Consider the following 113995-nt stretch of genomic DNA (forward strand, 5'->3'; position numbering starts at 1 on the left):
GGCGAAAGCCAATAATTGTGAGCTGCGTTATACAGGCTTATTAAGTATCGCTGAAGATGGCAAAGTGGACGCAAAAGTGGGTATTGCGTTTGCTGAGCAAGGCTCAGCGATTGCCAACTTAACACCAGGCGATAATATCTTTGTAGTGAAAACCCTATGGTATGATGCAAACCCTCTGGTTATTCAAGGGCCAGGGGCTGGTAAAGAAGTGACCGCTGCAGGTATTCACTCAGACTTATTCTGGTTATGTCAGAATCTTAAATAGCTACGAGTTACTGTTACTTAAAATCAAAAAAGCGAAGTGTTTTTAGCACTTCGCTTTTTTGTTAGAGCTATTTTTATATTAATTAAAATAGCTCATCTTGTTCAGGCAAAGAGTCAGAAGAGAATGGGGTTTTTGACTTGTCTTGTTGTACATACTTAGTTGGTACTGTATCAGACTCAAAGTATTCAAAACGGCTAGTGTGATCGTTTTTCGAACTTAATAAACCTGTTTTTAAGTCAATGCGCACAGAGGTTAAGCCTGGAGCTGGGTCTATTGGCGCGAGCGGTTCATTTTGCAAGGCTGTTCTCATAAAGCGAACCCAAGCAGGTTGCGCGGTGATCGCGCCCGCTTCAGCACCAACTGATTGGCCTTTACCTAAGTTACTATTATAGGCAGCGCGGCCAAGGGATTTACTTGCGTCGTCAAAGCCTACCCATACAGTGGTTAAGACATTGCGGTTGAAGCCAGTAAACCAAGTATCAACCGAGTTATTGGTTGTGCCGGTTTTGCCAGATAAGTCTCTACGTTTTAGAGCTTGTGCTCGCCAACCTGTACCAACCCAACCGGTTTTGTGCTTCCAACTACCGCCACCCCAAATTGCACTGTGTAATGCGCTAGAAATCAAGAAAGCATTTTGCTCACTGATGATTTGCGGTGCACACTGCATTGCATTCTCGAGGCGTTGCTCTTCATCACAAGCGATTAGCGGTTGCGCCTTTCCTAAAGAGTTACCATAAGCATCGGTGATTTCACTGATAAAATAAGGTTCAATTAGGTGACCGCCATTGGCAAAGGCACTCATGCCGCGTGCCATTTCTAATGGTGTGATTGCAGCGCTACCTAATGCTAAAGATTCACTGCGGTTAATGTCTTCATCAGCAAAGCCAAATTTAAGTAAATGATCGGCAGAGCGCTGTAAACCAACGCCTCTGAGTAATCTAACTGAGACGACGTTTTTTGATTGCGCCAATGCGCGACGAATTCGAATCGGGCCACTATAAACTTCAGGACTATTTTTAGGTCGCCATGCAACACCTAAGCTTTTATCCCAGTGGTTGATAGGTGCATCATTTATAATTGAAGCAAGCGTGTAACCGTCTTCTAATGCCGCTGAATAAATAAAGGGTTTAATGTTTGAACCAACCTGACGTTTCGCTTGCACAGCGCGGTTATATTGGCTTTGTGCGAAACTATAACCACCTACTAAGGCTTTGATGCGGCCATCTTTTGGATCTAAAGATACAATGGCACTCGATGGTTGTGGATACTGACTTAATTGCCAGCCATTATTTTCTCGTAACCAAATTTGCATACCTGGCGAAAGTACATCGGCCGCTGTTTTAGGGGCGTTACCTTGTCGTTTTTCGTTGATGTATGCGCGTGCCCATTTCAGGCCATCCCACTCAATGACCACAGATTGACCTGACTTTAATAGCACTTCAGCGCTTTGTTCGTAAACATAAGTAACAATACCGGCGACGAGTGGGTCAATTTCATTAACGTCATTAAGTGTTTTAAGTAGTTCTGCACGGACAGGAATAGGGTCTATTTCGTGTTGCCATAGCACAGCTTCAGGCCCACGATAGCCGTGACGCATGTCATAATCATGCAGGTTGTTAATGAGTGCTTGCTGTGCGGCAAGTTGAATTTTAGATTCAACACTCGTATAAACTCTAAAGCCAGTGTTATAGGCTTTGTCAGCACCATAGCGCTCTACCATATATGCACGGACCATTTCAGAAATATAAGGTGCATAAAGCTCTATTTCTGCACCGTGGCGCTTTGCGGTGATAGGGGCTTGTGTTGCCTCATTATATTCACTGCGAGTGATGTACTTTTCTGTCAGCATTCGACCTAAAACCACATTCCTGCGAGATTTGGCGCGAGTCGGGTTACTAATAGGGTTTAGCGCTGAAGGGGCTTTTGGTAAGCCAGCGATCATGGCCATCTGCGCTAATGTGAGCTCGTGTAACTCTTTACCATAATAAACCTGTGCTGCGGCACCAATGCCAAACGAGCGGTGGCCTAATTCAATCTTATTTAAATACAGTTCTAAGATTTCATCTTTTGACAATAATTGTTCTATGTGTAGCGCAATGAAAATTTCTTTTACCTTACGAATGTAAGCTTTTTCGCGGGTTAAAAAGAAGTTTCTTGCCAGCTGCATGGTGATGGTACTGGCACCTTGTTTCTTTTGACCGGTACTTATCAATACAATAGCCGAGCGCACGATCCCGATGGGGTCTATACCAAAATGCTCATAAAAACGATTATCTTCTGTTGCTAAAAATGCATTGAGTAAAGGTTTCGGTACGTCGTCAATCTTAACGGGAATACGGCGCTTTTCACCAAATTGGTTGATTAATTTTCCATCTTTGGTAAAAACTTGCATAGGTGTTTGAAGTTGAACTTCTTTAAGTACCTCAACACTAGGGATATCTGATTTTACGTAGTAATATAGTGCTAGTAACGTGAGTACGCCTAAAAGCCCGCAGACGATAATAAACTGTAAAAATCTTTTTAATAAAGTCACGTAATATTCCCTAGTTAGACTCCCAATTGTGGGTAGAGGCTGCTAGTATAGCTTGAACAAAATTCGATTAGTATTTTTTGTTCATAAATAATAACCTGTTTAAATTAAAATAAAGGATAAATACGCAGGGTATGTTAAGTAAATTGTTCAAAGCACACGCCCCTCTCATGGTTGGCATAGATATAGGCTCTCACTGTGTTAAAGCTGTTTTGCTTTCGCAAACTCACAGCGGCTATCGCGTTGAGGCTGTTGCTATTGAACCTATCCCTAAAGGTGCAATTACTGAAAGAGCCGTACAAGATATTGAAGCGGTCGGTCGTGCAATCAGTAAACTAAAAAAACGCTTTCCAAAACATGCCCCTTTCGCAGCAGTTGCTGTATCAGGTCAAACGGTTATCACAAAAGTGATCTTTATGGACGTTTCATTAACTGATGCTGAACTAGAGTCGCAAATCGCAATTGAAGCCGACAGCTTAATTCCATACCCATTAGACGAAGTTAGTCTAGATTTTGAGAAAATATCGGTCAATGAAGCCGATCCGTCGAAAGTGAATGTACTGCTTTCTGCAGCTAGAACAGAGAGTGTACTCGCAAGAGTGAGTGCATTAGAAGAGGCAGGTTACAAAGCTAAAGTGGTTGACGTTGAGAGTTACGCCCTGAGTCGTTCACTTGATACTTTATATGGTCAGCTTCCTTCCGATGCATTTGATAAAATCGTTGCGATTGTTGATATAGGTGCGGTGATTTCATTGATGAGCGTGGTTCAATCAGGCAAGACTATTTATACACGAGATCAGGTCTTTGGTGGTGAGCAATATACCAATAGTATTGTTGCTTACTACAATAAGACGTTCGATGAAGCCGAATTGGCAAAAACAACCGGGGACTTACCGCCGAATTATACTTTTGAAGTTCTAGCGCCATTCCAAACGGCTTTATTGCAACAGATCCGCCGAGCAGTACAAATGTTTATGACCACCAGTGGTAAAGACCATGTCGATTATTTAGTGTTATCAGGTGGCACGGCTTTGGTTGAAGGTCTCGATAGACTATTGGTCGATGAATTGGGGATCCACACAATTATTGCCGATCCGTTTTCAGATATGGAAATTGCACCTAAAGTAGATAGAAACGTACTGTTAAGGCACAAACCTCAGTTTACCCTTGCCACAGGTCTGGCGCTTAGGAGTTTCACCACATGCCACATATAAACCTCCTACCTTGGCGCGAGCAACAGAGACAAGCTTCACAACAAAAATTCCTAATTCTGATTGGCAGTATTGTGGGTGTTTCTTTATTTGTGATGTATTTGATCGGTAGCTTTTACGATAGCCTTCGCACAGGGCAAGAAATAAAAAATAACTACCTACAATCTGAGATTCGAAAATTAGATACACGCATACGAGAAATTAACGACCTAAACAAGCAAAAGGGTAATTTACAACGTCGCATTCGCTTAATTGAAGAGTTACAAGGTAACCGTAATCTTGGCACACAAATTATAGATGAAGTGGCGCGTGTTGTTCCGTCAGGAGTTTATCTCACCAGTCTCCAGCGTGATGGCAACATGATAAAAGTGGTAGGTCGTAGTGAATCTAATAACCGCCTGTCACAAATGCTAAGGCAGGTTGAGTCTTCTTATCTATTAGAAAAGCCTACGATTCAGGGGATTATTGCAGGTGAACAAACTAATCGTTTGTTGAGCGATTTTACCATGCACTTTTACGTTAAGTCTTATCAAGAACTTGAAGATGCCAAAGAGAAAAAGTGAGGGAATGGTTAGATGAACTTTGATCTTAAAGCGTTACAAGACATCGATTGGAATGAGATTGAGCTAGATAATATTGGTGAATGGCCAAAGCCTGTCAAAGCCATGTGTGTCGTTCTGGTTACTGTGATCATGTTATTTATTGGCTATTCAGTTTTAGTATCTTCAGCAATTGATGAGTATGACTTTGCAGTAAATAAAGAGCAAGAGCTGAGAAATTCGTATCGCTTCAAGTATGCAAGAGCGAACAATTTAGATTTATACAAGCAGCAAATGCAAGATATGGAAGCGCAATTTTCTCAACTTTTGCAACGACTTCCTACATCCAATGAAACACCTGGTTTATTAGATGACTTGACTTATGTGGGTACTTCAAGTGGTTTAACATTTTTAAAAATTGGCTGGATGCCAGAGATAAAGAAAGAGTTTTATACAGAATTACCGATTAATCTTGAGGTGGTCGGTACTTACCATGAGTTTGGTGAGTTTGTTGGCAAGGTTGCACAATTACCACGAATTGTCAGTTTGCATGATTTTAGAATAGAACGAGCTAATGACCGTGACTTAGTATTTAGTGTTGTTGCAAGAACGTATCGCTATGAACAAGGAGCTAAATAAATGCACCTTAAAAGTATAGCTATCAGTTTAAGCCTAATTTTTTTGGCTGCTTGCAATGATGATACGGCGCAGCAGAAAGAGTTTATTGATCAAGTGCAAGCCAGTGCAACACCGAAAGTTGAGCCGATCCCTAATATGAAAGAATTTGAATACTTTCCATATAGCGCCGGTTCACTGCGTAGTCCATTTGATGCACCTCAACCTGAAGTGATTGAAAGCAGGTTAGTTCAGGTCAAAAACTGTTTACAGCCAGATCAAAACCGTACTCGAGATCCTCTAGAAAAGTATCCTATTGATAATCTTGTGATGAAAGGCACAATAGCCTTATCTGGCATTACTTGGGCGTTGATACGAGCTGCTGATCAGGGCCTTTTCCGAGTGAAGCAGGGGGAATATATGGGCCTGTATCATGGTGAAGTAGTTGGTATTTATGATGACCATGTAGAATTATTAGAGCTGATCCCCGATGGAACAGGTTGTTGGAAAGAACGATTAACTAAAGTTGAGATTATTGAATCTACTCAACTTTCAGCAAGCGAATAACAATAAAGGTACACTACTATGACTCGCATGGTTGCGAATTTGCTTAAAACTACCATTTTCTCAAGCCTTTTACTTGTGTTATCTGGCTCAGTTAATGCCTTACCCATGTTATATGATGTGCGCTATAACCCGATTTCTAATTCAGAAACAGAATTGCAGTTGGTGTTTGATGAGCAATTAAATTTGGAGCCCAAAGTCTCAGTGCTAAATGATCCTGCACGTTTAGAGTTGTTCTTCTCGGGCGCCGAGTTTGAAGAGAGCTTGCAGCAACTGAAGGTGAATAAAGCGGGGATTAAACAGATCCAAAGTACCATGGTTAAAGATGGGTTTATTGTTACTATCGAAATGGAACAACTGAAGCTTTATAAAACGGAAGTTAAAAATAACCTTGTATACCTGCAAATTTCTGAAAATCCAATTTATGGCGTTTCAGAGTCTTCAGAGGAAGGTGTAGGTCAGCTCACTCATCACATAAATCGTATTCAATCAATAGACTTCCGCCGCGGTGAAAAAGGCGAAGCTAAAGTATTAGTGTTTTTAGAAACCTCACAAGCTGCAATAGATGTGCAGGAGCGTGGTGGAAAGATCATTGCGGACTTCCATCATATCGATATTTTAGACGAGTTACTTTACGAATTAGATGTGGTTGATTTTGGTACTGTGGTCAGCAAAATCGAGACCTTTTCAGAAGGTAATAAAAGCCGCTTGGTGATTGAGCCAAACAGCGCGTTTGCGTTTAAGTATGAGCAATTAGACAATATCTTCACACTGACCATCGAAAAAGATAATAAGACTAAGAAGTTTGGTGAAGAAAAAGTATATCAAGGTGAGCCAATTACCTTAAATTTCCAAGATATTCCGATCCGCTCGGTTTTGCAGATCATTGCTGATACCAATAACTTTAATTTGGTAACCAGTGACTCCGTATCAGGGAACATCACTCTGCGTTTAGAGGGCACACCATGGGATCAAGCGCTAGATGTTGTACTGCGCGTTAAAGGATTAGATAAACGTACCGAAGGCTCAATTTTAATGGTCGCGCCTGCGGAGGAACTTGCAGCAAGGGAAGCGAAAGAGTTGCAAGCAATGCGTCAGGTGGAAGAGTTAGAGCCATTATATAGCGAGTATATGCAATTAAACTATGCCAAAGCGGAAGAGTTTGCAGACTTACTAAAAACAGAAATTAACAGCATTATCAGTAATCGTGGTAATGTCTCAGTGGATGTTAGAACCAATACTTTGATCATCAAAGATACTGCGAAAAGTATTGAAAATGTACGTCGTATGGTCGAAACATTGGATGTACCGGTTAAGCAAGTTCGCATTGAATCTCGTATGGTAACAGTGAGCGATAACGTTTCAGATGACCTAGGTATTCGTTGGGGCTTTAGTGATCAGCAAGGATCTGATGCAATCTCTGGTAAATTGTCGAGTGCTGACCAATTATCAGGCGGTGTTATTCCTGCCTTTACAGACCGTTTAAATGTCAATTTACCGGTCACTAACCCAGCTGGCAGCATTGGGGTTCATCTCGCTAAATTAGCGGATGGTACGCTAATTGACTTAGAGCTTTCTGCGTTAGAGCAAGAAAACAAAGGCGAAATTATCGCTACGCCAAGCATCACCACAGCTAACCAGAAAAAAGCACGTATTGAGCAAGGTACTGAGATCCCTTATGTTGAGGCAGCATCAAGTGGCGCAACTTCAGTAAGCTTCAAAAAAGCGGTGTTAAGTTTAGAGGTAACGCCGCAGATTACGCCTGATAATAAGATCATTCTGGATTTAATTATTACGCAAGATACCCGTGGTGATAATGTACAAACACCTAATGGCCCAGCTGTGGCGATTAATACTCAGCAAATAGAAACACAAGTATTGGTCGAAAATGGTCAAACCATCGTACTAGGTGGTATCTATCAGCAAGAGATCACCAGTGCCGTGACAAAAGTGCCTTTATTAGGTGATGTGCCTTACCTTGGTGCTTTATTTAGAAATACACGTCACATTAATGAAAAAAGAGAATTGCTGATATTCGTGACCCCAAAAATCATGTTAGACGGCCAGTAACAGAGCATTAATGATTAATATTGCGTGGTTTACGGTAAATTAAATGATTTGACTTGAAATTGCGCACGGATTACTGAGATAATCCCCTCCTTAATTTTTGGGGCCAGGTCGTGAGGCGGGGTTTATTTTCAAATTTTAGAGTTCGTTAGTACTAAATAGATATGGCTGAGAAACGTAATATATTTCTAGTAGGCCCAATGGGGGCTGGTAAAAGCACAATTGGTCGTCATTTGGCAGACCAATTACACCTTGAATTCTTCGACTCAGATCAAGAAATCGAACGTCGTACTGGCGCAGACATTGCGTGGGTGTTTGATCTTGAAGGTGAAGAAGGTTTCCGTCGTCGTGAAGAAGGCGTGATCTCTGATCTAACTGAGATGCAAGGTATTGTATTAGCTACTGGCGGTGGTTCAGTTATGAGCAAAGAAGTTCGTAACAAACTGTCAGCGCGTGGCATTGTTGTTTACCTAGAAACACCAATTGAAAAACAAGTTGCTCGCACTCAAAGAGATAAGCGTCGTCCACTTCTACAAACTGAAGAAGCACCGCGTGATGTACTAGAGCGCTTAGCTGAAGAGCGTGAGCCTTTATACCAGGAAGTTGCTGATTTTGTTGTTCGCACTGATGAGCAGAGCGCAAAAGTAGTAGCAAATCAAATTATTGAGAAGTTAGATTTCTAAATTATAAAAGGAGTAGCCGATGCTTGAACTTAATGTCGATTTAAACGAGCGTAGCTACCCCATTTATATTGGTGAAAACCTTCTCACCGACAGTGGGCGATTGTTATCACATATAGGTAAATGTCGCCCAGTGATCATCAGTAACGAAACTGTTGCTCCTCTATATTTAGACCCACTGTTAACTCAACTCAATGAGTTAGATCCTTTGCATTTTATTCTCCCTGATGGTGAGCAATTCAAAACTTTAGAGTGGTTTGAAAAAGTTTCAGCATTTTTACTTGAACACAATTGTGGTCGAGATACCTGTTTAATCGCGCTTGGCGGTGGGGTAATTGGGGACTTAACAGGCTTTGTGGCGGCGTGCTATCAACGCGGTGTACCATTCATTCAAATTCCAACGACTTTGCTATCACAAGTTGATTCTTCTGTAGGCGGTAAAACAGCAGTAAACCACCCGCTAGGTAAAAACATGATTGGGGCTTTTTATCAGCCTAAAGCTGTTTTTATCGACATCAACAGCTTGCAAACCCTACCAAGTAGGGAGTTTGCTGCAGGCATGGCTGAAGTTATCAAATATGGTTTAATTTACGACCTAGCACTTCTGAGCTTGTTAGAAGAGCAACATGAAGCGCTCAGTAATTTACAAAACCATGTATTGCAAAAAGTGATTTACCGTTGTTGTGAAATCAAAGCCGAAATCGTTTCTCAAGATGAGAAAGAGGCAGGCTTGAGAGCGCTTCTCAATTTAGGTCACACATTTGGCCATGCCATTGAAGCACAAATGGGATATGGTAACTGGTTACATGGTGAAGCGGTTGCTGCGGGTATGATGTTAGCAATGAAGCTTGCGCACATGCGAGGCTCTGTTAGTGAGTCTGACGTTTCTCGAGTTGAAGCGCTGATTGCAAGTTATAACTTACCAGTCCGTGCCCCAGAAACCATGACCAGTGAGCAGTTTATTGGTCATATGCGTAAAGATAAAAAGAACCAACAAGGCAAGATCAGATTCATTGTCCCTACACAACTAGGGCAATGTGCACTCGTTGATGATGTGTCTGATGAAGCCGTGAGTCAGCTAATAGGGCGCTAATGCAATCGCAAATATTGCCGAGTCGAGCTGCCTTGGTTGATAGAATTGCGATGCAATTCGAATATGGGCAAAATCTCATTGCTTTGGTTGGTCCTTCAGGGTTAGGAAAAAGCTATTTAGCAGAGACCTTAATCACTGAAAAGTATCCTGAATTTAATAAAGCCTATATTAAAGTAACGGCACAGATGAAAGATACTGAGTTGATGACTCAGTTACTGCAAAATAGCTTTAGAGCGCCGTTGGTCGATCAAACACAAACGCTTTCAGAAAACTTTTTTCAACTTTATCAAACACAACCTTGTGGCCCTTGTTTTTGGGTATTAGATGGTGCACGACATATTTCAGATGAAATCATTGAACAGTTGAGAATATTATCAGCAAAAAGCCCTGTTGAGCTGTTTATTTTGGTAACAGCACAAGCGCCTAGAATGTTGCCTAGTGCACTCGATATTCACTTAGAACGTTTGTCACTGTCTGAGTCTAAACAGCTGATGGCGATGTTCTTCAAAGACTTACCAATGGAAGAAGACCCTATTTTTCAGGCGTTTTTGCAAGAGTCACATGGCAACCCCGCGTTACTGCTGAATTGGCAGGCATCGCAACAGAGCCGGTTGAGAACACAGCAACCTAAAAAGCGCTATCGTTGGCATTTAATTGCTTTGACAGTATTGTTGGCTTTGTTGCTTGTCGCATTTATGTATCAAAAGCAAATTCAGTTCTATTTTAGTGACCAAGTGGATGATGCTGAGCCTCTCGCAACTGTGCTACCTGCAGAGCAGGTGTTAAATCTAGATAGTACCGAAACACAAACGGATAAGTCATTGCAGCAACAAGGCACTATAGCAGCTCAGCCTTCGATACAAACTAACGAAGCTCTGGATGAAGTGCCGAAAGAAATTTTAGTAGAGGCATCTAAAGGTTCAACTTCAGATACCGTCTCTGCAGTCTTAACCGCGCTTGAAACTCCAAGGCCAAGAAAAGGCGCTGAGGTTGTTAGGCCACAAAATAACTCACAGTCAGTTAAAGGCGTAGAAGCTGACACGGTTGCAGAGACTGTAACTTCAACAAGTATTGACGTTGAACAAGGTGTAGCCGACTCAGAATTGACAAGGTTGCCACTTAAATCAGAGCCTGTAAAAGAATCTGTGGAAGCAGAAAGTCGTGAATTGGATTTATCACCAACAGAATGGTTATTGACGCAAAACGACAGCGTATGGGCTATTCAGTTGCTTGCAGTGAAAGACAAAGCGATAGCAAATAGCTTTGTGTTAACACATGAGTTAAAAGACGTGTATGTCTATCAAACGGTGAGAAACAGTACGCCTTGGTGGGTTGTTATTCAAGCGCCGTTTGCAAATATTGATGAAGCAAGAAGTGCGCGTCAGCAACTGCCTAAAAATGTGCTGGCAGGGCAGCCTTTTTTTAAAAAATTCGAGCGTATCAAGCAGGAAATTCAGCTTGTTGCTCGGTAATTAGCGTGAATTAGTGTAGAATCGCCCAACTTTAAATGCATCACAACAAAAATGGTTTTTATGTCGCTATCTGTGGTTAAATATGACGTTACTTTATTTACAGTGTCGCATCGCTGTGAATGTTTTAAGCTGTCGTTTTTTACTAGTGACGCTGTGTATGCAAAGAATAAAAAGAATGTAAGGGTCTAAAGTGGCAAACGGCTCATCGGTCATTAATCGTCGTTCTCCATTGAAGTGGGCAGGCGGAAAAAAGCGGATAATAGAAGAAATTAAAGCGAATTTACCTTTAAAGGGTAAACAGCGTTTAATTGAACCTTTTGTCGGTGGTGGCTCTGTATTTTTAAATATTGATTTTGAAGAATATTTGCTACTTGATGTAAATAAAGACCTAATTAACCTATTTAATATTCTTAAAGACTCACCAAAAGAATTTATTCGTGAAGCCGAGTATTTGTTTATTGGTGATCATAACGAAGAAGCCCGTTATTATCAGCTGCGAGAAGAGTTTAACGATACCTTAGATCCATACAAGCGTTCATTATTGTTCATTTATCTTAATCGCCATGGTTACAACGGCTTATGTCGCTACAATCAAAAAGGTGGCTTTAATGTACCATTTGGTCGTTACAAACACCCTTATTACCCGCGAGAAGAGCTGCTGCAATTTGCCAATGTGGCCAAGCGCGCGACATTTGTATGTAATGATTTTGAACATGCTTTTAGTAAAGCGGATAAACACGACGTCGTCTATTGCGACCCACCTTATTCTCCGATAAATCGCACTTCAAGCTTTACGGCTTATGCGGGCAATAAATTTACGGATGAAGATCAAGCTCGTTTAGTAGAATGCGCAATGGCAGCTAAACAGCGAGGCGTATCAACACTTATTTCAAACCATTATGTTGATTTTACAAAACAGCTTTACCGAGGTGCTGATAAGATAACCACCCTACAAGTTCAGCGTAATATAAGTTGTAAAGGTAGTGTTCGTAGCAAGATTGAAGAAGTCATGGCGTTGTATAAAGCTTAAAACTTAGCGCAACGCTCAATTAAACAGAGTTACTTTTTGGGGCGCGAGATACTGGCGAACTCAAATTGTTACACACAGAACCTCATCTTCTCTCATCTAAAAAATATCATAGATTTAGCTAGTGATAATGCCTACCAGCCAAACAAGTAAAAGCACTAAAAAAAATACAAATACAATTGAAATCAGTGTGAATGAGATAAAGAGGTGTTTGTTTGAAAAGTCTTGATGACGCTTGTTTTGGCTCTGTACACCAAACATAGCTGCTAAAACACTTTGGATCATGCTTAGCAGCTGCATTTTAATTAAAAGTGCGAAGTGAAACTTTCAGTGTTACTTTCGGTTTCATCAGACCCTAAAAGTAACTCAAGTAAATCTAAATAATGAAACTGTGCACTGCTACTCTCGCCTGTTAACCAAGCGTACCAGCTTGTATGTGCTTCAAGTTTGCATTGTTCAAGCAAATTGCTATTAACTTGAATTGTATTTGTACTACATGAACATGTGCTACTGGCAACTTCTTCACTGTAATCAACAGAGTAAACTCCCGCTGATAATGTAACAACAGCTGTCACCGCAAGCATCCGTGTTTTAAGCCGACTAAACATGTGTAACTCCACCCAACAGTTATCTCAATATAATACACCGCTACTGTTCAGAAAACAAACATAGATAACGTAAAAATTTGTGCGTTAATCGCCATAAAGAGAAGTAATATGATTGGAGTTTTTAGTCTATTTTCCATGTAGGAAGGAGTAGAATAAAACTTGGGTACAAGGCATGAATTGCGGTAAAGTAACGCTGACAACCGATGTATCATTTAAAGAGAGTTTACCGTGCAAAAACAACCTCAATACCTTATTGCTCCTTCTATTTTATCTGCTGATTTCGCAAGACTCGGCGAAGACGTTGAGCGTGTCATAAAATCAGGCGCTGATGTCGTACATTTTGATGTGATGGACAATCATTATGTACCAAACCTTACATTTGGTCCTATGGTCTGTAAGGCATTACGTGATTATGGTATTGAGGCACCGATTGATGTGCATTTAATGGTAAAGCCGGTTGATGCGCTAATTCCAGAGTTTGCTAAAGCGGGCGCGAGTATCATCACTTTTCATCCAGAAACCAGCGAGCACATTGATAGAACCATTTCATTGATCAAAGAGCATGGCTGTCAGGCGGGTTTAGTATTTAACCCTGCCACTCCATTACATTATTTAGATTATGTGATGGATAAATTGGATGTCATTTTATTGATGTCAGTGAATCCAGGGTTTGGCGGGCAAAGCTTCATTCCTCAGACTTTAGACAAACTAAAACAAGTTCGTGAGCGTATTGACGCATCGGGTCGTAATATTCGTTTAGAAATCGACGGTGGTGTGAAAGTTGAAAATATCGCAGAAATTGCCGCTGCAGGCGCTGATATGTTTGTCGCTGGCTCAGCTATTTTTAATCAACCTGATTATGCGCAAGTCATTACGCAAATGCGTGAAGAGCTAGCGAAGGTTTCACGATGAAATACCAAGGTGTGCTATTTGATTTAGATGGCACTTTAGTCGACAGCGCCCAAGATATGTATATGGCGCTGAATTTAACCTTGACTGAAGTGGCGTTTCCAATCGTAAGTTATGCGCAAGTAACCACTTGGGTCGGTAATGGTATTGAAATGCTCGTGAAGCGAGCATTGAGTGGTGACATGGTAGTCAATCCTGAGTTACCTCCACATCTAGTCGTCGATGCGGTCGCGAGATTCAAAAATCATTACCAGCAACTTGCGGGTGATTATGTTGCGCTTTATCAACATGTTGAAACAGGCTTAGCAGCAACAGCGCATTTACCAAAAGCCATTGTGACTAATAAAGATCGCGTTTTTACCGAGCAACTTTTAGAAAAGTTAAACCTAACGTCACATTTTAAAGTATTAGTGTGTGGTGATGATGGTGAGAAAAAGCCGTCACCTTCGCCACTTTTAAAAGCCTGTGAGGCACTTAATATTTCGCCAGAAAAGGCAATCATGATTGGAGACTCAAAGAGCGATATTGTCGCGGCTAAAAACGCAGAAATTGATGTACTCGCGCTTACTTATGGTTACAATCAAGGATTCGACTTAAAAGAGCTTGAACCTGAGTACCTATGCGACGGGTTCTTAGATATAATCCCAATCATTAACCAGCAATAAATCAGTAAATTTAATAAAGGAACAACATGACTAAACCAGTAGTGTTAAGTGGCATTCAGCCAACCGGTGGTATGACGATAGGCAATTATGTAGGCGCCATAAACCAGTGGCTTAAGTTACAACAAGATCATGATTGTTTCTTTATGCTAGTTGATTTACACGCGATCACAGTTCGCCAAGATCCTAAAATGCTACGCGAGCGCGTGTTAGATGGCGTTGCATTGTACGCTGCTTGTGGTATTGACCCTGAGAAATCAGCATTATTTGTTCAGTCTCAAGTGCCTGAACATGCACAGTTGTCATGGGTACTTAACTGTTACGCGCAAATGGGCGAACTAAATCGCATGACGCAGTTTAAAGATAAGTCTTCAAAGCATTCAAACAATGTGAATGTAGGTCTATTCTCATACCCAGTGTTACAAGCTGCAGATATCTTATTATATCAAGCTGACCAAGTACCAGTCGGTGAAGATCAAAAGCAGCACCTTGAGTTAACTCGTGATATCGCAACACGCTTTAATAATTTATACGGTGATGTTTTTAAAGTACCAGAACCTTATATCCCTGAACTTGGCGCGCGCGTGATGAGCTTGCAAGATCCACTAAAGAAAATGTCTAAGTCGGATGAAAATCCAAATGCTTACATTATGCTGTTAGACGAGCCAAAGAAAATCGAGAAAAAGCTGAAAAAAGCCGTCACTGATTCAGATGAGCAAGCACGTATTTACTTTGACCGCGATGAAAAGCCGGGTGTATCAAACCTTCTAACTTTACTTTCAGTGGCGACTAAGCGCTCAGTAGAAGACTTAGTGCCAGAATATGCTGACAAAATGTATGGTCATTTGAAGAAAGATACTGCTGCGGCAGTGGTGAATATGATCGAACCAATTCAAGCGCGTTTCAAAGAAATTCGTGAAGATCAAACGCTTTTAGATAACATCATGCGTAATGGTGCTGAAAAAGCAGGTGCTCGCGCTGAGAAAACGCTAAAAGCGGTTTACGATGCGGTAGGTTTCATACCTCGTCCATAATTTGGTTTTATAATTTAGGCCAGGCTTTATCGCCTGGCTTTTTTATGGAAATTTCTATGTTATTAATGATCGATAATTACGACTCGTTTACCTATAACCTAGTGCAGTATTTCCAACGCTTAGATCAAGACGTTGTAGTAAAACGAAACGATGAGTTGAGTATTGCTGATATACGAGCGCTTAACCCTGAGCATATTGTGATCTCTCCCGGACCTTGTAGTCCCAATGAGGCGGGCATTTCTTTGTCTGTTGTTGAGCAATTAAAAGGGCAATTTCCAATACTGGGGATTTGCCTTGGTCACCAGACGATTGCACAAGCTCTGGGCGCACAAGTGATAAGAGCCAGAGAAGTGATGCATGGGAAAACGTCGCAAATTCGCCATATAAATAAAGGCGTGTTTCAAGGTTTACCAGATCCACTCACCGTATGTCGCTATCATTCTTTGATTGTTGCCAAAGAGCGTCTGCCTGAAGACCTTGAGATTACAGCATGGACAGAGAATGGCATGCAACAAGTGGATGAAATTATGGGCTTATGCCATACTGAAATGGCTTTAGAAGGTGTGCAATTTCATCCTGAAGCGATACTCACAGAACAAGGGTTAGCTTTATTAAATAATTTTATTCGCCGCTTTTCTAAGTAAAAGAAACGCTAAAATAGGAACATTAGAACGTTCAATGACTGACTTATCTCGGCAACTCAGGACTTCAATCGCACTCAATGAACGTGCGCATGATCTGTTTATTAGTCATAACTTTGCGCAGCAACAGTTAGGGTATATTCACACCCTAGATCTAAATTATGGTGAGAAAATACCACAACGTACTATGCTTGAGGTTGAGATTGCTGCCGCTGCAAAACGTAAAGAGAGCAGTACCAGTCACCATAAGTATATTGCGAAAGCCAGTAATCATCTGCACCAAATTATTGAGTCATCAATTCAAAAGCAAATAGATGATATTGATAATATCTATCATGAGATTGTTGGCATTCAGGATGCAGTACCGACTATTTTAGATCTTCTGGGTGTGAAGTCAGCGTCGGTTGGGCGTCTTGAGCCATTGGTTAATGAATTAACTTGGTTAGGCAGAGATCTGGTTTCCTTAGTTAACTTACCGCAATATCGTAAGCAAAGCTCAAAAGGTGTCACAGTCAAAGTTGACACGCCAGCATTGGCGCTGCGCTATTTAGGGCTTGAAAATCTACAAATGGTCATCCCGACTTTTGCAATGCGTCACTGGATGCCTCACGATACATCGCCATTTCCTTTATTAAAGCGCAAACTTCGTGATCATAGTATGACAACGGGAATTGCAGCAAAGCATTTAGCTGAATTGAACGGTGTCAAAGAGCAACATGCTTTTACGCTAGGTATGTTATTAGATGTAGGTAAAGTCGCTTTAACGCGCTTGTATCTAAGAACGTTTGAAAAGGTCTGGCAGGAAAAGGTGCGTATCGCTCGCGATAAAAACCATAAAGACCTTCACTCTGCACTTTTAGAGCTATCACCGGACCCACTCTTTTTAAGGGGGCTTTTGCTCAATCACTCAGCAAACCTCTCGGCTAAATTGATAGAAAAAATGGCGTTTAGGTATTTGCCATTTATGGCGCCGATGGAAGAGTTCGCTGCTAATTATTTACCTCAGTCGCATAGTCAGTCAGCCGATTATTTACCGCTTAGTCAGGTACTGCGAAAGGCACATGGTTATAGTTTGTATATGATCCTCAAAGACAATCAGTTTATCGAAAAGGATGAAGCAGCTCATTGGTTTGCTCACCTGGGGTTATCAAAAGAGGAACTCACTACGCTAGCAAAATGTAACTTTAATAGTTTACAGCTAACAATTTTGTAAAATTTAAGATTTTTTTTGCGACTATTCATTCAAGCCACTAATTAACTCGATTAGTGGCTTTTCCTTTTCTTAACAGTCAAATCTATCGAGTGCACCTAAATAGTTATTCACTCACTATGAAAAACTATCCCAAACCCTTGAATATCAAGGGCTCTATGAAAGTTTTAAATGAGACTTTAAGGTTTTTTTCTGAAATAATGGGTGAATGAAATTTGTGCCATACGGCTATTTTTAGCCGCGAACTAGCTACACTCAATACTAGTTTTAGTGCACCTAACTCAACTTTATGGGGATAGAAAATGACTATTAATCGTGAATTATTCGATCAGGTAATGGTACCTAATTATGCACCTTCAGCAGTTATTCCAGTTCGAGGCGAAGGTTCTCGCGTTTGGGATCAAGAAGGCCGCGAGTTTATCGACTTTGCAGGTGGTATCGCTGTTAACTGTTTAGGTCACTGTCACCCAGCATTAGTCAATGCGCTGAAAGAGCAAGGTGAAAAAATCTGGCACCTATCAAACGTAATGACAAACGAGCCTGCATTGCGTTTAGCGAAAAAATTAACAGACGCAACATTTGCAGAAAAAGTTTACTTTGCAAATTCAGGTGCAGAAGCGAACGAAGCAGCACTTAAATTAGCACGTCGTTTTGCGCTAGATAACTTCGGCGCTGAAAAATCACAAATCATCTCATTCAACAAAGGCTTCCATGGTCGTACTTTCTTCACAGTAACTGTGGGTGGTCAAGCTGCTTATTCTGATGGTTTCGGTCCTAAGCCGGGTGATATCGTACATTGTGACTATAACGATTTAGCGGCATTCGAAGCGCTAATTTCTGACAACACATGTGCTGTGATGATGGAACCACTACAGGGTGAAGGTGGTATCGTATCTCCAGAAGCTGATTTCGTGAAAGGTGTTCGCGAACTATGTACTAAGCACAATGCGCTGCTTATTTTTGATGAAGTACAAACAGGTGTTGGTCGTACTGGTGACCTATACGCTTACCAAGGTTTAGATGTTATTCCTGACATTCTAACAACTGCAAAAGCGCTAGGCGGTGGTTTCCCAATCGGTGCGATGATCACAACGACTGAAATCGCGAAGCACTTAAAGATTGGTACGCACGGTTCTACTTATGGTGGTAACCCATTAGCTTGTGCAGTTGCAGAAGCGGCATTCGATACGGTAAATGATGAAGCGGTATTAAACGGTGTTAAAGAGAAAGAAGCACTATTCCGCGAACTACTTACTGCAATTAATGACAAGTACAACGTATTCAGCGAAATTCGTGGTAAAGGTCTATTATTAGGTGGTGTTGTAAACGAAACATACAAAGGCCGCGCGAAAGAGTTTTTAGTAGCAGGTACTAAAGAAGGAGTGATGTCACTTGTGGCAGGCGCTGATGTTGTTCGCTTCACGCCATCATTGGTTATTCCTGAAGCGGATATCCGTGAAGGTATGGCTCGTTTCGAAAAAGCAGTTGCTGCAGTTGTAGCTGAAAACGCTTAATTCCTTGAGTGGCCAAGCTTGCTTGGCCTTGTCTACCGTCAAGTTAACTTTTTAGGAGTAAGCGGACTCATGATGATCCTTCGCCCAATCCAGCAAAGCGACTATCCAGCGCTTTTAAAAATTGCCCATGAATCAGGTCATGGCTTTACTTCATTACCTAATAATGAAGCGCTATTACAAAGCAAAATCGAACGCTCTGAAGCGTCTTTCAAAAAAGAAACGGATGTCCCTTTTGATGAAGGCTATTTGTTTGTTTTAGAAGACACAGAAACGGGCGAAGTAGTGGGTACCAGCGCGATTGAAGCGGCTGTTGGTTTAGATGATGCGTTTTATCATTACCATCTAAGTAAGGTGATCCACTCATCACGCACCTTAAATGTTTATAAAGCGGTTGATATTCTGACTCTGTGTAACGACTACACGGGTGCCACTGAGCTATGTACTTTGTTCTTGAAAGAAGGGCATCGTAGAGGCTTTAATGGCAAGCTATTGTCAAAGTCGCGTTTTATGTTTATTAAACAACATCAGCAGCGCTTTGCAGATACAGTTATCGCAGAAATGCGTGGTGTATCTGATGAAAATGGTCAAAGCCCATTCTGGCAATGGCTTGAAGAGCACTTCTTCTCAATGGATTTCCCAACGGCAGATTACCTAACAGGTATTGGTCAGAAGGTGTTCATTGCTGAGCTTATGCCAAAGTACCCAATTTATGTAAATCTGCTGAGTAAAGATGCACAAGAAGTGATTGGCCAAGTACATGACAACACGCGTCCTGCAATTGAGCTGCTTAAGAGCGAAGGTTTTACCTTTAACGGCTATGTAGATATTTTTGACGCAGGTCCAACAGTTGAAGCAAAAGTAGATAACATTCGTACTGTACGTTCATCAAGCTTTAAAACAGTGTCAATTGGTGATAACCCAGGTGGTTCGCCTGTGATGATTGCAAATGATAAACTGGAAGGGTATCGTGCAACCGTTGCTGAGCTTCAGATTGATGACAATTCTGATAACGTCATTATCTCAGCAGAGTTGGCAAACGCATTGAATTTAGTGGATGGTGACAAAGTCAGCATCGCAACTATATAAAAATAGAGATTTATTATGACAACACATGCCGCACAATTTATTAATGGTGAATGGTTAGCAGGTCAAGGTGAGGCATTCTCATCACTGAACCCAGCAAACAACGAAGTTATTTGGCAAGCAAACTCAGCAACGGCTGAGCAAGTTGATTCAGCTGTAAAGTCAGCGCGTGAAGCTTTTTATAGCTGGAGCGACATGGCATTTGAAGCGCGTTTAGAGGTTGTTAAACGTTTTGCTGAGCAGTTAAAAGAAAACAGTGAAGAGCTGGCAATTGCGATTGCGAAAGAAACCGGTAAGCCACTATGGGAAACGCGTACTGAAGCGGGTGCTATGGTTGGTAAAATTGCCATTTCAGAAAAAGCATACCATGAGCGTACAGGTGTGGTTGAAAACGCAATGCCAGTTGGCCGCGCGGTTATTCGCCACAAAGCACATGGTGTTGTAGCTGTATTTGGCCCATATAACTTCCCTGGTCACTTACCAAATGGTCACATCGTGCCTGCATTGTTAGCGGGTAACACGGTTATCTTTAAGCCATCAGAACTAACACCTTATGTTGCTGAGCTTACACTTAAACTTTGGGAAAAAGCAGGCCTTCCAGCAGGCGTGATCAACCTAGTACAAGGTGAAGTAGAAACAGGTAAAGCACTTGCTTCTCACCGTGGTATCGATGGCTTGTTCTTTACGGGCTCTTCTCGTACAGGTCATATCCTTCATGAGCAGTTTGCTGGTCAGCCAGGTAAAATTCTTGCGCTAGAAATGGGTGGTAATAACCCATTAATCGTAAAAGATGCGTCTGATACGAAAGCGGTTGTTCACGACATTATTCAATCTGCATTTATCTCAAGCGGTCAACGTTGTACTTGTGCGCGTAAGTTATTCTTACCTGCAGGCGAGCAAGGTGATGCGATCCTTGAGCACCTAGTACGTGCAACAAAAGCAATCAAAGTCGGTAACTTTGATGATGAAGATCAGCCATTCATGGGTTCAATGATCTCAAATCAAGCGGCAGCAGGTATGGTTGCAGCACAACAGCAACTAATTGATTTAGGTGCTGAAGTTATCATCGAGCTTACACATAAAGAAGGCACAGGCTTTGTAACTCCAGGTATCCTTGAGTGTTCAAATGTCACTGAATTCCCAGATGATGAGCACTTCGGTCCATTATTAAAAGTATTCCGTTACACAGACTTTGATGCAGCAATCGAAAAAGCAAACGATACAAGCTTTGGTCTTTCTGCTGGTCTATTAAGTGACAATGCTGAAGATTACGACCACTTCTTACGTCGTATTCGTGCTGGTATTGTAAACTTTAACCGTCCTATCACAGGTGCATCAAGTGCAGCACCGTTTGGTGGTATTGGCGCATCAGGTAACCACAGAGCAAGTGCATACTATGCAGCAGATTACTGTGCTTACCCAGTAGCGTCTGTTGAGTTAGAAAAGGTGACATTGCCAGGTGCATTAAGCCCAGGCTTATCAATCGACTAATTCACAGTTTCTATCTATTTAGGTAGAATAAAAGTATTAAAAAAAGCAGCTTAGGCTGCTTTTTTTTCATCCGTTAGCTGTAAAAGTAGCAATGCATGTGAGTTTCTGCTTAAATCAATAGGAGATGCTTTGAGAGTTTCAGGTGGACAAACTATGGTATTAGATAAACAGGGCTATGATGAGTTAGTAATGTACTTAACCCACAATTTAACCTTGTTTGAAAAGCCTGGTGAGATTGAACCAGGTGCACCAAGGGTGATGGAGTTAATTGAAGATGTCATCGCTGAGTATGTAATTAAAATCTGTGAGCAAAACACAGAATTATCAACTGAGCAACGCAGCTTAATTGTCCGAGAGGTAGATGGTATCGTCTATGACTTGCAAGAAGTGCTGTCTAGCGTGACCGAGCAACGAGTGACCAAAGAGCAACGAGAGTTTATTGAAGAGTTTGCAGGTTTGGTTAAAAACCTTTTCGACGCCGCGATCTAAAATAATTGCAGTCTCAAACAGTTTATAGCATTTTATAACACCGCCGCTTTCAGGCGGTGTTTGTATTTATAGAGGTTAAAAATGGAAGCAAATATTAAGTGGGTTGATGGCGATACCTTTATTGGCCGATCACAGTCTGGTCATAATGTGGTATTTGATACAGGCGCTAATGGTGCTGCCCCAAGCCCAATGGAAATGGTGTTAATGTCAACAGGCTGTTGTTCATCGGTAGATGTGGTAAGTATTCTAAAAAAAGCAAAACAACAGGTTGAGAATGTTGAAGTCAAGTTGACCGCAGAGCGAGCAGAAAGCGCGCCTAGAGTATTTACCAAAATGAATCTACACTTTGTAGTTACTGGTAAAGATGTCTCTGAAAAGCACCTTGCACGCGCTGTTCAGCTGTCTGCTGAGAAGTACTGTTCTGTGGCCTTAATGCTTGATAAAACAGTAGAAATTACTCACAGTCATGAGGTTATTGAAAGCGTTGCAAAATAACGCTTTTTCAGTGCGGATTTTTCGTATAAAATCCGCCCTCTTTGAGTTCTGCGTTGCAGATTTATTGTTTAAAGGTTGAGTATAGTGAACAAGCCCTTTGATAAAATTAAGCTCCACGGCTTTAATAACTTAACGAAAAGTTTAAGCTTTAGTATCTATGACATTTGTTACGCTAAAACGGAGCAACAGCGTAAAGAATATTTAGAATACATTGATGAGCAATATAGCGCTGATCGCCTAACGGATATTCTAAAAGAAGTTGTCGATATCATTGGTGCAAATGTGCTGAACATTGCTCGCCAAGACTATGATCCGCAAGGTGCAAGTGTAACTATCTTGGTGTCTGAAGAGCCGGTAGAGCAGCAGACATTTGATAGTAACGAAACACCAGGACCACTTCCTGAGTCAGTGGTTGCACATTTAGATAAGAGTCACATCTGTGTTCACACTTATCCTGAAGCGCACCCTAATGATGGTATTTGTACATTCCGTGCAGATATCGAAGTATCAACCTGTGGCGTAATCTCTCCACTTAAAGCGTTGAACTTCTTAATTCACTCTTTAGAGTCGGATGTGGTGACAATCGATTACCGTGTACGTGGCTTTACGCGTGATATTACAGGGGTAAAACACTACATAGATCATGCAATTCACTCAATCCAGAATTACATGACAGAAGATACTAAAGAAGCGTATCACATGGTGGATGTGAATGTTTTCCAAGAAAACTTATTCCACACTAAAATGATGTTAAAAGAGACGGATCTGAATACTTATCTATTCGGCTTAAGTACTGATGATTTAAGTGCAGAAGAAGAAAAAGAAATCCGCGCGAAAGTAGAGCGTGAGATCCAAGAAGTCTTCTATGGCCGTAACCTGCCAGAGTTAAGCTAGTTTCTCATAAAAAAGAAAAGCGCACATTTTCCAATGTGCGCTTTTTTTATGTCTCAATCTTAGAGATAAAAAACACCCTGTACTCTATGTTATACCAATTCACTTAAATAGCTGATCATCCTAGCGTGCTAAATATCATGCTAACTGCGTTAGAATTTATCAATGTAGAACAACTACATAAGAAAAATTCCGCCTTGTTACCATTTCATTTATCCAGCGCTATCCCTGATCACATACTTAACAGAATTGGTATTACGGGGTTTTACATTTATAGCTCGTATTTAAACGTTAATCCTACAAGGCGAGGCTCGCCATACTGGTAGTAATTTTCAGTCGCGTACTTTTTAAGTGGATTATTACCGAACTCAAAACCTCGAACAGGCACGTCTCTATCAGCCAGGTTTCTTCCCCAAGCAGTCAGTGACCAGTTAGCTCTGTGATAGCTTATACTTGCATTAATCAGATTTTGATTAGGCGCTTGGTCGTTATGACTGTCTGAGAAGTAATAACTATCTTTACCTTCAAAACCAAGTTGCGCTTCTAGGTTATCTGTTAGCGCATAGTTAAAGCTAAACGCATATTGATATTTAGGTGCTTGTGCTTGATCTCTGCCGTGCTGATTGATGCCATCAGAAGTGGTGAAACCTTTAATTTTTGAGCGTAAGTAGCCAAAGCTATAGTTAAGAGCAAGGCGTTCTGTATATTGTTTTGTACCTTCGACTTCAAAACCATAGTTCTTGCCTGAACTAGCATTATCTAAATATCCAGCGAATTGCTGGTCTTGAACTTGCCATTGCTTTAATTGCATATCGTCACGCTTCATGTAGAAAGCAGTGACACGCAAAGTATGGCTCTTATCTTCGGATTGGCCTTTCACACCAAATTCGGCATTCCATAAATATTCAGGGTCGAAGGTGTAGTTCTCTGGCTGAATGTTTAGGTTTTTATCTTTCGCTTTCGCGAGCGCTTCACCGTTTACGCCACCGATTTTGTAGCCACGAGATAGACTTGTGTAGATCATAGTGCGAGGGACAACTTGATACTCTAGCGCAACTTTACCACCTAGCATGGTTTTATCGGTTGTTTCAGCAAAACCATTACTGTCTTTGTAGTCAGCCTCATAGCTTTCTGCACGTAAACCAGTGATCAGCTCTACATCTTTTGCAATTGATGTAATTTTTTGACCATAAAGCGCAGTATTACGAATATCGAAACTTGAATGAAAATCTTGAGATTGCCAAGTATAAGCACGAGTAAGGTCTACATCGCGACGCTCAGAATACAGACCCACAACCCAATCATCTTGCTTAGAGCTAATTTGCAGGTCGAATGTGCCTTTTTCAGTGTCACGAATATAGCTGTCTGTAGAGCTATAACCCCAAGGGTGAAGACCTGCTACACATAAGTTTGCTTGGTTGGCGTTATTACATACCCAATCTTCATCATAGCTATACAGTGAGTCTGCTTGCAGGCCCGTTGCTGTTGCTGTGATATTGACTGTTTCAAAGCCGGTGTAATTTGCAGTTAAAGAGAAAGCATCGCTTTCTAGGTTATCCTGACCTGGTTCATCAGCAACACTGTTGCGGCTATTATCAAGCGTGAATGCGTCATAACCGTTTTCGATATTGATGTGGTGTACAGCAAGTGAAGTATTGAAGTTATCGTTCCATTCATTGCTCAGCTTTAATCTTAAAGCTTGCTCATCTTGTTCTTGGGTTGGGCGATTTAGATATAGGTTATCGGTATAACCATCTGATTTACGTTGGAACGCGCTCACTCTGATAGCTGAGCTATCAGTTAAGCCAGTACCAGCCGCAATGCCAGCTTCGTAGCTATTGTGGTTACCAACACCTAACTTCACCTTTAATGCTTTATCTTGGGTAGGCGCAGTGGTTTGCATATCAATCATACCTGCCATGGCATCAGCGCCATAACGAGTACCTTGCGGGCCGCGATAAAGCGCAACTTGCTCAACATCGAATAATAATGCACTGCCACCCAGGCCTGAGTAGTTAATGCCGTCGATAAGTAAGCCCACACTTGGTTGAATTGGGTCTTGGAATTGCGAGCGAAGACCAACGCCACGGATCTGCACATAACGGCCGCGCGATGCGCCTGCTGTGAAGTTCACATTAGCCGTTGAATTTAAAATCTCATCTAAATAGCTTGCACCGCGTTGCGTAATTTCTAGTTCACCTAACACACTGGCACTGGCGCTCAAGGTTTGAATGCTTTCTTTTTTAAAGTCACCCGTGACTTCGATAACTTCAAAGCTAGTTTGTTCAGCAACCGCGTTAGTGGCAAATAAAGGCAGCATGGCTGCGCATAACAGAGAGATTTTTGCTTTCATTTTCAGGCTATTCCGTTTTAATAGTGAGGCGTGCATACGTTATGAATGTCAGTTTTGTTCAATTCAAAATCAGTAGTTAAGTTCGGCACGCGCTGACTATTCTAACAAATCAGGCCATACAGAGAAGCTAAACTATGTTTAATTATGTTATAACAGCGACCAATATCACCGAGTTAATAGAGGATTAAATGAGTTTTCAAGTTGAGTTTAAAGTGCGCGACTATGAGTGCGACTTACAAGGTATTGTCAACAACAGCGTCTATTTCAATTATCTTGAGCATGCACGGCATGAGTTTTTAGCGGCTAAAAATATCGATTTTGCCCAACTTGCCCGTGATAAGGTGAATTTAGTGGTGATCCGCTCAGAGATGAACTACAAAGATTCATTAAAACCGGGTGATGCGTTTTACGTTGAAGTCGAAGTGGAGCGTTTAAGCCGATTGAAATTCGCCTTTAATCAAAAGGTGATCCGCGCGGCAGACAATAAACTCATGCTGGATGCGGTCGTAACTGGCACATCGGTAAATGAAAAAGGTCGCCCATTTGTACCTGAACAACTTGAGCAGTTATTTGCATAAAAACTTTAGCCCTAAATATAGGAAGCCTAATATGAAAAATAATTTATCTACTTTAGCCATTGTTCTGGGTTTATCGGGCTCTGCTATTTTATCGGGCTGTACCATGGTTTGGGATGACCCAAATAGCCTTAACCCTTTCTCTGAAAAGACGCTACCGCAAGGACATTGGCAGTTAAGTCATATTGATGAAGTTAAGCAGCGCAGTAGTGAGATGCGCCTTCAGCTTGTCGAAGATAATCAGATCATGGGCCACACAGGATGCAACCGTTTCTTTGGTAAAACCCGTATTGAAGATAATCAGCTATATGTTGAGCAAATCGGCATGACTAAAATGCTCTGCTCCGATGAGCTCGATAAACAAGAGCGTATGCTACTGAATATGTTAGAAATCGGTGTGCCTTTTACGGTGTCAGATAAGGCGCTAATACTAAATGGTAAGCCAGTACTACATTTTAAACGTTTAGATGGTCTTGAATAAGTCATTGTTTATGAAGTAGACTGCACTCAATTCGTTACTTGTCGGAGTGCCTTCGGGCTGAGATCGCATTATTTGCGGGATCCGTGAACCTGATCAGGTTAAAACCTGCGTAGGGAACAAGCTGCCTTGCAAGCAAATATCTTTGCTGGCTGCAAAAAGCTAATATGCGTCGTGCATGCATGTGGCTCGGACCAATTGGGCTAACCCCCATCTCTCTCCATCTGGAGATCTGACAAGACACCTTAACTAACCATGAGGCAAGTCATGTCAAACAATAGTAGCAAGCCAAGCCGTCGCGAAACCCGTGCCGCGGCATCAGAATATATTTATAACCTTACTGGCCAACCGTTTCCAAACTCACAAAAAGTGTATGTAGAAGGTGAGCAAGCGGGTGTTCGTGTGGGTATGCGCGAAATCACTTTAAGCGACAGCTTTATTGGTGGCACAGAAGAAAACCCTGTTTTTGAAAAAAATGAGCCAGTCCGTGTTTATGATACGTCAGGCCCTTACACAGAGCCGGGCTTTGAGCTAAATGTACGTAAGGGCTTACCTAAATACCGTGAGCAGTGGATCTTAGACCGTGACGACACAGAAGAACTTGAGTCAGTAACCTCACAGTTTTCTCAACAGCGTATGGCTGATGAAGGCCTTGATCACATCCGCTTTGAGCACTTACCTAAAATTCGCCGAGCTAAAAAAGGCAAGAACGTGACGCAAATGCACTATGCGCGTCAGGGCATTATCACTCCAGAAATGGAATTCGTCGCGATTCGTGAAAACATGGGGCGTGAAAAAATTCGTGAAGAGTTATTAGCGCAACAGCACAAAGGCGAGTCGTTTGGTGCTGAAATTCCAGAGTTTATCACACCAGAATTCGTTCGCTCAGAAGTGGCACGTGGTCGAGCTATCATTCCTAACAACATCAATCACCCAGAATCAGAGCCAATGATTGTTGGCCGTAACTTCTTAGTAAAAGTGAACGCCAACATTGGTAACTCATCAGTTACCTCTTCAATTGAAGAAGAAGTTGAGAAGCTAGTATGGTCAACGCGTTGGGGGGCAGATACGGTAATGGATCTGTCTACAGGCCGTTATATTCACGAAACGCGTGAATGGGTTGTACGTAACTCTCCAGTGCCAATCGGCACCGTACCAATCTACCAAGCCCTTGAAAAAGTAAACGGTGTTGCTGAAGATTTAACATGGGAAATCTTCCGCGATACGCTGATTGAACAAGCAGAGCAGGGTGTGGATTACTTCACAATTCACGCTGGTGTATTACTTCGCTACGTACCAATGACGGCAAAACGCGTGACCGGTATTGTATCGCGTGGTGGTTCAATTATGGCGAAGTGGTGTTTAGCGCACCATAAAGAAAACTTCTTATACACACACTTTGAAGACATCTGCGAGATCATGAAGCAGTATGACGTATGTTTCTCACTGGGTGATGGTTTACGTCCGGGCTCAATTGCAGATGCGAACGATGAAGCGCAATTATCAGAGCTTCGTACTCTAGGTGAGCTGACGAAGATTGCGTGGGAGCATGACGTTCAGGTGTTCATCGAAGGTCCTGGTCACGTGCCAATGCATATGATCAAAGAAAACATGGACGAGCAATTAGAGCACTGTCATGAAGCGCCTTTCTATACCCTTGGCCCATTAACGACCGATATCGCGCCGGGTTATGACCATATTACTTCTGGTATCGGTGCTGCGCAGATCGCTTGGTATGGTACGGCTATGCTGTGTTATGTAACACCAAAAGAGCACTTAGGCCTACCAAACAAAGAAGACGTAAAAGAAGGTCTTATCACATACAAAATCGCCGCTCACGCTGCCGATTTAGCGAAAGGTCACCCAGGTGCACAAATTCGTGATAACGCGTTATCAAAAGCACGCTTCGAGTTCCGTTGGCACGACCAATTCAATCTAGGTCTAGATCCTGAGCGTGCGCTTGAGTATCACGACGAAACACTGCCGCAAGAGTCGGGCAAAGTGGCGCACTTCTGCTCTATGTGTGGTCCTAAGTTCTGTTCAATGAAGATCACCCAAGAAGTACGTGACTACGCGAAAGACCTAGAGGCACAAGGCGTTGATATCTCTGATAACAACGCAATTAAGATCAAGATGATCGATGTTGAAGCTGAAATGAAAGCCAAGTCTGAAGAGTTTAAACAAACAGGCTCTGAGCTATATCACAAAGCGATTTAGCAATTTATGCCATGCTTCGCGCATGGCATTGTTTTTTAGACCTGAGATGATTGCATCTTAGGTCTTAACCTTCGGGTTTTTAGGGGCAGAAATGAGTAAACCAAAAGTTGCTGTATTAGGGTTTGGTTTGTTGGGGCGTGTTGCAGCATTGATGCTGATGGATCGCTATCAACTGAGTATCTTCGAAAAAGACGACGCACAAGCAAATAACAGCGCCGGTGTGTTAGCGGCGGCCATGTTAGCGCCGTTGGCAGAGTCGGTAATTTGTGAAGCAGATTTAGCCGAAGATGGCTTAAAAGCCATGGCACTTTGGCCCGAACTTTTGGCAAAACTTTCTTCCCCAGTATTTTTTCAACAAGCAGGTACTCTCGTTGTTGCGCATCAACAAGACAAGGGCGACTTACAAAGCTTTTCACAACGCTTGAAACCCCTCGCAGGGCACCAAGCACACTTAGCCAATAGCCAAGATATTGCTCAGTTAGAGCCAGAACTTGCAGGGCGTTTTCATCAAGGCATATTTTTACCTTGTGAAGGTCAGCTCGATAACTTGGCTTTTTATCGCGCCAGTTTTGAGACCTTACAACAGCAAGATGTTGAGTTTCATTTTGGTCAGTCAGTGTATTGCGAGCAGGGGCAAGTGAATGGTGAAGCATTCGATTGGATCATCGATTGTCGTGGCCTAGGTGCCAAAGACGAAGTGTCGGGGCTGCGTGGCGTTCGTGGTGAAGTCGCGCGTGTATACGCACCAGAAGTGACGTTAACTCGTCCTGTTCGTTTAATGCATCCACGCTACCCAATTTACATTGCGCCGAAACCAAATCATGAGTTTGTCATTGGCGCGACTGAGATTGAGTCGCAAGATAATGGCCCGATCACGGTGCGCTCTACCCTTGAGTTGTTGTCAGCTGCCTACACGGTACACAGCGGCTTTAGTGAGGGCCGAGTAATGTCGATTAATTCTGGGCTAAGACCTGCGTTTGTTGATAATCGTCCAAACATTGAGGTAAAAGACAACCTCATCCAAATTAATGGCTTATATCGCCATGGTTATTTACTTGCACCTTTTGTGGTGCAGCAAGCACTGAGCAAGGGGTTACTTTGAACGTCGTATTCAATGGTCAACAAGTCGCGTTAACCGACACTAATTTACAAGCATTTATTGAATCGCAAGGCGCAGTGCCGCCATTTGCTGTGGCTGTGAATGGGCAGTTTGTACCACGCAGCCAATGTGCTGTGGCTGAATTAAAAGAGGGCGATCAAATCGAATTATTGTCGCCTATTCAAGGGGGGTAAACATGCATAAACCACTCACGATTTATGGCGAAACTTTTGATAGCCGTTTATTGATAGGCTCAGCGCTTTATCCGTCTCCGCAAATTATGCAGCAATCGCTGGTGGCATCGCAGTCGCAAATTGTGACTGTGTCGTTGCGACGTCAAAATTCAGTCGAAGCAGGGCAAGATTTTTGGCAACTAATCAAAGACACCGGGCTGCGTGTATTGCCTAATACAGCTGGGTGCCACAGTGTGAAAGAAGTGGTGACCTTGGCGCAAATGTGCCGTGAAGTCTTCGATACAGATTGGATCAAGTTAGAGCTGATTGGCGATGAGTATAATTTGCAGCCTGATCCCGTGGCTTTATTAGAAGCCACAGATATTTTGATCAAAGATGGCTTTAAAGTACTGCCTTATTGCACCGATGACTTAGTGATCTGTCAGCGATTGGCCGATTTAGGCTGTGAGGTATTGATGCCTTGGGGCGCACCAATTGGCACAGGCAAAGGGTTAATTAATCCTTATAATTTAAAAACCATTCGTGAGCGTCTGCCAGATCATACACTTATTGTGGACGCTGGCTTAGGTTTGCCGTCTCACGCTTGCCAAGCGCTTGAGCTAGGTTATGATGCGGTACTATTAAACTCGGCCATTGCTGGTGCGGGTTGCCCTGTGACTATGGCCAAAGCGTTTAAGTCAGCAGTAGAAGCTGGGCGCTTTAGTTATGAAGCCAAAGCCATGCCTGAAAAAGAGGTGGCGGCACCTTCTACGCCGACCATGGGTATGCCGTTTTGGCATCAAGATTAAAAAATATAAATAGATTAAGAGTTTAGGAGTCTGAGATGTCAGAAGTTGTTTGGAGTATTGCAGGCTCAGACAGTGGTGGTGGCGCAGGTATTCAAGCCGACCTTAAAGCTATGCACAGCTTTGGTGTTCATGGCTGTACAGTGATCACGGCGCTAACCGCACAAAACAGCCTTGGGGTTGAAGCCATTAACCCTGTTAGTAATGCCGTGATTGAGTCTCAACTTAATGCACTGGCGCAAGATATGCCTGCAAAAGTGATTAAAATAGGCTTGCTTGCCAATATCGCGCAAGTAGAGTTAATCGCCGAGCACATTGCTCACTACAAAAAAACGTGGGCAGTACCGCCAGTGGTGGTGTATGACCCGGTTGCGATTGCAACCAGTGGTGATACTTTAACTGAAGAAGACACGGTTGACGCACTGAAAAAGTATCTTTTCCCGCTGGTGGATGTGATCACCCCAAATACACACGAGACACAACTACTCACAGGTATCTACCTTATTGGCCCAAGCTCAGTGGTTGAAGCTGCCGAAAAGCTACAGGCTTTTGGTGCAGGTGCAGCGGTGATTAAAGGTGGCCACTGGGATTACCCGAAAGGTTACTGTATAGATTATTGTCGCAGTGACAACCAAGAAGAATATTGGCTAGGAAACGAAGCTGTAATCACTCCGCATACCCATGGCACGGGTTGCAGCTTATCGTCATGTATCGCGGCTTGTCTTGCCAAAGGTTACCCGTTAAAAGATGCGTTTATTTTAGGCAAAGCGTATATCAATCAGGGTTTAGCAGCTGCCGTACGGTATGGCGAAGGCATTGGCCCTGTGGCTCATACAGGCTTCCCAGAAGATTTAACGCATTTCCCGCAAGTGATAGAGCCGGGCAGTTGGCTAGCTGATGAATTGGAACTGACCGCGCCGGATGACTTTAATTTTGCCGCAGGTTTTGCCGACACTAACGGTGAGCTTGAGCTGTACGCGGTTGTTGATACTGCCGATTGGATTGAAAAATGTTTAGCCGCAGGTGTACCGACCGTACAGCTGCGCATAAAGGATCCAAACGATCCAAACCTAGAAGCAGAAATTAAAACCGCCATTATGCTGGGGGAGAAATATCAGGGGCGTGTATTTATCAACGATTACTGGCAGTTAGCCATCGAGCATGGCGCATATGGCGTGCATCTTGGTCAAGAAGACTTAAGTGAAGCTAACCTATCGGCAATTCAAAATGCAGGTTTACGCTTAGGCGTATCGACACACGGCTTTTATGAAATGGTGCGTGCGCACAATTATCGCCCGAGCTATTTGGCATTTGGGGCGATTTACCCAACCACGACCAAAGACATGACAGGGCAAATTCAGGGCCTTGAAAAGCTCAAGCATTTTGTGCCGTTAATGAAAGCACATTACCCGACCGTGGCGATTGGCGGTATTGATATTGCACGCACTGAGCAAGTTGCCAGTACCGGTGTGGGCAGTGTCGCGGTTGTCCGTGCGATCACCCTCGCTGATGATCACCAAAATGCGGTTCTTGAGCTTAAAGCTGCAATTCGCAAAGGACGAGGTGAGGATTAATGGCATTGGATGACAAAGAGCGGCTGCGTTATAGCCGCCACTTGTTACTCAAAGAAGTTGGCGAAGCTGGGCAAAATAAGCTGAAAAGTGCCAAAGTTGCCGTGGTCGGCTGTGGCGGTTTAGGCAGTCCGGCTTTACTGTATTTGGCGGCTTCAGGGGTAGGGCAACTGACATTTATTGATGATGACGAAGTTGAGCTATCTAACCTACAACGTCAGGTCATCTATAAAGTAAACCACCTTGGTCAAAGCAAAGCTAAAGCTGCGGGCAAGGTGCTGACCAGTCTAAATAATCAAATTTCAATGCATCCTGTGCACGCACGTTTAAGTGCAGAAAATTTAGATGGGCTATTGGCTGGTGCAGACTTTATTCTTGATTGTAGCGACAACTTTAAAACCCGTTATCTACTGAATGCATATTGTCTAGCGAAGAAAAAAGTCTTGATCTCAGGCGCTGCCATCGCAACCCAAGGTCAGGTGATGGTGTTTGATTTTAGAAGCGAAACCCCTTGTTATGCCTGTTTATTCCCAGAAGAAGGCGGGCAAGTGGCACAAAGTTGCGATAACTTTGGGGTGATAAGCCCGTTGTTAGGAGTCATTGGCTCAATGCAGGCGCTTTATACCGTAAACATGATTTTAGGTCATCATAGCGGTAGCGTGTTTAAACAAGTTGATGGTTTAACGTTAGCGCAAAAATCATTTGGGCTGTTTAAAGAACCAGAATGTGCATGCTGTTAATATCAAGAAATTTAGCTATTTTCTCGTCGAAATATAAATAACTGCTAACCTTTTAGATTGAATTCACAATTCTTTGTGTTTACAAACTAAGGACGCAACAATGAAGCTTCTATACGGGTTAGCCGCACTTTCACTTTTAAACTCTTTTAATACATATGCCCAAAGTGAGGGCATTTCTTATAGTTACCTGACCGTGGGTAATGAATCTATCAGTTACAAAGAAACGGCTACATTAGTGCCAGTTAAATCTGATGCGAGTGTGAGCAACCTGATGCTCAACAGCGGTGGTTTGTACGACATTAATGAAACCTTTGCATTCTCTGTAGATGCGCTCGCGACTTTCTCACCGAATTCTGACAATGAAGAATGGACCCATGAAACATTTGGGGTTTATCAACGCAATCAATTTGAATACATTCACGCCAGCACTCACCTTGCGTTGCACTATAAATTGACTGAAAACTTTAGAGTTATCGGTGGTACAGCGCTGTCACTTATTACTTATAAAAGAACAGGCATTAATTTAAATTTACAAGATGGCTCGGTGATCAAAGGCGGCATGCAAGAAGAAAAGTCGAACGAGATTTATCTTGATGCAGGTATAGCCTACGAAAGTGGCAAGCTGTCAGAAAGTATGCGTTATGGTTTTAAGGCGACGGTAGGTCATACCATTTGGTCTGAAACTTATAACACGCAATTTGATGGATTAGACTTCGCGACAGACACCTTACGCTACAACCTAGAAGCGAATGTCTCTTTTAAAGTTACCGAAGGTATTCATTTAGGTGCTTATGCGCGCTACTCAATGTTAGACAGAGGCCAAGAAGGCCCTGTTGAGTGGACGGGGACTTTAGTGGATAGAGAGTCTACTTTTGCTGTCGAATTTCCAGAAGGCGAAACAACCAATAGCAGCGTTGGTTTAATGTTACTTTGGGATCTATAAATGTAATTCATTGTGATCAACTAGAGCATATAGATACTAGTTGATCACAAAACCTTGCACATCACCTTGAATAGGTTTGAGCTCAGCAAACAAAATTGCATTTTGTGCTGAGTTAACATGAAACTGGTTGATGAAATGTTGATTACTCTCCATGACTTTTTCAGCTTCTTTTGTTGTTAAGTTATAACGCCAAATGCCCGAGCCCTTACGATAAAAGTAAACCTTGTCTTCTATTAGTTGAAAGTTGAGCCAGTTTATATTGCTAAAATCTTTAATAAGTAAAGTCTCCTTACTATCAAACAAACGCCATAGTCCAGCTTGATTTCTTTTTGAGTAAATCAGACCGCCTTGATATTGATACCCACTATAGCCACCATACTGTGTTAATTGAGTGTGTGTAAAAGTCGTTTTGTTAAACAGCCATAATTGCCATTGACCGCTTTTTTGACTGCTATAGATGATGTTTTTATCGTCTTGGCTATAGTTTGCAATATACGCTTTGTGCTCAGCTGTTATGAGTTTATTCACTTCATTTGTGAGCAAATTAAGCTCATATAAAGCGCCCTGTTTTTCAAAAAGTACATGCTCTTCTTGGTTATCAGCTTGAAAGCGTCTAAAGCCAAACTCAAATGGCAGTGAGATTTTGTGTAATGCTTCGCCTTTAAGTTGCCATAAATCATGCGTGCCCATCATATCTGAGAGAAACAACAGTGACTGATTATCAGTTTGCCTTGGTAGACGGTTGAGCGCGGCATTGTTAAGCATGGTTTGAGTTTTTTGTGTGTTGAGGTCATATCTTTTTATACGACTGCTAGGGTGATATTGAGTCGCGAGTAATACCTTACCATTAGGAGAGAAGGTACTGGTAATTGACTCAACCGGATAGCTCAGCTGTTTGATGATGTGTTTAGAACCGCTTTGAGTATCAACTTGTAGTAAGGTTTTTTCTGCAGTAAAAAACAGCACATCATTTTCTGCGTCCCATGCTAAAGCGCCAACCACATACGGTACAGAATAAGTTGCCAGCTTTTCCAATGTATGGGTATTTAGCACATGAATTTCACTGCGATCAGACTCAAGATATCGAGCAAATGCTAAACGAGGTTGAGTAGGGTGAGCGGCCAATCGAAAGTCGCCATTTAAAGCGGCGTGTTTTTGTGGCAAGGATATTTGCTCTAGTACCTGAGTTGCTATCTTAAATTGATATATTTTATAGGGCGTAGCGTTACTTTTTCTTGCTTGAATAAAGAGCCTTTTCATATCGTAGTGCCATGCAATTTTGACATCTGAAAACTGACTACAATCTAGCAACGTCTTTTTATCAAAAGAAGCGAGTGATACCTGTTCTATTAAGCAGCTTTCTCTATTTTGAGAAACCAGTCCGATGACTTTCCCATTTGGAGCAAGTCGAATATCTCGAACGTCAGTCAGGTTTATGGGCAATACTTTAGGGATGTTTTTATTTACCTTCAAGTAAAGAGATGCTTGACCATTTACATCAGTATTAATGAATAACACTTGCCCGTCTTTTGCACTGCTGAGCTTGGTTTCTACACCATCGAGCGCGGTAAATCTAAACTGGCTAAACTCAGTTTGTTTGCTCTTTTCTTCTGTGTTCTGCAAAGTGTTATGTATGTATAAGAAAAAAAGCGATATAAGCAAAAAAGTGCAAATGACGATGGTTACCCATCTATTTTGAAGTTTGACAGAGGGCTTTATCTTTGTTGAGCCCAATGTGTTATTAGGCCCAGACAGTATTTTTACAGGTGCGCAAAATTGATACCCAAACTTTGGCTTGGTGACAATAAATTCAACATCTGGTGATAGCTGTTCTAGATGACTTCTAAGTTTAGAAATCGCTTTATTCACCGCACCGTCAGAGACGACTTGTTGTGGCCATGATAACTCAATTAATTTATCTCTCGATAGAACTGGTTCGTCACTTTGAATAAAGGCTAATAATAGGTGATACGACTTGGCTTCTAATAAAATGCTGCCTTCATTATGAAAAAGCGCTTTTTCTTGAGTATCAAAAATAATGTCGTGGATTTGATATTTCATACCTAGCCTAATGTTTTTTATACTTATTTTTTAGGTAAGCAAAAGGTAACGATAAATTCGATTAAAGGTTGTGACAATAATGTAGCAGCAAATTTAGTCTCTTGGCAAAACAGGAGAGACAAATGAAAAAGTTATTATTAACCCTTGTATTGTCTGGTTTCTTACAAGCTTGTGGAAGCCAGAGTCACCCCACAGAGCAGGTTGAACTGAATGACACACCAGAGGAAACCTCAAGTGATTTACACTCAAGTTTGGGAGGTCATTTTTATACCTTGGCCTTCCCTGAAGGAGGGATTAAAGAAGGAAAAGCATACAAGTTATTATTTGCTTTTCATGGTTCAGGAGGAACAGAAAAGGACATGCAACGCATGACGCGATTTGAGTTCTTAAGCGATGATTACCTAGTAATTTACCCCAAATCAAAGGAGATAGAGTGGGATGAAGGGTGTGAGTGCAATATAGCACATCGTTTAGGTGCTAAAGATGTCGAATTTATCGTTCAATTGATTGATAAAATGCATGCCGAATATAATTTGTTAGAAGGTGAAAACTACGCGGTGGGCTTTTCTCAAGGAGGGCTGTTCAGTCAAAACATGCTGTGTAAGTTCAGTGAAAAGTTTCAAGCTGTCGCAAGTGTGGCATCACCTATGTCAGATAGGCTATCGAGTATGTGTAGTATTTCCGATCCAACAAGTTATATGTTAGTGCAAGGCACCGCTGATAGAGTGTTACCTTATCAAGGTCTGGTGCATCATAACTTTGGGCTTATTTCGGCGCCTAAAGCAGTCGAATTGATTACTAGCCAGACCATACCTGATGCCATAGTGTCTGAAAGTACGCCCAGTGAGCGCGTTACTGAGAAACTATATCGTTCTTCAATCGACGCTAAACTATTGAGCAAATTAGTCAGCATTGATAGAGGTGGCCATGCTTGGTCTTTTGAAAACTACTCAACCTCAAACCAGCTATTAGACTTTTTTAATCAAAGCAGCGGGTACGCTTTACCTGAATACTCAGCTCTTTATACGGTGAATACTAAAAACTACCACGTTAGAAGTATGGGTAAACAAACTGAAAAGGGAGATGTAGTGATACTCTCTGGTGCGAACAAGTTTTTTCACAGTGACTCCGCTTGGGCTTCACTTTTGCAACCATTACTTGCAGAGCATGCGAGAGTGCATGTAATAGACAGGTTAGGGAATGCTTGGAGCTCCGATGTAGAAGAGCCTTCATTCAAACAGCTGGCAGCAGATTTACCTGAACTACTTAGCTTAATAGGCACTAAAGAAGTTACATTCTTGAGCTTCGCTAACAGCAACTTAGCGACCCTTATGTACTTACATAATCCCAACCCTGAAATTCAGGTGAATGGTGTAGTGTGGGCTGATCCCGATATTTTACTACCTCACTCGATTGCTCAATATCAAAGTGGCGCGGTTGCAGGCCTGCGAAAATATAAAAGCGAATATGTTGAGCATGTAAGTGGCGGAAATTGGACAGAAAAGAGTCGTGAGCGTATTGCTATTGAACGTGAAGAGATCGTCAAGCTCATCCCTTCAAATCATCAAGAGACAATGGACTGGGTCTACTATGACCAAGTAACTGAGCTGCGGTTAAAAGTCGAAAATCAAGTAACACGTATAAAAGAAATGATGAACTATCATGATGATCTGAATATTGCTGAGCCATTACAGCACAATATTAGTGTGCCTATTAGTATAATTGACAGCGACTTTGAGCGCTTAGATATTGCTAATGCTAACGAGGAAGAAAAACCGGGTTTAATTCAATGGCAACAAGAGGGCACGCAATGGAGTAAAGATATTGCGAATAAAACTCAAGGACAATACTACGCACTTGAAAATGCCAGTCATCAAGTGTTTTTTGAGCACCCTGATACTGTCGTTAAAGCGATACTAGAGATATTAGAGCGTAACGATTAGTACTTTTCTAAATCTTGATGGCCTGCGCGCTTACTAGGAGTTGCGTGGGCTAATTTGACGTTTTTGTCAGTACAGTACTTTACCTCCTCGAGATTACTCCTAAACTTATAGGTTAGTAAATCAGGCTTACAGAGCATGGAATTAAGATGCATAGTAATTCTCATAAACGAAATAGAGCAAAAGGATCGTTTCTAAAATACTGTGCTTTTTTATTTTCATTGTGCTTTTCTAATATTACCCATGGCCTTAACCTAGTCACCAGCGAAGGGCCACCTCATACCATAAATCATCAACTCTACAGCGGCATAGATTTAGATGTGATCAAAGCCGTGCTCAGGCAGCTAGGTTATTCTGTTAATTTGCACTTTGTCGCGCTCGGCCGTGCAGAAAAATTAGTTCGCTCTGGCCAGTACGACCTAATGGCACCGATATTCTTTGCAAAAGATAGCGATAACTTTTATATCAGCGACCCTATTGTTACCTATAAACCTATGGTGTTTTCTTTATCTGAGCGTAATTTATCTCCCGACTCTATCAGCGATCTTGCAAAGTATTCTGTGATTACTTTTCAAGGTGCGCCGGGCTATTTTGGCGATGAGTTTAAAACCATGTCGGAGCAAGCGCGATATAAAGAGTCGGCAGATATGTCAGTGATCCCCGAGATGCTGGCTAAATCCCGTTACGATTTTGCAGTATTAGACCAATATATTTTCTATTATTTCTACCGTTTGAACGACAAACAAAGAGCCATAGATATCTTTAAGCATCATTACTTAATCCCACCTGTCACCGCCAGTGTCGCTTTTAAAGATAAAATGCTCAGAGATAGGTTTAATTTTGAATTAAAGAAGTTTAAACAGGGTAAAGGCTACGCCAAAATCGTTGAAGCTTACCTGGGGCGAATGGAGCAAGTGGCCTTGACTGAGGCTCAGTAGTTTTGCTGATTGTCTGTAACAATATTTGCAAACTCTATAGGGGTTTTTCTTAACGCTTTTGATATTCCCTCAGGCTCAATCCAAACTGCTTTTTAAAGGTGCGGCTCAAATGCGCGCTGTCTGAGAAACCTGCAATATACGCCGCTTCTGTGGCGGTTTTTCCTTGTTGTAATGTCTGTACTGCACAGATCAAACGTCGCCATAATAAATAAGGTCGCCAGGGGATTTGCATGGTGTCTTTAAATAAATGCAAAAAGCGACTTTCTGATAAGTTGAGCTCAATCGCAATGTCTGCTGCGCGCCACTGTTGTGGTTTCACACACTCATGACCAATGCAGCGATTAAGCTTATCGAGTAAGCGAGCTATACGTGTATCAAGTATGGTTTGCGGTGCTGTGGTTAAAGGTGATGGGGTTTGAGGTACCGTGGTTTGAAGTGCAGGGGGTAAACCACACAAAGTGAGTAACTCACTTAGGCTTTGAGTACTGTCTAAGTTCTTATTAATTTTTATTTCAATAAATTCTTTATCAGCCAGTTTTGCCGTAAGTTGCTTGCCAAGCTTGCAGCTTGGCTCAATTAAGATCACCCATCCAGTTTGCATGGTGAGTTGATGACTGACAGCTTGATTAATGATGTTTGCACCAGTGAGCTGTATTGCATCATGATTTGGCAGAGTTAGGCGCATATCTGCGTCACCCATGGGTAAGGTGATCTGAATAAGCGTGTGTTGGTGTGCAGCCGTTTCTGGCACTGCGCCAAAAATAGCTAATACGCCGGGCTCGATAAGTAATGGGCTAGATGTGTGCTGCTTCATAGATTATTGGCAATAAAAAACCGAAGACATTGCTTCGGTTTTATCAACTATTTGCATAACTTGCTAGTTATTACTTATGCAAACGCATCTTGTAGTGGTGGTACAACTTGCTTCTTACGGCTTAGTACACCATCTAACCATACGCGGCTTTGCTCAGGCGCAACACCGTAAGCACGCTCAACAATGCCTTCGTCATCAGACGCGATAAGCATTTGTGAACCTTCTTTCATGATGTCTGTAAGTAGTAAGAATACAGAGTGACGGCCGCCTTCTTCTTTCAGCTTTGCAATGTCAGCTTCAAGATCAGCTTTGATGTCGTCAAATACAGCTAGGTCGATAACTTCTAACTGACCGATACCGACTAGGTTACCGTTCATGTTGAAGTCTTTAAAGTCACGCATAACTAAGTCGCGAGCTGGCGTGCCTTCAACCGCTGATTTAACTTTAAACATTTCCATGCCGAATGCTTTGTAGTCTTCGATACCCGCGATTTCAGCCAGTACTTCAACACATTTGATGTCAGCAGTTGTACAAGTTGGTGACTTGAAGATTACTGTGTCAGATAGGATTGCACCTAACATAAGACCTGCGATGTTCTTTGGAATTTCAACACCGTAGAAGTCATACATCATCTTGATGATGGTGTTTGAACAACCTACAGGGCGGATCCAACATTCAAGCGGTGTAGACGTCGTTAAGTCGCCAAGTTTGTGGTGGTCAACAACACCCACAACCGTTGCTTCATCAATGTCATCTGGTGCTTGTGTTTTTTCAGTGTGGTCTACGATGTAAACCTCTTCACCTGCATAGCTCATTTTAAGCTCAGGTGCTTCAAAACCAAACGTGTCTAAAATATATTGTGTTTCAGGTGTCACATCGCCTAAACGTGTTGCGATTGCTGCTTCACCAATTTGATTTTTTAAATACGCAAGTGCAATTGCACCACAAATAGAATCTGAATCTGGGATCTTATGACCCACTACATACATTGCCATGGACGGAACTCCTTAAATTTTGCGCGATATTCTAGCAAACAATCACGACAGTTTAATAGCAAGTCGACGCATTTTTAGACCTAAATCTAAGCCTAACCGAAGCAAAACAGGGTAAAAGCATGCTCCACAGTGAAGATGTTTTTCGATACACTGCAAAACGACTATTTAATAAAAGCAATAAAGCACAGAGGCAAGCGCATGGGATTGAGTCGTAAAGCATGGAATAACGTGGTGATCTTCGCCATGCTGATCATGATCTTCTTTTTAAATGGTCTGCATCATAAGCTCAACCCAAATGAGCAAGCGTCTGGCCCCCAGCGACTCTTACCCGAGCAAACATTTGTACTGACATTGGCTTTTCCTGGCTACAAAATTGAGCGCATTGGCACCGCTTGGCGTAGTGAAGGGCCGTGGCAAGTAAGTCCAAATCAACTGCCTTTGTTGATTGATGCATGGCAACAAGTTGAGTTAGAGCTGACAGATATTTCTTTGCCGAGTAGCAAAGCCATCAGTGTTGCGCAGTTTTGGTTAGCTGGTGAAGAGTTACCTTGGAGCTTTCAGCTTTATCAAGACGCCGAGCAATACTATATTTTTGATAAGCAGCAGCAATCTTGGCTGATCTTAGAATCAGAGCTAGCGTATCAACTGTTTGAGCCGCTCAACTTAGCGCAAGCAACAGCACAGTAACCTCAACATATTTAAAGAAAGAGACATTAGAGAACCTCATGCCTGAATTACCAGAAGTCGAAGTCAGCCGTTTAGGCATTAGCCCACACATTGAAAAGCAAACAGTCAGCAAAGTCTTGATCCACAATGCAAGTCTTCGTTGGCCAGTGCCAGATGAAGTGAAAGACATCGAAGGGCTGATGATTAACAGTGTGCGCCGTCGAGCAAAATACTTAATGCTCGCTACGGATATTGGCAGTGTGATTTTACACTTGGGTATGTCGGGGCATTTGCGCATTGTGCCAATCAGTGAGCCGCTGAAAAAGCATGATCATGTTGAAATCCACTTCGATAATGGCAAAGCGTTACGTCTAAACGATGCTCGTCGTTTTGGTGCGTGTTTATGGCAAGCACCGAATGAATCTCATGCGTTGTTTGCAAAGCTTGGGCCTGAGCCACTCACCGATGAATTTACTGCCGAACATTTATTTGAGTGTTCTCGTAACAAGAAGGTGCCTATAAAGCAATTTATTATGGATAACCATGTGGTTGTGGGGGTAGGTAATATTTACGCCAACGAATCGCTGTTCAAAGCGGGTATTCATCCAAAACGCGAAGCGGGCAAGGTGTCATTAAAGCGCTATAAATTACTCACGCCAATTATCAAAGACACTTTAGCTGCGGCAATCACCCAAGGCGGCACAACACTGAAAGACTTCGCACAGTCTGACGGTAAACCGGGTTATTTTGCCCAACAATTACTGGTGTATGGACGCAAAGGCGAAGAGTGCGTGACGTGTAAAACTGTGCTGAAAGAAATTCGCTTGGGGCAGCGAAGTACCGTGTATTGCCCTAAGTGTCAGAATTAAATGCGAATTTTTTAGTGTCTAGCCAGTATCTTCTATTTCTAGTTGCGCTGTACCTTTTTTAATCGTATCGTTAACGGCCATGATTTACAGAGACTAATATTTTCACAGCTGTATTTTTACATTTCTTAAATAAGGATTATTTATGGAAAAAAGTTATCTGACTGCTTCATTGAAAGATAACCTGCTTAAAAACAAAGCAGGTCTTGTGTCATATGTTTTCAGTCTGATTGTTATCTTGTTCATGATAATGACCAGCAGTGGAACAAAGGTATTGCCACTCTTTTTTGCGATGGGTCATATCGCTTTGGTTATGTTACTTAGGCAGGGACTAGTTGGAGAGGCTTGCAATGCAAAAAAAGCACATTATTTAAATAGATATTTGCCAGTAACACGCAAGTATGCAGTTTTTTATCTACTTCATGCCATATGTGCCGTTGCTTATACATATTTAGCTATTACGCAGACGCTAAATTTTGAGCAAGGCCTCGCAGTTTTTGGGTTGTCGTTGTTATTTACCCTTTTAATCTCTGTGCCTTTAGTTAAAACTTCAGCTCAGCATAATCATATAATTAGTGTAAAGCCAAGTATTCAACTAATACTCAAGACGATTTTATTGACTACTTTGTCTGTAGTGGTGCTAGCTAATTTTGCTACAGAAATAACATATCAGTACTTTTTGGCATTTATTTTCTCACACTTTATTGTTTGGTTTTTTCATCATTCTTGGTTAAGAGCGTGACGAGAATAGTTACAATACAAGTGATTTATGAAGCCGGTGCAAACCGGCTTTATTTTTTATAGGCTAAAACTTAGCAAGCCATAGCAGCTTTACTGAATGCTGAACATCTATAAAGTGGGCAGTCAGTTAAGCAAGAGATACAGCTAAGCGCTGGGTTAGTGTATGTACCACCTGCAACAGCAGCCGTTTGCTCGTTATTCATCTTACTCTGACTTAAGTTTTTAAGCTGTTGCTTCTTAATTTTATTTAGTTTCATTTTATGCTCCTTATATTTTGTAGTACTTATCGGTAAATAAGCACTACAAAAATTGCACAAAAATCAGTCTAATTAAATTGAAGAAATTTAAACTCACAGCTAAACATGTGTACAGTCGGTGGCTGTTTGAAAAATGTTCAACAACAGGCTTTTAAAAGCTGTTTTTTCGTTTAAATAGCTTAAAGTATGAATATTTTTAAACTTCGAGCGCATCTTGTTTAGATACTTCGCTGTCCGCTTGATAACACCACGCCGATAATATCTGTGTCACTTGCCTAATACGTAACTCAAAGCTGCTTTTTAATGCGCGCTCGTGAATGGTGTGGTCGCCGTCACCATAGGGGCCAAAGCCATCTAAGGTTGGTACACCTGCTGCGCTGACAACGTTTGCATCTGACACACCGCCGCGTTGCTCGGTTTTCAGCGGTTCATCTAAGATCATGGCAATCTCGTCGAGTAACTGCTGTTGCATTGCATCAGGGCTCATCACGCCACGTTGCAAGCCACCGTTAACGTTGATTTGCACACCAGTGATCTCCATGGCGAAGCAGATATTTTCTATGCCTTTGAGTAAACGTTGTTGCTCTTTAAGCGTTTTAAAACGGGCTTCGACCATCATATTGGCTTTTGGTGAAATGGTATTGGTGCTTAAACCGCCTGAAATTTTACCAACATTCACGGTGCTGCCTTTTTTTAAATCGGTCAGCGCTGTCATCTCGGTAAGCATATTTGCCAGTGCATAGTTGGCATCGATGCCATCGGCATAATGATTACCGGCATGGGCAGCTTTACCAATTATTTCAATATCGAACGTGGCAATGCCTTTTCGGCCAATGACGACCTCGTGATCTTTACCCGCCGCTTCAAATACTAAACATGCGTCATAGTCTTTGGCGAGTTTTGCAGTTAAATATTTACTGTCATCGCTGCCAGTTTCTTCATCACTGACCAATAATAAATCGATGTTGTAGAGAGAACCAAATTGCGCTTTTAAATTACGAAGTGCATTTAAGGCAACAAAGTTACCACCTTTCATATCGCACACACCAGGGCCATACACCCAGTCGTCATCTTGCTTAAATTCGGTAAAGGTATTGGGTGGAAAAACGGTATCTAGGTGGCCGAGCAATAAGACTTTCTTACCTGCTCTTTTAGGGGTATGGAAAAGCAAGTGGTCACCAATATTTTCTCTTTGGTAACGGGTCATAGCAAAACCCAAAGGCGCGAGCAGCGCAATCATTTGCTCGCCGTGTTCATCAATCCCTGCTTTGTTTTTACTGTGAGAATTACAACGAATAAGGGTTGCTAATTCTGCAAAATCTATCGGTGTCATAACGGATTTCCCTGTATTTAATTGCCGCCAGTTTCTCGACACTATGTTTCAAGGAGGTGAATGTTTTATGAACAAATTTTGTTCGATGCAATTGGTCAAAAAAGTGTCATCTTGATCCGTTTAAATTGCGGCCAACAGCGCAAATAACCCTTTTGCATTAGACCCGTTTTTGAAAACAAGGAGCACATTGTGACAGCACCTCATGTAGGCATTTGGATGTACGAAAATGGTGGCGGTAAAGCCATCGAGCAAAAGCTAGTTCACGCTTTGGCTGAGCGAGGCATTCAAACCTCAACAGGCTTAAATTTAAGAGATGCTAGAGCGCAGGGCGGCTCAATTATGTGTAATGGCATCGCCATGGAAAAGTTAGATACGTTCTTGAGCTATAACGCAGGGCAGCAAACTCAGTATCAGCTTTACTTGTATCAAACATTGAGCGAAACCATTCCGACACTGAATAACTACAACGCTTTCTCAATTGCTGAAGACAAATTCCGCACCTCTCACTTACTAAGCTCGCAAGGCATCGTCACACCAGATTATCGCTTATGCCACAAGAACGACATGGACGGCTTAAAGTCAGCCATCCGAGACTTCGGCGGCAAGCTGGTTTACAAACCAACCGACGGCTGGGGTGGCGTGGGCATAGTAAAAATTGACTCTGAGCAGGCGCTCGACATGTTAATGCCCTTTTTAAGCCGCACCGACTTACGTTATTTCTACGTAGAGCGCTTTATCAATTATGACAACACCGACTACCGCATTGATATTGTTGATGGCAAATGTGTGGGCTGTTATGGCCGTAAGGCACCGAAAGACGATTGGAAAACCAACATCACCAGCGGTGGCTCTGTATTCGTGCGCGAGCCAAGTGACGAAGTGGTCGATATTGCAGTTAAAGCCACACAAACGCTCGGTTTAGAGATCGCAGGTGTTGACCTTATTTACGACCGAGAGCGAGAAGAATATGTGGTGCTTGAAGTGAATACCATTCCTGCCTTTGCCACGCCCGAACAAGAAGCGCTGGGGATTAATTTTAATCACAGCAAAATCTCGGCCATGGTCGAGCTGATAGACAAAACTGTACAACGCAAACTTTCACTGCAATCTGCCAAGGTGGCTTAAATCATGACGAAGAAAACCTCACTGCCAAAAATCGGTCTGCTTTATTTAGACTATGTACTGCGCTTTTTTGATAAATCTAACTTTAAAGGTTGGCCCGATAAAATTGAGCAAGTGACCTATCATTGGGGCAATGACAAAGCCCGCTTTATTGCAGAAGTGAAGCGTAAAAAAATCGATGTGTTAATCGGTAATATTCCAGCTACAGCGTACGAGACATTTCGTGACATTGCTCGCGCTCTTCCTGAAGTACGTTTTTTGCCGTCGCTAGATAGTCAGTTTTCCAATAAATCAAAAGAAAATGTGACGCACTTTTGTCGCAAATACGACTTACCTATCCCGCATACTGAAATTTTCTATATTCCTGAAAAAGCACAGTCTTACCTCGCGTCGGCGACTTATCCGAAGATTATTAAACGTTCTTACGGCCCATCTAATTATGGTGGCTACTTTGTCCATAAGGTAGATAGCTACGAAGAAGCGCAGAGCCTGCTGAGTGAAAAGCGTTATTACCCAGTGTACGTACAAGATTTTGTGCCGATGGAAGCAGATATTCGCGTTATGTTGATTGGTCACAAACCTGTTTGTGCGTTTTGGCGTCGTCCGCCTGAGGGGGAGTGGCTCACTAACACCAGTCAGGGCGGTAGCATGGATTACCAAGGTATTCCAAAGTCAGTGCTTGATTTAGCGACCAAGACTTCAAAAGCGGCAAATGCAGAGTATTGGGCATGTGATATTGCGCTAGGCAAAGATGGCAAGCTACGAATTTTAGAGTGTGCGACGGCGTTTGCAGCCTTCCCTTATATCCGTGATTGGATAGGCCAATACTTGATGTGGCTATTAGGCGAAGGGCGTTTCCGCAAACCAAATATTCCTATTTATAACTGGGAAGAGCTGGGCAAAATCGATGCACGCTTTCTGCGTACTATGCGCCATATTGGATTCTCTCAATATACCCCAAGCCAAGACTGCGGCGAATTATTTACCGATATGACAGAGCAAAGGTATCCAATCTTTGATACCCAGTACCGCGCGGGTGAAGAGTGGCCGAGTGAGATCTGGAATCTACAAGATAACTTTAAGTTGCCTGCCAAAGTGGTGCCAGCGTCAGCCATGCAACCTGTGCCGGGCAGTGATGAAGTCATGCCTGAAACCGATTTACCGAATGTGGCTTTTGATGAGTCACAAATTCGCGCCATGCTGGGTGAAGTCAAAGGCGTGGGTGACAAAATGATTGATGACATCTTAGCGACCTTTGGAGCAACTGGTGTGGTTGAGGCCTTAAATACTGAGCCTGAACAGCTGTGTGTTGTTAAAAATCTCAAAGCGAAAAAGCTAGAGAAAATCGTCGATCACTGGCACGCCTTTACAAAAGCATAAACGGGAAGCAGGCATGAAAATACAATACGCGTCGTATCAAGACACCATCGATTTTTTACAAAAAGCGATGAGTGAACATCCGCATTTAATACGTCTACAAAGTATCGGTGAAACTTGGGAGGGCAGGCCCATTATGCTGGTTACTTTGTCATTAGATGTCACCTATGCGGATGACAAACCCGCGTTATTGTATACGGGCACCATTCACGCACGGGAATGGATAGGGAATGAGTTAGCGATCAAGTTTATTCAGTATGTCATAGACAACTATCGCTTTAACCCTAAGTTACAAACAGCGTTAACACGGAACACGTTGTATATGGTGCCCTGCCTAAACCCTGACGGCTTTGAGTACTCGCGTAATCACTTTTCATTTTGGCGTAAAAACCGCCGCAATAATGGCGATGGCACTTTTGGAGTGGATCTTAATCGCAACTTTGACGCTAAATTCATGCGAAACAGCAATACGCAATCGAACACTTACGGTGGTCCGCATGCGTTTTCAGAGCCTGAAACCTGCGCCATTCGTGACTTCGTCGAAAAGCGCAGTAACATTTGTATTGCCCTTGACTACCATTCTCAAGGGAATGTGTTCTTTCCGGCCCATAAGTTTAATCACGAAGTTGAGATTGAAGGCACAGATTTAAATGTGTTGTGTGCCAACATGAATAACGAGATTAAAAAGGTCACGGGTCGCCAGTATGGTATTCATCGTGGCAAGCCGCCTGCACAGCTTATTCAGGGCAGCGGCCGCGAGTATTACTATCGCAGAGGGATTATTGCCACAGTTGTCGAGGTGGGTACCCGCAACATTCCTGATTATATGAAGAATATGGCGCAGAGTGTGGCCGAGAATATTCCTGCGGTTGCGTACGCTTTGGGTGAAGCCATTAACTACTCAAACCTTGCACCTGCAAGAGTGCCAGATTTCACCATAAAGCAAGTGGGTCACGATAGCGTAGAGCTTGAGTGGGAATATGAACAGCGCGAAGACATTTATTTTGAATTGTATCGTGCTGAACATAATAAAAGCCCCTGTAATGAAGCCAACTTAGTGGCAATTACCAAGTCATTGTCGTTCACCGATACTCAACTAGAAAGCGGACAGTTTTATTTTTACAACATTCGCGCTGTCGATAAAGTCACTAAAATTAAATCGCCGTTTAGCCCTGAGCTGCGTTTAAAAACCTTATTGGCAGAGCATCAATGTAGTCGCACGCTATTCCCAGCCAAAGAGCAAGTTGGGTATTTAAGTGCTAACTATCAGCAAAAGGCACGCGAGCGCTTTGGTTATAACTCGATGTTCATTGGTGTCGATAAAAAGCGTGGCACGAGCGTGGGTGTCGTGGTATTCGATTTGGCGAATATCCCAGAAGGCTCGCATATCGATCGGGCGGAGTTTTTCTTATACCCGATGAATCGAGTGAACGCGAAAATAGAGAAGTATGGTGAATGGTCGATATCAGTGCTCGATCCAAATCAAATCGACAACATTTATGACTACAGTGCCATTTGTGAAGCGCCCGCTTTACATACGCTGGGGCAAACGATTGAATCAGATAAAATGACTCAAGGTATTTGGCTTAAATGGAAGTTTAATGGCGTAGAGCGAGATTTGATCTCTCAACTGTTAGACGATCAAAAACTGATCTTACGCTTACAAGGGCCAACCAGTTTACCACTAGGTAATGACTCACAAGTGATGCAATTCGACATAGGTTATGGGCCATTTGGCAGCGGCTTACACTATCGTCCTAATTTAGAGTTGGTCTATCAACTGCCAGAACAAAGCTTAAAACTGACGCCCAACAGCTGTAATACCATTTACCAAGAGAAAGTGATAGCGGATAGCTTATGTTCAGGTTTCGACGACCAAGGTGAAATCGTCTACGGGCAAATGGCGTTTGAGCATCAACATGAGTTAGAGCCAGAGAAAACCGTATTCACCCAAGCTTGCTTAACCTTGTATAGCCAAAACTCACTGCCATCGAGCAAAGACGTACGTTTTACCGTCGAGCTGGTGGAGTTAAAAGACGTTGACTTTAAACACGTTAAACAGCGTCAGAAAATTGAATATATCGGCTATGAAGTGAGTAACGCCCAGCTTAAAGAGCGCACTGCCCATGATTTTATGTTTGACAGCTACAGCTTGAAGGAGCTGGCGCGCTTACATCAAACACAAACCCCATATTACTTTGTGATCCGCGCCACCGCTGAATCTCAAGCTAAAAATGCGTTAATTGAGTGGAGTAATGCAGAGCTGAATATTCGCTACATAAACCGGCGTAATCAAGCTTTACCCGCACCTACAGAGTTACAGGCACAGGTTGAAAATGGAGTAGTAAAACTGACTTGGCAAAACCCAGAAAACGATGATTTTGTCGGCTGTTTTGTGGTGCGAAATTGCTTCCACCCACCGCGTTCTCCGTTTGATGGCGTAAAGCTATACGGTGGGCCAGATGAATATACGCTCGATAATTTTGGTAACCCTGATATCGCTAAATACTATGCGGTGTTTAGTTATGACCACGCGCCGAATTATTCGGAGCCCGCGGCGGTGTATTATTTGGTTAAGCAGCCAGTTGATGCGTAAATAAATAGTTCTTACTTTCTGATTTTATTAAAGTTAACGAATTATTTTACCTACCTAGGTCTAATACTTTAAAGCTAAGCATAGTGATATGATGTTTAGCTTTTTCACATTTGATGTATTGGAGTTGTTATGCGTCGATTGTCTATTGCCATGGTTGGGTTGGGTGATATTGCTCAAAAAGCATATCTGCCTATCGTCACTCAACATCAAGATATTACTCCCATTCTGTGTACTAGAAATCAAGAAACATTGTCAGAGCTACAGTCTAAATATCGCGTAGAGCAAGGTTTTACAGATTATCAGCAGTTGTTAGCCAGTAAACCTGATGCAGTTATGATCCATAGTCATACGAGTGCGCATTTTGAAATGGCTAAACAGGCCTTAGAGGCCAACATAGCCACGTTTGTGGATAAACCTTTAGCTGATAACCTAGAGCAAGCTGAAGAGCTTATTGAATTAGCAAAACAGCAAGATATGCCTTTATTCTTAGGTTTTAACCGCCGTTTTGCACCTAAATTAACAGCAGCGACGATAGAGCCAATAAGGCATTTACGTTGGCAAAAGAATCGCCATAACTTGAGTGCCCCAGCTCGTAGCTTTGTGTTTGATGACTTTATCCATGTGATTGATGGGTTGTGTTTTTATGCTGGTGTTCAAAGTTTCTCTGATTTAAATGATTGGCAAGTTTTTTCTCAAAAAACATCGGAAGGAGACATTGTTGCTGTACATATTCAATTCACCCATCAGGGACGGTTATTTCAGGGCTCAATGGATAGATACAATGGTAAAGCAGAAGAAGTGATTGAGATAACGGGCGCTCATCAGAAGTGGCGTATTAATGCTTTAACAGAGGCTGTATTGATGCAAGATGATGCCAGTTTCAATCGTAGCTTTGATGACTGGCAGACAACTTTGTATAAGCGTGGTTTTGATGACATGTTAACGGCTTGGTTAAACGCAATAGCGCTCAACAAAGCTGATAATATTGAATTACAGCGAGCTTTATTAACGCACCAACTTTGTGAAAAAGTGGTGGCAGCAATTTCATAGCTTAAAAATAAAGGCCACATCGGTGGCCTTTATTCATATTGATTTATCTTCAAAATATTTAAAGCTCAAAAGGGGCAACACCCACTGCTTGCATGGTGTAACCGGTCTGCGCTAATTCGCCACTCCAAGTTTCGACTTTGATAATCCCTGTGACTGTGATTGCATCGTATAAACTTTCGATTGGTACACCGTTTTTGATTTTTACATGGACGATCTGATTTGGTGGTGGCGGTGGCACGTGAATACACGCGCCAAAATACGGCACCAATAGAAACTCAGTGATCACTTCGCTGTCACCTTCAAGGGGTACAACAAAACCCGGCAAACTCACCGACTGACCATCTAATGCTTTTACTACTGGGGCATCTAAATCTGGTTGCACCCAATTTTGGTCTGCGCCATCGTGACTGGCTGCGTCTTGATTGCTAATTTGCACATGACCTTGTGGGATTAAGTCTTCCCAAAAAATTTCTTTCGGTGCTTGGGCAAAACTCAGTGCGCTAAAGCACAAAGCAAAGCAGAGTGAAAATAATTTCATACTTAAGATATCCTCTTATACCAATACTCTTAATTAAGTAGTCTATTTTGAGGTGAGGGAAACTTGTCGATAGCAAGGCAAAAATTTTGCTATTTAGTTATTCTAAATAAGAAATTTTTAACATAGCTAGCGTCAGTTTAAGTCCCTCAAAATAATTACGTATTATTGAGCATTGGTATTAAACTTTAATACTCATGCCGTCGCTGAGTGAATAATAATAGGCGCGCATTGCAGGGAAGAGTCCCATCACAGTGCCAGCCAGCATAATAGCGCCCAATAGCTTAACTTCATAGCTGCTGAGCATAGAAAGCGACAAGCTAATACCAAACTGTGCCTGTAACACAGGTTGCGCTAGCAAGATTGCCACAAAGAATAACGTCGTGCCGAGCAGGCAACCGAGTAGCGTGATGATCACCGCTTCACTGGTTAGCAAACTGAAAATATGCCAAGGGCGTGCGCCGACAGATCGCAGAATGGCCAGCTCACGACGTCTTTGATTGAGCGTTGCTAGTAAGGTTGTCAGCATACCAAGTAAGCTGATGATCACCACCACGATTGAAAACAGCAATAAGACCTTTTCAACAATATCTAACATGCCCCACAGTTCACGCAAGGTGACGCCGGGCATAATGGCCAGCAGTGGCTCACCTTGATATTGGTTGATATTACGGCGAACTTGCAAAGTATAAAGAGGTGAATCAAAACCCATTAAAAACGCAGTGATTTGTTTAGGCTCACCAATTAAATCGCCCGGCTCACTCTCAACAGGCTGGTGGGTTTTATGCTGATGTTCCCCATGACTATGCTCGCCATGACTATGGTCGTCATGACTATGGTCGTCATGACTATGGTCGTCATGACTATGGTCGTCATGACTATGGTCGTCATGACTATGGTCGTCATGACTATGGTCGTCATGCTCGTGGTGTTCATCGTCATGTTTTTCATGTGAGTGATGATCATGATCCTCGTGTTTATGCTCATCACGAGAAAGAGCAGCTTCGTTTGTTGGTTTGTTAATGGCCTTACCAATCATGCGTGGCGATTTGTTATGACCGGAGCCATGCATTTCATCAATGGCGATGAGTGGCACATGCACGGTGCGATCAACAGGCGTGCCGGTCGGCTTTAAAATACCGACTATGGTCATTGGATTATCATCATGATGGTGAAAGCTGGTGTTACCCATACCATGGGAGATCACGATTTGTTCTCCGAGATGGTAGTTGAGCTTTTTCGCTACATCGCTGCCAAGAACCACTTCGCAACCATTATGAAATGCGCGGCCATGTGCAAACGCCAGCATTTGCTTTTTCCCGTAACGGAAATGTGTGAAGTAGCTGCTATCTGTGCCTAATACCGCATGTCCTTTGTGACTGTCGCCAAGACTTATCGGGATGGTCCATGCCACGCCGCGTTGCTGTTTAATATATTCATAGCTTTGCCACTGCACGGCATTATTAGCATGACCTATACGAAAGACACTTGAGAGCAACAGCTGTATGTCGCCCGTGCGTGCTCCGACAATTAAATCGGTGCCAGAAATGGTATTGGCGAAGCTGCTTTTTGCTTCTTGTCTCACTCGTTCAATTGAGAGTAGCAGCATCACACTGATGGCAATGGTGAATAGAGTGAGTAGTACGCTCGATTTACGATTCCAACTACTTTTGAAAGCCAGAGATGCTAAGTTCATTGTGCCGCTCCGTTGATCTCATTCAAACTCACTTTTCTATCGAATAGCTGCGCCAAGCTGTGGTCGTGACTGACAAATAAAATAGTAGCTTGGTATTTTTCAGCTTGGTTAAACAAGGTTTCTATAAAGGCTTCACGGCTGTCGGCATCAAGCGCCGAGGTAGGTTCATCGGCAATGATAAGCTCTGGCTGACCTATGAATGCCCGTGCTGCCGCTACTCGCTGCTGTTGGCCGATACTTAATTCACTGACAGATTTAGCTTGTAGAGTGTGGTCTATCCCTAAATTTTCTAGCAAGCTAATAGCGCTTTGCTGTAAAGACTGGGTGAGTTTGCTTTTTCGCATTTTAGAGTATTGGCAGCCAAGCATGACGTTCTCAATGGGGTCTAAAAATGGCAGCAAATTAAAGTTTTGAAAAATAGTCCCAATATGATCTGCCCTAAATTGGTCTCGTTTTGCAGCTGAAAGTTGACGCATTGGCGTATCTAAAATTTTAATATCACCCGCTTGAATGGCATTAATCCCCGCTAATAATCCGAGCAGGGTCGATTTACCACTGCCACTCGGGCCGTGTAAAAATATCCGTTCGCCTTGGCTAATTGTTAACTCAGCAATATCTAGCGTAGGGGCGGGGTGTTTAGGCCAGCTAAATACGAGGTTGTTTATCTCAATCATAATGGGCTCAATAAACTAAAAACACTGTGATGGTATAACAGTTTTCTCATCGGCTAAACTCTGCTCGGTTTAATTACCAAAATTCAACGATAAACCCCACATTTAGCAACATAAGAGTTCGGGTTTAGTTTGTGATTTAAGGGTCTTGCGATTATTATATGCACTTCTAACCCCCTCATATTTTTTGCACCCCTTAGCAAGGTGCATCCGGCCTTGGAGTAATAATGAGTAGCTACAAAGTTTTAGAAGTGAATGATGATCTACCGATCCGCACAAAAGGTGCCGTTCACAGTGGTAAAGTTCGTTCAGTTTATTGGTTAACCGACGAAGACAGTGCGCGTTTAATCGAAGAAAAAGGCTACGATGTACCTAAAGGTACGGAGCTGGCGATCATGGTAATTTCTGATCGTATTTCTGCGTTTGACTGCATTTGGCAGGGCGAAAATGGCTTAAATGGCGTACCAGGTAAGGGTATTGCACTTAACAGCGTGGCATCACACTGGTTTAAGTTATTCGATCAAGCAGGTCTTGCGGGCAACCACATTGTAGACATTCCGCACCCTTATGTGTGGATCGTACGTAAAGCAAGCACGGTACGTGTTGAAGCGATTGCGCGTCAGTACATTACTGGCAGCATGTGGCGTGATTACAGCAAAGGCGTACGCAACTTCTGTGGTATTGAGTTACCAGAAGGACTTGAAGCTAACCAGAAGTTAGACGAAGTACTGATAACTCCGTCTACCAAAGGCATTATCACTGACGTACCAGAAGTACCGCCAGTGGATGATGTCAACATCACACGTAAAAACATCACGGATAACCTAGCGGCATTTAACTTCAAATCAGAAGCGGATGTGGCTCAGTACGAAAAGCTTTTAACTGAAGGTTTTGCGCTGATCAGCAAAGAACTTGCTGAGCTTGATCAGATCTTTGTTGATACCAAGTTTGAGTTTGGTTACGTAGAGCAAACCGATGGCACTGAGCAGCTTATCTACATTGATGAAGTCGGCACGCCTGATTCATCTCGTATTTGGGATGGTCCAGCCTTCCGTGACGGTAAAGTAATCGAAAACTCGAAAGAAGGCTTCCGTCAGTTACTAATCAATAACGTGCCAGACAGCGATGTATTGCTTAATAAAGATAGAATGCCTGAGCGTGAGCAACTGGCACAAGATTACAAGCTACCAGTCGATGTGATGATGTCAGTATCAGACACTTATGTAGGTATCGCGAGTAAGATTGTAGGCAAAGAATTAACAATCCCTGCCGACCCACGTGCAGAAGTGATTGCTATTCTAGATAGCGAATATGGTCTTATCGACTAAGTTGTTCGCTAATGTGATTTAATAGGTCATACCTAAAGCTATTAAATCTTTAGCCTGATAATACTAAAAACTTGTATTATCAGGCTTTATTCTCAAAACCCTTGCAATTATCAAGGTTATCCCTTTATCTTTACTAAGATCTCGGTCAATGAATTTAGGGCAATATTGGTCTATATTCATAACCATCTCTGAATTCTAATTTTTACTGCGTAACTTGTTGTGACTATGTTTAGTGAGCAGCGTGCAAAAGGAACATCATGAGCACCACTTTAAAACAACGTATTATTTTACTGTGTGTCGGGCTTGTATTGCTTACAGCAATCACCAGCTTAGCGAGCTTTTGGTGGTCAACAAATCAATATAACGACAAACAAGTTCAGCAAGGCATTAAAGTTGCGCAAAATGTTTACCAACAATATTTAAAAGCCAAAGAGCGCTTATTAGTGACCGCTTCTACGGTACTGACTGCTGACTTTGGCTTTAAGCAAGCTGTGGCGAGTCGCGATCAAGACACCATTCAAAGTGCGTTGTTTAATCACAGCAACCGAATTGATGCAGATATTATGCTGTTGATGGATTTAAAAGGTAATGTTATTGCGTCTAACAAAGATGGATTAGTGTTACCAAATAATAGCCAACAGCTGATGAAGCAACTGCTAGGTAATGGCAAAGAATCAACTTTTATAGTGATAGATAAGCAGCTCTATCAGGCCATTATTTTGCCAGTAAAAGCACCACGCACCATTGCATTGAGTGTGGTTGGTTTTGCTGTCGATGAGAAGATAGCAACAGAGCTTAAAGAACTAACGGGTGTCGAGATGAGCTTCATTTCTCACGCTACGGGTCTAAAAGCCAGTTCAATAGAGCTACCAAATGAACAAAGCGATCTTCTAGCCTTCATTCATGGGCAAACAACAACACGCTGGCTTTCTGATTACCCTGTTTTTATAAGTGCCGAAGTGCCTTTACCAGCTTTATCGAGCAATCCCATTAGCGTTATCCTTAGTGCAAACCTCACAGAGCAATATGATGAATTTGATCAACTAGTATTAAGTATCATTTTATTGTCGTGCGGTACTATAGTGCTTGGCTTCTTAACCAGTGGCTTCTTAGCAAATAACTTGACGACCCCACTTCAGCATTTGACTGAGATGGCAAAGCGCTTCTCAAAAGGGGACTATAGTGCGGGTTTAACGGATCACAGTCCAAGTAAGGAGATCTGTGAGCTAGTAGATGCTTTCCAAGAAATGGGTGAAGACATTCAAGCTCGTGAGAAGCAAATTCGCTTTCAAGCTCAGCACGACCATTTAACGGGCTTTTATAATCGCTCTGCGGCCCTAGAACGTCTTGCAAAGAAATTAACAAGCAATCCTACCTTATATTTAATTGCGATTGATATACGAGGTTTACGCCACATCAATGACAAGCTTGGTCCACGAGTCGGTGATGATTGTATTCGCGCGGTTGCTAAGCGAATTGAAGAGGTCACCAAAGATTCTAATGGTTTACATGCACGTATTGGTGGCGATGAGTTTTTAGTGGTTATGGAGCCCACAGTGGGCAGTACTGTTGAAGCCTGTGTCGCAAAGCTTAATCAAGCATTAGTAAAAAGCTACATGATCCGTAATTTAGATATATCGCTGCGCTTTAGCATGGGTGTGGTGATTTATCCCGAGCAAGCTGATAACCCAGAAGACTTGGTGCGTAGAACTTTGATAGCAGTCGATACTGCAGCGCAAGATAGTCATGAGATTTACTATTATCAAGATGGTGAAGATGAAGAACACTTAGCTCGACTCAAGTTGATTGATGAATTAAAGCAGGCACTTACGAATGATGATGGGCAACTATTTATGGCCTATCAACCTAAGTTAAACTTAAAAACACAACAAATTGATAAAGTTGAAGCGCTGATCCGTTGGCATAAACCAGACGGGCAATGGGTTTCTCCTGAGCTATTCATTGATTTAGCTGAGCAGTCAGGGTTGATTGTCGATTTAACTCAGTGGGTTGTTACCACTGTGGTTAAGCAGGTTGCCTTGTGGCAACAGCAAGGGTTAAATATGAAAGCGGCCATTAATGTGTCGGCACAGGATATCGCCCATGATGACTTTTTCCCACATTTAGAGTCTCAATTAGCGTTATTTAAAGTACCTCCCGCACTCATTACGATTGAGCTCACAGAGCGTGACATGATAGAGAATGAAGAGAAAGGCATCGCTGCGCTCAAGGCTTTAAAAGCGTTAGGTGTGATGATTTCCCTAGACGACTATGGTGTAGGGCAAACGTCTCTCGGACGTCTTAAAATGCTGCCTATTGATGAGTTAAAATTAGATAAAGTGTTTATTCTAAAACTTGATGAGTCGCAGCAAGATCAACACATTGTGCAGTCAACAATTACGCTGGGTCATCAGTTAGGCTTTTCTGTGGTTGCAGAGGGGGTTGAAAACTTAGCGTCTCTTAATCTATTAGATCAAATGCAGTGTGATTATGCGCAAGGATATTATTTAAGTAAGCCGCTCCCATCGACTGATTTTTTGAACTGGTTAGGTGATTATCATCAGGCTGGTTGATTTATAAAGTTATAATAAGAGTAAATAAAAAACGAGCTGAGGCTCGTTTTTTATTTTGGGGTAATTTTAGAGAGGTCGGCTGAAATTTTCTTGCGCTGAAAATACATGTCTTTGCGATGGCGGAAATTTCTCCAAAAAGTACTTCTATTTGAATGGCGGCCATTATTAACACTAGCAATGTCACTAATAAAAGACAGATCTTCATCAATAGGGTAGGGCTTAATTCCAGTAATATTTAATGAAACTTCACTATGAAATTGTATATCAACATCGACAGGCCTAAAGAAGGGTTTTCTATTTAATAGCTTTTTGGCCCCATCTAGACTAAGAGCATATCCATTACAACAGTTCGGAACTTTTAAGTAGTTACCTAAGATATATTTATCGCTAAGTTTTACTTCATCAATAAATGAATTTTCGCAGTTATCTGACAACTTAACTAAATCCCATCCTATTAATTTACCGATTTGTTCAATCACATCGACGAGATGTGGTTCAATTTTAATATCATCTTCTAGCACGATGCAAAAAGGGATGTTTTCATCACGCATTTTTTCCCAAATACGCATATGACTAATGTAGCAACCAATTTCACCTGGTGTCATATTTCTATGATGGCGTTTTAAGTTTAGCTCTGCACTGTACCAAGAGGCGACTTCTTGCTCTGAGAGAGCTTTACCGACAGTGGCTTCGAAGCGAGTGCCTTCTAAACCAATGGCTTGCAATCGAGATGATGTGGTATGCCATCTTTCGATGCTACTAGCCATGTTGATGATAAAAATAGGAGGCTGCATAATTGACTTTCTTATTTATTATTGTGTTTAGATAATAGCAATGTGGCTTCATCTATGTAAGGTGTTTTAGGTTGAATTAAAGCTAGGCTAATTTGAACAATTTGCTGTGCTGAAATATCTGTTACGAGCAGGTTTTCGTTGAGTTTTAGGCTGTGCTCAGCCGTTGCTGCAACAACATTAGGTGTTTTAGGTACGACTAAAGACCATGGACTCGTGCCTTGCCCAACAATGGCAACACATGGCGTTTGCACTGCAGCAGCCATATGCATCGGACCTGAATCTATGCTAATGAGTAAATCGAACGAAGCAATATGGTCGACTAGTTCAGTTAATGAAGTCTTCCCCGTTAAATCTGCGCAGGCCACATTTAAATTGCTTGCGTATTCGAGTAGCTTTAGATTATCAACTTTTTCCGATTTATCACCAATTAGAATTAAATTAGGCAAGTACTTCTCATTCAGTAAAGCAATCACTTGTTTTGCTAGTTCGAATGGGTAGTGGCGTGCGCCTTTATTTTTTCCACCAAAGTACAAACCAATACTTGGCTTGCCGTTATTAGCGGTGGTTTTTTCAATCTCTCGGTAAGTTAATTTGGGAATATCAAACTGCTCAAAACAGTCATCATGTGTGTCGTTAATTAAACGGCAATACCTGAGCAAGTAATGATGATTCACATTTAAACTTAATGAATGGCTAAGTAAGGGTTTTCGGCCATTTTGTGCATAGCCAATAACGGTTTTGATACCTGCAAGTTTAGCTAGTAGCGCTTCAGAGAAAGACCCTCTAAACAACACGGCCATTGAAAACTGATGTTGTTTTAACTTTTTTGCTAGTGCAAACACTGAAAGCTTAGTTTCGTTATAACGTTCATCTGCAATCACTTTGATATTATAAAACTCATCACGTGCTAAAAGCTCAACCATATAGGGCCTAGCTAATAGGTAAATCTCATTATCAGGGTAAAGTTTTCTGAGTAGTTCGATAGCAGATAGAGTATTGATTGCATCGCCAATAAACTTTGGTAGTACGGCTAAAATAGGGCCTGAAATAGCTTCTTTTTTAATAGCTTTAACCATGGCGATTATATTGTACTTGTGAAAATTGCCGTCTAGTATAGCCTGATTGATAGGTGCTTTGGGAGTGTATGGATGAAAAACATCAAGTCCTGCGAATGGTTACAAGAAAACCTTGAACACGTTCATGTTTTTGATGCGGGTATAGTGAATGCCGGTGAAAAGGGAGAATATAGCCCTCAAGCGATTATTCAAAGCGCAAAACGGTTTGATATCAAAGGTGCGCTTTGTGAACCCGATGCAGTGCTTTCTAGCACTATGTGTGGTGCGCAGCAGTTTCAGGCTGAAATGCGCCAACTGGGCGTGAATAACGCTGATACTGTGATTGTTTATGACGACAAAGGCCTATTCAGTGCCGCACGCGCTTGGTGGATGTTTAAAAGCATGGGTTTTGACGAGGTATACGTATTAGATGGGGGCTTAGTGCGTTGGCTTGAATTGGGTTTGCCTACTCAGGTTGAGTACAGCCAAGCTAAAATCATAGGTGATTTTGTTGCTCACCCAAGAGCAGGTTACTTCATTGATAAGCAAGCAGTTCTCAATGCCATAGACGATCCTAATACCTTATTGCTTGATGCGCGCAGCTATAAGCGTTTTACAGGCGAGGAGCCTGAGCCAAGAGCGGGTATGATATCCGGGCATATTCCAAACAGCAAAAGTGTGCACTATGCGAGTGTGCTCAATAGCAACAAATGTCTAAAACCGATTTCTGAATTACATGCAAGATTGAAAACTTTGGGCGTAGAAGGCAAGTCATTGCAATTTAGCTGCGGCTCCGGCATAACTGCCTGTATTTTAGCTATGATCGCAGATGAATGTGGTTATCAAGATTTAGCCGTGTACGACGGCTCATGGTCAGAGTGGGGCAATGCCGAAAACAATCTAACCATAGAGACTGGTGAAGTATAAGTTACTACTTAACCAGAGTTCCGGTTACTTAAAAGGGCAATGGCGGCAGCCGTTGCCACAGCATTTACCCCGTCTTAAATGTGCCCATCGGCTCATCACGAGCAAGCCATTTTCCATATCATAATCAATGCCTTCAATAAAATTAGTGTCGTTTTGGTAAGGTCTTGCGAGCGCAAGCTGATCCTTTATAGGCTTGTTTTTCATATCTTCGATGTAAGTTCTAATATTTTTTATTAAACAAGCGCGGCACACGCAGCCAGATGACTCGGAAATAGGTAGAATATTTGGCAGTGTCATACACCAGCAATCAGTATTGGCACTACATTTTAGAGTTTGCTGGCATTGCGAGCAGTTCATGAAGACATTCGAATAAGAGAAATTTGCGTGAATAATAACATGACTCATCTAGAGGCCGTTAAAGCCATCGTACACTTTAGTGAAAAGCGTTCAGAGGCGTTTTCAGTCTTACTCTCTGCCTCCCAATCAGAGGTGGTTTATTGTGTTAGCAATCAAGATGTTTTAGCTGTGTTAGATAAAGTACTGAGTAAGCAGTTAGATATGGATGAATTAGAAATGTGGGCACAGTTACTCGATATGCGAGAAGATATAGATACACAACAAGTGGAAGGCGTATTGTATGCCTTGAGTAATCCTGAGCAGATGGGGCAGATTACAATGGAAAAAATTCAGCAATTAAGCAACTTGTTGGAAGCTAAAAGCTAAAAGCAGGAAACTGGAAGCTAGTTAAAAAGTAAAAAGCAGCCTAAGCTGCTTTTTTAATACGTAAAACTTGAAGCCTACTTATTTGTGATAAGCCAAACACGCTTCAACTTCGTTCTTAGAACCAAGAATTACCGCAACGCGCTGGTGGATGTCATTTGGTTGAATATCCATAATTCGTTCTTCACCAGTGTGCGCTAAACCGCCCGCTTGTTCTACTAGCATCGCCATTGGGTTTGCTTCGTACATTAAACGAAGTTTGTATGGTTTTTCTGGGTTTTTGGTGTCAGCAGGGTAAGTGAATAAACCACCACGACATAGTACACGGTGAACGTCACCGACCATGGCTGCAATCCAGCGCATGTTAAAGTTCTTGCCGCGAGGGCCAGTATCGCCAGCTAACAAATCTTGAATGTAGTTTTTCATTGCCGGCTGCCAGTGACGCTGGTTAGAAGCGTTAATTGCGAACTCTTTGGTATCTTCTGGAATTTTCGCAAAGTCTTCAGTTAATAAGAAGCTGCCATGCGTCTTATCAAGAGTGAAAATACGTGTGCCTTTACCTGTAGAAAGCGCAAGCGTTGTTGATGGACCATATAGTACATAACCTGCTGCAACTTGTTGGTGACCTGGCTGCATGAAGATGGCAGGATCCGCAGGATCTGAATCTTTAGGCGCTTCCATGATTGAGAAAATCGTACCAACCAGTGAGTTGATATCAGTGTTTGAAGAACCATCAAGTGGGTCGAACGCGACGATAAAATCAGCGTCAGGGTTACCCGCCACCGTGTAGTCTTCTTCTTCAGATGCAATCGCTTTTACATAGCCAGACTCTAATAAGATGTCTTTTAAAAGCTGGTTAGACAGTACATCAAGCTTCTTCTGAGTTTCACCTTGGATGTTTTCGTCTAATGTTGAACCTAAAACACCGGAAAGTGCGCCTTGGCCAACACGGAATGAAATTTCTTTACAAGCCGCAAGGATAGTGCGGATCAATGAAACTAACTCTCTAGAACAACCGTCTTCAATTAACACCGGAGGAAGTCTACGCATAGTAAATAGTCCTGATAACGTTATGGTCGCAGCCAAGTATAGTGTGAGAGAGGACTGCGTGCCGCGCTGAATTTTGTCTTAAATAGCTGTTAAACAGATTGGATAAATTATACTGTTACAATGACAACCACTTAAAACCTCTAATAACAAAGATAAGATTATGCGAAAAATTGGATTTTTACCTGTCATATTCTCAGCTTTGCTGGGCACTATGATAACCCAAGCGCACGCCGCAATTAAGTCTATTGATGAGTTTACTGAAAAGTTTAATCATTTTCCGGGTCATTACTCCTTCTATGCCGACACGCAAAGCGGCAAAATTTACCTTGATGTCGATAAATTCAAGCAACCCTTCTTGCTGCAATTTAGCTTGCCGTACGGGGTGGGTTCGAATGATATCGGCTTAGATAGAGGCCAACTAGGGGGTACGCATATCGCGCAATTTGAACGCTTTGGCGATAAAATCATGCTTCGCGCCTTAAATACTTACTATCGTGCGAGCTCAAGCAACGCTGCTGAAAAGCAGAGTATCAACGAAGCCTTTGCCTCTAGTATTCTGCAAGGCTTTAAAGTTGTTGCCGAAGACAGCGACAGTGTTTTGATTGATTACACACCTTATCTGTTATCAGATGTGCATGGTGTGAGCCGTACACTAGCAAATCGTAAGCAAGGTAGTTTTAGCTTAGATGGCTCGCGTAGTGCGGTATTCATGCCACGCTCAAAAGCATTTGTAGATAACACGGAGCTTGAAGCCGTCTTAACGTTTAAGGGCAGCAAGCCGGGTGAATATGTTCGTCAAGTCAGTGCAGACCCATATGCAGTGACAGTTCACCAGCATCACTCATTAATTAAATTACCTGATGATGAGTATCAGCCTCGCCAATTCCATGCGCAATCTGGGTATTGGAGTATTGAGCATAAGGACTACTCGGCTCCGCTGAGCGAGTCTATGCTAGTGCGTTATATTCCTCGTCATCGTTTAGCGAAAAAAGATCCAACGGCAGCGCAAAGTGAAGCGGTTGAGCCGATTGTGTATTACCTTGATCCAGGTGTCCCTGAGCCAGTTAGAACGGCTTTATTAGATGGTGCACGTTGGTGGGAGCAAGCGTTTGAAGCAGCCGGCTATAGCAATGGCTTCCAAGTGAAAATTTTACCTGAGCATGCCGATCCTATGGATGTGCGCTACAACGTCATCCAGTGGGTGCACAGAGCTACACGCGGTTGGTCGTATGGCTCATCAATTATTGATCCGCGAACGGGTGAGATCATCAAAGGTCATGTCACATTAGGCTCATTACGAGTGCGCCAAGATATCCTAATTGCAGAAGCGTTAGCGGCACCCTTCGTGAAAGGTGATGAAGTAAACGCACATTTACAGAATATGGCCCTTGATCGTATTCGTCAGCTAAGTGCTCACGAAATTGGTCATACGCTGGGTATTGCGCATAACTTCTCGGCGTCTATTAAAAACAGAGCGTCTGTGATGGATTATCCGCACCCGTTGGTTGGTTTTGATGCACAAGGTCAGCTAGATATTTCTAAAGGCTATGCTAAAGGTATGGGCGATTGGGATATTCAAGCGGTGAAATATGGTTACAGTGATTTCAGCGGTAAAGACGAAGCGACTGAGCTTGCCAATATCATCACTGAAAACCACAACAAGGGGTTAGAGTTTATTTCTGACCCAGATGCACGCCCGCAAGGCGGCGGTCATCCAACCGCGCATTTATGGGATAACGGTGAAAACCCAGCCGCAGAATTACTGCGTGTACTCGATATTCGTCAGCAAGCGTTGAATACATTTGGTATTAATAACATTAAAACGGGTGTTGCACTGTCTCAGTTAGAAGAGAAACTCGTACCCCTGTTTTTATTCCATCGCTACCAGGTTGAGTCGGCTGTGAAGCTTATCGCAGGTATTGATTACGATTATGAAGTACGCAGCGACCGCGCTGTTAAAGGCGCGAAAATTGTAGATAAAGCGACACAGCAGCAAGCACTATCGGCGATGCTGAAAACCCTTGAAGCAGAGCAGTTGATGATCCCAGAGAGCATCTTAGCGTTGATCCCCCCTAAAGCGTATGGTGAGCGTAAAACTCGTGAAAGTGTCTATGGCCGCACAGGCTTAGCCCTTGATGCTATGGCGTTACCGGAAGTGGCAGCAAACCATAGCTTAAAGCTGCTATTAAATGATGAGCGCTTAAATCGTTTATCGCAGCATGCTGCGCGAGATAGTAAAAACTTTGGCTTGAGCGACCTAATGAATACGTTATACAGCAAGGTATTTGAAGCAGATAGCACAGCAGGTATGGCACAAAAACTAACTCAACGCGTGCAATTTTTAACAGTAGCACGATTAGCTGAGCTCGCTAGTTCAAATAAAGTTGAGCCAGAAGTGCAAGCACAGTTACGTTTTCAGTTAATGCGCGTAGCAAAACAGTTTGATCAAAGATCGCTATTTAGCAATGTCAGTGAAGACACCGCATTCAGGCATGATCTTGCACGTCAAGTGAAAGCGTTTTTAGAATCAGGAAAGTGGCCAGAAGGCTTTACAGCATTAAAAATGCCGCCAGGTTCACCTATTTAATTTTTAATTTAAAGAGCGCAAATAAGCGCTCTTTTTTTATGTTTAATTTCCTTTTAATTATCATTTTGCTTACTTGAGAAATATTCAATTAAATTCTTGCTAGCTTGTCCCCTTTTTGGTAGTTTCTTTTTTGACCTTTAGGTCACACTCAATAAGGAAAGTCACTATGAAATTGAAGTTAAACAAAAAGAAAGTAAAAAACTTAAGTTTAGATAACGCTCAAGTTGCTTTAGAAGCAACTCCACAAATTGCTGGTGGTGTACCTGTGTTTGCAAAAACTGAGGTTTGCCATACAAACCCTTGTATTACAATCACTACTTTGCCACCAAGCTACAGAAACGACTGTTTATCTTAATAAGTCAAAGAACAATACTTGATTCATCCATTGGTTCTGAGGGACTGAAAGTAAATCATCCACAGGCACCAAACTCATTCATTTAAGGAAAATAAAATGAAACTTAAACTAAATAAAAAAAGCGTAAAAAACCTGTCAAAAGACAACAAAGCACTACCAGTCAATGCAACACCAGCGGTAGCAGGTGGTGTTAATACCCTACGATGCATCACTGACACTGGCTCAATCGCGTGTGATAGACCAACAACTTATACAATGAGTATCGAAATCTGTGAAACAATTACAATAGCAGATAGATAATCAGATTGAATAAAGCCACCTTCGGTGGCTTTTTTAGTTTTAGAAACATAATTTATGAATTAGCTTTGTGATCTTTTCTTGTGAAGGTTTTATCTTCTCCATTGCTAAAAACTCGTCAGGCTGGTGGGCTTGTTCGATAGAGCCCGGACCCATAACAATCGTTTCGCAGCCGAGTTGTTGCAAAAATGGTGCTTCAGTACAGTAGTTCACCGCAATGGCTAGCTCCCCAGAAACTGCTTCAGCTAGTTTTACTAATGCGCTGTCGGTTGTACCAGTAAAGGCCGGAATAGGATCGTGTAAGTCGATAACCGCGACACTATTTGGGTATTCATCATTAATAGGTTTAACCGCTTCTAGCAATAATAATTGCAGCTCTTGAATGCTTAGGCCTGGTAATGGACGAATGTCTAAGTGTAGTTCACAGCAGCCACAGATACGATTGGCATTATCTCCTCCATGAATATGCCCTAGGTTTAACGTTGGGTAGGGTATTGCAAAATGCTCAATTGAATATTTATTCTTTAAAGTATCTTTTAGTTGCAACAGCTTTGCAATAATTTTATGCATCACTTCAATGGCATTTAAACCGCGTGCAGGATCAGAGCTATGACCCGATTTACCGGTAACACGGATGGCGGTACTCATATGCCCTTTATGGGTGAATACAGGCACCATGTCCGTTGGCTCTCCAATGACACAAAACTCAGGTTTTAAGTTTTGATGTTTTGCCACTTCTTGTGCGCCCGCCATGGTGGTCTCTTCATCTGCGGTGGCGAGGATTATAATGGGTTTAGCTTGTTTCGCATCTTGTGTATCAAGTTGCTTAATGGCTTCAATCACAAATGCAAAAAAGCCTTTCATATCAATTGAACCTAGACCATAGAGTTTGTTATCGACTTCGCTGAGTTTAAATGGATCGTAACGCCAGCGACTTTCGTCAAATGGTACCGTGTCGGTGTGGCCAGCTAGCATAAGGCCGCCTTCACCTTCGCCACGTTTTGCCAGTAAATTAAATTTACCCGGTGCACTTTCGAGCTCGGTTATTTCAACCTGAAAACCTAAATTTTCACACCAGTTTGCAAGCAAGGTAATGGTTGAGCGATTACTCATGTTGAGCTGTGGGTCGAGTGCGCTGATCGAAGGCTCGGCGATAAGCTGCTGGTACATATTAATAAAAGCGGGAGTGGTCATATTAGTCCAAAATATTTATTCAAAATGTTTGCATAATAATTTATATGTGTTTAGTATGAATATCAATTCACTTTTTGAGCATAAATATATTTAGAGGCTAAGATGCGACGATATACATTCAACACTTTTTAAATAATGCCCAGAGGGCACGAAACGGAACCAAATTTTTAGAGACTTTTTTACTATGTTGAATGTAACCATTATTGGCGCTAGCGGCTATAGCGGCGCTGAATTAGCCAGTTTAATTGCCAAACATCCCAACTTCTCCCTTGCTGGATGTTTTGTGTCAGAGCAAAGTTTAGACAAAGGAAAATTACTGAGTGACTTGTATCCAGAACATGCCTCTTTGCTCGACACGCTTCTTTTACCTCTTAATGAACAAGCCTTTGTTGATATCGAAGCAAATGCAGACTTTGTGTGCCTGTGTACAGATCACAAAGTGAGTGTAGAACTTGCACCTAAGTTTTTAGCTATGGGTAAAAAGGTATTTGATTTATCAGGCGGCTTTAGACTTAAAAATCCTCAAGACTACGACAGCTTTTATGGCTTTACGCACCAATCACCCACTTGGCTTGCACAAGCTGAATATGGTTTAGCAGAGTGGAATGCAAAGGGCATTTCACAGGCACAACTCGTTGCTGTTGCTGGTTGTTATCCAACGGCTGCATTAAATGGTTTAAAACCACTTAAACAAGCTAATTTACTTGCTGACGATACCATTATTGTTAACGCAGTATCGGGTGTCACCGGCGCGGGTCGTAAAGCCAATATTGGCACCCAGTTTTGCGAAGTGTCTCTCGCACCTTATGGGTTATTCAATCACAGGCATACGCCTGAAATTTCACAGTATCTTGGTCATGCAGTGTTATTCACCCCGCACTTAGGCAACTTTGCTCGCGGTATTCTTGAAACCATTTATGTGAAGCTGAAGCCGGGTGTGAGTGAGCACCAAGTTAACGAAGCATTCCAAGTGCTCGCCGACGAACCGCTAATTCGTTTAAAAGGCAACAAGCAAATGCCGTCAATTAAAGGTGTGGCCAAACAGCCGTATGTTGATATTGGCTGGCAAGTACAAGGTGAGCAACTGATTGTGGTGGTTGCCATTGATAACCTGTTAAAAGGGGCAGCTGGTCAAGCGCTACAGTGTATGAATATCGCAGCATTGTTACCTGCTGAACTTGGCTTAAAAGGAGTGTCATGAAGATGCAAACATGGGTCATTAAAGTCGGTGGCGCGGTGTTAAACACGGAAGATGCAGCGATGGGACTATTTTCTGCAATTGCTGAGCTAACAAAAGTACAAATCGACAAGCAGTTTGTTGTGGTACATGGCGGCGGCGCGTTAGTTGATAAGTGGTTGTCGGATGCGGGTTTTGCAACGGCTAAGCATCAAGGTCTTCGTATCAGTCCAAAAGAACAGATGCCATATATTGTGGGCGCATTGGCAGGTACTGCAAACAAACAACTGAGTGGTCAAGCGATTAAAGCGGGTTTAAAGCCTGTGGGTACTTGTTTATATGAAGCGGGTTTAATTGCTTCGCAAAAACTCAAAGCATTGGGGCAAGTGGGCGAGTGCCAGCAAGTTGAAGTAAGTATTTTACCTACGCTCTTAGAGCTGGGTAGAACACCTATGGTGAGTTCAATTGGCATTGGCGCTGATGGTCAACTTTATAACGTTAATGCCGATGAAGCGGCGGCGGCGATTGCTGAGCAACTAGATGCTGAACTGATTTATATGACAGATGTAGAGGCGGTGCTTGATGCAAACAAGCAACCTTTACATCAATTATCTGAACAACACATTGCTACTCTTATCGAAGAAGGAGTCATTGTTGGCGGCATGGAGGTCAAAGTGAAGACCAGCCTGCACGCTGCACAACACTTACGACGCGGGGTGTATATATCGAGCTGGCAGAAGCCAGAAAATCTTATTGCCTTAGTTCAAGGCATTCATGTCGGTACCAAAATTACACCTTAGGAAATAGCAATGACATCTCATTTTTTAACTGGATTAGAACTAGATAAAGCACAAGCGCTAAAACTATTGTCGCTTGCTCAAACCATTAAGCAGCAGCCAAAAGAGTTTAACCAAGCGCTTGCTGGTCAATCTATCGTTACTTTGTTTGAAAAGCCGAGTTTACGTACTCGTGTATCTTTCGACATTGGTATTAATCGTCTGGGTGGTCATGCGGTTTATCTTGATCAACAAAACGGTGCGATGGGCGGCCGTGAGTCGGTGAAAGATTTTGCCCTCAATATTGCCACTTGGGCTGATGGCATCGTCGCGCGTGTTAATGCGCATAGTTCATTACAAACATTGGCTGAGTATTCGAGTGTCCCTGTGGTGAATAGCTTATGTGACCTGTACCACCCATGTCAGGCATTGGCTGACTTTTTAACACTGCAAGAAGTGTATGGCGATGTCAGTAAAATCAAACTGGTGTATTTAGGTGAAGGTAATAACGTCACTCACTCTCTGATGTTATTAGCTGCAACGCTAGGTACTGACTTTGTGGCAATTAGCCCTAAAGGTGCTTCACCAGATGCACAGATTTTAAAACAAGCAGAACAATTGGCATTAGAGTCAGGTGCGTCAATCACAGTCAGCGATGACATAGAAGCAGCAACGGGAGCTGATGCTTTGTATGCAGATACCTGGGTTTCAATGGGTGACACGACACCACTTGAGCAAGTTAAAGCTAAATATATGCCGTATCAAATTAATCAGCAGTTGGTAGAACAATCAGGCGCAAGCACGATTCTACATTGCCAACCTGCTCACCGTGAATATGAGATCACCTCAGAGGTGATGGACGGTGCAAATTCAAAAATTATTCAACAAGCTGAAAACCGCATGCATGCCCAAAATGCACTGCTGGTGTCACTGTTAAATCCAAATTATGTGTAAGGGTAAAGTAATGAGCGAAATCAAAAAGGTTGTATTGGCATATTCTGGTGGTCTTGATACATCTGCAATTGTGCCTTGGCTAAAAGAAAACTATGGCTGTGAAGTTGTCGCTTTTGTTGCCGATGTAGGTCAAGGTGAAGAAGAGCTAGTGGGTGTTGAAGAAAAAGCCTTAGCATCGGGCGCTTCTGAGTGTTACATCGTCGATCTAAAAGAAGAAATGGTCAGTGACTACATTTACCCAACACTGAAAACAGGCGCAATCTACGAAGGCACTTACTTACTAGGTACGTCTATGGCGCGTCCTATTATTGCTAAAGCGCAGGTAGAAATTGCTCGTAAAGTAGGGGCGGATGCGCTATCTCATGGTTGTACAGGTAAAGGTAACGACCAAGTGCGTTTTGAATCTTGTTTCTCTGCACTGGCACCAGATCTAAAAGTGATCGCGCCTTGGCGTGAGTGGGAGCTATCAAGCCGTGAGTCATTACTCGATTACTTGGCTGAACGTAATATTCCATGTGCAGCATCTGCGACAAAGATTTATAGCCGCGACGCCAATGCTTGGCATATTTCGCATGAAGGTGGGGAACTAGAAGATCCTTGGAACCAGCCTAGCGATCAAGTTTGGACTTGGACCACTGCACCAGAGCAAGCACCAGACAAACCAGAGTTTGTTGCTGTCTCAGTAGAGAAGGGTCAGATTGTTGCGGTTAACGGCGAGCGTTATAGCCCATATAAGTGTTTAGTCGAGTTAAATAAACTGGCTGCACCGCATGGTGTGGGTCGTGTTGATATTGTTGAAAACCGCCTAGTGGGCATGAAGTCTCGTGGTTGTTATGAAACCCCAGGTGGCACAGTGATGATGGCTGCGCTGCAAGCGATTGATGAATTGGTGTTAGATAAAGCAAGCCGCAAGTGGAAAGAAACCCTGTCATCTGAGTTTGCACATTTAGTGTATGACGGTCGTTGGTTCACGCCGTTAAAAGATTCAGTGCTAGCTGGTGCTGAAGCGCTAAGTGAAGTTGCGACAGGTGAAGTGATCTTAAAAATGTATAAAGGCCAAGTGGCTGCAGTACAAAAGCAATCAGTTAATAGCTTATACAGTGAAGATTTTGCCACATTTGGTGAAGACGATGTGTACGACCAGTCGCATGCTGAAGGGTTTATTCGCCTGTTCTCGTTGTCGAGCAGAATTGCTGCATTAAACGCAAAGGCTAAATAAGAGTTAAGTTCGGAGATTTCAGCATGGCACTATGGGGCGGCCGTTTTTCATCAGGACCTGATGAGGCTTTTAAACAATTTAATGATTCTCTGCCGTTTGATTATCAAATGGCAGAGCAAGACATTATCGGCTCAATCGCTTGGGCCGGTGCACTTCAACAAGTAAAGGTGTTAAGTGCGCAAGAGCATACAGAGCTGGTTGCAGCTTTGAATGAACTATTAAGCGAAGTACAACAAGATTTATCAGCTGTAGCGAGCGCTGGGTATGAGGACATCCATTCGTATGTTGAAGCTAAGCTGATAGACAAAGTAGGCGATTTGGCGAAAAAACTACACACGGGCCGCAGTCGCAACGATCAGGTTGCGACTGATTTTCGTCTTTGGAGTCGAAGTACAGCCGAACAAATAGTTGAAGCCATTCAAGCTTTAAAAGCAGAGTTCGTCGCCCTTGCCGAACGTGAGCTGGGCACAATTCTACCTGGCTATACACATTTACAGCGTGCACAGCCGGTACTATTCAGCCATTGGTGCATGGCCTATGTTGAAATGTTAGAGCGGGATGAGTCTCGTTTAAACGATGCTATTACCAGATTAAATGTCAGTCCACTGGGCAGTGGTGCGTTAGCAGGCACAGCTTACCCGATTGATAGAGAAGCTTTGGCTCACAATCTTGGCTTTAGACATGCCAGCCGCAACAGCTTAGATGCAGTGTCAGATAGAGATTTTGTGGTTGAGCTTTTAAGTTGCGCAAGTATTTCTATGATGCATTTATCACGCTTCGCAGAAGATTTGATTTTCTACAACTCAGGTGAAGCTGGTTTTATTGAGTTGGCCGATAATGTGACTTCGGGTTCGTCGTTAATGCCACAAAAGAAAAACCCAGATGCTTTAGAGTTGATCCGTGGTAAAACCGGCCGTGTCTTTGGGGCATTCAGCGCCATGATGATGACACTAAAAGCATTACCGCTTGCATATAATAAAGATATGCAAGAAGACAAAGAAGGTTTGTTTGATGCTATGCCAACTTGGCTTGCCTGTATCCATATGGCGCAAGCCTGTATTAAAGGCATCAAAGTAAATGGTGAAGCAACGTTAAAGGCAGCAAAAGGCGGTCATGCCAACGCCACTGAGCTTGCTGATTATTTAGTTGCTAAAGGTATTCCCTTTAGAGAGGGGCACCATATTGTTGGGCAGCTTGTTCAGCATGCGATTGGTAAAGGCCAGAATCTAGAAGATCTATCACTTGATGAATTTCAAACAGTTTGCCCGGTAATTGCAGAAGATGTTTACCCTGTACTGGAGATAGGTGCCTGTATTGCCGCACGGCAAGCCCTCGGGGGCACATCCTTGCCTCAGGTTGAACAAGCCATCAAATATGCTAAACAACAAGCACAATCTAAGAAGAGATAAAGGTTATATTAAGTGGTTTGTTGGGGCCATTTCTGGCGTGTTAAGCCAACAATTTTTGAATTGAGCCACTGCTTACTTACTTGATGAAGGCTACAACTCATTAATGAAGCACCATTTTGATATTAAATTGGTGCTTTTTTGTTTTTTGTGAACATAAAACCAACATTCAATCAAGATAAGTGTAATGCGGTGTAATATTGGATCGATCATTGCTAAATAACTTTTAACAATAATTAAACGTCACTTTTGTGACTCTCTGTTTCACAGCGTAAATAAGGAAACATTATGTTAAAGGTAATTAAAACTTTAGTATCAAAACAACGTTCAGCTCAAAGCACTAGCCAAATCAATTCTCTTTCTGGTAAGGTAATTAAATCTGAAAAGTTTTTAGAGCAAATTACTGGTGCTCGCGGTGGTGGTTCTGTGAACCCAAATACAGGCGAGAAAAAAGAACCGTAATCTCTTTTGGTGGATATATTTTTAGTTTACAAAGCTTAGGGCTGCATTTTGATACAATAATTGTTTTAGGCATGGTGTTAGCTTTTTTGCTTAATGCTTTTTTTTATTTATCAAATATAAGTAAGAATATATCCCTTTTATTAACTTCTTTTGTGATGGCTGCATCATACTTTACCAGCAATCACTACATTGACTTATCTTCAACTTATTATATGTACCTTTCTTGGATTGCATATGATGTTGTTACAATTGCATTGATCTTCCTGTTAAGTTTTCTTGTTAAACAAAAGCTCGGTGTTGCAGCTAAATATACAATTATTGGCTTAACACTTAATGCAATCCTCTGCTTGTTAATTCATATAGATTTAAGGGTATTAGACAATAGAGAACCTTGGTGGTTTTGGTATTTTTATACGTTAGCGATTAACACAATAGATGTGATTATGGTTGCATCTTTGATACTTGACCGAGATTTCTTGTGCGTAAAGTTTTTCAAAAACAGAGTTAAGAAATATTTCTCAAAACGACAAAAAACGATTTCGGCTTAGTTTTTTATCGTGAAAATGCAGTAAACAATCTTCTTTTTTCCTTAAGCTCTTCTGCCAATGTTGTCCACAATAAATGCATTCATTGTGTTGTAAGACTTGTGTCTATGAGTAATACCGTTTACTTTGTCACTCTGTTTAGATGAACTAAGTATTTCTTTAAGACTTTTTATACAGCTTAATTACTTCAGGTTATGTATTACTGTGGTTACCCTTTTTTCCTCTGCTACCTTTTCCAGCTTTCTAGCCAATTTTATAATTTGGTGCTTCTTAATGGCGACCTTATTAAATTTTGTGAGAAGGTCAGGCTGGCAGTTTCAACATATTGATAAGGCTAAATTAAAAGAGCCATTTCAGTTATCAGCTATTATGTTCTTATCTTATTTTATTGGTAGTGTGATTGATTACTTTGTAAATTTGAAAGAACTAATCTCTTATCTTTACCCTAATACTTACTTCCTTTTACTTGATATTTTAACTGTATTATTTATTTGTAGATATGTCAGTACGAGTTCAGAGCAAGGTAATATCTGTAAAACTTATTTGCTTGTAGGCTTGTTGTGTAATTCGCTACTTTTTCTAGCTATTCAAATAGAAGTTTTTTTGGTCTTTGAAGGGTTAAAATCTTACCAGCCATGGTGGCTTTGGTATGTTTTTGCGGTAGGGGTTAATGCGTTTGATGCCATGATGGTTTTAGTCCTTATATTGCATAAAGATTTTCTTAAACTCTATTATTTAATCAATAAAATTCTAATACGCTAAGAGTAACGGTTTGTTATGAATAACTACAGTATTATGTACTTTGGCTCATTGATGAACTGGGACTTAATTACTAACTTTTTAAGTATGCACTTGGTAAGTTGGTTACTATTTTTAGTCATGCTGGCCAATTATGTTAGAACATCTAATATACATGCAAGCTTCAGTGTCAGAGCTGAACGCAAAGAAGTGCTTAGCCTATCTATTGTTATGTGTTTCTCTTATGCTTTGATGATACCGATCGAGTTTTTAGTTGGCTTGTTTGAAATCTCTTCACGCTATTTCCCATATACGTTTTTTCTTTTTTTAGATATTTTAACCATTCTGTTGATATGTTTTTTGATTAAGTTGCAAAGTAACAAAGCATTACTATGCAAACGCTATATTGTCTTTTGTTTATTGTGTAACTCTATTTTATTTCTTTCATTACAAATAGATTTACTGCTGATGTATAACAATTTTAAACCTTTCAAAGCTTGGTGGTTTTGGGATGTATTTACGATAGGCATAAACTTTTTTGATGCAGTGATGATTTTAGTTCTGCTAATCCATAAAGATCTATTGATGCTAAATAGGCTTCTTTTGCACCGAAAGAAAAGTAAGGCTGTGTTATGAAATTAGGTGCTCTACGTGACTGATATTCAATATATATTTGGTGAGCTTTTACATCTAAATCCTATCGCTCGATTCTTATTTGGGCATATAGCAACGTTTCTTTTCTTTATGGTACTCTTGATAAACTTTGGACGAACATCGGTTAATAACATCAACCGTTTAAACAAAGAGCAAACTTATGAGCCTCTAACACTCTCTCTTGTTATGTTTATCTCCTACTCTATATTGCTACCTGTAGAGTACTCCTACTGGTTTTCTGAGCTTAGGTCAGTTTATTTACCTAATTCGCTTTATTTAGCTTTAGATTTGCTGACGATTGTATTTATTCACCGCTTTTTCAAACCAAAGAGTGAAACCGGCAAACTTTGTTGTTTGTATCTACTTGTAGCTTTAAGTGTAAACTCATTGCTTTTTTTGCTGTTGCAAATGGATTTTTTACTTACTTATCATAGACTCAAAGAAGAAGGATATTGGTGGTTTTGGACTGTATTTAGCTATGGAATAAATGGGTCAGACCTCATCATGGTCTTAGTTTTTGTTTTACAAAAAGACTTCTTAGGTTGGTATAAACTGAGCAAAAAAGTTAAGGGCGCTTATTCGCGCCCTTAATTAAAATTGAATTTCCCAGCTTGCTGAGACTGCTGTGTGAGTCTCAGAGTCCTTGGGTAGTTTATCTTTCCAAACACTGAACCCCAGTTTTCCTAAGCCTTTTAATACGCCTTGCTGATAGCCTACTTCGAGTAAGCTTCTATCTAAATCTAAAGAGTCAAAATTTAACTGCTTTAATTTAGCATATCCGCCGAAACCAGCCAGACGGTAATAATCAATACCTAGAGTGACGCTTTTAGCTTGCGGTCCCATGGCCGCACCCAGCCATTGCTCGCGTTGCATGTAATCAGCCCCTTTATTTGATGTTGCAAAGTTACATTGGAAACTGGCTTGCTCGGCTTGGCAATTCAACTCTGTATCACTTAATTCAATAAAGCCTTTTGCTCGATAGGTTATATCAGCAAGGTGGCCCTCAATACCAAGGGTATAGTTGCTATTACTGGGTAATAATCCAGCGTCATTTTCACCGGCTATCTCAGCATAGACAGCAAAAGGTAAACCTTGAAAAGTGTTCGAGTATTTCGCATCTAAACTTGTTAGGCGTTGTTTGCTTCTAAGCTCGGAATTTTGTGGATCTTTTTTATAAATAAAGTCACTTGATGTTGAGCTAAACGCAATCTCTAATCCAGATAATGGCATGCTAGATAAGCGAACGCCCCAAAAGTCACCTTCTTTCTTTGTGGCTAATGTTGGCTTTTGCTTAGCCGCGATAGCAGTGACTTGCCAAGGGCCGATAAATGATAAAAATGATGGGCCTTGGTAGTCGGTATTGGCTCTACTTAGTCTAAACGCTTTCATAGGAGCCGCGTGATTACTAAGCAGTAAAGCTTGCTCATTACCTGGGCCCCACCAATAGTTCAGTTGCTCGATACTGGCAGACCAGTTATCTAGCAATATCGCGACATGACTACCATAATGATTGATGTACTTTCCATCGATGGCATCATCCGTATAGTTTACTTGCACTTTGGCGCTAACGTCATCACTGATTATCTGACCAAACGTTTTAATACCAGACTTTGCGCCTTTGCGCTCGCCAAACCCTTCACTTAATTCAGGGTCTTGGTTGTAGAAGGCGCGAATGCTTGAGCGGCGTTTTTGTTTCGCATTAGATAAAGCATGCTTGATATGCGCAATCGCGAATTTTGCCGACTCAGGTACTTCATTCATATCAACAGCAGCCAAATCTTGCACTATACCTCGCCATAATAACGGGTATTGATTGACTGGTCGTTGAATTAGGTTGTGACTGACAAGTAAGTCGATAGAGTGCTTAAGCTGCGCTTGATCAGCTTCTATCCATGGGCTAGAAATAGCCGAGAAGCTACTTAGACCGACTGCTAGGGCTAATACTTTTAATTTCATCCGTGTAATTTTTCCAATAAGGCCTTGGCAACAATAGGATCGACAAACTCGGTTACATCTCCATGATGTAAAGCCACTTCTTTAACGAGTGTTGAGGAGATGAATGAGTTTCTTTCTGAAGGCGTTAAAAATACGCTTTCAAGATCAGGGTTAAGTCGGCGGTTCATATTCGCTAACTGGAACTCATAATCAAAATCCGAGACTGCGCGAATGCCGCGAATTAATACCTGGGCATTTTGCTGCTTAGCTAAATCGACTAATAGTCCAGAAAAACCGATGACTTTAACGTTTTTGTATTCACTCAGCACCTGCTCAGCGAGTGCAACGCGCTCATCTAAGTTAAAGCAAGGCTTTTTACTCGGATTATTGGCAATGGCGAGTAGTACGACATCAAACATTTTAGCGGCACGCTTAATTAAATCTGCGTGACCATTGGTGAGTGGGTCAAATGTGCCTGGATATAGCGCGGTAACTTTCATAACAATTTAGTCAGAATAAAATTTCTGTAATGTTATCAAGCTTTGCAGTAAATATCACTGGTCTGCTTAGCAACTTGTTGCTTATAACTAAGCCGTTTTAATGGTATTTTCAGTATGGATATAATTTTTATGGAACTGTTTTCTTTTTGGGTAATGTCACATAATTTATGTCTTATGACAGAATCAAATAAGTAATTAAAGCAGAATTTAGTTATTATATTCACCATTATTAGCGTGTCTGAGAGCAGGATATGAATACCAAGGAAAAAATTATTCGTACCAGTATTGCCTTATTTAACCTACATGGAGAGCGAGCGATCACTACCAATCATATCGCTTCAAACTTAGGTATAAGTCCCGGCAATTTGTATTATCACTTTAAAAATAAAGAAGACATTATCCGTAATATCTTCACTCTGTATCGAGAGCATTTAAGTACCCACTTTAAACCACTCGACACATCTCATGAGCCACTAGAACAATTAACACAATATTTAGATTCATTGTTTGAACTAATGTGGCGTTATCATTTCTTCTATGACAACTTAACTGACATTCTTGCGAAAGACAGTGAGTTAAAAAGGCAATACATAGAGTTTCAAGCCGATTTATTTAATCAAGTGCGCTCTGTTGTGATCGGATTACGCAGTGCTGGCGTAATAGAAATCACAGATGAAGATGCATCTGAGTTTGCACATATGCTAAAAATGACGGTGAGCTTCTGGACACCTTACGTAAAAGCGCGTCGTATGACTGGGGTGTTAGAGCAACAAGATATCTATAACGGCATTGTCAAAGTGTTGGTCTTAGTTAAACCGTACTGCACAGATTTGAGTTTTAAGAAAATCAGTGATCTGCAAATGCAGTATCAGCAATTGGCTGATGAGGCATTACCTAGCATAGCCTAATCAACCAATATTGTTTATTTCCTCATCGCATAGAAATTTGTTATAATCGCGCGCCCGACTGACGCGGCGCGCATTCGCCCACCTAAAGAGTGTTTCTATGCTTAAATTTATCGTAAAACTGCACCCTGAAATCGCGATCAAGAGTAAATCTGTTCGTAAACGCTTTACTAAATTACTTGAGAAAAACATCAAGATGATTTTAATTCGTCGTGATGAGAAAGTTCGCGTAAAAAATAACTGGGATAACATTGCAGTTGAAACGGATATCAGCGACGCACAAACCCGTGAATGGTTTATTGATAACCTAAAACGAGTACCTGGTATTGTGCAATTTATTGAAGTACAAGAAACACCTTTTGAAACCATTGACGATATCTACCAGCGTACTTTAGAGCTTGCGAGTCATACCATTGAAGGTAAAACTTTCTGTGTTCGCGTAAAGCGTAATGGTAACCATGACTTTACTTCAAGCGATGTAGAGCGTTATGTAGGTGGTGGCCTTAATCAAAATGTTGAAGGCGCAAAAGTTAAGCTGAGCAAGCCTGATGTAACAGTTAAAATCGAAATCAAAAAAGACTTAGCTTATATTGTTACCCACACTCACTACGGTATTGGTGGTTTCCCTCTGCCGACGCAAGAAGATGTTCTTTCTCTTATCTCAGGCGGTTTTGACTCGGGTGTAGCTACCTATCAGATGATGCGTAAAGGTGCGCGTACTCACTTCTTATTCTTTAATCTTGGTGGTGCTGCCCACGAAATCGGCGTGAAACAAGTGAGTCATTATCTTTGGAAGCAATTTAGCTCTACTCACAAGGTTAAGTTTATTACGGTAGACTTTGAACCTGTGGTAGCCGAGATTTTAGAAAATGTAGAAAACGGTCAAATGGGTGTCGTACTTAAGCGTATGATGATGCGTGCAGGCGCTGCGGTAGCTGAAAAAGTAAATGCTCACGCGTTAATTACAGGTGAAAGTGTTGGTCAGGTATCAAGTCAAACACTGGCTAACTTAAGTGTGATCGACCGTGTAACTGAAACACTTATCTTACGCCCGCTTATTCAGCACGATAAAGCTGACATTATCAAGATTGCACGTGAGATTGGTACAGTAGAAATGGCAGAATCTATGCCTGAATACTGTGGTGTTATTTCACAAAAGCCGACTGTTAAAGCGAAAATGTCAAAGATCTTGGAAGAAGAAGCTAAATTCGACTTTGATGTTTTAGATACTGTGATCAAAAACGCGACTGTAAAAGACATTCGCGAAATCGAAGAAGAAGCGAAAGAAGAAGTTAAAGAGGCTGAAACTGTTAGTGAGCTTCCTGAAAATGCAGTGGTACTTGATATTCGTTCGCCAGAAGAAGAGGACGCAAATCCACTTGAGCTTGATGGGGTAGAAGTAGAGCATATTCCATTCTTTAGATTAGCGACTAAATTTGGCGACCTTCCTCAAGATAAAGAATATTACTTATATTGTGCCCGTGGGGTAATGAGCCAGCTACAAGCACTTATTTTGCATGAAAACGGCTACATGAATGTAAAAGTGTACCGCCCATAATAAGTACTAACTAAAAAGCCGAGTTTAACTCGGCTTTTTGCTATCAGCTTGTTTGTTCTAAACGATTGATTTGTTCAAGCATGGTTCGGTTATAAGGCGCATCCAGCCCGAGTTTTTCTGCTTCACTGACGATATAGCCACAGATAGCGTCAATTTCTGTTTTTCTACCCAATTTAATATCTTGTGCCATTGATGAATTATTGCTGCGAGTTTGTCGCATAACGGTATACGCACTGTTGAGCGCTCGAGCTAATGCGATATCAACACCTAATTTATCGGCAATAAAACAGGCTTCATTTAATAAGTTCATCACTTGTGTGGCGTAATTCGGTTTGAGTAATTGCCCATTTTGAACTTGATGCAAAGCGGTGAGTGGATTAATGGCAATATTTACCATCAGCTTTTGCCAGCGCAGCAATGTGATGTCGTTATGAATGGCGCTGGCGGAAATACTTTCAGCAAATACTGCTTCATAAAAAGTATCAATGTTATTTTCAGCTTCGGTATTACAAGCACCTAAATAGGTAGCACCAATACCTGTTTGAACCACTGTTTTGCTCGACGCTTTAAGTGCTCCGCGTGAGGTACTCATAAAGTATAGGCTTTGAGCCTTACTGAGTTGCGACGTGATCTCTGCCAAATCGGTAATACCATTGTGACTGATAATTACCTTTGCTTCTGGCGTTAGAAGAGGCTGAATGACATTGAACGCATCAACGAGTTGGTACGCTTTAACGCAGATAAAGCAAATTGAGATGGGATCTTGTGAGGTTAAACTTGTGATATCAACTATGTTGGCAGTGATTGGAGTGACGGTTTCGTCTTCTTGATAATAAAAAGTGTCGTTTTGTTTATTTCGAGTCAGTAGTGTAATTTCATGATACTGACTTAAATGAAACGCGAAACTTAAGCCAACAGCACCAGCACCTAAAACATGAATATTAGCCATGCTTACGAACTCGCCATTCTCGCCATGCGAAATAACTTAAATAGTAGCTGGCAGCACCTGCTACATCAGCAACAAAATCACCAACAGAAGCTTGCCTATGAGGCAGGGTATCTTGCATGTATTCAATGCCAATTCCGTAAGCGGTTAGTAAACAAAGCTGAAGCCAGATAGGAATGCGAATGGCGTGATGCATAATAAAGGCAAGCACAAAAAAAATACCAAAATGTGCAATTTTATCAGCATGCTCAAATCGAATGCCTGAATGCTGGATCTCTTTAGCAAATAAAACAGTACAAATACTTAAAGTGAGTAGTAATAAAATTTGGTAAATACGCCGAGTCACAAAACTTCCTATATCTCTATGTAGGCAAAGTAGAGCCAGTATATCACCGAAAAATGGATGGTGGGTGAATATACGAAAGTGCTCTGTAAATAGATGTTATCAGGCGAGATAAATTTATTCACCGAGTCGGTTTTTGCTTGTTATAATCAGGCCATAATATGATTAGGAGATAGATAATGCCATCATTTGACATTGTGTCTGAAATTGAAATGACAGAAGCGAAGAACGCGGTAGATAATGCGAACCGTGAACTTGAAACCCGTTATGACTTCCGTGGTGTTGATGCATCAATTGAGTTAGTAAACGAAACGATCAACCTGAAAGCTGAAGCTGAGCAGCAAGTGATGCAGTTGTTCGATATCATTGCAGCGAAAGCGTCAAAGCGTGGCTTAGATGTTTCAAGCCTTGAGCTTAAAGATATTGAGCGCTCTGGTAAGTATGTGTCACGTAAAGTTGCCCTAAAGCAGGGGATTGATAAAGACATGGCGAAGAAAATCGTTAAACTTATCAAAGACTCAAAAATCAAAGTGCAAGCTTCTATTCAAGGTGAAGAAGTGCGCGTAACAGGTAAAAAACGCGACGATTTACAAGAAGTAATGCAGTTGATCCGTACTGGTGAACTTGGTCAGCCTTTCCAGTTTAAAAACTTCCGCGATTAATTCAATAATTCAAAATTAAAGGGCGCTCATGCCCTTTAGATTTCTAGACGTCCATTGCCTTTTTTATAATATTTGTGCACAATAGCGTCTCTTTTCAAGGTGCTCGATTTGTGGTGGGTAACACCAAAATACCTTTGAATTAAATCGAGATAATCGGGAAGTTGGTGAATATACTCAGGAAAGTATGTAGTCCAACACTGCCCCCGCAACGGTGATGCAGATATCTGCTCTGATAAATGCAAAGTCCGGAGACCGGCCTTGAGCTAATTTACTTGTTGTTACTTGTGCGGTGGGCGCAAGTTTGGAATTATTATGCTTAAAAAATCTTTGCTTGGTGCTGCCGTTGCTGCTGCACTGTCTTTTTCTGTGTCTGCTGAGCAGGCTCAACCTATCGAACGTATCACGGTTACCGCGAATAAATTCTCTCAATCTATTGATAGCGCACTTGCGACAGTGAGTGTTATTGATAGAGCTCAAATTGAGCAATCAAATGTCAGAGATCTTCCGTCTCTATTAAATACATTATCAGGTGTCGATATTGTTCGTAATGGTGGCTACGGGCAAAAAGTGAGTGTGTTTGTACGTGGTGCAGCCACCAAACATACACTTGTATTAGTAGATGGTGTGCGTATCAGCGATGCGAACTCTGGCGATGTGTCTTTTACTAACATTCCTGTAAATAGTATTGAGCGTATTGAGGTAGTTAAAGGCGCTCGCGCTGCAATTTATGGCTCTGATGCCATTGCTGGTGTGATCAACATTATTACGCGTGAAGCTCAACAGCATCAAGTAAACGTGACAACGGGTGCGCATAACTATTTTAATCTACAAGGTACGACTAAATTTAGTCGTGATAACTTAGATGTGAGCGTTAACTTTGGTTTTGAGCGCACTGATGGTTATGACGTAATTGCCAAAGATCCAGAAGCGATAATCGGAAAAGATCATGATCAGGATGGCTACCTAAATCGCAACTTAGGCGTTAATTTAAACTACGATGCTGATCAGTTTGGTGTATTTAACGTCATTGGCCAGTTCAGCAGCGGTCAAGCAGATTATGATAATGCTTGGGGCAACGATGCGTATAACTTCGAAAACTTTACGAGTAAGTTAGGCTGGGAAAAGAAAACAGCACAATTTACTCACACTGCTGCAATTAGTCTTTCGCAAGAAGAAAACACACAAACGGGCACTGATGCTGAAGATGTCTACAGTACAGAACGAACAGAATTAGAGTACCGAACTCTATATACTCTTAATGATGAGGTGCAATTAACAGCTGGTGCGAATCTGTTAGATGAAGATTTAAGTGGTTCTAGTGCTTCATTCTCTGAAACGTCTCGTGATAATCAAGCTGTTTTTGTCGGTGGCTTTTATGATGACGGCAAGTTTTTAGCAAGCTTAGTTACGCGTTCTGACGACTACGATTTTCATGGTCGAGCAAACACCTATAGTAGTGCTTTTGGTATCAAAGCGAATAAGTATGTGAGCATGCACTTCAACCACGGAACAGCATTTAGAGCGCCTTCTTTAACTAATGCTTTTGTGAAAGGCAGCCCTTGGTATCTACCAAACCTAAATATTAAACCAGAAGAAGCAACTAACAATGAGCTTGGTTTGAGTGTAACAACTGACTCTGTTCGTTATGAATTTGCGATTTTTAGTAATCAGATTGATAACTTAATCTCTAATCAATATGACGCAGATACAGGCAAATATATTCCTTACAATGTTGACAGTGCAACTATGAAAGGTGCTGAGCTGAGCTTAACGACTTCGACATATGGTTTTGATCACAACGTCAACTTAACCTTCTTAGATGCTAAAGATGATACGAAAGGTACAGATCTTCCTCGTCGCCCAAGTAAGTCATTTAACTACACAGTCTCAAAGTCATGGGAAAAGTTAGACGTTAATGCGAGTATGCAATATCGTTCTGATAGACCATCAATTTCTTTCTACAACACGACTTTACCATCTTATACTGTATTTAATTTAGCTGCTAACTATGCGTTATTTGATGCATTGGAGCTCAATGCTCGAGTTGAGAACTTAACTGACAAGTTTTACTTCACGGCGGGCTCAGGTTTTGCGAAAAGTGGAAAATTACTAGGTTATGTACCTTTAGGGCGTCAGTTATACGTAGGTGCAACTGTTCAGTTTTAACCTCTAACGGTACTTAAAAAATAAAAAGCCAGTCAATGACTGGCTTTTTTGATTACAACTTTTATCAATTAGTTTGTTGAAGGCAATTCCATGATGCCGTCAATTTCGATTTGCACACCTTTAGGCAGTTCTCTTACACCGATAGCTGCACGTGCAGGGTATGGTGTTGAGAAGTGTTGGCTCATGATCTCATTTACTGTTGCGAAGTTGCTTAGATCAGTCAGGAAGATATTTACCTTAACCATATCTTGTAAGCGACCGCCTGCTGCTTCACACACTGCAGTTAGGTTTTTAAAAACCTGTTGCGTTTGCTCTGCAAAGTCTTCAGAGATCACTTCCATCGTTTCAGGTACTAATGGGATCTGGCCAGACAGATATACAGCAGTACCTACTTTAACCGCTTGGCTATATGTGCCGATAGCTGCAGGTGCATTGTCTGTTGAAATAATTGCTTTGTTCATAATAATCCTACTTTTTACGGTATACACGCTGAACGTCAGGCATCACCCTGATCTTACGCATCACATCCGCGACGTGAACACGGTCTTTTACCGTGATACCTAAATCAATAATATATAAGTTACTTTCTTTTTCGTCAGTGGCAATTTCGACAATATTGGCGTTAGTACTTGCCACTACGCTGGTTAATTTTGCAAGCGTACCTTGGTGGTTGATGATTTCAACTCTAAGACCTGCAATATATTCTTTTTCTGGGTTGTCGTCCCATTTTACGACGAAATATTTCGAACGTTCGCTTTCCCAGCCTTTAATGTTTTTACACTCTTGGCGGTGAACGTTTAACCCTTTACCTTGGCTCACATAAGCAGTGATGGCATCACCTGGTACTGGGCGACAGCATTTCATGTAGTTAACGAGCATGCCTTCAGTACCAATGATCGCTGCTTTTGCTTTTTTAGCTAAATGTTCAATACTGCCATCATCTTCGTCAAGATCATCATTTTGCAATAAGCGCTTAGCAATCAGTACACTCATGATATTGCCACAGCCAATTTCAACCAGTAGTTCGAGCATGGTCGAAAGCTTGTGCTCTGCTAGTACACGGTCAATTTGCTCTTGTGAAACATCACTTAATTGATATTCGCCAAGGGCAGAATCGAGTAAACGACGGCCTAGTTCGAGCGCTTCTTCTTCGCGTTGGCTCTTCAGATAGTTGCGAACACCTAAACGCGCTTTACCTGTAACAATGAAGTTTAACCAAGTGGCGTTAGGGTGAGCGCCAGAGCTGGTAATCACTTCTACGGTTTGACCGGTGTCGAGTGCTTTACTGAGCGGATAAGGTTTACGGTTTACACGTGCGCCTACACAAGTATTACCAACATCGGTGTGTACCGCATAAGCAAAGTCGACGGCAGTGGCACCCATAGGAAGTTCTACAATGCGGCCATCCGGCGTGAAGACATAAATCTCTTCTGGGAATAGCTCAGTTTTAACGTTTTCGACGAACTCAAACGATGAACCAGCACTTTGTTGTAATTCAAGTAGACTCTGCATCCACTGACGAGCGCGTTGCTGTGCAGTATGACCTGCACTGTCACCGGCCTTTTTATACATCCAATGCGCAGCAACCCCTTTGTCAGCCATTTGATCCATATCGTGGGTACGAATTTGGATCTCTACTGGAATACCATGTGGGCCAACAAGTGAAGTATGTAAAGACTGATAACCGTTGGTTTTTGGTACGGCAATGTAATCTTTGAAACGTGTTTCGATTGGCTTATATAAGTTATGAGCTACACCGAGTACACGGTAACAAGTATCTAGGTTATCAACAGCAATACGGAAAGCATAAATGTCCATGACTTCGTTGAACATCAATTCTTTGTTGAGCATTTTTTTGTAAATGCTGTATAGGTGCTTTTCACGGCCGCTGACATTCGCTTCAATACCAGCTTCTTCAAGACGAGATTTGATTTCGTTTTGTATATTACTGATGACTTCTTTACGGTTACCGCGAGCTTTTGCGACTTCTGATTTTAGAGCACGATGACGCATTGGGTAAAGCGCTTGAAAACCTAGGTCTTCTAATTCATTTTTAATGTCATGAATACCAAGTCGATTCGCGATAGGCGCAAAGATTTCTAACGTTTCACGAGCGATACGGCGACGTTTATCTGGGCGAAGTGCGCCAAGCGTACGCATATTGTGGGTTCTGTCGGCAAGCTTAATCAGAATAACGCGGATATCTTGCGTCATCGCCATGATCATTTTGCGATAGTTTTCAGCTTGGAATTCTTTTTTATCTTTAAAGCTGAGTTTATCTAACTTACTTACACCCTCGACAAGTTCAGCAACAGTATTGCCAAAAATCTCAGCAAGGTCTTGCTTGCTGAAGTCGGTGTCTTCAATCACGTCATGCATGAGTGCCGCCATGAGGGTTTCATGGTCTAAACGCATGCTGGCAAGAATCTGTGTCACTTCAACTGGGTGAGTGATATACGGCTCGCCACTAGAGCGAGTTTGCCCTTCATGGGCTTCACGCGCCACCACGTAGGCTTTTTGAACCAGTTCTACGTCAGCGGGGGAAAGGTATTCTGAGATCTTTTGCTTCAGGCCTTCAAAAAGATACATTCACACTCCAATGTTCCAGTGAAGTAATATGATGCTATGAATATACGATGAATTATCAGAGAAACCAATGGCTAGCTGTGACTTTTATGTCTACAAAAGGTAATTATTGTGTTGTAGAGCCCTAAAAACAACAAAGCCAGCGTTAAAGCTGGCTTTGAGTATGAAGTGCAGGGGGTTTTAGCTGTTACCGCCAACAATTGCAGCAACCGCAGCAAGCTCTGCAGCTTCTTGGTTTTGTTGCTCTTCACGATCGATCATATCAAGAGACGAGTTGTTCACAAGTCCTTGTTCGATCTCACGTAGAGCGATTACAGTTGGCTTATCGTTTTCAGCATCAACCATAGGATCTTTACCACCTACAGAGATCTGACGAGCGCGACGCGCCGCTACTAGGATTAAGTCAAAACGGTTACCAATTTTATCTACTGCATCTTCTACAGTTACGCGAGCCATCGAAGCACTCCAAAGTTATTCATGTCGAATTGGTAAGTTTACTTGATGCAAACCAATTCTCCAATAGGTGGTTAAAAATTTATCTTGTTTAAATGAGAGAGATTAAGCCAATAACTCAGCAATTAAACTTTGATGACGGTGTTTTTGTGCATCCAGTTCAAGGCGAGCAGCCATGACAATATGCTCAAGTTGCATTAGAGCTGTTTCAAAATCATCATTTACCAATACATAATCGAACTCATCATAGTGCGAGCTTTCTGATTTTGCTTCCGCCATGCGGCCAGCAATTACTTCTTGAGAATCTTGTCCGCGGTTATTTAAGCGATTTTCAAGTTCGGCTTGCGACGGTGGTAAAATAAAGACCGTTTTTACTGTTGGCATTAATTCACGAACTTGACGTGCACCTTGCCAATCGATATCTAAAAACACATCAATGCCTTGCTCAAGTTGTGACTCTATCGCTGCTTTTGAAGTGCCATAGTAGTTTTCGAAAACTTGCGCCCATTCAAAAAAGTCGCCCTGATCGATCAAGGCTTTGAATTCATCTACACTAACAAAGTGGTAGTGTTCACCATTGTTTTCACCTGGGCGAGGGCCGCGAGTGGTGTGAGAAACTGACACTTTAATATCAGCATGTTTTTCTAACAGTGCTTTGATCAGGCTTGATTTGCCAGCACCAGAAGGCGCTGAAAGAATAAATAAATTACCGCGAGTTTGTGATGTCATAATTAAATCTGTGGCTTGAAACGTGATTTGGTTTCTAAAAGCATATTTTAAACCCTGTAAGTTTAATTGGCTAGAACAGATTTCGAGCGCAATAAAATTGTCATACAGCGGTTGTAAACTAGTCAGATACTGTTTCTGTTTTGGTGATCTGCAGTGGAGAATGGTCGCATAGAGGCGTTTAAAATTGACGCGCAGAGTTTACAAACAATTTTAGACGAACGCTTGGTTGAGCCCTTATTTCAACCAATTTGCGATGTTGCGCGACAAACTATTTTGGGCTTTGAGGCATTAAGCCGAGGCCCGAAAGGTACCGAGTTAGAATCACCAAACGCCTTATTTGCAGCAGCACAGCGTTTTAATAGGCTCTCTGAATTAGAGTTATTATGCCGTGAAAAAGCGATTGAGCGCTTTGCCGAATTAAACTTGTCGGGCAAATTATTTCTAAATGTCAGTCCAAATACACTGCTAGACCCAAACCACCCTAGAGGTGAAACTTTGCAACTTATTCAGCAATATGGGTTACAAGCCAACCAAGTTGTCATTGAAGTGACTGAGCAAGATAAAGTAGATGATGGCTTTTTGTTGTTAAAAACCATCGGCCATTACCGTAAATTAGGTTTTAACATTGCTATTGATGATTTAGGTGCCGGTTACTCAGGGTTAAAACAGTGGTCAGAGTTACAGCCTGATTTTGTGAAGATAGATCGCTACTTTATTGATCATTGCGATCAAAGCTTGGTTAAGCGAGAGTTTTTAAAGTCAATTATTGAACTTGCCAAAGCAACGCGTACAGCAGTGATTGCTGAGGGAATTGAACGCGCTGAAGAATTAGCTCTAATCACACAGTTGGGAATTACCAATGCGCAAGGTTTTTTAATTGCACGGCCCTCAGCTGTGCCATTGAATGCCTATCCAAATACTCTAAAAGAGTCGAGCCAAGCACAAGGAAATGTGATGCATCGAGGTTTAGTTAAAACAATTGGTGAATTAACGCATGTCACCTCGGCGGTATTAAATGGTGTATTGTGCCAAGACGTGCATAGGGTATTTGAAAAAGATAAGCAGTTGATGAGTCTTGCTGTCGTTGATGAGCAGCAAATGCCAATGGGCTTGCTTCATCGTGATCAGCTAACGGAGGTATTTGCTGCGCCTTATGGTCATGCTTTATATGCTAAAAAGCCTTTGGCTTCTCTCATGGACAAACAGCCCTTAATTGTTGATGAGCAAACTCAGCTAGATGAAGTAAGTCAGTTAATTACGGAGCAAGACTTTGATATTCGCCGCCACATTGTAGTGACGCAAGGCGGAAAGTATTTAGGTTTGGTACCACTTAGAGCGATTTTAAAACACATCACGGAAGAAAAAATTCGCAATGCCCAGCATGCAAACCCACTCACTATGTTGCCTGGTAATGTCGCAATTAACGAAGCCATAGAACAGCGTCTGTTGAGTAAACAAGAGTTTACTTTGGCCTATATCGATTTAAATCACTTCAAGCAATTTAATGACTTATATGGTTATGCCAGTGGTGATGGGGTGATAAAGCTCCTAGCTGATGTGATAAGTGAATGTTGTGCAGGCTTTTCTGGGTTTGTTGGACATATTGGTGGTGATGATTTCATGGTGGTGTTTGATGGCGATGATGCCGAACCACTTTGCAGAGAAATCATTAATGAGTTTGAGTTGAAGTCTAAAAGCTATTTTACCGCTGAGCATGTCAAAGCAGGGGGGTATTGGGCTACAAACCGAGAAGGACAGCAGCAATTTGTGCCTTTGCTTACACTGTCAATTGGTCTGGTGTCACCGCATGTTGATAGCTGTCATAACAGTCATCAGGTCGCGGCGCTAGCAACGGATGCCAAGAAGGAAGCCAAACGTTATCGCAACAGCTATTTATTTGTCGCAAATAAGCGTCGACCAACAGTGGCGATTGTTTCTTAATCAGAAATACTTGAGTCATGGCTCTATTTTGGGTAGCTTAGAATAAAATGAGTGGAGGCCCATTATATGCAGAGACTCATCAACTTTTTCATTATTATAAGTGTTTGTACTGCTTTTAAGCTTCAAGCTGTGGAAGCTGAGACGATAAAAGTCGCGAAAGAGCCAAGAAAGCTTTATGAGCGAGATCATTACCTTTATGAGTTGCTCGATAAAGCGTTAAAAGCTGCAGACGCCCCTTACGACTACGAGCATGTCACTGTTCACCCTCATCAACAGCGTACTTTGATGGCACTCTCGTCAGGAAAAGTTGACTTGCATTGGAGTATGACCAGCCCTGATCGAGAGCAAATCGCAATAGCCATTCCTGTGCCTTTATTCAAAGGTTATATAGGTAAGCGGGCTATCATGGTGAAAAAAGAACGTCTTGCGCAGTTCGCTGAACTTAACAGTATTGAGCAATTGAAAGCATTTACTGCAGTACAAGGGCATGACTGGCCAGATACTAAAATATTGGCTTTTCACAACCTACCGATAAAGCCACTCTCTAATTATCAAGCTATGTTTAAATTATTAGCTGCCGGTAGAGTGGACTACTTTCCTCGTTCTTTCATTGAAGTGAACTCTGAGCTTGAAGAAAACCCGGATAAATTTGTGTTATTGCCGAATGTATATTTGGAATATCCCACAGCATTTTATTTCTTTGTAAATAAGGCAAAGCCACAATTGGCAGATGACCTAAAGCGTGGATTGAATAAACTAAAAAATAGCGGTGAATTTGATGCGTTATTTTCACGTTATTTTGAAAAAGATTTAGCGCGGTTATCTATGTATCAGCCCGATAAGGCCATCAGGTTGAAGAACCCATATTTTAATGCCGAATAAATTTCTTTCGACAAAAAAAGGAGCCGATGGCTCCTTTTTTAAACCCAATACACTCGTAATTACTTAAGTAGTGACTCAGTTAATGTCGGGCGAATTTCTTTTACGATCTGTTGGCAAAGCTTAGGTGAACCACACACGATGTTACCGCTCTTCGTGTAGTTAGTACCGCCAGCAAAATCTGTGATCATACCGCCAGCTTCTTTAACTAATAACTCACCCGCTGCAGTATCCCAAGGCTTAAGACCGATTTCGAAGAAACCATCAATACGACCAGCTGCAACATAAGCCATATCTAGTGCTGCAGAGCCTGCACGACGAATATCAGCTGTGTGAACAAATAACGCTTTGAATGCGTCAGTATATGCATCAATGTGGTGCTTTTGCTTGAATGGGAAACCAGTCGCTAGCACAGTGCCTGCGATTTCGTTGTTTTTAGCAACACGTAAACGCATGCTGTTTAGCTGTGCGCCTTGACCACGAGAAGCTGTGAATAGCTCACTACGTACAGGATCGTAGATAACCGCTTGGTCTAAACGACCTTTTACTTTAAGTGCGATTGAGATGGCATAATGAGGAATGCCTTTGATGAAGTTTGTTGTGCCGTCTAATGGATCGATGATCCACTGATAGTCAGCATCTTTACCCTCGGTAATACCTAGTTCTTCACCCACGATTGAGTGCTCTGGATACGCTTTTAAAATCGTTTCACGGATGATAGCTTCCGCTTCTTTATCTACGTTAGTAACAATATCGTTGCTGCCTTTTTGTTGGGCTTCAACACGTGATAAATCTTCACTTGCACGTAAGATCACTTTAGCTGCATTACGCGCAGCGCGTACCGCAATGTTTAACATTGGATGCATAGCATTACCTTTGGGTTGTAAAAGAACAGTATAAATTCGTTGCCCACTGACAATGCAGTAAGCACAGGACGGCGTATTCTAGCGATTTTTGCCTTAAAGTAAACCCAAAAAACAAAATAAAACTGTTGTTTTTTTGACCGCGTTGAAATTGCTATTAAAAAATATAAACGAAGATTTTTGAGTGGCAGAAAAAGGCTGTGGTAAACTTAGCCAATTATCAATTTTCGTCGTAAAGGCTTAGTGAAATGGCATTAGAAGATATTCGTATTGTGTTAGTTAACACCTCTCATTCTGGCAATATTGGTTCAGTTGCACGTGCAATGAAAACCATGGGTTTATCAAAACTATATTTAGTTGACCCGGCTTGTGAGGTGGATAGCCATGCCAGTGCGCTCGCGGCTGGCGCAACTGATGTACTAGGTAACAGCGTGACGGTGAGCAAGTTAGAAGAAGCCATTGCTGACTGTTCATTAACAATTGGTACAAGTGCCCGTTCACGTACTTTATCTTGGCCGATGGTAGAGCCAAGAGAGTGTGCTCAAAAATTGGTTGATGGATCTGAAAGCGGTCCGGTTGCTTTAGTCTTTGGTCGTGAAAACAGTGGCTTAACTAATGAAGAGCTGCAACTGTGTAACTACCATGTGTGTATTCCAGCTAACCCTGAATACAGTTCACTAAATCTTGCGATGGCCGTTCAAACCCTTACCTACGAAACGCGTATGGCGTTTTTAGATAAGCAAGACAAGCCTGTAGAAGAAGACGACACAGTTTACCCAAGCTCTCAGCAAATGGAGCTGTTCTACGAGCATTTAGAAAGCACATTGAAAGAAACTGGTTTCATCATCAAGCAGCATCCAGGCATGGTAATGACCAAGCTTAAGCGTCTGTTTAATCGCGCCCGCCCAGAAGATCAAGAGCTGAATATTTTACGCGGTATTTTGACTTCAATTAACAAGTCTACTGGCAATAAATAACCCCTGATTATTTTTTGTTTAATACTTGACTAATTTAGTCGGGTAATTACAATGAGCAGTACTTGAGTAAATTACTCAGGTATTGCACTTGTTACTTTAGTGGTAAGTGTAGTGAGTAATACTTGACTATCCTAGTCAGGTAATTAAAATTCACCACCTGATAAAACGCTGAGGGGGCAATAATGAAACTAACATCTAAAGGCAGATACGCAGTCACAGCGATGCTCGATGTTGCTTTGCACGCCGATGTTGGCCCAGTCCCTTTAGCTGATATTTCTGAAAGACAAGAAATATCATTATCTTACCTAGAACAATTATTTGCTCGTCTACGTAAACATGGCTTAGTGAGCTCTGTGCGTGGACCGGGCGGCGGCTATTTACTTGGCCGAGATTCGCAAACTATCTCTGTAGGTGATGTGATTAATGCAGTCGACGAGTCAGTTGATGCAACCCGTTGTCACGGTGAAGGCGGCGGTTGTCAAAACGGCATGCGTTGTTTAACTCACACACTATGGTCTGATCTAAGTGAGCGTATTGCTGAGTTTTTAAATAATATTTCCCTAGCTGAGTTAGTCGCCAAATCTGATGTGCAGTCAGTTGCTTCTCGTCAAGATAGCGCTGTTAAAACTGCCATAAAGCAACTAGATAACATTCAAGTGAGCTGTCAACTTTAAGTTGGCGTCAAGCGGAGAAACCAATGAAATTACCGATATACCTAGATTATGCAGCAACCACTCCGGTTGATCAGCGCGTTGCAGATGAAATGATGCAATGTCTGACTATGGATGGCAATTTTGGTAACCCAGCATCACGTTCACACCGTTTTGGTTGGCAGGCCGAAGAGCTAGTGGACCAAGCGCGTAACGATATCGCTGATTTAATTAATGCAGATCCGCGTGAAATTGTTTTCACTTCAGGCGCGACAGAATCAAATAACCTAGCAATCAAAGGCGCAGCTAACTTCAACAAGAAGAAAGGCAAGCACATCATCACGGTTAAAACTGAGCACAAAGCTGTTTTAGATACATTCCGTGAATTAGAGCGTCAAGGTTTTGAAGCAACTTACTTAGAAGTTGAAGAAAACGGTTTACTTGATCTTAAAAAATTAGAAGCAGCAATGCGTGATGACACAGTACTTGTGAGCGTGATGCACGTGAACAATGAGCTAGGTGTTATTCAAGATATTACGACAATCGGTGAGATGTGTCGTGAGCGCAAGATCATGTTCCATGTAGATGCTGCGCAAAGTGCGGGTAAAGTAAAAATCGACTTACAAGAATTAAAAGTTGATTTCATGTCTTTCTCTGCGCATAAAATCTACGGTCCGAAAGGCATTGGTGCACTTTATGTTCGTCGTAAGCCACGTGCTCGTCTAGAAGCACAAATGCACGGTGGTGGTCATGAGCGTGGTATGCGCTCTGGTACGTTAGCGACTCATCAAATCGTTGGTATGGGTACAGCTTTCCGTGTTGCTAAGCAAGATTTCGAAAAAGACCATGCGCACATCAGCACACTTCGCAAGCGTTTACTTGATGGCTTGATGAGCATGGATGAAGTGTATTTCAACGGTGCGATTGATCAATCAGTGCCTGGCATTTCAAACATCAGCTTCAACTTTGTTGAAGGTGAGTCATTACTAATGGCTGTAAAAGACATCGCGGTATCTTCTGGTTCTGCATGTACTTCAGCAAGTCTTGAGCCATCGTATGTATTACGTGCACTAGGTCGTAATGACGAACTAGCACACAGCTCAATTCGTTTCAGCATCGGTCGATTCACGACTGAAGAAGAGATTGATTACACTGTTGAGTTACTTAAAAACTCAATTGGCCGTCTTCGTGAAATGTCTCCACTTTGGGAGATGCACCAAGAAGGTATTGATTTAGATAGCGTTGAGTGGACTCACCACTAATTTAACGTGTAGCAAGTTTATAGCGGGTAGCGAGGAAAGAATTATGGCGTACAGTGATAAAGTAATTGATCACGTAGAGAACCCAAGAAACGTAGGTGCTCTAGATAAAAACGATCCAAGCGTAGCAACAGGCATGGTGGGTGCACCTGCATGTGGTGACGTGATGAAGCTGCAGATCAAAGTATCTGAAGAAGGCGTTATTGAAGATGCTAAATTCAAAACTTATGGTTGTGGTAGTGCGATTGCATCATCTTCACTAGTAACAGAGTGGGTGAAAGGCAAAACATTAGACGAAGCAGCTGAAATCAAAAATACAGATATTTCTGCTGAGCTAGAATTACCACCGGTAAAAATTCACTGCTCAATTCTAGCTGAAGATGCGATTCAAGCTGCAATTGCAGATTACAAAAGCAAACAAGCTAAATAAGAGAGAGCGGCATGGCAGTAACATTAACTGACGCGGCAGCTAATCGCGTTCAGACATTCTTAGCTAATCGTGGCAAAGGCATCGGTCTTCGTTTAGGTATTAAAACGACGGGCTGTTCAGGCTTAGCTTACGTATTAGAATTCGTAGACGAGTTAGACGAAGGTGATGAAGTGTATGAGCATAATGGTGTTAAAGTCATCATTGATGCGAAAAGCATGGTTTACCTTGACGGTACAGAGCTTGATTACACGAAAGAAGGTCTAAACGAAGGGTTTAAATTTACTAACCCGAATCAAAAAGACGAATGTGGCTGCGGCGAAAGTTTTACAGTGTAACTGACCTTGCTGTTGTTAACAAAGCCCTGCCTTGGTAGGGCTTTGTTGTATAATATCATTTAGCATAATAATTTTAGCGCTTTTGAATGAGTTAACCTAATGCATTACTTTGAATTATTTGATATTCCCGTTTCATATGATGTTGATCTAAATGCCATAAATACCCGCTATTTAGAATTACAACGCATTGTTCACCCAGACCGATATGCCGGAAAAAGTGAACGCGAAAAACTGCTGGCTGTACAAAAAGCCGCAGAGATCAACGATGCATTAGCTGTGTTAAAACACCCAGTGAAACGTGCTGAGTATATGCTGAGCGAAAAAGGCAAAGACATTCGCGCTGAGCAGCAGACTTTACAAGATCCTATGTTTTTAATGCAGCAAATGGAACTGCGAGAAGCGCTAGAAGATCTTCCGCAGAGTAACGATCCTGAAGCAGCTATCGAAGATTTTGAACAAGAAATTAAGCTACTTGATAAACAATATTCAGCACAGCTCGCATCACAATTAAGCAGTGATGACGATGCACAATTAGACGCTGCAGCTGATAACATTCGAAAGCTAAAATTTGTATACAAATTGCGTGATGAATTAGCACGTATAGAAGACAGTTTATTCGACTAAACCAAATTGGTTTAATACTCAAACTACTTGTCGTTGCAGGTAGGCGCAATCGAGTGAAAGCCCATGAGCATAGATTTTCTATGAAATTGGGGGGGAACGAGAGCAGTCAACACCGCTGTAGCTTTAAGTAGGAAGAGTATAGACACGAACCTAAGAACGTAGAGCATTATGGCATTATTGCAAATTGCTGAGCCGGGGCAGAGCGCGGCACCTCATGAACATAAGCTAGCTATTGGCATTGACCTTGGTACCACAAACTCTTTGGTTGCGACGGTACAAAGTGGCGAAGCCAAAACCCTAACAGATTTTGATGGCTCAGCGATGTTGCCATCTGTGGTTCGCTACGAAGCTGATAAGATCACGGTGGGTCAAGCTGCCGCTGCGGCATCAGCAGAAGACCCGACTAATACGTTAATTTCAGTAAAGCGTTTTTTAGGTAAGTCTCAAGCTGAGATTGAACAAAGTTATGGGCAACTGCCTTATGAGTTTGTTGAAAATAATGGCAGCTTAGCCATTAATACTGTAGTGGGTGCAATCAACCCAGTACAAGCCTCAGCCGAAATTTTAAAGTCACTTAAAGAACGTGCAACAGCCAGCTTTGCAGGTGAAGACATTAAAGGGGCAGTGATCACAGTACCAGCATACTTTGATGATGCACAGCGTCAAAGCACCAAAGATGCTGCAGAACTTGCTGGTCTAAATGTTCTGCGTTTATTGAATGAACCAACAGCTGCAGCCGTTGCTTATGGCCTAGATTCAGGTCAAGAAGGCGTGATCGCCGTTTACGATTTAGGTGGCGGTACATTTGATATCTCTATCTTACGTTTAAACCAAGGTGTATTCGAAGTATTAGCAACAGGCGGTGACTCAAGTTTAGGTGGTGATGACTTTGATTCTGCACTTGTCGCACATTTTAAAGAGCAAACGCAAATTAATGATTTGAATAATTCAGAACTGCGTTTATTCATCAATAAAGCCAAAGCCTGTAAAGAAGCGCTATCTAGCTATGAAACCGTTAATGTTGGTTTAGAGTTACGTGATACAGCTCACACTGTGACAGTAACACGCGCTCAGTTTGCCGAAATGGTGATGCCGTTAGTGAAAAAGACATTACGTGCTTGTCGCCGTGCGGTAAAAGATGCTGATGTATCGCATGAAGAAATCTTGCAAGTTGTTATGGTGGGTGGTTCAACCCGTATGCCAGTTATCCGCGAGCAAGTTGAAGTCTTCTTTGATAAAAAGCCACTGACTTCTATCGATCCAGATCGCGTGGTCGCAATCGGTGCTGCGATCCAGGCAGATATTCTAGTCGGTAACAAGCCTGATTCAGATATGTTATTGTTAGATGTATTACCACTGTCTCTAGGTCTAGAAACCATGGGCGGACTGGTTGAGAAAATTATCCCGCGTAATACCACGATTCCAGTCGCACGTGCGCAAGAGTTTACCACGTTCAAAGATGGCCAAACGGCCATGTCATTACATGTATTGCAAGGCGAGCGTGAGCTGGTAGATGATTGTCGTTCACTGGCTAAATTTAGCTTAAAAGGTATTCCAGCAATGGCGGCTGGTGCAGCGCATATTCGCGTCACCTTTAAAGTAGATGCCGATGGTCTGTTGAGCGTTTCTGCAATGGAGAAATCAACGGGCGTGCAAGCAGAGATCCAAGTTAAGCCGTCATTTGGTTTGTCTGACGATCAAGTTGCACAAATGCTGAAAGATTCAATGAGCAATGCCAAAGAAGATATGCAAGCGCGTATGTTGAAAGAGCAGCAAGTTGAAGCGCTTCGCGTATTAGAAGCATTAGAAGCTTCTCTATCAACAGACAGTCAATTATTAAATGATGACGAATTAGCTGCACTTCGTAGTGAAATGCAAAAGCTGGCTGATTTACGTGAAACTGCGACATCACCAGATGAGATTAAAACGGCCATTGAAGCTGTAGATGCGGCAAGTAGTGAATTTGCTTCGCGCCGTATGGATATGTCAATTAAACAAGCCCTTACTGGGCAGTCTGTAGACGAGGTATAAGTAATGCCACAGATTATTTTCTTACCCCATGAAGAGCTTTGCCCAGAAGGCGCGGCAATTGAAGCAAAAACAGGTCAAACTGTACTGGATGTTGCTTTAAAAAATGGTATTTCAATTCCTCATGCCTGTGAAAAGTCATGTGCATGTACAACCTGTCATGTGGTGATCCGTGAAGGTTTTGACTCGTTAGAAGAAAGTGACGAGCTAGAAGATGATATGTTAGATAAAGCATGGGGTTTAGAGCCTGAATCACGTCTAGGGTGTCAGGCAATCATTAACGATGAAGATTTGGTTGTAGAAATTCCAAAATACAACCTGAACATTGTGAATGAAGATCACTAATACCAATACTCTTAATTAAGCGATCTATTTTGAGGCAAGTAAAACTGTTCGTTAGCAAGGCAAAAATTTTGCTATTTAGTTGTTCTAAATAAGAAATTTTTAACGAAGCTAGCGTCATTTTTAGTCCCTCAAAATGATTGAGTATTATTGAGGATTGGTATAATAGATTTTGATTATGAAAAACCCGTAGTCTTTACTGCGGGTTTTTTGTTTAAGGAGACAAAACATGTATTGGCATAAGGCGTTAAATAACTCAATTATTAATGGCAAATCGTATCAAGGTAGCGATACTTTCACCGTAAATAACCCAGCTAACGAGCAGTTGATTGAAACACTTTCATCGGTTGATATGGCAGGCTGTCAGCAGGCATTAGATGCTGCCATTACATGTTTTGAAGCGCTAAAATCAACAACTGCTAAACAGCGTAGCGATGTGTTATTAAAATGGCATAGTTTGATATTAGAACATAAGCAGGCATTGGCTGAACTTGTCACCCTTGAGCAAGGCAAGGTTTTAAAAGAATCTTTGGCTGAAGTTGATTACGCTGCGGGGTTTGTAAAATGGTTTGCAGATGAAGCGCACCGTAGTTATGGTGAAATTATTCCGGCCAATAGTCCCACTCAACAGCTGTCTGTCATTAAGCAGGGAGTAGGCGTGGTATTTGGCATTACACCGTGGAATTTTCCCCTTGCCATGATCACCCGCAAAGTTGCGCCGGCTTATGCTGCGGGATGTAGTTTTATCCTAAAGCCATCTGAATTTACACCTCTAAGTGCATTGGCGCTGTGCCAACTTGCATTGCAAGCGGGTATGGAAACGGGCGCTTTTCAAACCTTAGTGACAGAAGATGCTGCACAGGTTGGCGCGTTTTTCTGCGAACATAAGCAAGTTAGAAAAATTACGTTTACCGGTTCAACGCGAGTCGGGCAAATTTTGTTATCGCAAAGCGCCCAGTCAATTAAGCGAGCTTCTCTTGAGCTCGGTGGTAATGCGCCTTTTATGGTATTTGCAAGTGCTGACATTAAAAAAGCAGTACAAGGGTTGATAGTGGCCAAATTTAGAAATGCGGGGCAAACCTGCGTCGCTGCCAATCGAGTGTTGGTGCAAAACGCGTGTTTAGATGAGTTTTTAGCAGAATTAAAGCAGCAAACTGCTCGCTTAAAAGTGGCTGATGGCTTTACTGAATATGCCGATTTGGGCCCTTTGATCAACACGCAAGCGAAACTAAAAGCACAAAACTTGGTTGATGATGCCACCTTGCAAGGTGCCAAGCTTGCTTACCAAGGTGAAGAGAAAGCGGGGCAGTTTATGGCGCCTATCATTCTGACCGAGGTAAAGCAAAGTATGGAGATAAGTCGAAGTGAAATATTCGCGCCTGTGGTCGCTATTCAAACTTTTGAAGATGAAGATCAGGCACTCACTATGGCTAATTCGGTTGATGAAGGCTTAGCTGCGTATTTTTACTCGCAAGACATGTCACAAGTTCAGCGTGTAGCGAGCAATCTAGAATATGGCATGGTGGGTATTAACGAAGCACTCATCTCAAACCCAGTCGCGCCATTTGGTGGGATGAAAGCATCGGGTCTTGGTCGAGAAGGGGCTAAACAAGGTTTAGAGGAGTACCAGGAAGTAAAATATCTCTGCCAAAGCTTTTAATTAAACACGTCAAAGTGAGAATGCATTGGTATTCTCACTTGTACCACTAATGTGTATACAATTTTTCGCTGATTATCTAACCTAAAGCTGGTACACTCTTGCGCCTGTTAATTTTTGGTCAACAATTTTAAATGGCAACAGAGCAAAATAATTTAACGCTTGTGGTGCTAGCCGGTGGGCTTGGTAGTCGATTTGGTGGTAACAAACAAATTACCCCTCTGCCCAAACTTGAGCGCACCATTATGGAACTGAGCATTGAAGATGCATTCAATGCAGGTATCAAGCAAGCGGTGTTAATCATTAATAAATCCGTTCGTGCAGAATTAGAGCAAACAATCTTGCCGCGTCTCCCAAAGACGATGCATATCACTTTGATTGAACAAAGTATTGATATGTTACCTTCTGAGTTTAAGCATTTAGCCGAGCATCGCACTAAGCCTTGGGGGACAGGGCACGCATTATTATGTGCAAAGCCTTACGTGAATGGCCCCGCAGTTGTGATCACTGCTGACGATTATTATGGTCCCAATGCCTACAAACAAATGGTTGAACATTTTAGTCAATCGAAAGATGCTAGTAGTATGGCAATGGTTGCCTTCCCAATTGAAAAAACGCTCTCTGAGCAAGGGGGAGTAAACCGAGGTATTTGTGAAGTCGAGCAGCAATCGCTTAAGAAGGTTACTGAAACCTTAAATATTCATCAAACAGAATATGGTTTGGTGGGAGAAATTGAGGGTCAATTACAATCACTAGACAGCCATAGCCTAGCTTCTATGACTTTTTGGGGTATTACACCCATCTTGATGGCTAAACTAGAAAATGATTTTAAAAAATTCCTAGAAGCTTATGACAGCGATGTCAAAAAAGAGTACTATTTACCTAATTGCATCCAAACCTGTATAGAAAGTGAGCATGTTTCAGTGCGCGTTTATTCTGCCGTTGATTTTTGGTTTGGTGTCACATTTAAAGAAGAATTAACAAGCGTAGCAGGAAAGATTTATGAACATCGTCAAGGATGAGCAAACTATCACGCCCATTACACCAGTATCTGAGGTGACTATGACTAATACTGCGATAGCTGAGCATTTGTCGCAAGAATTTGGTTTAGACCATGAAAATGCCACAATTAAACCAATAGGTAGTGGTCATATTAATACCACAATGTTGTTAAAAGATGCACAACAAGCTGTGGTTGTTCAAAAGCTAAATACCGAAGTATTTCCTAACCCTGAACATTTAGTTGAAAATGCTCGAGCTATTGAACAGCATCTTACAGAAAAAGCTGATAAGAATGACTATGAATTAGAGATTATCAAGCATTTGCCGACCACCTCAGAAGAATACCTAGTGAAGGTCGATGGTGAAGTTTGGCGTGCTCTAGAGTTTATTGGTAAGAGTTACAGTGAAGATGTGGTGAGTTGTCCAGAGAAGGCACAAACTGCAGCGAATGCATTTGGGCAATTTGCATTGGCATTGTCAGACTTTGATGCACAAGTACTACATCATGTTATACCTGACTTTCATAACCTTGCTATGCGAATTGCTGCGTTTAACGACAAACTTGAAGCGGATACCCAAAATCGAGCTGAAAAATGCCAAGAGGAAATTGCGTTTTGCCAAGCGCAATTTGGTCTTGCAGATGAGCTAGAATCTATCTACGGCACCATTCCACTTAGACCGTGTCACAATGACACTAAAATCAATAACATGCTGTTCTGTAAAGAAACCGATGGCGCACGTTCAGTGATTGATCTTGATACATGTATGCCAGGTTATTGGCTGTTTGATTTTGGTGATATGGTGCGTACCTTCTGCTCTCCTGAAGAAGAAGATTCAACAAATCTTGATAATGTGCGAGTACGAGAAGAAATTTTTGCCGCTTTAGTTAAAGGTTATGTTGCACCATTAGAAAATGAACTTACACCAGAAGAAAAGCAAAGCTTTTTACTGGGGGCGAAAGTAATGCCATTTATGATTGGTCTTCGTTTCTTAACCGATTACTTGGATGGCGATAATTACTTTGCGACTAAGCACAGTGAGCACAATCTGCATCGAGCAAGAAATCAGTTCAAGTTATATCAAGATGTGGTCGCAAAAGAAGCGTTACTTGAAAAATTAATACACAGCTAAATTGATTAGTTAAGACATATAAAAAGCGCCATAGGCGCTTTTTTTGTGCCAAAACAAAATAGGAACATATATTGGTCGCAACTGAATGACAGCGCTTTACTTATTGGTTAGGGTAAATACCAATCAGTCATAATACTTAACCAATTTGAGAAGCTAAAACTCACGCTAGCTGTGTTAAAAATTTATCATTTAGAATAATTAATACCAATCCTCAATAATACTCAATCATTTTGAGGGACTAAAACTGACGCTAACTTCGTTGGAAATTTCTTATTTAGAGCAACTAAATAGCAAAATTTCCGCCTCGTTATCGACTAGTTTTTCTTGCCTCAAAATAGATCGCTTAATTAAGAGGATTGGTATAAACAGAAAATTTTTGCCTCGCTATCGCAAAGTTTTATCCACCTCAAAATAGGCTACTTAATTACACCGATTGGTATAAGTGGTTACAAAGAGGAAAAATAATAATGAAACAATTAAATAGACGTGACTTTCTAAAAGCCGCTGGTGTTGCAGCTGCGGCCAGTGTCGCTGCGGGGTGTGCGCAAACATCAAATTCAAGCACGGTATTTGTACCTACTCAAAAAGGTAAGTCAGTTATTGGTCTTATCGCACCAAAAATGGATGTAGTTAGAGTTGGGTTCATCGGTGTTGGTCAGCGAGGTTATGGCCATGTTCGTCGTATGAGCCATATTGAAGGCGCTGAAATTGTCGCAATTTGCGATACTCACGATGAAGTTTTGGAACGTTCTGCCAACTATTTAACAGAAAGAGGTTTGAAAAAGCCGGCTCTTTATCGAGGCGCTGATTTAGCGTATCAAGATATGTTAGCCCGTGATGATATCGATATTGTGATCATCTCAACGCCTTGGAAGTGGCATGCACCTATGGCCATTGACACTATGAACAGTGGAAAGCATGCGTTTGTGGAAGTGCCTTTGGCACTGACAGTCGAAGAAATGTGGGACATTGTGGATACCGCAGAGCGCACTCAGAAAAACTGTATGATGATGGAAAACGTCAACTATGGTCGTGATGAGTTGATGGTACTAAACATGGTTCGCCAGGGGCTATTCGGTGAATTACTGCACGGTGAAGCTGCTTATATTCATGAACTACGTTGGCAAATGAAAGAAATCGAGCATAAAACGGGTTCTTGGCGAACAGGTTGGCATGCAAAGCGTGATGGTAACTTGTATCCAACACATGGGCTAGGTCCGGTTTCTCAGTACATGAATATCAACCGTGGAGACCGTTTTGATTATTTAACGTCAATGAGCTCTCCGGCATTGGGTCGAGCCGCTTACGCTCAGCGTGAATTTCCAGCCGATCATCAGCGTAATCAATTGAACTATATTGCCGGTGATATGAATACCACCATGATCAAAACGGTAAAAGGTCGTTCCATTATGGTACAACACGATACTACCACGCCTAGACCTTATTCTCGTCATAACCTGATCCAAGGCACAAATGGTGTATTTGCCGGCTTTCCAAATCGTATCGCACTCGAAAATGGTGGCAATTTAGGTAACTTCCATGAGTGGGAGCATGATATGACTCCTTGGTATGATAAATACGACCACCCGCTGTGGAAGAAAATGGGCGCAGAAGCAGAACGCAACGGCGGTCATGGTGGAATGGACTTCTTAATGTTCTGGCGCATGATTTATTGTTTACGCAACGGTGAAGCGCTAGATCAAGATGTGTACGATGGTGCGGCTTGGTCGGTGATCTCACCTCTTTCAGCTCAGTCTGTCGCGAATCGCAGTGAATCTATTAGTATTCCAGACTTTACTCGAGGTGCATGGAAAAATGCTACGCCATTAGGTATTGTGGGTAGTTAATGACTTTAAGCGCGCAATGAGCGCGCTTTTTTGATTGTTGGGGTGAAAATATATGACAAGGTGCTTTGTGATTTTCATTGGTTTGCTTTTAGTTGGATGTAAAAGCCCGCTTGAGCAAAATAATGCGCTCACGATAAAACCTCAAGTTGAGCAATTTATATCAATCTATCAGGCCAGAGTCGATTTTGATGCATTTTTAAAGTTATATGCAGATTCTGCACAGTTAGAAGATTTAGTATATGGTCATCACGCTGTTGGAAAACCAGGCATTGCTGCATTCTATAACTGGAATGATGGTAATTTTAAAGTAATAGATGATTTAAAGACTTTCAAAGTAGAACATTTGATTATTGATGAACAACAGCGGCAAGCCGTTATAACAGGGCACTTTAATCAATTTATTTACCATGGCCAAAAAATGGGACCTTGGCGATTTGTTATGACGCTTCAATTTAATGAGAAAGGGCTGATTACGCACCAGCAGGACTGGATCAATTACACACCAAAGGCTGATTTTCTGTCGGGCAAAAACCTCAATAAAACTATTCCTTAAAAAATCTCAGAGGCTAAAATAGGTAAAACACTTCTATTATGGATTTCAAAATGCAGCTATCTGTAGAAATTAGCAAATATCCACTTCACTCAGACTATATCCCTTTTATCAAAGCCTTTATTGAGCGCTTAAATACACACCCAGAACTTAAAGTGTTAACCAATACAATGTCTACCCAAGTATTTGGTGAATATGACCTCGTTATGTCGGTACTTCAACAAGAAATGAAACGCTCTTTTGAAGAGTTTGGGAAGATTGTATTTGTGTGTAAGTTCATTTCTGGAGACTTATCGCCACAATGATTGAATTTTTAAGCGCCACATTTTCTGGTTTCACGGCTATGTCTGGCTGGGAGTACATCGCGGTCATACTTTCTCTGGCTTATGTCTTTTTAGCTGTGAAAGAGAATCAATGGTGTTGGCCTGCAGCTTTCCTTAGTACATTTATTTATACCATTATGTATTGGAATGGCGCGTTGTTGATGGAATCCGCATTAAATGTGTATTACATGGTAATGGCGGTAGTGGGTTGGTATATGTGGCAACAAGGCAAGCAGCCTGATTCAGTCGCCCCTATTATTTCTTGGCCATTGTTAAGACATATTTACATCATCATTGTCACCGCTTTAACGGCAACAGGTGTAGGCTTTGTGATGGACAATTATACTCATGCTGATTTTGCATATCTTGACAGTTTTACAACCTGTTTTGCTGTGATGACAACGTATTTAGTGGCTAAAAAGGTATTAGAGAACTGGCTTTATTGGATCATCATTAATGCCGCATCTATGTACCTGTTCTTTGTGAAAGGGTATTACCCGACATTTGTACTTTATGTGTTTTACACGGTTATAGCCTGTTGGGGCTACAAGCGTTGGTACGAAGAACACGAACAAAGAAACGGCTTACCACTTGCGAGCCTTTAATTTTCAAAATCTGCCTGATGAAGTAAGAGAATTCGTTGCTGAATCTTTTGCTTTCAGGCAAGTTAAAACATGTTACCAAATCACCTCAGGGCTTAGTAATCATAATTATTTAATTGTTGTCGAACAGAATAAATATTTGCTAAAGCTTTATCGAAATGACATGCCTTCGCCAAGTCTTGCTTTTCAAGGCCTAATGGCAAAGTCAGCTACCGGTATTCAAGAAGTTATTCGCTGGGATCCAGCCCTTAAAGTCGCTTTATTTACTTATGTTGATGAAGCGGCTGAAGACATAGATAAAAAACGCTTATGTAATTTGGTGGAGACAATCTCTGCAGTACATCAACAACCATTGGTCAATTTGCCTGTCTCTTTAGATATAAAACACGCATTATCAGATTTAAGTACCTCTTTTAAAAAGCTTTTTAATTCAGAGTTAGAGTGCTGCTTACGCTTACTTGATAGTTATCCAAAAGAGTTAGGGTGTTGTCATAACGACTTAGTTAGAGAAAATATAATAGCGACAAAAGTTGGAGTGATGGTGATTGATTTCGAATATACAGCTGTTGGCGATGTTTATTTCGACTTAGCTGGGCTTGTAACCAGTTTTAAGCTCACGAATGACGAGATAGTATGGATGCTGAATATCTATTATGGCAGTAAGGGCATTGCAGTACCCGATTATGCAATAGAGAAATTAAGGGGTTATAGGATTGCTTACCTACTGTTATGTATTTCTTGGTATGATGCGCGAGGTGAAGTAGAAAAAGCCACTTCACACACATTACAATTAAAGTGTTTAAATACCGCCTAAGCGCTTTGCAAGTTCTTTGTATTTTTCTACATCTGTTTGATCAAATACTGGATCACCTTGTGCGTCTTCACCTTTTGCGATTAATAGGTTTTCACGAGCAAGTCTTTTCACTCTTTCCACTTTTACTTCTAAAAACTCAGCAACTTGCTGCGTGGTCATTTGGCTCATAATAGCTTCCTCTTGATGTGTTAAGCTTTTATTGTTGTTGTTACCGCATTACACGGCGCTTTATGTTAATAAAACGTAGTAACTTGCTGTCTATAATACTGGTAAATCAAAATCTAAGCATAGTCAAAAATACAAAAAATCGCTAAAAAGCATTAATATTTTTGTTTTTAGTTTGTTATTTAATCAGCTGAAAGTGAAATGCTAGTATTTGTAAAGGAATGACATTACTATATGCAGCGTTCGTGTGCTCTCGTGGTGAAATGGATATCACGTAGCTCTCCGGAAGCTGAGTTGCAGGTTCGATCCCTGCCGAGAGCGCCATGAGCCGTTTTTAAAAGCGGTTTTTAACCGTAAATAACCACTGCACACTGTCAATGTTATCTTCTTTATTTATTGGCGCAGCAATATCCAAATGCAACACAATGCCAGCATTGGCTCGACTCGGTGCAAGCCTTAATCCTATGCCTATATTCTTCAGTAGTGAATTATCGGTATTAACTTGAGCTTTGCCTGTGACCTTACCTGCATCGAAGAAAAGCGCTCCTCCGACCTTGAAAAGTTGTAGCAGGTCATATTCCCAGTAGTAACGTTTTTCTAAATTTACTAGAGCACTACGACTACCTTGTTGATAGTTTAACGGATAACCTCTTAGACCAGTTTCACCGCCTAAAACCAATTGTTTGTCTGCCGTCAAGTTTTTAGCATACTGCAAAGACAAGTTCGCAAACCATGATTGCTGTATGCTGGTGTTTAGATAATATTGAAAGTTAACGGCACTTATGAAGTTTCGGGCTTCGTTTTGGTCTGTGTTCCATTCTCCTTGAATACTCGTATTAAATCGCCATAAGCTGCGTTCGGTTGTGTAATGCGCTTTGCTTGCGGAAAATTGATAAATGACGTGACTGTCGTCATCCGCCCAGTTATTTGATGAATAACCGAGTTTGGCTTTAACATTCCAGCCTAAATTTAAATCTTCTGTGCGGTAAATAGAATCAAAATTACGCACCTTAATATAATCGTCTTGAAGCCATTGCCCCTGAAAATATGGGTAGGTGAGTGCTCGGTTGTCTGCTAAAGCAAGAAAAGAGTAAGGGGTGGCTTTAAAGCTGTGTTGTTCATTGTGAAGACCCACAGTATATCTATGTGTCCACTGTTTAGGTGCTTGAACGGCGAAACCATAATACGCGTCGTTAATTTCAGTGTCGTGTAAAAATTCAGAAACGACTTCGTTTCGAGAATAAATCGATTCTACCCGTTTATTCGCATAAGTATAAACCCCATAGCTATGCGTTGACTTAATGGAGTAAAATGGCAGGTAAGCCCCTAAATAATGCCGCTCTCCATCTGAATTATCAGCATACTCTATGCGACCTCGGTAGCGACTCGATAAGATAGCTGGGTCGTCATAAACAAATAAATAACCGTTTCGGTCTTTATCTTCAGTTGCGGTAAAAGATAATCTTTTGCCATACCCTAGTAAGTTTGTTTCTCGAAAGCCAAGGCGTGAGGAGTTTTCACCTCCACTGCGACTAAAGCTAATGTCGGGCAGTAAAGTCCATAAGTCCCTTGTTACAACTGTAACATGCACTTCGTCTTTACATGTCTCTTCTGCATATATGCGGGCATCGTAAAGATAATTTTGTTGACGTAATAAACGCTCGGATTCTGCTAATTCCTTGATGTCATATTTTGAGCCTTGGCTAAATAATAAAGTACTTAGGATAACTTCAGGCTCTGTTGTGATATGCGCGTGGTTTGCAAAGCGGAATAAAAAGTTATTTTCTTCCGGTAAGCTGGTGTCGAAAACGTTTAACTGTTTTAAGGTGATTTTTGCTATACGCTTGTTTTCACCTTCTTTTGGGAAAACTTGCTGAGTGTCGAGTTGACGCTTTAGGTTGATGTCTTCATTGCTTTCTTGGCGTTGATTGCTGCAGCTGTTTTCTTGAGAGTCGAATATACTTGGTTCTGCAAATGCAGTACCACTGATAAAAAATGTAGAGAATAAAAGCAATACTGGCTGACAATACCTTGTGAACACTACCTTCCTCCCGCTGTTTATCCTCTTTTATATCATTATATTAAGCAGAAAAATGGAGGTCTGTCTAATTATTATGAAAGGGTAGAAAGCAAAAATAGTTGCAGTTTTTCAAGTAAAAGTTCGGCTTCAACCCCTTCAGGGCTTACCCATAAACTCTCGCTGTAGTGTTCAAAGTTAAGATTAAAATTTTGGCCATTCCAACAAAAGCGTATTTGATGGCGATCTGCGCCTTCGGAGGTTTCAAGAATAGAAATAGCCTCATGGTTTAAGAATATGTGTCCCCAGAAGGCAAATTCATCGGCCTCAGGGAAAAAATCAGGTGTGATCTGCAAAAAGTTAAAATCTGTGTTCAAGATAATTTGCGTCATCATTAACTCGCGGCTAAATAATTTCGGATAAGTTGCATAAACGGTGCGCCATACTTGCTGAGTTTACTAAAACCAACGCCTGACACATTTAAGAATTCAGCATCATCAGTCGGCATTTTCTGCGCCATTTCAGCGAGTGTCTTATCGTTAAAGACCACATATGGAGGTACATCATCGGCATCGGCGAGTTCTTTACGTAAACTTCGTAGCTTAGCAAACAGCTTTTTGTCGTAATTAAATTGCGCCAATTTATCTTGATAGATGTGTTTAGCTTGTAAGCGCGGTTCGGCTAATTGCAAAACATATTCACCGCGTAATACGGCTCTTGCTGCTTCTGTCAGTTTTAGGCTTGCACCTTGTGTTATGTCTTGAGCAAGTAAGCCATGATGAACGAGTTGACGCAATATGCTTAGCCAATACTCGACGCTATGACTTTTGCCAATACCATAGGTACTTAATTCGTGGTGTCCGTTATCGCGAATTCGACTGGTGTTTGCCCCTCGCAATAAGTCGACGATATACCCTAAACCAAAGCGTTGTTGCGCGCGATACACACAAGATAGCGCTTGCTGTGCCACTAAAGTGCCATCAAAGCGTTTCGGCGGATTAAGACAAATATCGCAGTTGCCACAAGGCTCTCTTTGATATTCGCTAAAGTAATTGAGTAATATTTGTCGACGGCAAGTTTGCGCTTCTGCAAAATTTGCCATTGCCTGGAAGCGCTGCTCTTCTACTTTACGTCTAGCCTCGTCAGGAATATCTTCAAAAAAGCGTTTTACTCGTCCTATGTCAGCAGGATCAAAGTACATGATGGCTTCTGCGGCAAGTCCATCACGACCAGCTCGACCTGTCTCCTGATAATAAGCCTCAATACTCTTAGGTATATCGTAGTGAAGTACAAAGCGTACATTTGACTTATTTATACCCATACCGAATGCGACGGTTGCAACAACAATATTGATATCGTCTCTGGCAAAGGCTTTTTGTACAAATTGACGCTGATCATTACTCATGCCGGCATGATATGCGGCGACATTAAAGCCAGCTTCGGCAAGCTTTTCTGAAATATCGTCTACACGCTTACGACTAGTGCAATAAATAATACCGCTTTGGCCTTTTTGATCCCGTAAATAGCGCATGAGCTGAGAAAGAGGTTTGAACTTTTCTTCAATGGTGTAGCGAATATTTGGTCTATCAAAACTGCCTGTATGGATATAAGGTGCATTTAATCCAAGTTGGTGTGCAATATCATGGCGTGTCGCAATATCTGCCGTCGCCGTTAAGGCCATCATAGGGCACTGCGGAAAGTGTTGTTTGAGTTCACTTAAGCGACGGTAGTGCGGCCTGAAATCATGCCCCCAGTGAGATACACAGTGGGCTTCATCAATCGCGAAGAAGCGAATGTTTAAGTTCTTTAACCTTTGAATAAAATCAAACTGCAGTGCTTTTTCTGGTGCAACATAAAGTAACTTTAATGTACCTTCGGCTAATTGATTAAAAATCGCATTTTGCTGTGTAAAATCTACGGTGTTATTGATGTATGCGGCACTAACGCCAATTGCTTGAAGCTGAGAGACTTGATCTTCCATTAACGAGATCAAAGGCGAAATGACTACCGTTGCGCCGTCAAATAAAAGCGCAGGGATCTGATAACATAATGATTTACCGCCACCGGTAGGCAGCAAGACGAGCGTATCTTGTCCATTTAGTGCCGCATTAATTACAGCCTCTTGGCCAGCTCTAAATTCACTGTAGCCAAAAGTGTCTTCTAATGCTTGCTTAGCAAGGGTTGACTGTTCGCAGATAGGGTCTGATTTCATGGCGGGCATTTTAGTGGCTTTTGCATTACTTGTCTGTAAATTTATTTGCGCTGTTGTGTTTGACGGTTTACATGTAGTTGCCATGTTATGTCTGTAAGTTCCTATTTTCTGTCTATTTGCAACCAACTTAGCAAGGTATAATGGTTTTTTACTTTTTGAGTCGTGTTGATGCTAAATAATCAGACCCAACAGGGTTACCTTTATGCTGTCTTAGCATTTTTAATGTGGGGCATGGCACCCATCTACTTTAAACAGATTGAATCTATAGCTGCACTAGAGATCTTGACTCACCGAGTGATCTGGTCGGTGCTGTTTTTAATTCTCATTGTCTTCGCTGCAAAGCAATGGCATCAAATCCAGCATGTCATTAAGAAGCCAAAGTTACTGGGGATGCTCTGTATTAGCTCTACTTTGCTCGGGTTCAATTGGGTGCTGTTTATTTGGGCCGTTAATAATGATCACATGCTTGATGCAAGTCTCGGTTACTATATAAATCCGCTATTGAATGTATTGCTTGGTGTCATCTTTCTTTCTGAGCGATTGAGGAAATGGCAAATCATCGCTGTTGCGATTGCTTCACTTGGGGTACTACTACAAGTGATTGCATATGGCTCTTTTCCTGTAGTGGCATTTGCATTGGCAAGCTCGTTTGCAATTTACGGGCTTTTGAGAAAGAAAATGCCAGTAGAATCACTACCAGGCTTGCTAATTGAAGCGCTTATCTTAATGCCGTTTGCAATTATCTATTGGTACTTGACCCCTGCGACGGTGAGTTCTGATATGTTTAATAATGAAGTGCTCCTAAATATATTGCTAGTCAGTGCAGGTGTAGTGACAACTTTACCTCTGTTGTGTTTTATTGGTGCTGCGAAACGTCTTCCTTATTCCACGCTTGGTCTATTTCAATATCTTGGTCCAAGCATTATGTTCACCTTGGCGGTAACCTTGTATGGTGAGGTGTTCTCAATTGAACGAGCTGTGACTTTTGCTTGTATCTGGGGGGCATTGGCCTTGTATAGCTGGGATAGCTTAAGGGCAAGTAAAAAGAAATAATAAGATGGCTTGAGTGGCTGCATTGTAATGCTAGCCACTTAGTCTTTATTAACTTATGACTTTATTGCGGCCAGAGTGTTTTGCTTCATAAAGTTTTATATCAGCCTCTTTTATCAGACTATCAACATTTTTATTTACGGCTCTACAAACACCAATAGATACCGTAAAGTGAATATTGTGTTTGGTTAATCCCGCGCTATTGGTGTCTAGGTATTCTCTAAATTTATCTAATAAAGCTATACTTTCCTCTTGCGTAGCGTTAGCAAAATAAACGGCAAATTCCTCGCCCCCTAATCTAGCGGTAAGTTGACCAGGGAAGTGTGATTCAAACGCTTGAGAAAGGGCTTTGAGCACATCATCTCCTGCGTCATGACCATAGTTATCATTAATGGCTTTAAAGTGATCTACATCTATCATGGCTAGTCCCACCTCATTATTTGAAGCGGCTTTTTGCCTTAATGACTTATTAGTAAACTCAAAGAAGTAACGGCGATTAGGTAAGCCTGTTAAGTAATCAGAGTTAGCTTGGCGCTTTATTGTGGCTATATATTCCAGCATATCGACGTTTTGACTAAGCCTGCAATAAAATTCCTCTGCGTTAAATGGCTTGCGAAGATAGTCGTTTGCACCTCTCTTTATGAATCGAGCCGAGAGGTGTAATGCATTAGAGCTAGAAATACCGATAATGGCTTTTTCATCATTCGAATATTGCAGTCGTATTTCACTGCACAAGTCTTCGCCATTCATGTTTGGCATTTCATTGTCAGTGATCACAACAGAGATGTCTGGGTTTTGCTTTAATACTTCGAGGGCTTCAATACCATCACATGCCTCAAGAACCTTATACTTATGCCTCACTAATAAAGAGCTGATGTAATTTCTGGTCTGACGTGAATCATCAACAACCAATACTTTTACAAACTCATTTCGTGGTAATCGCATAAGTTGTTTTTTAAGGTATTGGTAAGCTTGTTTATTCTCTTTGGTGATGTAATCGATGATTGGGTATTTTTCGACAGTTTCACGAGTTTGATTGTCTAGGTTACCAGTCATGACAATTGTGGGGATATCAGAGTTCACCGTATAATGAATCGCTTCGCCGTTAGGTGCATCAGGTAAAATGAAATCAACAACTGCGCAAAAGTAACTATTATTGTCGAGTAGCTCTTTGGTTTGTGCTAGTGATTCAGCAATGTCAGCCTCATAGCCTGCAGAAACAGCGATATGTTTTTGCACTCTAGCAATGGTTGGGGTGTCTTCGATAATTAGGATTCGACGTGTCACTCAGTACTCGCTCGGTAATTCACCTATACATTTACTATTAACCTTAACCTATCTATTAAGCAATTCAACTCAAAATTACTTATAGATGATGTAATAAAGATTATTTTAAAAATTAAGTAATAATTTATTCCTCTCCTATAATTTATAGCTGAAACATACTTTTATGACGTTTTTAATGCAGTTTATTTGCAATTATTTGACTCTAATGTGTTGCGTGTAATATTTCTGTCATTAACTGCTGAGAAACTAGCGTCGTTTTGAATCATCATGTGTTGCGATATTGAGGAAAATTACATGAAACTAGTTAAATCAACACTTCTTCTTGCTGTACTAGGTGCGTTATCTGCTAATGCTAATGCAGGTGTTAAAGTATACGGCAAGGCAAATGTATCTGTTCAATCAAGCGATGAAGGTGCTGGAAGTGCGACAGAAATTAAAAGCAATGCGTCACGCTTTGGTTTTAAGGGCTCAGAAAAACTAGATAGCGGCCTAGAAGTAATTTATAAGCTTGAATTCCAAGTTGATGTATCTGATGCTGATTCAAAGGGCGATAGCGACAATATCACAGCGAGAAGCCAGTACGTAGGTTTAAAAGGTGGCTTTGGTGAAGTTGTAATTGGCCGCAATGATACCGCATTCAAATTATCTCAAGGTAAGATTGATCAGTTCAATGATTTAGAAGCTGATGTGAAGAATCAGTTTAAAGGTGAAAACCGCTTAGGCAATACTGTGTCATACAAGTCAGCAAGCTTTAATGGTTTTAAAGTACTCGCGACTTTTATTGCTGAAGATAAAACAGATGGCGAAAACGGTTACTCAGGTGCAATCACATATGGTGATTCAGCACTTAAGAAATCTAAATATTATGTTGCTGTTGCCGGTGACAGTGAAGTGAAAGGTTATGATGCATTACGAATCACAGGCCAATTTAAAGCAACTGACGCACTTAAATTAGGTGCAATGTATCAGAAGCAAGAAAAAGTAGACGGCACAGGTACTGCTGATGGCTTCTTATTAAATGCTGCATATGGCTTCGGTAAAAACACCTTTAAAGTGCAATATCAAACAATTGACTTCGATGCAGTCGATTCAAAAGACGTAGATGGTTTTAGTGTTGGTCTAGATCACAAGCTAAATAAATCAACCAAACTATATGGCTTCTACTCAACAGTTGATGAAGACAAGGGTACAGAAGAAGATTACCTAGGTCTTGGTATTGAATATAAGTTCTAATATTCATGCTATAAGTATTTTATAAAGCAGGCTCAGGCCTGCTTTTTTAGTTTTTGGGAATTTAAAAAGAAGATTTTGTATAAAATACAAACAAAAACACGGTGTCTTTAGTGTTTTTGTTCTCTTTTTGAGCGGTTGAACATATTTCTTAAAATTAATTGCAAAAAGGGGTTGCGCACTTTTAATTTCACCCTATAATGCGCACCCACTGACACGGGGCGAGACGCTGAAAAGCAAATCAAAACGTTGTCGAGTCAAATAAAACTTAGCTTTAAACTTTCTCTTAAGAAAAAGATTAAAATTAAGTGTTGACATAAAAAGTGAAGTCGTTATTATGGCGCTCCACTTCGCAGCAAGGCTGCGGCGACAAGCAAAAGCTTAGTCGCACTCCGGTAACCGGAATGTTCTTTAAAAATATGAAGCAATCATCTGTGTGGGCACTCGTACAGGTTGAGTTCTAACAGCTCTTGATTCAGGAGC

General features: G+C 41.7%; 109 protein-coding genes, 1 tRNA gene, 1 pseudogene and 2 riboswitches (1 of these 113 running past the window's edge). Of the genes and pseudogenes, 80 read left to right on the forward strand and 31 right to left on the reverse strand.

All coding sequences use genetic code 11. The features are described 5' to 3' along the window. A protein-coding gene (metL, locus tag AAEU28_RS18065) for a bifunctional aspartate kinase/homoserine dehydrogenase II (RefSeq protein ID WP_421965355.1) crosses the window boundary here: on the forward strand, positions 1-265 show its end. The gene continues 2084 nt to the left of window position 1, outside the view; only the last 265 of its 2349 coding nucleotides appear in the window; the start codon falls outside the window, past its left edge; it ends in the stop codon at positions 263-265. 82 nt (positions 266-347) lie between these two features. On the opposite strand, the gene AAEU28_RS18070 is transcribed toward metL, so the two are convergent. Next, a complete protein-coding gene (locus AAEU28_RS18070; RefSeq protein ID WP_421965356.1) occupies positions 348-2798 on the reverse strand; it encodes a penicillin-binding protein 1A in 2451 nt (816 codons plus the stop codon). Between the two features lie 131 nt (positions 2799-2929). Here AAEU28_RS18070 and AAEU28_RS18075 point away from each other — a divergent pair, with 131 nt between their 5' ends. The 9 genes from AAEU28_RS18075 (at position 2930) to AAEU28_RS18115 (ending at position 12066) form a co-directional block, all read left to right on the forward strand. Beyond that, entirely contained in the window at positions 2930-4009 is a 1080-nt protein-coding gene (locus tag AAEU28_RS18075) for a pilus assembly protein PilM (protein WP_421965357.1), read from the forward strand. After that, on the forward strand, positions 3997-4569 hold the full coding sequence (locus AAEU28_RS18080; protein WP_138478277.1) for a PilN domain-containing protein: 573 nt from the start codon (positions 3997-3999) through the stop codon (positions 4567-4569). Before AAEU28_RS18075 ends, AAEU28_RS18080 begins: the two co-directional genes overlap by 13 nt. A gap of 12 nt (positions 4570-4581) precedes the next feature. After that, the gene (locus tag AAEU28_RS18085) at positions 4582-5184 is read left to right on the forward strand and encodes a type 4a pilus biogenesis protein PilO (protein WP_421965358.1); all 603 of its coding nucleotides are present in this window, start codon (positions 4582-4584) and stop codon (positions 5182-5184) included. After that, positions 5185-5727, forward strand: a complete 543-nt coding sequence (locus AAEU28_RS18090; protein ID WP_421965359.1) for a pilus assembly protein PilP — start codon at positions 5185-5187, stop codon at positions 5725-5727. A gap of 18 nt (positions 5728-5745) precedes the next feature. Continuing rightward, positions 5746-7794, forward strand: coding sequence for a type IV pilus secretin PilQ (gene pilQ, locus AAEU28_RS18095; RefSeq protein WP_421965360.1), 2049 nt, complete (start codon positions 5746-5748; stop codon positions 7792-7794). 161 nt (positions 7795-7955) lie between these two features. After that, the gene (gene aroK / locus AAEU28_RS18100) at positions 7956-8474 is read left to right on the forward strand and encodes a shikimate kinase AroK (protein ID WP_138478285.1); all 519 of its coding nucleotides are present in this window, start codon (positions 7956-7958) and stop codon (positions 8472-8474) included. 19 nt (positions 8475-8493) lie between these two features. Beyond that, the gene (aroB, locus tag AAEU28_RS18105; RefSeq protein WP_421965361.1) at positions 8494-9564 is read left to right on the forward strand and encodes a 3-dehydroquinate synthase; all 1071 of its coding nucleotides are present in this window, start codon (positions 8494-8496) and stop codon (positions 9562-9564) included. Beyond that, on the forward strand, positions 9564-11036 hold the full coding sequence (locus AAEU28_RS18110; protein ID WP_421965362.1) for an AAA family ATPase: 1473 nt from the start codon (positions 9564-9566) through the stop codon (positions 11034-11036). Before aroB ends, AAEU28_RS18110 begins: the two co-directional genes overlap by 1 nt. A 190-nt stretch (positions 11037-11226) precedes the next feature. After that, positions 11227-12066, forward strand: a complete 840-nt coding sequence (locus tag AAEU28_RS18115) for a Dam family site-specific DNA-(adenine-N6)-methyltransferase (protein WP_421965363.1) — start codon at positions 11227-11229, stop codon at positions 12064-12066. 114 nt (positions 12067-12180) lie between these two features. Here the strand turns inward: AAEU28_RS18115 and AAEU28_RS18120 are convergent, their stop codons facing one another. Further along, on the reverse strand, positions 12181-12348 hold the full coding sequence (locus tag AAEU28_RS18120) for a DUF2970 domain-containing protein (protein WP_421965364.1): 168 nt from the start codon (positions 12346-12348) through the stop codon (positions 12181-12183). Positions 12349-12368: 20 nt separating this feature from the next. Next, on the reverse strand, positions 12369-12671 hold the full coding sequence (locus AAEU28_RS18125; protein ID WP_421965365.1) for a hypothetical protein: 303 nt from the start codon (positions 12669-12671) through the stop codon (positions 12369-12371). Positions 12672-12899: 228 nt separating this feature from the next. On the opposite strand from AAEU28_RS18125, the gene rpe reads away from it, so the two are divergent. From rpe to speD, 11 genes are all read left to right on the forward strand, one after another. Then, positions 12900-13583 (forward strand): ribulose-phosphate 3-epimerase, encoded by a 684-nt coding sequence (gene rpe / locus AAEU28_RS18130; RefSeq protein ID WP_421965366.1) that lies wholly within the window; start codon positions 12900-12902, stop codon positions 13581-13583. Next, entirely contained in the window at positions 13580-14245 is a 666-nt protein-coding gene (locus tag AAEU28_RS18135) for an HAD family hydrolase (protein ID WP_421965367.1), read from the forward strand. The genes rpe and AAEU28_RS18135 overlap by 4 nt, the downstream gene beginning before the upstream one ends. 26 nt (positions 14246-14271) lie before the next feature. Then, on the forward strand, positions 14272-15276 hold the full coding sequence (gene trpS, locus AAEU28_RS18140) for a tryptophan--tRNA ligase (protein ID WP_058031127.1): 1005 nt from the start codon (positions 14272-14274) through the stop codon (positions 15274-15276). A gap of 56 nt (positions 15277-15332) precedes the next feature. Continuing rightward, positions 15333-15920 carry an anthranilate synthase component II gene (locus AAEU28_RS18145; protein ID WP_138478303.1) on the forward strand — a complete coding sequence of 196 codons (588 nt, stop codon included), beginning with the start codon at positions 15333-15335 and terminating at the stop codon, positions 15918-15920. Between the two features lie 34 nt (positions 15921-15954). Beyond that, the gene (locus tag AAEU28_RS18150; protein ID WP_421965368.1) at positions 15955-17130 is read left to right on the forward strand and encodes an HDOD domain-containing protein; all 1176 of its coding nucleotides are present in this window, start codon (positions 15955-15957) and stop codon (positions 17128-17130) included. Positions 17131-17429: 299 nt separating this feature from the next. Then, positions 17430-18641, forward strand: coding sequence for an aspartate aminotransferase family protein (locus tag AAEU28_RS18155; protein ID WP_421965369.1), 1212 nt, complete (start codon positions 17430-17432; stop codon positions 18639-18641). A 69-nt stretch (positions 18642-18710) separates the two neighbouring features. Next, entirely contained in the window at positions 18711-19727 is a 1017-nt protein-coding gene (gene astA / locus AAEU28_RS18160) for an arginine N-succinyltransferase (protein ID WP_421965370.1), read from the forward strand. A 15-nt stretch (positions 19728-19742) separates the two neighbouring features. Beyond that, a complete protein-coding gene (astD, locus tag AAEU28_RS18165) occupies positions 19743-21215 on the forward strand; it encodes a succinylglutamate-semialdehyde dehydrogenase (protein ID WP_421965371.1) in 1473 nt (490 codons plus the stop codon). Between the two features lie 153 nt (positions 21216-21368). After that, on the forward strand, positions 21369-21704 hold the full coding sequence (locus tag AAEU28_RS18170; RefSeq protein WP_058031121.1) for a DUF3802 family protein: 336 nt from the start codon (positions 21369-21371) through the stop codon (positions 21702-21704). A gap of 81 nt (positions 21705-21785) precedes the next feature. Next, positions 21786-22199 carry an OsmC family protein gene (locus AAEU28_RS18175; protein ID WP_421965372.1) on the forward strand — a complete coding sequence of 138 codons (414 nt, stop codon included), beginning with the start codon at positions 21786-21788 and terminating at the stop codon, positions 22197-22199. A gap of 84 nt (positions 22200-22283) precedes the next feature. Then, complete coding sequence (gene speD, locus AAEU28_RS18180) at positions 22284-23093, forward strand: adenosylmethionine decarboxylase (protein ID WP_421965373.1); 810 nt, start codon at positions 22284-22286, stop codon at positions 23091-23093. Between the two features lie 268 nt (positions 23094-23361). Here speD and AAEU28_RS18185 read toward each other — a convergent pair whose 3' ends face one another. After that, positions 23362-25443, reverse strand: a complete 2082-nt coding sequence (locus AAEU28_RS18185; RefSeq protein WP_421965374.1) for a TonB-dependent receptor — start codon at positions 25441-25443, stop codon at positions 23362-23364. 188 nt (positions 25444-25631) lie between these two features. Between AAEU28_RS18185 and AAEU28_RS18190 the strand changes: the two genes are divergently transcribed. From AAEU28_RS18190 to AAEU28_RS18230, 9 genes are all read left to right on the forward strand, one after another. Continuing rightward, positions 25632-26021, forward strand: coding sequence for an acyl-CoA thioesterase (locus AAEU28_RS18190; protein ID WP_421965375.1), 390 nt, complete (start codon positions 25632-25634; stop codon positions 26019-26021). Between the two features lie 31 nt (positions 26022-26052). Next, positions 26053-26499, forward strand: coding sequence for an META domain-containing protein (locus tag AAEU28_RS18195; protein WP_421965376.1), 447 nt, complete (start codon positions 26053-26055; stop codon positions 26497-26499). A 32-nt stretch (positions 26500-26531) separates the two neighbouring features. Beyond that, positions 26532-26632, forward strand: a riboswitch (TPP riboswitch). Between the two features lie 131 nt (positions 26633-26763). Continuing rightward, positions 26764-28713 (forward strand): phosphomethylpyrimidine synthase ThiC, encoded by a 1950-nt coding sequence (gene thiC, locus AAEU28_RS18200; RefSeq protein ID WP_421965377.1) that lies wholly within the window; start codon positions 26764-26766, stop codon positions 28711-28713. Positions 28714-28804: 91 nt separating this feature from the next. Next, entirely contained in the window at positions 28805-29815 is a 1011-nt protein-coding gene (locus AAEU28_RS18205) for an FAD-dependent oxidoreductase (RefSeq protein WP_421965378.1), read from the forward strand. After that, positions 29812-30006 carry a sulfur carrier protein ThiS gene (gene thiS, locus AAEU28_RS18210; RefSeq protein ID WP_058031113.1) on the forward strand — a complete coding sequence of 65 codons (195 nt, stop codon included), beginning with the start codon at positions 29812-29814 and terminating at the stop codon, positions 30004-30006. The genes AAEU28_RS18205 and thiS overlap by 4 nt, the downstream gene beginning before the upstream one ends. 2 nt (positions 30007-30008) lie before the next feature. Then, a complete protein-coding gene (locus tag AAEU28_RS18215; RefSeq protein WP_421965379.1) occupies positions 30009-30794 on the forward strand; it encodes a thiazole synthase in 786 nt (261 codons plus the stop codon). Between the two features lie 35 nt (positions 30795-30829). Then, positions 30830-32365: a thiamine phosphate synthase gene (gene thiE / locus AAEU28_RS18220; RefSeq protein WP_421965380.1), complete on the forward strand. Its 1536-nt coding sequence runs from the start codon at positions 30830-30832 to the stop codon at positions 32363-32365. Further along, the gene (locus tag AAEU28_RS18225; RefSeq protein ID WP_421965381.1) at positions 32365-33102 is read left to right on the forward strand and encodes a HesA/MoeB/ThiF family protein; all 738 of its coding nucleotides are present in this window, start codon (positions 32365-32367) and stop codon (positions 33100-33102) included. The genes thiE and AAEU28_RS18225 overlap by 1 nt, the downstream gene beginning before the upstream one ends. A gap of 100 nt (positions 33103-33202) precedes the next feature. Continuing rightward, a complete protein-coding gene (locus tag AAEU28_RS18230; RefSeq protein WP_421965382.1) occupies positions 33203-34045 on the forward strand; it encodes a hypothetical protein in 843 nt (280 codons plus the stop codon). A gap of 36 nt (positions 34046-34081) precedes the next feature. On the opposite strand, the gene AAEU28_RS18235 is transcribed toward AAEU28_RS18230, so the two are convergent. Beyond that, positions 34082-36106, reverse strand: coding sequence for a winged helix-turn-helix domain-containing protein (locus AAEU28_RS18235; RefSeq protein WP_421965383.1), 2025 nt, complete (start codon positions 36104-36106; stop codon positions 34082-34084). 122 nt (positions 36107-36228) lie between these two features. On the opposite strand from AAEU28_RS18235, the gene AAEU28_RS18240 reads away from it, so the two are divergent. Next, the gene (locus AAEU28_RS18240; RefSeq protein ID WP_421965384.1) at positions 36229-38049 is read left to right on the forward strand and encodes an alpha/beta hydrolase; all 1821 of its coding nucleotides are present in this window, start codon (positions 36229-36231) and stop codon (positions 38047-38049) included. A 146-nt stretch (positions 38050-38195) separates the two neighbouring features. Beyond that, positions 38196-38984 carry a substrate-binding periplasmic protein gene (locus AAEU28_RS18245; RefSeq protein ID WP_421965385.1) on the forward strand — a complete coding sequence of 263 codons (789 nt, stop codon included), beginning with the start codon at positions 38196-38198 and terminating at the stop codon, positions 38982-38984. A 49-nt stretch (positions 38985-39033) separates the two neighbouring features. Here AAEU28_RS18245 and AAEU28_RS18250 read toward each other — a convergent pair whose 3' ends face one another. Beyond that, positions 39034-39798 carry a helix-turn-helix domain-containing protein gene (locus AAEU28_RS18250; protein WP_421965386.1) on the reverse strand — a complete coding sequence of 255 codons (765 nt, stop codon included), beginning with the start codon at positions 39796-39798 and terminating at the stop codon, positions 39034-39036. Positions 39799-39872: 74 nt separating this feature from the next. After that, positions 39873-40793 carry a manganese-dependent inorganic pyrophosphatase gene (locus tag AAEU28_RS18255; protein WP_421965387.1) on the reverse strand — a complete coding sequence of 307 codons (921 nt, stop codon included), beginning with the start codon at positions 40791-40793 and terminating at the stop codon, positions 39873-39875. Between the two features lie 135 nt (positions 40794-40928). Here AAEU28_RS18255 and AAEU28_RS18260 point away from each other — a divergent pair, with 135 nt between their 5' ends. The 3 genes from AAEU28_RS18260 to AAEU28_RS18270 all read left to right on the forward strand — a co-directional run bounded on the left by AAEU28_RS18260 (position 40929) and on the right by AAEU28_RS18270 (position 43067). Then, the gene (locus AAEU28_RS18260) at positions 40929-41480 is read left to right on the forward strand and encodes a hypothetical protein (protein ID WP_249297233.1); all 552 of its coding nucleotides are present in this window, start codon (positions 40929-40931) and stop codon (positions 41478-41480) included. Between the two features lie 38 nt (positions 41481-41518). Further along, positions 41519-42328 (forward strand): bifunctional DNA-formamidopyrimidine glycosylase/DNA-(apurinic or apyrimidinic site) lyase, encoded by an 810-nt coding sequence (gene mutM, locus AAEU28_RS18265; protein WP_421965388.1) that lies wholly within the window; start codon positions 41519-41521, stop codon positions 42326-42328. A 142-nt stretch (positions 42329-42470) separates the two neighbouring features. Then, a complete protein-coding gene (locus AAEU28_RS18270; RefSeq protein WP_421965389.1) occupies positions 42471-43067 on the forward strand; it encodes a hypothetical protein in 597 nt (198 codons plus the stop codon). Positions 43068-43137: 70 nt separating this feature from the next. Here AAEU28_RS18270 and AAEU28_RS18275 read toward each other — a convergent pair whose 3' ends face one another. Both AAEU28_RS18275 and AAEU28_RS18280 read right to left on the reverse strand, forming a co-directional pair. Then, the gene (locus AAEU28_RS18275; protein WP_421965390.1) at positions 43138-43323 is read right to left on the reverse strand and encodes a hypothetical protein; all 186 of its coding nucleotides are present in this window, start codon (positions 43321-43323) and stop codon (positions 43138-43140) included. Between the two features lie 196 nt (positions 43324-43519). After that, on the reverse strand, positions 43520-44656 hold the full coding sequence (locus tag AAEU28_RS18280; protein ID WP_421965391.1) for a M20 family metallopeptidase: 1137 nt from the start codon (positions 44654-44656) through the stop codon (positions 43520-43522). 189 nt (positions 44657-44845) lie between these two features. Between AAEU28_RS18280 and AAEU28_RS18285 the strand changes: the two genes are divergently transcribed. From AAEU28_RS18285 to AAEU28_RS18300, 4 genes are all read left to right on the forward strand, one after another. After that, positions 44846-45781 carry an ATP-grasp domain-containing protein gene (locus tag AAEU28_RS18285; RefSeq protein WP_421965392.1) on the forward strand — a complete coding sequence of 312 codons (936 nt, stop codon included), beginning with the start codon at positions 44846-44848 and terminating at the stop codon, positions 45779-45781. Between the two features lie 3 nt (positions 45782-45784). After that, entirely contained in the window at positions 45785-47158 is a 1374-nt protein-coding gene (locus tag AAEU28_RS18290; RefSeq protein WP_421965393.1) for an ATP-grasp domain-containing protein, read from the forward strand. 13 nt (positions 47159-47171) lie between these two features. Continuing rightward, positions 47172-49751: a M14 family zinc carboxypeptidase gene (locus tag AAEU28_RS18295; protein ID WP_421965394.1), complete on the forward strand. Its 2580-nt coding sequence runs from the start codon at positions 47172-47174 to the stop codon at positions 49749-49751. Between the two features lie 129 nt (positions 49752-49880). Beyond that, positions 49881-50801, forward strand: a complete 921-nt coding sequence (locus tag AAEU28_RS18300; protein WP_421965395.1) for a Gfo/Idh/MocA family protein — start codon at positions 49881-49883, stop codon at positions 50799-50801. 58 nt (positions 50802-50859) lie between these two features. On the opposite strand, the gene AAEU28_RS18305 is transcribed toward AAEU28_RS18300, so the two are convergent. The 3 genes from AAEU28_RS18305 to AAEU28_RS18315 form a co-directional block, all read right to left on the reverse strand. Continuing rightward, positions 50860-51339 carry a DUF3299 domain-containing protein gene (locus AAEU28_RS18305; RefSeq protein ID WP_138628404.1) on the reverse strand — a complete coding sequence of 160 codons (480 nt, stop codon included), beginning with the start codon at positions 51337-51339 and terminating at the stop codon, positions 50860-50862. Positions 51340-51517: 178 nt separating this feature from the next. Further along, positions 51518-53032 carry an ABC transporter permease gene (locus AAEU28_RS18310; protein WP_421965396.1) on the reverse strand — a complete coding sequence of 505 codons (1515 nt, stop codon included), beginning with the start codon at positions 53030-53032 and terminating at the stop codon, positions 51518-51520. Further along, complete coding sequence (locus AAEU28_RS18315; protein ID WP_421965397.1) at positions 53029-53706, reverse strand: ABC transporter ATP-binding protein; 678 nt, start codon at positions 53704-53706, stop codon at positions 53029-53031. Before AAEU28_RS18315 ends, AAEU28_RS18310 begins: the two co-directional genes overlap by 4 nt. Positions 53707-53930: 224 nt before the next feature. Here AAEU28_RS18315 and AAEU28_RS18320 point away from each other — a divergent pair, with 224 nt between their 5' ends. Together AAEU28_RS18320 and AAEU28_RS18325 are read left to right on the forward strand one after the other, a co-directional pair. Beyond that, positions 53931-55031: a phosphoribosylaminoimidazolesuccinocarboxamide synthase gene (locus AAEU28_RS18320; RefSeq protein WP_138478363.1), complete on the forward strand. Its 1101-nt coding sequence runs from the start codon at positions 53931-53933 to the stop codon at positions 55029-55031. A gap of 257 nt (positions 55032-55288) precedes the next feature. Continuing rightward, positions 55289-57604, forward strand: a complete 2316-nt coding sequence (locus AAEU28_RS18325; protein WP_421965398.1) for an EAL domain-containing protein — start codon at positions 55289-55291, stop codon at positions 57602-57604. A gap of 50 nt (positions 57605-57654) precedes the next feature. On the opposite strand, the gene AAEU28_RS18330 is transcribed toward AAEU28_RS18325, so the two are convergent. Next, complete coding sequence (locus AAEU28_RS18330) at positions 57655-58398, reverse strand: glycosyltransferase family 25 protein (protein WP_421965399.1); 744 nt, start codon at positions 58396-58398, stop codon at positions 57655-57657. Positions 58399-58409: 11 nt separating this feature from the next. Further along, positions 58410-59474, reverse strand: coding sequence for a glycosyltransferase family 9 protein (locus AAEU28_RS18335; RefSeq protein WP_421965400.1), 1065 nt, complete (start codon positions 59472-59474; stop codon positions 58410-58412). Between the two features lie 72 nt (positions 59475-59546). On the opposite strand from AAEU28_RS18335, the gene AAEU28_RS18340 reads away from it, so the two are divergent. Next, entirely contained in the window at positions 59547-60380 is an 834-nt protein-coding gene (locus AAEU28_RS18340; RefSeq protein ID WP_421965401.1) for a sulfurtransferase, read from the forward strand. Positions 60381-60404: 24 nt separating this feature from the next. Here AAEU28_RS18340 and AAEU28_RS18345 read toward each other — a convergent pair whose 3' ends face one another. Then, positions 60405-60785 (reverse strand): DUF5522 domain-containing protein, encoded by a 381-nt coding sequence (locus AAEU28_RS18345; protein ID WP_421965402.1) that lies wholly within the window; start codon positions 60783-60785, stop codon positions 60405-60407. Between AAEU28_RS18345 and AAEU28_RS18350 the strand changes: the two genes are divergently transcribed. Continuing rightward, positions 60765-61103: a hypothetical protein gene (locus AAEU28_RS18350; RefSeq protein ID WP_421965442.1), complete on the forward strand. Its 339-nt coding sequence runs from the start codon at positions 60765-60767 to the stop codon at positions 61101-61103. The two genes, AAEU28_RS18345 and AAEU28_RS18350, sit on opposite strands and share 21 nt — an antisense overlap. A 78-nt stretch (positions 61104-61181) precedes the next feature. Here AAEU28_RS18350 and AAEU28_RS18355 read toward each other — a convergent pair whose 3' ends face one another. Beyond that, positions 61182-62150: a class 1 fructose-bisphosphatase gene (locus AAEU28_RS18355; RefSeq protein WP_421965403.1), complete on the reverse strand. Its 969-nt coding sequence runs from the start codon at positions 62148-62150 to the stop codon at positions 61182-61184. A gap of 160 nt (positions 62151-62310) precedes the next feature. Between AAEU28_RS18355 and AAEU28_RS18360 the strand changes: the two genes are divergently transcribed. The 3 genes from AAEU28_RS18360 to AAEU28_RS18370 all read left to right on the forward strand — a co-directional run bounded on the left by AAEU28_RS18360 (position 62311) and on the right by AAEU28_RS18370 (position 65392). Next, entirely contained in the window at positions 62311-64737 is a 2427-nt protein-coding gene (locus tag AAEU28_RS18360; protein WP_421965404.1) for a zinc-dependent metalloprotease, read from the forward strand. Positions 64738-64903: 166 nt separating this feature from the next. Next, positions 64904-65092, forward strand: coding sequence for a hypothetical protein (locus AAEU28_RS18365; RefSeq protein ID WP_138478381.1), 189 nt, complete (start codon positions 64904-64906; stop codon positions 65090-65092). Between the two features lie 96 nt (positions 65093-65188). Further along, the gene (locus tag AAEU28_RS18370) at positions 65189-65392 is read left to right on the forward strand and encodes a hypothetical protein (protein ID WP_421965405.1); all 204 of its coding nucleotides are present in this window, start codon (positions 65189-65191) and stop codon (positions 65390-65392) included. Positions 65393-65431: 39 nt separating this feature from the next. Here the strand turns inward: AAEU28_RS18370 and argE are convergent, their stop codons facing one another. Beyond that, the gene (gene argE, locus AAEU28_RS18375) at positions 65432-66583 is read right to left on the reverse strand and encodes an acetylornithine deacetylase (protein ID WP_421965406.1); all 1152 of its coding nucleotides are present in this window, start codon (positions 66581-66583) and stop codon (positions 65432-65434) included. A gap of 187 nt (positions 66584-66770) precedes the next feature. On the opposite strand from argE, the gene argC reads away from it, so the two are divergent. The 9 genes and pseudogenes from argC to AAEU28_RS18420 all read left to right on the forward strand — a co-directional run bounded on the left by argC (position 66771) and on the right by AAEU28_RS18420 (position 75105). Continuing rightward, the gene (argC, locus tag AAEU28_RS18380) at positions 66771-67784 is read left to right on the forward strand and encodes an N-acetyl-gamma-glutamyl-phosphate reductase (protein ID WP_421965437.1); all 1014 of its coding nucleotides are present in this window, start codon (positions 66771-66773) and stop codon (positions 67782-67784) included. Then, entirely contained in the window at positions 67781-68560 is a 780-nt protein-coding gene (gene argB, locus AAEU28_RS18385) for an acetylglutamate kinase (RefSeq protein ID WP_421965407.1), read from the forward strand. The genes argC and argB overlap by 4 nt, the downstream gene beginning before the upstream one ends. Positions 68561-68569: 9 nt before the next feature. After that, positions 68570-69490 (forward strand): ornithine carbamoyltransferase, encoded by a 921-nt coding sequence (locus AAEU28_RS18390; RefSeq protein ID WP_421965408.1) that lies wholly within the window; start codon positions 68570-68572, stop codon positions 69488-69490. Positions 69491-69500: 10 nt separating this feature from the next. After that, complete coding sequence (locus AAEU28_RS18395) at positions 69501-70709, forward strand: argininosuccinate synthase (RefSeq protein WP_421965409.1); 1209 nt, start codon at positions 69501-69503, stop codon at positions 70707-70709. Between the two features lie 23 nt (positions 70710-70732). Next, positions 70733-72103: pseudogene (gene argH / locus AAEU28_RS18400) on the forward strand (argininosuccinate lyase); the annotation flags it as partial. A 300-nt stretch (positions 72104-72403) separates the two neighbouring features. Beyond that, positions 72404-72577, forward strand: coding sequence for a hypothetical protein (locus tag AAEU28_RS18405; protein WP_171040729.1), 174 nt, complete (start codon positions 72404-72406; stop codon positions 72575-72577). Positions 72578-73395: 818 nt separating this feature from the next. Beyond that, positions 73396-73884: a hypothetical protein gene (locus tag AAEU28_RS18410; protein WP_421965410.1), complete on the forward strand. Its 489-nt coding sequence runs from the start codon at positions 73396-73398 to the stop codon at positions 73882-73884. A 15-nt stretch (positions 73885-73899) separates the two neighbouring features. Beyond that, positions 73900-74496 carry a hypothetical protein gene (locus tag AAEU28_RS18415; RefSeq protein WP_421965411.1) on the forward strand — a complete coding sequence of 199 codons (597 nt, stop codon included), beginning with the start codon at positions 73900-73902 and terminating at the stop codon, positions 74494-74496. Between the two features lie 15 nt (positions 74497-74511). Continuing rightward, on the forward strand, positions 74512-75105 hold the full coding sequence (locus AAEU28_RS18420) for a hypothetical protein (protein ID WP_421965412.1): 594 nt from the start codon (positions 74512-74514) through the stop codon (positions 75103-75105). Here AAEU28_RS18420 and AAEU28_RS18425 read toward each other — a convergent pair whose 3' ends face one another. Continuing rightward, complete coding sequence (locus tag AAEU28_RS18425) at positions 75106-76470, reverse strand: capsule assembly Wzi family protein (protein WP_421965413.1); 1365 nt, start codon at positions 76468-76470, stop codon at positions 75106-75108. After that, positions 76467-76949, reverse strand: coding sequence for a pantetheine-phosphate adenylyltransferase (coaD, locus tag AAEU28_RS18430; protein WP_138478405.1), 483 nt, complete (start codon positions 76947-76949; stop codon positions 76467-76469). The genes AAEU28_RS18425 and coaD overlap by 4 nt, the downstream gene beginning before the upstream one ends. A gap of 251 nt (positions 76950-77200) precedes the next feature. Between coaD and AAEU28_RS18435 the strand changes: the two genes are divergently transcribed. Beyond that, the gene (locus AAEU28_RS18435; RefSeq protein ID WP_421965414.1) at positions 77201-77857 is read left to right on the forward strand and encodes a TetR/AcrR family transcriptional regulator; all 657 of its coding nucleotides are present in this window, start codon (positions 77201-77203) and stop codon (positions 77855-77857) included. A 97-nt stretch (positions 77858-77954) separates the two neighbouring features. Further along, complete coding sequence (gene thiI, locus AAEU28_RS18440; protein ID WP_421965415.1) at positions 77955-79412, forward strand: tRNA uracil 4-sulfurtransferase ThiI; 1458 nt, start codon at positions 77955-77957, stop codon at positions 79410-79412. 43 nt (positions 79413-79455) lie between these two features. On the opposite strand, the gene AAEU28_RS18445 is transcribed toward thiI, so the two are convergent. Together AAEU28_RS18445 and AAEU28_RS18450 are read right to left on the reverse strand one after the other, a co-directional pair. Next, positions 79456-80361: a ketopantoate reductase family protein gene (locus AAEU28_RS18445; RefSeq protein ID WP_421965416.1), complete on the reverse strand. Its 906-nt coding sequence runs from the start codon at positions 80359-80361 to the stop codon at positions 79456-79458. Next, the gene (locus tag AAEU28_RS18450) at positions 80354-80704 is read right to left on the reverse strand and encodes a VanZ family protein (protein ID WP_349285043.1); all 351 of its coding nucleotides are present in this window, start codon (positions 80702-80704) and stop codon (positions 80354-80356) included. Before AAEU28_RS18450 ends, AAEU28_RS18445 begins: the two co-directional genes overlap by 8 nt. Before the next feature lie 176 nt (positions 80705-80880). On the opposite strand from AAEU28_RS18450, the gene AAEU28_RS18455 reads away from it, so the two are divergent. Beyond that, positions 80881-81363, forward strand: a complete 483-nt coding sequence (locus AAEU28_RS18455; RefSeq protein WP_058031068.1) for a YajQ family cyclic di-GMP-binding protein — start codon at positions 80881-80883, stop codon at positions 81361-81363. A gap of 80 nt (positions 81364-81443) precedes the next feature. Further along, positions 81444-81638, forward strand: a riboswitch (cobalamin riboswitch). Positions 81639-81675: 37 nt separating this feature from the next. Continuing rightward, positions 81676-83529, forward strand: a complete 1854-nt coding sequence (locus AAEU28_RS18460) for a TonB-dependent receptor domain-containing protein (protein ID WP_421965417.1) — start codon at positions 81676-81678, stop codon at positions 83527-83529. Positions 83530-83597: 68 nt separating this feature from the next. Here AAEU28_RS18460 and AAEU28_RS18465 read toward each other — a convergent pair whose 3' ends face one another. From AAEU28_RS18465 to gmk, 4 genes are all read right to left on the reverse strand, one after another. After that, positions 83598-83990: a RidA family protein gene (locus tag AAEU28_RS18465; protein WP_138478434.1), complete on the reverse strand. Its 393-nt coding sequence runs from the start codon at positions 83988-83990 to the stop codon at positions 83598-83600. Positions 83991-83997: 7 nt separating this feature from the next. After that, on the reverse strand, positions 83998-86118 hold the full coding sequence (spoT, locus tag AAEU28_RS18470; RefSeq protein WP_390448518.1) for a bifunctional GTP diphosphokinase/guanosine-3',5'-bis pyrophosphate 3'-pyrophosphohydrolase: 2121 nt from the start codon (positions 86116-86118) through the stop codon (positions 83998-84000). A 177-nt stretch (positions 86119-86295) separates the two neighbouring features. Beyond that, entirely contained in the window at positions 86296-86571 is a 276-nt protein-coding gene (gene rpoZ / locus AAEU28_RS18475) for a DNA-directed RNA polymerase subunit omega (RefSeq protein WP_058031056.1), read from the reverse strand. Between the two features lie 102 nt (positions 86572-86673). Next, on the reverse strand, positions 86674-87297 hold the full coding sequence (gene gmk / locus AAEU28_RS18480; protein WP_421965418.1) for a guanylate kinase: 624 nt from the start codon (positions 87295-87297) through the stop codon (positions 86674-86676). Positions 87298-87480: 183 nt separating this feature from the next. Here gmk and AAEU28_RS18485 point away from each other — a divergent pair, with 183 nt between their 5' ends. Both AAEU28_RS18485 and AAEU28_RS18490 read left to right on the forward strand, forming a co-directional pair. After that, entirely contained in the window at positions 87481-89238 is a 1758-nt protein-coding gene (locus AAEU28_RS18485; protein ID WP_421965438.1) for a GGDEF domain-containing protein, read from the forward strand. 66 nt (positions 89239-89304) lie between these two features. Next, a complete protein-coding gene (locus AAEU28_RS18490) occupies positions 89305-90120 on the forward strand; it encodes a substrate-binding periplasmic protein (protein ID WP_421965419.1) in 816 nt (271 codons plus the stop codon). Between the two features lie 59 nt (positions 90121-90179). Here AAEU28_RS18490 and suhB read toward each other — a convergent pair whose 3' ends face one another. Then, positions 90180-90983: an inositol-1-monophosphatase gene (gene suhB, locus AAEU28_RS18495; protein WP_421965420.1), complete on the reverse strand. Its 804-nt coding sequence runs from the start codon at positions 90981-90983 to the stop codon at positions 90180-90182. A 245-nt stretch (positions 90984-91228) separates the two neighbouring features. Between suhB and trmJ the strand changes: the two genes are divergently transcribed. The 16 genes from trmJ (at position 91229) to AAEU28_RS18575 (ending at position 105551) form a co-directional block, all read left to right on the forward strand. Then, entirely contained in the window at positions 91229-91957 is a 729-nt protein-coding gene (gene trmJ, locus AAEU28_RS18500; RefSeq protein ID WP_138560529.1) for a tRNA (cytosine(32)/uridine(32)-2'-O)-methyltransferase TrmJ, read from the forward strand. Between the two features lie 182 nt (positions 91958-92139). After that, positions 92140-92631 (forward strand): Fe-S cluster assembly transcriptional regulator IscR, encoded by a 492-nt coding sequence (gene iscR, locus AAEU28_RS18505; RefSeq protein WP_058031051.1) that lies wholly within the window; start codon positions 92140-92142, stop codon positions 92629-92631. A 23-nt stretch (positions 92632-92654) separates the two neighbouring features. After that, positions 92655-93869 carry an IscS subfamily cysteine desulfurase gene (locus AAEU28_RS18510; protein WP_421965421.1) on the forward strand — a complete coding sequence of 405 codons (1215 nt, stop codon included), beginning with the start codon at positions 92655-92657 and terminating at the stop codon, positions 93867-93869. 43 nt (positions 93870-93912) lie between these two features. After that, on the forward strand, positions 93913-94296 hold the full coding sequence (iscU, locus tag AAEU28_RS18515; RefSeq protein ID WP_404391711.1) for a Fe-S cluster assembly scaffold IscU: 384 nt from the start codon (positions 93913-93915) through the stop codon (positions 94294-94296). Between the two features lie 11 nt (positions 94297-94307). Further along, positions 94308-94631, forward strand: a complete 324-nt coding sequence (iscA, locus tag AAEU28_RS18520; protein ID WP_058031048.1) for an iron-sulfur cluster assembly protein IscA — start codon at positions 94308-94310, stop codon at positions 94629-94631. Positions 94632-94730: 99 nt separating this feature from the next. After that, positions 94731-95255: a co-chaperone HscB gene (gene hscB / locus AAEU28_RS18525; RefSeq protein WP_421965422.1), complete on the forward strand. Its 525-nt coding sequence runs from the start codon at positions 94731-94733 to the stop codon at positions 95253-95255. A gap of 168 nt (positions 95256-95423) precedes the next feature. Further along, complete coding sequence (gene hscA, locus AAEU28_RS18530; RefSeq protein ID WP_421965423.1) at positions 95424-97286, forward strand: Fe-S protein assembly chaperone HscA; 1863 nt, start codon at positions 95424-95426, stop codon at positions 97284-97286. Between the two features lie 3 nt (positions 97287-97289). Further along, positions 97290-97628, forward strand: a complete 339-nt coding sequence (fdx, locus tag AAEU28_RS18535; protein ID WP_058031045.1) for an ISC system 2Fe-2S type ferredoxin — start codon at positions 97290-97292, stop codon at positions 97626-97628. 226 nt (positions 97629-97854) lie between these two features. Next, a complete protein-coding gene (locus AAEU28_RS18540; protein ID WP_421965424.1) occupies positions 97855-99285 on the forward strand; it encodes an NAD-dependent succinate-semialdehyde dehydrogenase in 1431 nt (476 codons plus the stop codon). 131 nt (positions 99286-99416) lie between these two features. Further along, positions 99417-100304, forward strand: coding sequence for a nucleotidyltransferase family protein (locus AAEU28_RS18545; protein ID WP_421965425.1), 888 nt, complete (start codon positions 99417-99419; stop codon positions 100302-100304). A gap of 40 nt (positions 100305-100344) precedes the next feature. Further along, entirely contained in the window at positions 100345-101415 is a 1071-nt protein-coding gene (locus AAEU28_RS18550; protein WP_421965439.1) for a phosphotransferase enzyme family protein, read from the forward strand. Between the two features lie 467 nt (positions 101416-101882). Further along, positions 101883-103262 (forward strand): Gfo/Idh/MocA family protein, encoded by a 1380-nt coding sequence (locus AAEU28_RS18555; RefSeq protein ID WP_421965426.1) that lies wholly within the window; start codon positions 101883-101885, stop codon positions 103260-103262. Positions 103263-103329: 67 nt separating this feature from the next. After that, complete coding sequence (locus AAEU28_RS18560; protein WP_421965427.1) at positions 103330-103815, forward strand: nuclear transport factor 2 family protein; 486 nt, start codon at positions 103330-103332, stop codon at positions 103813-103815. 50 nt (positions 103816-103865) lie between these two features. After that, positions 103866-104117 carry a YkoF family thiamine/hydroxymethylpyrimidine-binding protein gene (locus tag AAEU28_RS18565; protein ID WP_130254064.1) on the forward strand — a complete coding sequence of 84 codons (252 nt, stop codon included), beginning with the start codon at positions 103866-103868 and terminating at the stop codon, positions 104115-104117. Beyond that, a complete protein-coding gene (pnuC, locus tag AAEU28_RS18570; protein ID WP_421965440.1) occupies positions 104117-104740 on the forward strand; it encodes a nicotinamide riboside transporter PnuC in 624 nt (207 codons plus the stop codon). Before AAEU28_RS18565 ends, pnuC begins: the two co-directional genes overlap by 1 nt. Next, positions 104727-105551, forward strand: a complete 825-nt coding sequence (locus AAEU28_RS18575) for a phosphotransferase (RefSeq protein ID WP_421965428.1) — start codon at positions 104727-104729, stop codon at positions 105549-105551. The genes pnuC and AAEU28_RS18575 overlap by 14 nt, the downstream gene beginning before the upstream one ends. On the opposite strand, the gene AAEU28_RS18580 is transcribed toward AAEU28_RS18575, so the two are convergent. Beyond that, the gene (locus tag AAEU28_RS18580) at positions 105537-105719 is read right to left on the reverse strand and encodes a hypothetical protein (RefSeq protein WP_058031038.1); all 183 of its coding nucleotides are present in this window, start codon (positions 105717-105719) and stop codon (positions 105537-105539) included. The two genes, AAEU28_RS18575 and AAEU28_RS18580, sit on opposite strands and share 15 nt — an antisense overlap. 246 nt (positions 105720-105965) lie before the next feature. Here AAEU28_RS18580 and AAEU28_RS18585 point away from each other — a divergent pair. Next, positions 105966-106040, forward strand: a tRNA-Arg gene (locus AAEU28_RS18585). Positions 106041-106050: 10 nt separating this feature from the next. Here AAEU28_RS18585 and AAEU28_RS18590 read toward each other — a convergent pair. The 3 genes from AAEU28_RS18590 to recQ form a co-directional block, all read right to left on the reverse strand. After that, entirely contained in the window at positions 106051-107757 is a 1707-nt protein-coding gene (locus AAEU28_RS18590) for a BamA/TamA family outer membrane protein (protein WP_421965429.1), read from the reverse strand. A 71-nt stretch (positions 107758-107828) separates the two neighbouring features. Beyond that, entirely contained in the window at positions 107829-108128 is a 300-nt protein-coding gene (locus tag AAEU28_RS18595) for a DUF3630 family protein (protein WP_421965430.1), read from the reverse strand. Beyond that, positions 108128-109945 carry a DNA helicase RecQ gene (recQ, locus tag AAEU28_RS18600; RefSeq protein ID WP_421965441.1) on the reverse strand — a complete coding sequence of 606 codons (1818 nt, stop codon included), beginning with the start codon at positions 109943-109945 and terminating at the stop codon, positions 108128-108130. Before recQ ends, AAEU28_RS18595 begins: the two co-directional genes overlap by 1 nt. Positions 109946-110110: 165 nt before the next feature. Here recQ and rarD point away from each other — a divergent pair, with 165 nt between their 5' ends. Next, positions 110111-110998: an EamA family transporter RarD gene (gene rarD / locus AAEU28_RS18605; protein ID WP_421965431.1), complete on the forward strand. Its 888-nt coding sequence runs from the start codon at positions 110111-110113 to the stop codon at positions 110996-110998. 48 nt (positions 110999-111046) lie between these two features. Here the strand turns inward: rarD and AAEU28_RS18610 are convergent, their stop codons facing one another. Further along, entirely contained in the window at positions 111047-112282 is a 1236-nt protein-coding gene (locus AAEU28_RS18610) for a diguanylate cyclase (protein ID WP_421965432.1), read from the reverse strand. Between the two features lie 294 nt (positions 112283-112576). On the opposite strand from AAEU28_RS18610, the gene AAEU28_RS18615 reads away from it, so the two are divergent. After that, a complete protein-coding gene (locus AAEU28_RS18615; protein WP_421965433.1) occupies positions 112577-113515 on the forward strand; it encodes a porin in 939 nt (312 codons plus the stop codon). Positions 113516-113995: the final 480 nt, after the last annotated feature.

This window comes from Pseudoalteromonas sp. SS15 (assembly GCF_049257195.1).
GTDB lineage: Bacteria > Pseudomonadota > Gammaproteobacteria > Enterobacterales > Alteromonadaceae > Pseudoalteromonas.

Coding starts and splice junctions, on each gene's coding strand:
- AAEU28_RS18145 (WP_138478303.1), top strand. CDS start 15,333: ATGTTATTAATGATCGATAATTACGACTCGTTTACCTATAACCTAGTG.
- iscA (WP_058031048.1), top strand. CDS start 94,308: ATGGCAGTAACATTAACTGACGCGGCAGCTAATCGCGTTCAGACATTC.
- AAEU28_RS18360 (WP_421965404.1), top strand. CDS start 62,311: ATGCGAAAAATTGGATTTTTACCTGTCATATTCTCAGCTTTGCTGGGC.
- AAEU28_RS18260 (WP_249297233.1), top strand. CDS start 40,929: ATGTTTTTCGATACACTGCAAAACGACTATTTAATAAAAGCAATAAAG.
- thiC (WP_421965377.1), top strand. CDS start 26,764: ATGTCAAACAATAGTAGCAAGCCAAGCCGTCGCGAAACCCGTGCCGCG.
- AAEU28_RS18455 (WP_058031068.1), top strand. CDS start 80,881: ATGCCATCATTTGACATTGTGTCTGAAATTGAAATGACAGAAGCGAAG.
- AAEU28_RS18250 (WP_421965386.1), bottom strand. CDS start 39,798: ATGAAGCAGCACACATCTAGCCCATTACTTATCGAGCCCGGCGTATTA.
- AAEU28_RS18310 (WP_421965396.1), bottom strand. CDS start 53,032: ATGAACTTAGCATCTCTGGCTTTCAAAAGTAGTTGGAATCGTAAATCG.
- AAEU28_RS18330 (WP_421965399.1), bottom strand. CDS start 58,398: ATGCAGCCTCCTATTTTTATCATCAACATGGCTAGTAGCATCGAAAGA.
- AAEU28_RS18275 (WP_421965390.1), bottom strand. CDS start 43,323: ATGAAACTAAATAAAATTAAGAAGCAACAGCTTAAAAACTTAAGTCAG.
- AAEU28_RS18445 (WP_421965416.1), bottom strand. CDS start 80,361: ATGGCTAATATTCATGTTTTAGGTGCTGGTGCTGTTGGCTTAAGTTTC.
- gmk (WP_421965418.1), bottom strand. CDS start 87,297: ATGACATCACAAACTCGCGGTAATTTATTTATTCTTTCAGCGCCTTCT.
- AAEU28_RS18110 (WP_421965362.1), top strand. CDS start 9,564: ATGCAATCGCAAATATTGCCGAGTCGAGCTGCCTTGGTTGATAGAATT.
- AAEU28_RS18355 (WP_421965403.1), bottom strand. CDS start 62,150: ATGCGTAGACTTCCTCCGGTGTTAATTGAAGACGGTTGTTCTAGAGAG.
- AAEU28_RS18245 (WP_421965385.1), top strand. CDS start 38,196: ATGCATAGTAATTCTCATAAACGAAATAGAGCAAAAGGATCGTTTCTA.
- hscB (WP_421965422.1), top strand. CDS start 94,731: ATGCATTACTTTGAATTATTTGATATTCCCGTTTCATATGATGTTGAT.
- AAEU28_RS18190 (WP_421965375.1), top strand. CDS start 25,632: ATGAGTTTTCAAGTTGAGTTTAAAGTGCGCGACTATGAGTGCGACTTA.
- AAEU28_RS18325 (WP_421965398.1), top strand. CDS start 55,289: ATGAGCACCACTTTAAAACAACGTATTATTTTACTGTGTGTCGGGCTT.
- trmJ (WP_138560529.1), top strand. CDS start 91,229: ATGGCATTAGAAGATATTCGTATTGTGTTAGTTAACACCTCTCATTCT.
- trpS (WP_058031127.1), top strand. CDS start 14,272: ATGACTAAACCAGTAGTGTTAAGTGGCATTCAGCCAACCGGTGGTATG.
- AAEU28_RS18075 (WP_421965357.1), top strand. CDS start 2,930: ATGTTAAGTAAATTGTTCAAAGCACACGCCCCTCTCATGGTTGGCATA.
- AAEU28_RS18305 (WP_138628404.1), bottom strand. CDS start 51,339: ATGAAATTATTTTCACTCTGCTTTGCTTTGTGCTTTAGCGCACTGAGT.
- AAEU28_RS18195 (WP_421965376.1), top strand. CDS start 26,053: ATGAAAAATAATTTATCTACTTTAGCCATTGTTCTGGGTTTATCGGGC.
- fdx (WP_058031045.1), top strand. CDS start 97,290: ATGCCACAGATTATTTTCTTACCCCATGAAGAGCTTTGCCCAGAAGGC.
- mutM (WP_421965388.1), top strand. CDS start 41,519: ATGCCTGAATTACCAGAAGTCGAAGTCAGCCGTTTAGGCATTAGCCCA.
- AAEU28_RS18320 (WP_138478363.1), top strand. CDS start 53,931: ATGAGTAGCTACAAAGTTTTAGAAGTGAATGATGATCTACCGATCCGC.
- aroB (WP_421965361.1), top strand. CDS start 8,494: ATGCTTGAACTTAATGTCGATTTAAACGAGCGTAGCTACCCCATTTAT.
- AAEU28_RS18225 (WP_421965381.1), top strand. CDS start 32,365: ATGGCATTGGATGACAAAGAGCGGCTGCGTTATAGCCGCCACTTGTTA.
- AAEU28_RS18335 (WP_421965400.1), bottom strand. CDS start 59,474: ATGGTTAAAGCTATTAAAAAAGAAGCTATTTCAGGCCCTATTTTAGCC.
- thiI (WP_421965415.1), top strand. CDS start 77,955: ATGCTTAAATTTATCGTAAAACTGCACCCTGAAATCGCGATCAAGAGT.
- AAEU28_RS18175 (WP_421965372.1), top strand. CDS start 21,786: ATGGAAGCAAATATTAAGTGGGTTGATGGCGATACCTTTATTGGCCGA.
- AAEU28_RS18465 (WP_138478434.1), bottom strand. CDS start 83,990: ATGAACAAAGCAATTATTTCAACAGACAATGCACCTGCAGCTATCGGC.
- AAEU28_RS18580 (WP_058031038.1), bottom strand. CDS start 105,719: ATGAGCCAAATGACCACGCAGCAAGTTGCTGAGTTTTTAGAAGTAAAA.
- AAEU28_RS18270 (WP_421965389.1), top strand. CDS start 42,471: ATGGAAAAAAGTTATCTGACTGCTTCATTGAAAGATAACCTGCTTAAA.
- AAEU28_RS18435 (WP_421965414.1), top strand. CDS start 77,201: ATGAATACCAAGGAAAAAATTATTCGTACCAGTATTGCCTTATTTAAC.
- AAEU28_RS18365 (WP_138478381.1), top strand. CDS start 64,904: ATGAAATTGAAGTTAAACAAAAAGAAAGTAAAAAACTTAAGTTTAGAT.
- coaD (WP_138478405.1), bottom strand. CDS start 76,949: ATGAAAGTTACCGCGCTATATCCAGGCACATTTGACCCACTCACCAAT.
- AAEU28_RS18085 (WP_421965358.1), top strand. CDS start 4,582: ATGAACTTTGATCTTAAAGCGTTACAAGACATCGATTGGAATGAGATT.
- AAEU28_RS18215 (WP_421965379.1), top strand. CDS start 30,009: ATGCATAAACCACTCACGATTTATGGCGAAACTTTTGATAGCCGTTTA.
- AAEU28_RS18340 (WP_421965401.1), top strand. CDS start 59,547: ATGAAAAACATCAAGTCCTGCGAATGGTTACAAGAAAACCTTGAACAC.
- astA (WP_421965370.1), top strand. CDS start 18,711: ATGATGATCCTTCGCCCAATCCAGCAAAGCGACTATCCAGCGCTTTTA.
- AAEU28_RS18230 (WP_421965382.1), top strand. CDS start 33,203: ATGAAGCTTCTATACGGGTTAGCCGCACTTTCACTTTTAAACTCTTTT.
- AAEU28_RS18090 (WP_421965359.1), top strand. CDS start 5,185: ATGCACCTTAAAAGTATAGCTATCAGTTTAAGCCTAATTTTTTTGGCT.
- AAEU28_RS18170 (WP_058031121.1), top strand. CDS start 21,369: ATGGTATTAGATAAACAGGGCTATGATGAGTTAGTAATGTACTTAACC.
- AAEU28_RS18395 (WP_421965409.1), top strand. CDS start 69,501: ATGAGCGAAATCAAAAAGGTTGTATTGGCATATTCTGGTGGTCTTGAT.
- argB (WP_421965407.1), top strand. CDS start 67,781: ATGAAGATGCAAACATGGGTCATTAAAGTCGGTGGCGCGGTGTTAAAC.
- AAEU28_RS18120 (WP_421965364.1), bottom strand. CDS start 12,348: ATGATCCAAAGTGTTTTAGCAGCTATGTTTGGTGTACAGAGCCAAAAC.
- spoT (WP_390448518.1), bottom strand. CDS start 86,118: ATGTATCTTTTTGAAGGCCTGAAGCAAAAGATCTCAGAATACCTTTCC.
- AAEU28_RS18290 (WP_421965393.1), top strand. CDS start 45,785: ATGACGAAGAAAACCTCACTGCCAAAAATCGGTCTGCTTTATTTAGAC.
- AAEU28_RS18545 (WP_421965425.1), top strand. CDS start 99,417: ATGGCAACAGAGCAAAATAATTTAACGCTTGTGGTGCTAGCCGGTGGG.
- AAEU28_RS18255 (WP_421965387.1), bottom strand. CDS start 40,793: ATGGCAATGTATGTAGTGGGTCATAAGATCCCAGATTCAGATTCTATT.
- AAEU28_RS18410 (WP_421965410.1), top strand. CDS start 73,396: ATGGCGACCTTATTAAATTTTGTGAGAAGGTCAGGCTGGCAGTTTCAA.
- AAEU28_RS18555 (WP_421965426.1), top strand. CDS start 101,883: ATGAAACAATTAAATAGACGTGACTTTCTAAAAGCCGCTGGTGTTGCA.
- AAEU28_RS18125 (WP_421965365.1), bottom strand. CDS start 12,671: ATGTTTAGTCGGCTTAAAACACGGATGCTTGCGGTGACAGCTGTTGTT.
- rpoZ (WP_058031056.1), bottom strand. CDS start 86,571: ATGGCTCGCGTAACTGTAGAAGATGCAGTAGATAAAATTGGTAACCGT.
- AAEU28_RS18150 (WP_421965368.1), top strand. CDS start 15,955: ATGACTGACTTATCTCGGCAACTCAGGACTTCAATCGCACTCAATGAA.
- AAEU28_RS18280 (WP_421965391.1), bottom strand. CDS start 44,656: ATGACACCGATAGATTTTGCAGAATTAGCAACCCTTATTCGTTGTAAT.
- AAEU28_RS18595 (WP_421965430.1), bottom strand. CDS start 108,128: ATGATGACGCAAATTATCTTGAACACAGATTTTAACTTTTTGCAGATC.
- AAEU28_RS18135 (WP_421965367.1), top strand. CDS start 13,580: ATGAAATACCAAGGTGTGCTATTTGATTTAGATGGCACTTTAGTCGAC.
- hscA (WP_421965423.1), top strand. CDS start 95,424: ATGGCATTATTGCAAATTGCTGAGCCGGGGCAGAGCGCGGCACCTCAT.
- AAEU28_RS18235 (WP_421965383.1), bottom strand. CDS start 36,106: ATGAAATATCAAATCCACGACATTATTTTTGATACTCAAGAAAAAGCG.
- AAEU28_RS18155 (WP_421965369.1), top strand. CDS start 17,430: ATGACTATTAATCGTGAATTATTCGATCAGGTAATGGTACCTAATTAT.
- pilQ (WP_421965360.1), top strand. CDS start 5,746: ATGACTCGCATGGTTGCGAATTTGCTTAAAACTACCATTTTCTCAAGC.
- AAEU28_RS18390 (WP_421965408.1), top strand. CDS start 68,570: ATGACATCTCATTTTTTAACTGGATTAGAACTAGATAAAGCACAAGCG.
- AAEU28_RS18240 (WP_421965384.1), top strand. CDS start 36,229: ATGAAAAAGTTATTATTAACCCTTGTATTGTCTGGTTTCTTACAAGCT.
- thiE (WP_421965380.1), top strand. CDS start 30,830: ATGTCAGAAGTTGTTTGGAGTATTGCAGGCTCAGACAGTGGTGGTGGC.
- AAEU28_RS18080 (WP_138478277.1), top strand. CDS start 3,997: ATGCCACATATAAACCTCCTACCTTGGCGCGAGCAACAGAGACAAGCT.
- AAEU28_RS18185 (WP_421965374.1), bottom strand. CDS start 25,443: ATGAAAGCAAAAATCTCTCTGTTATGCGCAGCCATGCTGCCTTTATTT.
- recQ (WP_421965441.1), bottom strand. CDS start 109,945: ATGAAATCAGACCCTATCTGCGAACAGTCAACCCTTGCTAAGCAAGCA.
- AAEU28_RS18415 (WP_421965411.1), top strand. CDS start 73,900: ATGAATAACTACAGTATTATGTACTTTGGCTCATTGATGAACTGGGAC.
- AAEU28_RS18425 (WP_421965413.1), bottom strand. CDS start 76,470: ATGAAATTAAAAGTATTAGCCCTAGCAGTCGGTCTAAGTAGCTTCTCG.
- argE (WP_421965406.1), bottom strand. CDS start 66,583: ATGACCACTCCCGCTTTTATTAATATGTACCAGCAGCTTATCGCCGAG.
- astD (WP_421965371.1), top strand. CDS start 19,743: ATGACAACACATGCCGCACAATTTATTAATGGTGAATGGTTAGCAGGT.
- AAEU28_RS18490 (WP_421965419.1), top strand. CDS start 89,305: ATGCAGAGACTCATCAACTTTTTCATTATTATAAGTGTTTGTACTGCT.
- AAEU28_RS18300 (WP_421965395.1), top strand. CDS start 49,881: ATGCGTCGATTGTCTATTGCCATGGTTGGGTTGGGTGATATTGCTCAA.
- aroK (WP_138478285.1), top strand. CDS start 7,956: ATGGCTGAGAAACGTAATATATTTCTAGTAGGCCCAATGGGGGCTGGT.
- AAEU28_RS18565 (WP_130254064.1), top strand. CDS start 103,866: ATGCAGCTATCTGTAGAAATTAGCAAATATCCACTTCACTCAGACTAT.
- AAEU28_RS18345 (WP_421965402.1), bottom strand. CDS start 60,785: ATGAGTCATGTTATTATTCACGCAAATTTCTCTTATTCGAATGTCTTC.
- AAEU28_RS18295 (WP_421965394.1), top strand. CDS start 47,172: ATGAAAATACAATACGCGTCGTATCAAGACACCATCGATTTTTTACAA.
- AAEU28_RS18315 (WP_421965397.1), bottom strand. CDS start 53,706: ATGATTGAGATAAACAACCTCGTATTTAGCTGGCCTAAACACCCCGCC.
- suhB (WP_421965420.1), bottom strand. CDS start 90,983: ATGCATCCAATGTTAAACATTGCGGTACGCGCTGCGCGTAATGCAGCT.
- iscU (WP_404391711.1), top strand. CDS start 93,913: ATGGCGTACAGTGATAAAGTAATTGATCACGTAGAGAACCCAAGAAAC.
- AAEU28_RS18205 (WP_421965378.1), top strand. CDS start 28,805: ATGAGTAAACCAAAAGTTGCTGTATTAGGGTTTGGTTTGTTGGGGCGT.
- AAEU28_RS18540 (WP_421965424.1), top strand. CDS start 97,855: ATGTATTGGCATAAGGCGTTAAATAACTCAATTATTAATGGCAAATCG.
- AAEU28_RS18370 (WP_421965405.1), top strand. CDS start 65,189: ATGAAACTTAAACTAAATAAAAAAAGCGTAAAAAACCTGTCAAAAGAC.
- iscR (WP_058031051.1), top strand. CDS start 92,140: ATGAAACTAACATCTAAAGGCAGATACGCAGTCACAGCGATGCTCGAT.
- AAEU28_RS18550 (WP_421965439.1), top strand. CDS start 100,345: ATGACTAATACTGCGATAGCTGAGCATTTGTCGCAAGAATTTGGTTTA.
- AAEU28_RS18405 (WP_171040729.1), top strand. CDS start 72,404: ATGTTAAAGGTAATTAAAACTTTAGTATCAAAACAACGTTCAGCTCAA.
- AAEU28_RS18510 (WP_421965421.1), top strand. CDS start 92,655: ATGAAATTACCGATATACCTAGATTATGCAGCAACCACTCCGGTTGAT.
- AAEU28_RS18615 (WP_421965433.1), top strand. CDS start 112,577: ATGAAACTAGTTAAATCAACACTTCTTCTTGCTGTACTAGGTGCGTTA.
- AAEU28_RS18460 (WP_421965417.1), top strand. CDS start 81,676: ATGCTTAAAAAATCTTTGCTTGGTGCTGCCGTTGCTGCTGCACTGTCT.